This is a genomic window from Streptomyces sp. NPDC001606 (assembly GCF_053596835.1).
The window spans coordinates 112,246-201,684 of record NZ_JBSFHC010000016.1 but is presented as its reverse complement, the minus strand read 5'-3'; the positions used below and the strand labels follow the sequence as shown (position 1 = coordinate 201,684).

Below are 89,439 nucleotides of genomic sequence, written 5' to 3'. Positions count from 1 at the left end.
AGTTCTCAAGGAACGGTCGCTTCCTTTGTACTCACCCTCTCGGGTTTTCCTCCGGGCGCTTCCCTTCGGTCTTGCGTTTCCGACTCTATCAGATCCTTTCGGCGTCCGATTCCCGGTCGGCGGGATTGTCTCGGGGCTTTCGGCTTTCGCTGTCGACCCTTTCGACATTCACTACGTTAGCCGATTCCCTCGGCGACTCATAATCGAGTCCCGCGAGTTCGCATTCGGGTACGCGGGCGCACCGAAATCGACCCCGTCGAGGGGCTTGAGCTAGGTAGTGGTTTGGCCGCTCCGGCTGCTGGCGATGCCGTACCCGGTTCAGCGGCTCGGGATACATTACGCACCTTCGCGAGCCGCGTCAACTTCGGCGCCGCCGTGGCACATGGGCCCGGTAGGGGCTCACCGTCGGGTCGTCCGCCACCCAGTAGCGCCAGGGGTGGCGGTCGCCGTCGCCGCCGTCGCCGGCGACTCCGGTGCGGGGGCCGCTTCGTACCTGGTCGGCGGGGACGGGGGTGCCCTGAAGTACGCGGAGCGGGGTGTCGGCGGAGGTGCACGCGTCGGTGCCGTCGAGGTCCCGGTCGATCTCCAGGGCGGTCGCGAGGCGGGCCGGACCCTTGGCCAGTTCCTTGTCGTTGCGGGCCGAAGGCCGGCGCTTACGGGCCAGCTCGGCGCCCTCGATCACTTCACCCGCGCGGAGCAGTACGGCGCTCGCCCGGCCCTCGGGGCCGCAGACGAGGTTCATGCAGTGCCACATGCCGTAGGTGAAGTAGACGTACACATGTCCGGGCGGGCCGAACATCACCGCGTTGCGGGCGGTACGGCCGCGGTAGGCGTGGGAGCCGGGGTCGTTCGGGCCGTCGTACGCCTCCACCTCGGTGAGGCGGACGGCGATCGGGCCGTCGGGGGTGGTCCGGACCAGGATGCGGCCGAGGAGGTCGGGGGCGACCTCGAGGACCGGGCGGTCGAAGAAGTCTCGGGGCAGTGGCATACGGTCCGGGGGCGCGATCATGCCCTCCGAGGGTAGTCCAGACGGGTCATGGGCACGGCGGAACCGGGCGGAGGCCGAGCGCGTTTGTAGGGTCGAGTCCGTTCGTAAAGGGAGAGTCAATGGGGTTCAAGAAGCTGCTCGCGAGCCTGGGGGCCGGCGGGGCCTCGGTGGAGACGGTGCTGACCGAGGTGAATGTCGTACCGGGTGGTGTGGTCCAGGGTGAGGTGCGGATCCAGGGCGGGTCCGTGAACCAGGACATCGAGGGGCTGTCCGTCGGGCTCCAGGCCAAGGTCGAGGTGGAGAGCGGCGACCAGGAGTACAAGCAGGACATCGAGTTCACCAAGGTGCGGCTCGGTGGTGCCTTCGAGCTTCAGGCGGGGGCCGTGCACGCGGTGCCGTTCGGGCTGGAGATCCCCTGGGAGACGCCGGTCACGATGATCGACGGGCAGGCGCTGCGCGGGATGCACATCGGGGTGACGACCGAGCTGGCGATCGCGCGGGCCGTGGACTCCTCCGACCTGGACCCGGTGAACGTGCATCCGCTGCCGGCGCAGCAGGCGATCCTGGACGCCTTCATCCAGCTGGGCTTCCGCTTCAAGAACGCGGACATGGAGCGCGGCCACATCCGGGGCACCCGGCAGAAGCTGCCGTTCTACCAGGAGATCGAGTTCTGGCCGCCGTCGCAGTACCGGGGGCTGAACCAGGTGGAGCTGAGCTTCGTCGCCGACGAGCACGCCATGGACGTCGTGCTGGAGATGGACAAGAAGCCGGGTCTGTTCAGCGAGGGCTCGGACACCTACCGCTCGTTCCAGGTGGGGCTGAACGACTGGCAGGGGACCGACTGGGCGGCCTACCTCAACCAGTGGCTGTCCGAGGTCGGCGGCAAGCGCAACTGGTTCTAGGCTCGGACCCGCTGGTTCCAGATCATCGATCAGGAGGTACCGAGGTGACCGAGCTCAAGCGCCGGCCGCTCCCCCACGACTTCCATCCGCCCGTGCCGTCGTTCACGGTGACGAGCGCGGATGTCGAGGAGGGCGCGACGCTGAAGAGCGCTCAGGTCCACGCGGAGGGCAACACCTCGCCGCAGCTGCGCTGGGAGGGCTTCCCGCCGGAGACCAAGAGTTTCGCCGTGACCTGCTACGACCCGGACGCGCCGACCGGCAGCGGGTTCTGGCACTGGGTCCTGTTCGACATCCCGGCCACGGTGACGGAGCTGCCGGCCGGTGCGGGCGGCGGGAAGTTCGAGGGGCTGCCCGAGGGCGCCGTACACGCGCGGAACGACTACGGGACGAAGGACTTCGGTGGCGCCGCGCCGCCGCCCGGGGACGGCCCGCACCGGTACGTCTTCACCGTGTACGCGGTGGACCAGGAGAAGCTGGGGCCGGACGCGGATGCCTCGCCGGCGGTGGTCGGCTTCAATCTGCGGTTCCACACGCTCGCGCGTGCCCAGCTCATCGGTGAGTACGAGAACCCTGCGCAGGGCTGAGCAGAACGCGTATTTTCAGCCAGGCGTTCATTGAACGTTTGCCCGCCTCCGGTCTTGGAAGTGATCGGAGGCGGGCATTTTTTATTGCGTTGTCCATCTCGGCGCGCCCGTCCAGAGTTGATCCAAGCCCGCCGGGGGTGGGCAGGTGCACACGGGAGGTGGGCTGGATGCGTGACACGTTGGTCCTCAACGCGAGCTTCGAACCGCTGTCTACGGTGACTCTGAACCGAGCCGTCGTCCTGGTGCTCCAGGACAAGGCCGTCGTCGAGCAGGCCCATCCCGAACTGCGCATGCGCGGTGCCGATGTGGACATACCCGCGCCCCGGGTGATCAGGCTGTGCCGGTATGTGCGGGTGCCGTTCCGAAGACAAGCTCCGTGGTCGCGGCGGGGGGTGCTGGTGCGGGACCGGCACCGGTGCGCGTACTGCGGGCGCAGGGCGACGACCGTGGACCATGTGGTGCCGCGGGCGCAGGGTGGGCGGGACACGTGGCTGAACACGGTGGCCGCCTGCGCGGAGGACAACCACCGCAAGGCCGACCGGACTCCGGCTCAGGCCGGTATGGAGTTGCTGCGGGAGCCGTTCGAGCCGACGCCGGCGGACGCGATGCTGCTGGCCTTGGGGGTCGAGGAGTTCGAGGCTCTGCCGGGGTGGCTGGCTCGGGACGCTGCGTGACCCGGTTCCCCGCGCCCCCTGGGAGGGCGCGGGGCGAACCCGGCGTTTCCCGGTGACCCTCTAGGACCCTCTAGTCGATGTTCGGCCTCTCGCGGCGTTCCGTGCTGCCGCCGTTGCCGTTGCCCGCGGAGCCGTTGTTGCCCGAGCCGCCGCCGAGGGGGCCGAAGTTGCCCATGGCGCCGGAGAGGCCCTTGAGGGCGTCGCCGATTTCGCTGGGGACGATCCAGAGCTTGTTGGCGTCGCCCTCGGCGATCTTCGGGAGCATCTGGAGGTACTGGTAGGAGAGCAGCTTCTGGTCCGGGTCGCCGGCGTGGATGGCCTCGAAGACCGTGCGGACGGCCTGGGCCTCGCCCTCGGCGCGCAGTGCGGCGGCCTTGGCCTCACCCTCGGCGCGCAGGATCTGGGACTGCTTCTCGCCCTCGGCGGTGAGGATGGCCGCCTGGCGGGTGCCTTCGGCAGTGAGGATCGCGGCGCGCTTGTCACGGTCGGCGCGCATCTGCTTCTCCATCGAGTCCTGGATGGAGGTCGGGGGCTCGATGGCCTTCAGTTCCACGCGGTTGACGCGGATGCCCCACTTGCCGGTGGCCTCGTCGAGGACGCCGCGCAGGGCCGCGTTGATCTCCTCGCGGGAGGTCAGGGTGCGTTCCAGGTCCATGCCGCCGATGATGTTGCGCAGCGTGGTGACGGTGAGCTGCTCGATGGCCTGGATGTAGCTGGCGACCTCGTAGGTGGCGGCCCGGGCGTCGGTCACCTGGTAGTAGATGACCGTGTCGATGTTGACGACCAGGTTGTCCTGGGTGATCACCGGCTGCGGCGGGAACGGTACGACCTGTTCGCGCAGGTCGATGCGGTTGCGGATGGTGTCGATGAACGGGACCACGATGTTGAGGCCCGCGTTCAGCGTGCGCGTGTAGCGGCCGAAGCGCTCCACGATGGCCGCGCTCGCTTGTGGGATCACCTGGATGGTCTTGATCAGGGCGATGAAGACCAACACCACCAGAATGATCAGGACGATGATGACCGGTTCCATCGTGTCCCCGTACCCTTCTCCGCCTCGGCGCCTTGGCAGATCTTATGGCTGTTGAAGATCTTGCTGGTCGAGTCTGTCAGACGGCCGCCCAACTCGTGGGCAGGTTCCGTCAGATGACGATCGCGGTGGCCCCTTCGATCTCCACGACGTCCACCTCCTGGCCCACTTCGTAGGCGCGGCCGGTGTCCAGGGCGCGTGCCGACCAGACCTCTCCGGCGAGTTTGATCCGGCCGCCGGAGCCGTCGACGCGCTCCAGTACGACGGCCTGGCGGCCCCTCAACGCATCGATGCCCGTGGCGAGTTGGGGACGCTGTCTGGAGTGCCGGTTGGCGATCGGCCGTACGACGGCGATGAGCGCGACGGAGACGGCGAGGAACACGAGTACCTGGAGCACGGCGTCGAAGCCGAGTCCGGCGGCGCCCGCGGCGGCGACCGCGCCCACCGCGAGCATGCCGAACTCGGGCATGGCGGTGACGACGAGCGGGATTCCGAGCGCCGCCGCGCCGACGAGCCACCACACCCATGCGTCGATGTTCACATGGTCATGGTAGGGCCGTGGTCGGGCGGCGGACAGGGCGCACGGCGAGGTGCGACGGGGTCAGGACAGCGGCAGGCCCTGGGCGGTCCAGCGGTCGCCGACCTGCTCCACGACCAGCGGGAGGCCGAAGCAGAGGGAGAGGTTGCGGGAGGTCAGCTCCAGCTCGATCGGGCCCGCGGCGAGGACCTTGCCCTGGCGGATCATGAGGACGTGGGTGAAGCCGGGGGCGATCTCCTCGACGTGGTGCGTGACCATGATCATCGAGGGGGCGATGGGGTCGCGGGCGAGCCGGCCGAGGCGGCGGACCAGGTCCTCGCGGCCGCCGAGGTCGAGTCCGGCGGCGGGCTCGTCCAGCAGGAGCAGCTCGGGGTCGGTCATCAGGGCGCGGGCGATCAGGGTGCGCTTGCGCTCGCCCTCGGAGAGGGTGCCGAACCGGCGGTCGAGGTAGTCGCTCATGCCGAGGCGGTCGAGGAAGGCGCGGGCGCGCTGCTCGTCGATCTCGTCGTACTCCTCCTGCCAGCCGGCGGTCATGCCGTAGGCGGCGGTGAGGACGGTCTGGAGGACGGTCTGGCGCTTGGGGAGCTTCTCGGCGAGGGCGATGCCGGCCACACCGATGCGGGGGCGCAGCTCGAAGACGTCGGTGCCGGGCTTGCCGAGGGTCTCGCCGAGGATGGTGGCGGTGCCCTTGCTGGGGAAGAGGTAGCTGGACGCGACGTTCAGGAGGGTGGTCTTGCCGGCGCCGTTGGGGCCGAGGATGACCCAGCGCTCGCCCTCCTTCACCGACCAGGAGACCTGGTCCACCAGAGCCCGGCCCTCGCGGACCACGGATACGTCCTGAAGCTCCAGAACATCGCTCATGAGCGCGTTGTCTCCCCTTGCAGTGTGGCCGGTCTCGGCTGTCGCGTACGCCTGTGGCTCGGTCCGCCGCGCCGGGTGGGCGCAGCCCTTATGAAATCTACGCCACGAGCGCCCCGCTCCATTCCATCGGTCCTGTCCTTAGGGTGGAGGCATGCTCTCGGAACCGCGTTCAGGACGCCTCGCCGCTTGGGGAAATGCCCTTTTGGCCGGACTTGTCTCTCCGGATGACGCCGTGCTCGCCATCGTGGGCGGGGACGCGGTGCACCGGGTGGAGGGGCTGCCGGACGAGTCCGGGCCGGTGGGGCTCACGCTCGCCCTGGGGCGGCTGCGCAGGCTGGGGGTGACCGCGCTGCGGGTGGCGCTGCCGGCGCCGGGGCATCCGCTGGGGCTGAGCGGGCCGCCGGAGTTCAATGCGCGGGCGCTTCAGGCCGAGGAGGCGGTGGTCTGTCACGGCGCCGCGTTCGGGCTGGTCCCGGAGGTCTACGAGGCGGGGCCCGCCGGTGATGTGCATGCCGAGGTGGTCTGGCATGTGCTGCCGGTGCGGGAGGCGCCGCCCGCCGATGTGCCCTCGCTGGGCGAGGCGGAACGGGAGCTGGCGGAGGCGCTGCGCGACGCGACCGAGGTGCTGTCGAAGCTGGATGTCGCCGGGTCGGGTCCGGTGGCGGAGGCGGCGATCGACGCGTACCGGGCGCGGGCCGAGCGCGGGCGGGAGGTGCTGGCGCCGGGGTATCCGCCGCGTGCGGTGCGGGTGCTGGAGCTGGCGCAGCGGGTGGCGCTGCTGGTGTCGCTGGCGTACGGCGGCGGGCACGGGGGCGCGGTCAGCTCCAGCGAGATCGCGGCGCGGGCGGAGGCGCTCAGGCCGGTGGAGCGGACGGCGCGGCGGGCCCAGGTGGCCGCGTACAACTCGGTCGTGGAGGAGCGGGAGCGGGGCATGCGGTAGGCCGGCGGGGATGGCCGGGGCGCAATCTCGGACCGCCTGCCCGCCCTGCCGGACTGCGCCGGAGCGGGCGAGGTCGGCGGGTGGCGGCCTGGCAGGCCTCCCGGTGCACACGGGAGGCCTGAGGTCGTGGTCGGCCGAACCTCAGTGGTTGAGGCCGAGGTTGCCGAACGCCGGGTTCAGCACGCCGATGACGTTCACGCTGTTGCCGACCGCGTTGACCGGGATGTGCACCGGCACCTGAGCGACGTTGCCCGAGACGACACCCGGGGAGCCGTGGGCCTCGCCGGCGGCGATGGAGCCGTCGGTGGCGGAGGCCAGGCCCGCGCCGGCGGCCACCAGGCCCCCGGCCACCATCGTCACGGCCGCTGCCTTCTTCAGGTTCTTCACTTTCCAACCCCTCTTAGCGTCCACCGCGGCGGTGCGCCGCGGTTACGCACTGAAGAACGCCGGGGGCCGCCGGAGGATGCGCCGTCCGGGTGACATTCCCACGACGGTATGAATCTCATCCTGGCCGGTTGCCGCGGGTGAGGTCTTGGGCAGGGTGTTTCAGCCGGTCACGCCGTGGCGTACGGCCCAGAGCGCGGCCTGGGTGCGGTCGGCGAGGTCGAGCTTCATCAGGATGTTGGAGACATGGGTCTTCACGGTCTTCTCGGACAGCACGAGGGCGCGGGCGATCTCCCGGTTGGACCGGCCGTCCGCGATCAGGCCGAGCACCTCGCGCTCCCGCTCGGTGAGCGAGCCGCCTCTGCCCTGGCCGGAGTTGGCCTCCTCCTGGGAGAGCAGGGCGCCGGCGACCTCCGGCTGGAGCAGGACGTGTCCCGCGTGCACGGAGCGGATGGCGCCGGCCAGGGCGTCCGGGTCGATGTCCTTGTAGACGTACCCGGCGGCGCCCGCGCGCAGGGCCGGGACGACCGTGCGCTGTTCGGTGAAGCTGGTGACGATCAGCACGCGCGCGGGGTTGGCGAGTTCGCGGAGTCTGCGCAGGGCGTCGATGCCGTCCATGCCCGGCATCTTGACGTCCATGAGGACGACGTCGGGCCGTAGCTCCTCGGCCCGGGCGACGCCCTCGGCGCCGTCGGCGGCCTCGCCGACGACCTCTATGTCGTCCTGTACCTCCAGGAAGGTGCGCAGGCCCCGGCGGACGACCTGGTGGTCGTCCACGAGCAGCACCTTGATCGGGTCAGCCACCGGGGACCTCCATCTCGATGACGGTGCCCTTGCCGGGCGCCGATTCCACGGTCAGCGTGGAGCCGACCCCGCTCGCCCGGTCCCGCATGGAGACCAGGCCCAGGTGGCGCCCGGCGCGGCGGACCGCCTTGGGGTCGAAGCCGGCGCCGTCGTCGGTGACGCGCAGGACGGTGCCGCTGCCGCGCCGCTCCACGCGCACGTCGACCTGTGCGGCGCCGGAGTGGCGCAGGGCGTTGTGCAGGGCCTCCTGGGCGACCCGCAGCAGGGCCTCCTCCTGGGCGGCGGGCAGGGCGCGGAAGCCGTTGGCGGCGAAGGTCACGCGGGCGGTGTGGGCGCGGTCGAGGACCTGGATCTGGGTGCGCAGGGTGGCGATCAGGCCGTCCTCGTCCAGGGCGGCGGGCCGCAACTCCACGACGGCGGCGCGCAGTTCGTCGGCGGCCTCGGCGGCGAGCGCAGCGACCTGGTGCAGTTCGCCCTTGGCGCGCGCGGGGTCGCGGTCGACGAGGGCGGCCGCGGCCTGGGCGGTCAGGCGCAGCGAGAAGAGCTTCTGGCTGACGGCGTCGTGCAGCTCGTGGGCGAGGCGGGAGCGTTCCTCGGCGATGGTCAGCTCACGGCTGCGTTCGTAGAGCCGCGCGTTGGTCAGGGCGATGGCGGCGTGCTGGGCGAGGATGCCGAGCAGTTCCTCGTCCTCGGCCGTGAAGCCGCAACTGCCCTCGGGCTTGGGGCAGTTCTTGTTGGCGAGGAAGAGCGCGCCGATGACCTCGTCGTCGGCGCGGATCGGCAGGCCCAGGAAGTCGACCAGGTCCGGATGGGCGGACGGCCAGCCCTCGAAGCGGGGGTCCTTGCGCACGTCGGCGAGGCGCTCGGGGCGGGCCTCGTGCAGCATGGCGGCGAGGATGCCGTGCTGGCGGGGCAGCGGGCCGATCGCCTTCCACTGGGCGTCGCTGACACCGTCCACCACGAACTGGGCGAAGCCGCCGTGGTCGTCGGGGACGCCGAGGGCGGCGTACTGCGCGTCGAGCAGCTCGCGGGCGGAGGCGACGATCGTCTTGAGGACGTCGCGCACCTCCAGATGCCTGCTCATGGCCAGCAGCGCGGAACTGACCGCGGCGAGGCCGGACCGGGGGGCGTGACTCATGACCTCACGGTACCGGCGGGGTGTGACAGCGCGGATCGGACCGGTGACGCCCGGGCCCGGTCCGCTGGTCCTAGGACGGCCGGTCTAGGACGGCCGGCCCAGGGCCCATGGCCCAGGGCGGGCGGGGTACGTCGAAGGGCCCGTCGGGGTTGCGGCCCGCGTCCGAGGCGGCGGGGCCGGTGCCGTTCCTAGGTTGTGGTCACCGCCCGGCGCGGGCGGTGGGCGACGAGGGGACGGTAGTCATGCCGGTAGCGATCATCACGGGGGCCTCGAAGGGGCTGGGGCGGGCGCTCGCCGGGGCGCTGGCCGCGCGCGGCTGGGATCTGGTGCTGGACGCCCGGGGTGCGCGGGCCCTCAAGGAGGCCGCGGCGGCCGTCGCCGGGCCCGGTACCCGGGTGGCGGCGCTGGCCGGGGACGTCACCTACGCGGGGCACCGGGCGGAGCTGGTGGCGGCGGCGCGCGCGTTCGGCGGGCTGGACCTGGTCGTGAACAACGCGGGGATCCTCGGGGCCGAGCCCCTGGTGCCGCTCGGCGAGCAGCCGCTGGACGGCTTCCGGGCCGCGCTGGAGACCAATGTGGTGGCCCCGCTGGGGCTGCTCCAGGAGGCGCTGCCGCTGTTGCGCAAGGCCCCGGCCGGTGCGGTGGTCAACGTGAGTTCGGACGCGGCGGCGGAGGCCTACCGGACCTGGGGTGCGTACGGGGCGACGAAGGCCGCGGTGGACCAGCTCTCCGCGGTGCTGGCGGTGGAGGAGCCGGGGCTGCGGGTCTGGTGGGTCGATCCGGGCGGGATGCGCACCGGCATGCTGGCCGCGGCCGAGCCCGGTGCGGACCTGTCGGGGACGCCGGCGCCCGAGGAGGTCGCGCCCGATTTCCTGCGCCTGCTGGACCGGCGCCCGGCGAGCGGCCGGTACACGGCGACGGCGCTGCGGGAGGCATGGTGACCCTCACCCTGGAGGTGCCGCCGGAGCTGTCCGCGCGCGTGCCGGCCGAGCAGCGGGGTCCGGGCCTGGACCGGGACGCCGTACGGCTGCTGGTGTCGCGCGGTACGGAGGTGACGCGGCACGCGTTCCGGGAGCTGCCGCGGCTGCTGCGGGCCGGGGACCTGCTGGTGGTGAACACCTCGGCCACGCTGCCCGCCGCGGTGGACGGGCGGATCGGGCACACGCGTGTGGTGGTGCACTTCTCCACCCGCGGGGACGACGGCCGGTGGGCGGTGGAGCTGCGGGAACCCGACGGGCGCGGTACTACACGCGCGCGTGCGGGCATGCCCGCGGAGGTGGAGGTGGCGGGCGGGGCGCGGCTGGTGCTGGAGGAGCCGCTGAGTCCGCGCGGGGAGCGGCTCTGGTGGGCGCGGGTGAGCGGGGCCGGGGTGCCTGGTCTGCTGCGGGCGCACGGCCGGCCGATCCGCTACTCCTATACGGAGCGCGACCAGCCCCTGTCCGTGTACCAGACGGTGTTCGCGCTGCCCTCCGCGGACGGGGCGGGCAGCGCGGAGATGCCGAGCGCGGCGCGGCCCTTCACCGCGCGGCTGGTGGCGGAGCTGGTGAGCCGGGGGGTGCAGTTCGCGCCGGTCACGCTGCATACAGGGGTGTCGTCGGCGGAGGCGCACGAGCCGCCGTATCCGGAGCGGTTTTCGGTGCCGGAGACGTCGGCGCGGCTGGTCAACGCGGTCCGGGCGGGCGGTGGCAGGGTGATCGCGGTCGGTACGACGGCGGTGCGCGCCCTGGAGTCGGCCGCCGGGGCCGACGGAGTGGTGCGGGCGGCCGGGGGCTGGACCGGTCTGGTGGTCACTCCGGAGCGCGGGGTGCGGGTGGTGGACGGACTGCTGACCGGGCTGCACGAGCCGGAGGCGTCCCATCTGCTGATGCTGGAGGCGGTCGCGGGGCGGGCCGCGGTCGTCCGCGCCTACGAGGAGGCACTGCGTGCGCTCTTTCTGTGGCACGAGTTCGGCGACGTACATCTCCTCCTGCCGGAGGAGGCCACTCACACAGAGCGTTGCGACGGCAACTCCTGGTGAGACTGTTACACGGTCGATGTGAGCCCGCGCATAGGGCCCACATCACGTACGAACGGGCATAGGAGAGACACCTTCCCCGCATGAACGGGGCAGACGGTCTGGTCTGTCCCGTTTTGCCCTTCCCTGATCCACTACCCGGGATCGTAGGTCACACCTTTGCCAGGGCATTTTGCGCCCGCTAAGAATTGCTCCGTCGCTCAGCGCCGTGGGTCACCGGCCCGCGGCGTTCGTGTGGGAGGAGCCGATTCCCCCGGCGGACGCAGGAGCGACCTCCGCGCTATCGAAGAGGTCCATCAGCCATGCCCAAGAACATCCTCAGTCGTGCTCGTAGTCGGGCCCTGACCAAGCAGCACCGGATCGCCCTCGCCGGCGTCGCCGCCCTCGGCACCGCCGCGCTCGCCTTCTCGGCCGTCCCCAGCAGCGCCGAGACCGTCACCACCGGCGCCCCGGCCACGACCGCCCAGGTCGCCTCGGGTGCCGCCCTGAAGAACGTCAAGGGCACGGTCACCGACCAGCTCGCCGGCCAGAGCGTGAAGCTCGACGCCTTCGCGGCGAAGAAGAAGGCCGAGGACGCGGCCGCCGCCAAGCAGCGCGCCGAGGCCGCCGCCAAGAAGCAGGCCGCCGCCGCTGCCGCGCAGAAGGCCGCGCAGAAGGCCGCGCAGGAGCGCGCCGCCCAGGCCGCCGCGAACCGCTCCGTGCAGCGCCCGCAGATGGAGACCGTCGCCGCGAAGACCTACGCGAACAACCTCGACGGCTGGATCCGGCACTCGCTGGACATCATGCGGCAGAACAACATCCCGGGCTCCTACAACGGCCTGTACCGCAACATCATGCGTGAGTCCTCGGGCAACCCGATGGCCATCAACAACTGGGACATCAACGCGGTCAACGGCATCCCGTCCAAGGGCCTGCTCCAGGTGATCCAGCCCACCTTCAACGCGTACCACGTGGCCGGCACGTCCATGAACATCTACGACCCGGTCGCCAACATCACCGCCGCCGCCAACTACGCGGCCCACCGGTACGGCTCGATCGACAACGTCAACAGCGCGTACTGAGGTCTGGCGCGGACCTCTGCGACGTAGCGCCGAAGGGCGGCACCCCATCGCGGGGTGCCGCCCTTCGGCGTCGTACGGGCGCGGTTACTTGCGCATGACCTCCGGCTCGTGGCGGCGCAGGAAGCGGGCCACGAAGAAGCCGCAGAGCACGCCCAGACCCACCAGCACACCCATGTCGGTGAACCACTGGCCGAGCGAGTGGTCCCACAGCGGGTCCGGGTCGGTGGCGTCCCAGGGCAGCAGCACGTTCAGCTGGGCCGTGGTGCCCGCGGCGGACACCGCCCAGCGGGCCGGCATCAGCCAGGCGACCTGCTCGACGCCGACCTTGCCGTGCAGCTGGAAGAGGCAGCCGGTGAAGACGACCTGGACGATCGCGAACATCACCAGCAGCGGCATGGTCTTCTCGGCGGTCTTCACCAGCGAGGAGATGATCAGGCCGAACATCATCGAGGTGAAGCCGAGCGCCATGATCGGCAGGGTCAGCTCCAGGACCGGCCAGTCCGTCAGCAGCAGGCCCTGCTGCGGCACCTTGTCGCCGCGGTAGAGCAGGCCGATCGCGCCGATGATGCCGCCTTGCAGCATGGTGATCAGGCCGAGCACGATCACCTTGGACATCAGGTACGCCGAGCGGGACAGGCCGGTGGCGCGCTCCCGTTCGTAGATGACCCGTTCCTTGATCAGCTCACGCACCGAGTTGGCGGCACCGGCGAAGCAGGCGCCCACCGCGAGGATGAGCAGGATCGTGCTGCCGTCCCGGTTGGAGAAGTGGGTCCGCGCCGGGCCGAGGCCGAGGCCGTAGTCGGCGGGGATCAGCACGCTCACCACACCGAGCACGGCCGGCAGCAGGAACATCAGGGCGATGAAGCCGCGGTCCGAGGCGATCACCGAGGTGTAGCGGCGGATCAGGGTGGCCAGCTGCGAGCCCCAGCTCTGCGGCTTGGGCGGCCTGATCGGCTGCATCGGATGCATCGGTACGGCCTGAGGGGCGACGGCGTCGATGTCCGCGGCGTACATCTGGTAGTGCTGCGAGCCCTTCCAGCGGCCCGCCCAGTCGTAGTCGCGGTAGTTCTCGAAGGCGGAGAAGACGTCGGCCCAGGTGTCGTAGCCGAAGAAGTTCAGCGCCTCCTCCGGCGGGCCGAAGTAGGCGACCGCGCCGCCCGGCGCCATCACCAGCAGCTTGTCGCACAGCGCCAGCTCGGCCACCGAGTGGGTGACGACGAGGACCGTACGGCCGTCGTCGGCGAGGCCGCGCAGCAGCTGCATGACGTCGCGGTCCATGCCCGGGTCGAGGCCGGAGGTCGGCTCGTCCAGGAAGATCAGCGACGGCTTGGTGAGCAGCTCCAGGGCCACCGAGACGCGCTTGCGCTGACCGCCGGAGAGGGAGGTGACCTTCTTGTCCTTGTGGATGTCGAGCTTCAGCTCGCGCAGCACCTCGTCGATCCGGGCGTCGCGCTCCTGCGCGGTGGTGTCGGCGGGGAAGCGCAGCTTGGCCGCGTACTTCAGCGCCTTCCGGACGGTCAGCTCCTTGTGCAGGATGTCGTCCTGCGGGACCAGACCGATGCGCTGGCGCAGCTCGGCGAACTGCTTGTACAGGTTCCGGTTGTCGTACAGCACCTCGCCCTGGTTGGCGGGCCGGTAGCCGGTGAGCGCCTTCAGCAGGGTCGACTTGCCGGAACCGGACGGGCCGATGACCGCGATCAGGGACTTCTCCGGGACGCCGAAGGAGACGTCCTTGAGGATCTGCTTGCCGCCGTCGACCGTGACGGTCAGGTGGCGCGCGGAGAAGGAGACCTCACCGGTGTCGACGAACTCCTCGAGGCGGTCGCCGACGATCCGGAAGGTGGAGTGACCGACGCCGACGATGTCGGCCGGGCCCAGCTGGACCGAGCCGCCCTTGGGCACCGGGTGACCGTTGACGTAGGTGCCGTTGTGCGAGCCCAGGTCGCGGATCTCGAACCGGCCGTCGGGCGTCGTGTGGAACTCGGCGTGGTGCCGGGAGACCTGGAGGTCGGAGACGACCAGGTCGTTCTCCAGGGCACGGCCGATCCGCATCACGCGGCCCAGCGCGAACTGGTGGAACGTGGTGGGGCTGCGGTCGCCGTGCGCCGGCGGCGCCCCCGCGCCTCCACCGGGCGCCTGCTGCGCGTACTGGTCGGCGGGACCGCCCTGCTGCTGCGGGAACGCCGGTGCCTGCTGCGGCTGCTGCCAGCCGGCCTGCGGAGCCTGCTGATGCACCGGTGCCTGGTGCGGCACGCCCTGCTGCGGCGCCGGAGCCTGCTGGGCCCAGCCGGGTGCCCCGGCGCCCTGCGCGGCGTACGGCGCCGACTGCGGCTGGCTCGCGACGGCCGCCGAGAGGCTCACCCGCGGTCCGTCCGTCGCGTTGCCGAGGTGCAGCGCCGTGCCCGGGCCGATCTCCAGCTGCTGGATCCGCTGGCCCTGCACGAATGTGCCATTGGTGCTGCCATGGTCCTCGACGGCCCAACTGCGGCCGTTGAAGCTGACCGTGGCGTGCCGCCAGGAGACCCTGGCGTCGTCGAAGACGAGATCACCCTGCGGATCGCGTCCCAGGGTGTACGACCTGGACGGATCGAGCGTCCAGGTCTGTCCGTTTGATTCCAGTACGAGTTCCGGCACTCCATGCCCCACTGAGTTGTCCCCCGAATTACCCCCGTCGCAGGGAGTCTAGGGATGTCGAACATCGGGGGGAACTATTTCAGGCTTGGCCCCCTGACTGAAACCCGGGCCTTGCCAACAGCGCCGGCATACGCATCCGTACGCCCGTTGACGGCCCGGCGGCCGGGCCGGAGAGTGGTGGTTCGCGGGCGTTTTCCGGGTGATTCCCGGGTGATTCCCGCGAGGGCGGACAAGCGCGGCGGTGCGTGCCGCCCGGCGGATCGGGGGGTCTGCGATGAGCGCTGGCACGGACGCCGGGACCGCGCGGCACGGTACGGGACTGCCCTGGACGGACCTGCTGATGTCCGCGATCGCCGCGGTCAGCTGGGCGTTGCTCGGGATGACGGGCACGGCCGCGCTCGGTCTGCATCTGCTCGGGGCCGACTCCGCGGGCTCACCGGGCCCCATGACGGCGGCCGTTGTGGCCCTCGGGGCCGGTGGTGCGGTCACACCGTCGGGCGATGTGTCCGTCTTCGGACTGAAAGGGGCCACGGCGCACGCGGCCATCGAGATCACGCCACTCGGGGTGAGCCTGGTCGGTGCGCTGCTGCTGTCCTGGTTCTTCCTACGGTCCCTGCGGTCGGCCGGTGTTGCGGTGGCCCCCGGTGAACTGCTGGCCCGCGCGGGGGTGGTGGTCGCGCTCTTCGAGGCGATGCTGGGCGTTGTCGCCTGGGCCGGTCACGATGTCATCACGTTCGACGGCGACCGGCTCGGCCCGGACCGGCTGCCGGGCGGAGGCGGCTCGGTGCGCATCCCCGGGGTCGGGGACATCGGCGGGCTGCTGCCGGACCACATCGGCCGGCTGGTGCATGCCAGGGCCACGGTCGGCTTCGCGGTGGACCCCGCGGCGACGCTGCTCGGTGGGCTCGGCTGGAGCACCGGCGTCCTGCTGCTCGCCCTGCTCGCCTCGCGCCGCGCTCCGCTGCCGCCCGGCTGGGGCGTGCTGCACCGGGTGGTGCGGCCGGCCGTGTCGGCGCTCGTCACCGTGGGGCTGGTGGCCGTGGCGGCGGGGCTCGCGGCGGCCGGGTACGCGGCGATCGGCGATGCGCATCCACGGCGGATCGCCGGCGCGGCACTGCTCGGCACGCCGAACGGGGTCTGGCTGGGCGTGCCGCTCGGCCTGTTCGTCCCCTGGACCGGCAGCGCCACCGGCACCCTCGGCCACCTGCTCCCCCATCCCCTGGACCGGCTTCTCACCACCCACTCCGACCAGCCGGTGACGGTGGGCCGGCTGGCGGACCTGGACGGCCGGGTGTGGCTGCTGCCGGTGGCGGCGGCGCTGCTGATGCTGCTGGCGGGGGTGCTGGTCGGGGTGCGGACGGAGGTGGTGCGGTCGGCCGGGGGCGGACTCGGGTTCGCCGGTCGCTGCGCCCTGCGGCTGGGTGCCGTGACCGGCCTCGCCCTGCCCCTGCTCACCTGGCTGACCAGCGTCGCCGCACACGCCTCCCTCTCCGTCCTCGGCGTCGACGCCTTCGGCGCGGGCGTCGAACTCCACGCGCAGCTGGGCATGGCGCTGCTGCTGGGCGCGGTCTGGGGTGCGGCCGCGGGGGCGGCCGGAGCACTGCTGACGTGGGTGACGGGGGTGGCGGGGACACGGGCGGTCCCGGCGGCGCGGGGACGGGGGTACAGCGGCGGGGTGCAGGGTGCCGCGGATGGCGGTGGGGTGGGTGGGGCCGGGTACGGCGGTGAGGTGGAGGGGGCCGGGTACGGCGGTGCAGGCGGGGCCGGGGATCGCGTAGGGCCGTATCACCCGGGCAGGCCGTACCGGCCGCCCAACCCGGGCACCAACCCCTATCTCCGGATGCCGGAGGAGCCGCGTGACGCGGGACCCGGACCGGGCGGCGACGACATGTACGGTGCGCCGACCATCGGCGGACCGCTCGGCCCGGTTCCGCCGCGGCCCCGCAGGGGCAGGCCCGAGTGGCCACCGCCGCCACCCCCGCCGCCCCGGGATCCGGGCGGCCCGCAGCGGGACCGGGGCTGAGGAGGCGGACTCGGCCGGCCGCAGCCCCCGTCCGCGCGGAGCGCACATGCGTGGGCTCGGGGATTCGTGGCACAGTCGGGGTGGGGCGGACGGGTGGCGGTGTGTGACGAGGGAGTGTCGGTCCGCGGCAAGATTCCCGACACCGCGCCGACACCCATTGTTCCGTGTCCGTCAGGCGGACCTCGGCGGCGGAAGGCACTGGGTGCCGGATACGGTGGTGACACCATGAGCGCTTCGCAGACCTCCGAGGTCCCCACTCTCCTCGTCAAGATCTTCGGCAAGGACAGGCCGGGCATCACGGCCGGCCTCTTCGACACCCTCGCCGCCTACTCCGTCGACGTCGTCGACATCGAGCAGGTCGTCACCCGGGGCCGCCTGGTGCTGTGCGCCCTGGTGACCGAGCCGCCCGCCGCCCTGGAGGGCGACCTGCGCGCGACCGTGCACAGCTGGGCCGAGTCGATGAAGATGCAGGCGGAGATCATCTCGGGCCACGGCGACAACCAGCCGCGTGGCCTCGGCCGCTCCCTGGTGACCGTCCTCGGCCATCCGCTCACCGCCGAGTCGACCGCCGCCATCGCCGCCCGGATAGCGAAGGCCGGCGGCAACATCGACCGTATCTTCCGGCTCGCCAAGTACCCGGTGACGGCCGTGGAGTTCGCCGTCTCCGGTGTGGAGACGGAGCCGCTGCGCACCGCCCTGGTGTCGGACGCCGCGGCACTGGGTGTCGACATCGCGGTCGTCGCGGCGGGCCTGCACCGGCGCGCTCAGCGGCTGGTGGTCATGGATGTGGACTCCACGCTGATCCAGGACGAGGTCATCGAGCTGTTCGCCGCGCACGCGGGCTGCGAGGACAAGGTCGCCGAGGTGACGGCGGCGGCGATGCGCGGAGAGCTGGACTTCGAGCAGTCGCTGCACGCGCGGGTGGCTCTGCTGGCCGGGCTGGACGCCTCGGTGGTGGAGAAGGTGCGCACCGAGGTCCGGCTGACGCCGGGCGCGCGCACCCTCATCCGCACGCTGAAGCGGCTCGGCTACCAGGTGGGTGTGGTCTCCGGTGGCTTCACCCAGGTCACGGACGATCTCAAGGACCGGCTCGGGCTCGATTTCGCCCAGGCCAACACGCTGGAGATCGTCGACGGCAAGCTGACCGGCCGGGTCACCGGGGAGATCGTGGACCGCGCGGGCAAGGCGCGGCTGCTGCGCCGGTTCGCCGCGGAGGCCGGGGTGCCGCTGTCGCAGACGGTGGCGATCGGCGACGGCGCCAATGACCTGGACATGCTGAACGCGGCCGGTCTGGGCGTGGCGTTCAATGCGAAGCCGGTGGTGCGGGAGGCGGCGCACACGGCGGTGAACTTCCCGTTCCTGGACACGGTCCTGTATCTGCTGGGCGTCACCCGTGAAGAGGTCGAGGCGGCGGACACGCACGACGAGGACTGACCCGGTCCGACGGCTGAGAGGGGCCCGGCACCTGTGGGGTGCCGGGCCCTTCGGCGTGCCGGGTCGGGGGCCGGACGGGTCGGAGGGCGTCAGGACCGGGTCGCTGTGAGGGTCACTCCGAGGGTGCCCAGTAGTCCATGAGCGTGGCGACGCCCGGCTCCAGGCTCTTCCAGAGGCCGTCGAAGGTGAGCAGCGCGAAGCCAGCGGCGGGGAAGCCGCGGCGGTTCATCCGCTCCCGGGCGTCGCCCTCGGCAGCCCCGGACAGGATGTCGGCGAGGCCGTGCACCCCCGGGTTGTGGCCGATCAGGATCACGTTCCGCGCGTCGTCCGGGAGCTCGTTGAGCACGGCGATCAGCTCGCCGGGCGAGGCCTCGTACACCCGCTCCTCGTAGACGGTCTTCGGCCGGTGTGCCAGTTCATGGACGGCGAGCTTCCAGGTCTCGCGGGTCCGGACGGCGGTGGAGCACAGGGCCAGGTCGAAGGCGATACCGGTGTCGGCCAGCTTGCGTCCGGCGACCGCGGCGTCCGTACGGCCTCGCTCGGCGAGCGGACGCTCATGGTCGGACACCTGGGGCCAGTCGGCTTTCGCATGCCGGAAGAGGACGATCCTGCGGGGTTCTGCGACGCTCATGGGACCCAGCTTCGCATGAAACAGGCCATGTGGCGCAGGGAGTTGGCTGGGGGATCCACCGCGCGCGGAGTCCCGCTCAGCGCGCGAGGAGCTGCCGGGCGCGCTCGACGAACTGGGTGATCGCCGGGCCGTCGGTCGCCGCATGCGCGTCGGCCGGGTTCAGTATCAGCAGGAGCAGTGCGATGAAGGCGAGCGCGGGCAGGGCGAGGGCCCACCAGGGCAGCCGGATGTCGACTCCACCCGTGGTCGCCGGGTGGGGCCGGGAGTCGGTGCGGGCCGGCATGGTCGCCTCCGTGGGTCCTCGAGCGGGTCGGTGACCGCCTCGTGCGGTCACTCCTCGAAGCTACGGAACCCGGGGCCGCCAACCCATCCGGAAGACCACCCACTTGACCCTGAGCCTGACCCCCTAGGGGATGGGGGGAAAGCCCCACCATCCGCCCGCGGGTCAGGGCGATGTGAGCCCCCGGGGGTCAGGGCGATGCGAGCGTCGCGACGACGGCGATGATCACGAAGATGGCGAGGAACGAGCCGAAGACAAGCAGCATCTTCTTCTGGCCGTTCTGCGGTTTCGGGTCGAGCACAGGCTGCATGGCGCCAGTCTCGCACCCTTCCTCCCGATCTTGCGCGCGGGGGTCAGCGTGCCGCCACCTCGTCCTCCACGGTGCGGTCGCGGCCCGCCACGAAGCCCACCACCATCTGCGGCACCATCAGGCCCGCCATGAGGGCGATCGGCACGCCCCAGCCGCCGCTCTGCTGGTAGAGCACGCCGACCAGCAGCGGGCCGGGGATGGAGATCAGATAGCCGGTGCTCTGGGCGAACGCGGACAGCTGGGCCACACCCGCTCCGGTCCTGGCCCGCATGCCGACCATGGTCAGCGCCAGCGGGAAGGCGCAGTTGGAGACGCCGAGCAGCACCGCCCAGGCCCAGGAGCCGCCGGCCGGGGCGAGGTACAGACCGGCGTATCCGGCGAGGCCGCACACGCCGAGGACCAGCACGATCGGCCCCTGGTGGGGCAGCCGGGTGGCGACGCGCGGGATGACGAAGGCCAGCGGCACGCCCATCACCATGGTGACGGCGAGCAGCAGGCCGGCGGTGCCCGCCGGGACGCCGGCGTCCCGGAAGATCTGCGCCATCCAGCCCATGGTGATGTAGGCGGCGGTGGCCTGGAGGCCGAAGAAGACGGCGAGCGCCCAGGCGGTCCGGCTGCGGGTGATCCGCAGCGCGGTCTGCTGGTGCGGGGCCTCGCGGTCGGACTTCTGCTGCGGGGCGGGCGCGGTGCCGCGGTCGCGGACGACCGGCAGCCACGGCAGGACGGCCGCGACGGCGAGGGCCGCCCACACGGCGAGCCCGGGCTGCCAGCCGCCGCCCAGGGCGTGGGTCAGCGGGACGGTCGCCGCGGCGGCGGTGGAGGTGCCGAGGGCGAGGGCCATCGAGTACAGGCCGGTCATGGAACCGACCCGGTCGGGGAACCAGCGCTTGACGATGACCGGCATCAGGACGTTGCTGACGGCGATGCCCATCAGGGCGAGCGCGCTGGCGGCCAGGAACCCGGCGGTGCCGCCGGCGTACGGCCGTATCAGCAGGCCCGTGGCGATGGCGGCCATGCCCGCGCACACCACGGCGGCCGGCCCGAAGCGGCGGGCCAGCCGGGGCGCGGTGACGCCGAAGACCGCGAAGCACAGCGGGGGCACGGAGGTGAGCAGGCCGGCCACGCTGCCGCTCATGCCGAGTCCGTCGCGGACCTCCTCCATGAGGGCGCCGAGGCTGGTGATGGCGGGGCGGAGGTTGAAGGCGGACAGCACGATGCCGACGACGACCAGCCGCGTCGCCCACGCGCGCGTGGACGGCGAAGTCCCGGCGTTCCCGGGTGGGCTCGCCGCGGCGGGCGCGCCGGACTCGGTCGGTTGCGTCGCCGTACGGGCGTCCGCGCAGGTATCCGTGCGGGTCTGTGCGGTCCGGGTTTCCTCACTAGCCATGAGACCCATCATAGAATCATGGGATGATTGGTTGTCCATCCCTGCGGCGGCTCCGGCCGTCCCCGCTGTGCGAAGGTGTGCCATGCCCCTGAGCCACCCCCGCCGTTCGGCACTGTCCGAGCAGGTCATCGCGGAACTGCGCAATCAGATCGCCACCGGCGAGTGGCCGGTCGGCTCCCGGATCCCCACCGAGCCCGAGCTGGTCGAGCAGCTCGGCGTCGCGCGCAACACGGTCCGCGAGGCCGTCCGCGCCCTCGCCCACAACGGGCTGCTGGACATCCGGCAGGGCTCCGGCACCTATGTCGCGGCCACCAGCGAGCTGGCCGGTGTGATGCACCGCCGGTTCGCCGGCGCCGACCCGCGGCACATCGCCGAGCTGCGCTCCACCCTGGAGTCGGCCGCCGCGAAACTGGCCGCCGAGCGGCGCACCGAGAAGGACCTCAAGCAGCTGGACGCGGTGCTGGTGCGGCGCGAGGAGGCCTGGCAGACCGGTGACGCGGAGGCCTTCGTGGCCGCCGACGCCACCTTCCACCTGGCGGTGGTGGCGGCCTCGCACAACGACGTGATGACGGCGATGTACGCCGACCTGGGCGAGGTGCTGCGGGACTGGCTGCGGGCGGACGTCGGCGCGGAGCTGACCCCGGAGACCCACATGGACCACACACGGCTGGTGGACGCCATCCGCGCGGGGGACGCCGAGGCGGCCGCGCAGGAGGCCGCGAGCTATCCGTTCCTGTGCCGGCCGGGCCGGTTCAGCGCCCCTTCCGGTGGCTGACCCACGCCGCGCGGACCTGAGTCCAGCAGCGGCCGGTGAGCCGTACGGTCATGGCGGGGCCGGCGTCCACCGGGGCGGTGTCGGTGTCGATGTCCCACCAGTGGGCGCACTCGATGTGCAGGCTCACCCGATCGATGTCGACATAGGGATTGTGACAGTAGGCCACCACATGGGACCCCTGGACGGCGATCCGGCACGACGCGCCGAACAGACCGGGCGCGGGCGGCTTGGCGTCGTCCACGCGCGCGTGGGGCGAGGCGTCGTACGGCAGGCAGAGCACGAGGGCCAGGGCGACGGTCACCGGGGCCAGGCTGCGGAACAGGCGCACAAGGGGACCTCCTCGGCCGGGCTGCGGAGGGACGTGCGGGTGAACGCGTAATCCAGAGTGCGCCGGTGCTGCGGCGGCGGCCCGGCCGGTGGGCCGAACGGGTGACGCCCCGCCCCCGCGCGGTGCGGGGGACGGGGCGTCACCGGTGTCGTACGGGCGTCAGGCGCCGATCGCGTGCAGACCGCCGTCGACGTGGATGATCTCGCCGGTGGTCTTCGGGAACCAGTCGCTCAGCAGGGCGACGATGCCGCGGCCGGCCGGCTCCGGGTCCTTGAGGTCCCACTCCAGCGGGGAGCGGGTGTCCCACACGGAGGCCAGGTCGCTGAAGCCCGGGATGGACTTGGCGGCCATGGAGCCGATCGGGCCCGCCGAGATGAGGTTGCAGCGGATGTTCTGCTTGCCCAGGTCGCGCGCCATGTAGCGGCTGGTCGCCTCCAGGGCGGCCTTGGCCGGGCCCATCCAGTCGTACTGCGGCCAGGCGAACTGGGCGTCGAAGGTGAGGCCGACGACCGAGCCGCCGTTCTGCATCAGCGGCAGGCAGGCCATGGTCAGCGACTTGAGGGAGAACGCCGAGACGTGCATGGCGGTGGCCACGGACTCGAACGGCGTGTTGAGGAAGTTGCCGCCGAGCGCGTCCTGCGGCGCGAAGCCGATGGAGTGCACGACGCCGTCGAGGCCGCCCAGCTCCTCGCCGACGAGGTCGGCCAGGCGGCCCAGGTGCTCGTCGTTGGTGACGTCCAGCTCGATGACCTTGGCCGGCTTCGGCAGCTTCTTGGCGATGCGCTCGGTCAGGGTGGGACGCGGGAACGCGGTCAGGATGACCTCCGCGCCCTGCTCCTGGGCCAGCTTGGCCGCGTGGAAGGCGATGGAGGACTCCATCAGCACGCCGGTGATCAGGACGCGCTTGCCCTCGAGGATTCCGCTCATGTGATCAGTGACCCATTCCCAGTCCGCCGTCAACAGGGATGACGGCTCCAGTGATGTACGAGGCGTCGTCCGAGGCGAGGAACCGCACCGCCGCGGCGATCTCCTCGGGCTGCGCGTAACGGCCGAGCGGCACCTGCGAGACGATGTTCTGGCGCTGCTCGTCGCTGAGCACCTTGGTCATGTCGGTGTCGACGAAACCGGGCGCGACGACGTTGAAGGTGATGTTGCGCGAGCCCAGCTCGCGGGCGAGGGAGCGCGCGAACCCGACCAGGGCGGCCTTGGAGGCGGCGTAGTTCGCCTGCCCCGCCGAGCCGAGCAGGCCGACGACGGAGGAGATCAGGACGACGCGGCCCTTCTTGGCGCGCAGCATGCCGCGGTTGGCGCGCTTCACGACGCGGAAGGTGCCGGTGAGGTTGGTGTCGATGACCGAGGTGAAGTCGTCCTCCGTCATCCGCATCAGGAGCTGGTCCTTGGTGACGCCGGCGTTGGCGACCAGGACCTCGACGGGACCGTGACTGTCCTCGATCTCCTTGTAGGCCTGCTCCACCTGCTCCGGGTCGGTGATGTCGCACTTGACGGCCAGGAAGCCGGCGGGCGGCTCACCCGAGCGGTACGTGATCGCGACCTTGTCGCCGGCGTCGGCGAAAGCGCGGGCGATGGCGAGGCCGATGCCCCGGTTGCCTCCGGTGACGAGAACCGAGCGGCTCAACGGATCACCCTTTCGATAGCGTGCTGCGATGTCCGACAACCCGCCCGAACAGCTCGATGACAGGCGGCTTCATCGAAAACCTATCGGTAGCGCCGCGTGCGCGGGCAATCGGGCACCGACAGTGGCTCGGGGGTGTCACTGTCGGGTCCCTACAGAATGAGCGGGCCGCCGTGCCCAAAGGTGTGGTCCACCGGGCCGCGCGCACGCCATGATCGGACGGACAGGCCACGACAGCAGGGAGACCTCCGTGCCTCATTCCATCGACGAAGCCTTCACGGCGCTTCCGCTACGGGCCCTCGCCGACGCCGCGCTCGCACGCGCGCGGGCGCTGGGGGCCGAGCATGCGGACTTCCGCTTGGAGCGGGTGCGCAGCGCGTCCTGGCGGCTGCGGGACGCCCGGCCCGCCGGATCGTCGGACACCACCGACCTCGGGTACGCGGTCCGTGTCGTGCACGGCGGTACGTGGGGCTTCGCGTCCGGGGTCGACCTCACCATGGACGCCGCCGCCCGGGTCGCCTCGCAGGCGGTGGCCATGGCCAAGCTGTCCGCCCAGGTGATCAAGGCGGCCGGGTCGGACGAGCGGGTGGAGCTGGCGGACGAGCCGGTGCACGCCGACCGGACCTGGGTGTCGTCGTACGAGATCGACCCCTTCTCGGTGCCCGACGAGGAGAAGGCGGCGCTGCTGGCGGAGTGGAGCCGGCGGTTGCTGGCGGCGAACGGCGTCAGCCACGTGGACGCCTCGCTCCTCACCGTGCACGAGAACAAGTTCTACGCCGACACCGCCGGGACCGTGACCACCCAGCAGCGGGTGCGGCTGCACCCGGAGCTGACCGCGGTGTCGGTGGACGACTCCAGCGGCGAGTTCGACTCGATGCGCACCCTGGCGCCGCCGGCCGGGCGCGGCTGGGAGTACCTGACCGGCACCGGCTGGGACTGGGACGGCGAGCTGGAGCGGATCCCGGAGCTGCTCGCGGAGAAGATGCGCGCGCCGAGCGTCGAGCCGGGCCTGTACGACCTGGTGATCGACCCGTCCAATCTGTGGCTGACCATCCACGAGTCCATCGGGCACGCGACCGAGCTGGACCGCGCCCTCGGCTACGAGGCCGCCTACGCCGGCACCTCCTTCGCCACCTTCGACCAGCTGGGCAAGCTCCGCTACGGCTCCGAGCTGATGAACGTCACCGGTGACCGCACCGCCGAGCACGGCCTCGCGACCATCGGCTACGACGACGAGGGCGTCGAGGCGCAGTCCTGGGACCTGGTGAAGGACGGCACACTGGTCGGCTACCAGCTGGACCGCAGGATCGCGAGGCTGACCGGGTTCGACCGGTCCAACGGATGCGCGTACGCCGACTCCCCCGCCCATGTGCCGGTGCAGCGCATGGCCAACGTCTCGCTGCGGCCGGACCCGGCCGGGCTGTCCACCGAGGACCTGATCGGCGGCGTCGACCGGGGCATCTACGTCGTCGGGGACCGGTCCTGGTCGATCGACATGCAGCGGTACAACTTCCAGTTCACCGGGCAGCGCTTCTTCAGGATCGAGAACGGGCGGATCACCGGGCAGCTGAAGGACGTCGCCTACCAGGCGAACACCACCGACTTCTGGGGATCGATGGCCGCCGTGGGCGGTCCGCAGACCTATGTCCTCGGTGGCGCCTTCAACTGCGGCAAGGCCCAGCCCGGGCAGGTGGCCGCCGTGTCCCACGGGTGTCCCTCGGCCCTCTTCAAGGGCGTCAACATCCTCAACACCACGCAGGAGGCCGGTCGATGAGCGCCCGCAGCAACAAGCCGCACGAGATCGTCGAGCAGGCCCTGGCGCTGTCCCGGGCCGACGGGTGCGTGGTGATCGCCGACGAGCACTCCACCGCCAACCTGCGCTGGGCCGGCAACGCGCTGACCACCAACGGTGTGACGCGCGGCCGTACCCTCACGGTGATCGCGACGGTGGACGGCAAGGAGGGCACGGCCTCGGGGGTCGTCTCCCGCTCGGCCGTCACCGCCGAGGAGCTGGAACCGCTGGTGCGGGCCGCCGAGGCCGCCGCGCGCGGCGCCGGGCCCGCCGAGGACGCGCAGCCGCTGGTGAGCGGCGTACCGCAGTCGCCGGACTTCACGGAGGCGCCCGTCGAGACCTCCTCGGCCGTGTTCGCCGGCTTCGCCCCGGCGCTCGGTGAGGCGTTCGCACGCGCGCGTGCGGGCGGCCGGGAGCTGTACGGCTTCGCCAACCACGAGATGGTGTCCACCTATCTGGGCAGCTCCACCGGGCTGCGGCTGCGGCACGACCAGCCCACCGGCACGCTGGAGCTGAACGCCAAGTCGCCGGACCGGACCCGCTCGGCATGGGCCGGCCGGTCCACCCGGGACTTCAAGGACGTCGATCCGGCGGCGCTCGACGCCGAGCTGGCCGTGCGTCTCGGCTGGGCCGAGCGGCGCGTGGAGCTGCCCGCGGGCCGCTACGAGACGCTACTGCCGCCGACCGCGGTGGCGGACCTGCTGATCTACCAGCTGTGGTCGGCGTCCGGCCGGGACGCGGCCGAGGGGCGGACGGTGTTCTCCCGGCCGGGCGGCGGCACGCGCGTCGGCGAGAAGCTCTCCGCGCTGCCGCTCAGCCTGCGCAGCGACCCGCACGAGCCCGGCCTGGAGTGCCCGCCCTTCGTGGTCGCCCACTCCTCCGGCGGCGACCAGTCGGTGTTCGACAACGGCCTGCCGACGCAACGCACCGAGTGGGTCGGCGAGGGCGTGCTGAAGCACCTCACGACCACCCGGCACAGTGCCGCCCTGACCGGGCTGCCGGTCGCCCCGGTGCTCGGGAACCTGATCCTGGACGGCGGCGGCGAGCGCTCCCTGGAGGAGATGGTCGCGGCCACCGAGCGCGGGCTGCTGCTGACCTGCCTGTGGTACATCCGGGAGGTCGACCCGGCGACCCTGCTGCTGACGGGCCTGACCCGGGACGGCGTCTACCTGGTGGAGAACGGCGAGGTGACCGCGCAGGTGAACAACTTCCGGTTCAACGAGTCGCCGGTGGACCTGCTGGGGCGGGCCACCGAGGCCGGGCGCACCGAAAAGACCCTGCCGAGGGAGTGGAGCGACTGGTTCACTAGGGCTGCGATGCCGGCGCTGCGGGTGCCGGACTTCAATATGAGCTCTGTCAGCCAGGGCGTATAACCTCGTACCTGATTACGAGACCACTCGAGGAGACACGAGAACCGTGACGGACATCGTCGACGAGCTGAAGTGGCGGGGGCTGTTCGCCCTGTCCACCGACGAGGACGCTTTGCGCAAGGCGCTCGCGGACGGTCCCGTCACGTTCTATTGCGGCTTCGACCCGACCGCGCCGTCGCTGCACGTGGGCCATCTGGTGCAGGTGCTCACCGTGCGCCGGCTCCAGCAGGCCGGGCACCGGCCGCTGGCGCTGGTCGGCGGTGCGACGGGCCTCATCGGCGACCCGCGCCCGACCGCGGAGCGCACGCTGAACGACCCGGAGACGGTGGCCGGCTGGGTGGGCAAGCTGCGCGCCCAGATCGAGCCGTTCCTGTCCTTCGAGGGCGAGAACGCGGCCGTGATGGTCAACAACCTCGACTGGACCGCAAACCTCTCCGCGATCGAGTTCCTGCGGGACATCGGCAAGCACTTCCGCGTCAACAAGATGCTGACCAAGGACTCCGTGGCCCGCCGTCTGGAGTCCGACCAGGGCATCAGCTACACCGAGTTCAGCTACCAGATCCTCCAGGGCATGGACTTCCTCCAGCTGTACCGGAGGTACGGCTGCACGCTCCAGCAGGGCGGCAGCGACCAGTGGGGCAACCTCACGGCCGGCCTGGACCTGATCCACCGGCTGGAGCCCGGTGCCGAGGTGCACGCGCTGGCCACCCCGCTGATGACCAAGGCGGACGGCACCAAGTTCGGCAAGACCGAGAGCGGCGCCGTCTGGCTGGACCCGGAGATGACGACGCCGTACGCGTTCTACCAGTTCTGGCTGAACGTGGACGACCGGGACATCTCCACGTACCTGCGGATCCTGTCCTTCAAGTCCCGCGCGGAGCTGGAGGAGCTGGAGCAGCAGACGCTGGAGCGCCCCCAGGCGCGTGCCGCACAGCGGGCGCTGGCCGAGGAGCTGACGACGCTGGTGCACGGCGCCGAGCAGACGGCCGCGGTGATCGCCGCGTCCAAGGCGCTGTTCGGGCAGGGCGAGCTGGCGGAGCTGGACGAGAAGACGCTGGCCGCCGCGCTGTCCGAGCTGCCGCGCATCCAGGTGGCGGAGCCGGGCCAGGTGGTCGATCTGTTCGCCGAGGTCGGCCTGGTCGCCAGCAAGTCCGCCGCGCGGCGGACGGTGAAGGAGGGCGGGGCCTACGTGAACAACGTCAAGGTCACCGCCGAGGACGCCGTCGTGGCCCGGGAGGAGCTGCTGCACGGGCGGTGGCTGGTGCTGCGGCGGGGTAAGAAGAACCTTGCCGCGGTGGAGGTCGTCGCCGGCTGACGCCGTAGGGGCGTGGGGTGCGCGGCGTAATGCGGCTTCGTCGTGGTCGTTCGCGCCCCGCGGCGGAGCCGCGTGTCGATGCAGCCCGCGCCCCTTTCGGGGCCGTATGTCGATGCAGCCCCGCGCCCCTTTCGGGCCGCTTCAGGCCCCAGCCCTCTCCTGCTTCCGCTTGCCCAGCGTCGCCATGTAGAGGGCGTCCACGGCCGCGACGATGATGATCGCGGCCACCAGCTGGAAGATGTGCCGGCTCCAGTCGATGCCCGGGGTCGCCTCGACGCCGACGGCGCGGGCGACCGCGTTGCCGACGATGGCGCCGAGCATGCCGCAGATGGTGGTCAGCCACAGCGGGCTGTGCTGCTTGCCGGGGATGACCGCCTTGGCTATCAGGCCCAGCACGAATCCCACGATGATCGCCCACAACCAGCCCATGGCTGCCTCCTCGTACGGCTCGACGTCAGTTTTACGGTCAGTGTGGTTCGGCCGGGGGTACGGCGCACTCCGGGTTCCCCCGTATGCGGCGGGTGAACCCCGAGCCATCGCCGCAGGCGGCGGGTGACCCGGTCTCGTGGCCGGCGAGTGCGCGGCGTACCGTGGAGGTGGCCCGGCACGGCTGCGCGCCGGGCGTGTGGACGAGGGTCCGGGCCGGGGAGTCCGATGCGGGCGGATGGTGGAATGTGACGCGGAAACAGCACGGCGGCGTCCAGGTGTTCCGGATCACCGGCGCCCGGACCGGTCTCGCCGAGGATGTACGGGGCCGGCAGCGGCGGTACGTCATCTCGATGTCGATCCGCACCCTGTCGGTGATCCTCGCCGCGTCGCTGTGGAACGTCGAGCGGTACGTCGCGATCGTCGCGCTGGTGCTCGGCGCGGTCCTCCCCTATGTCGCCGTGGTGATCGCGAACGCGGGCCGGGAACGGCCGCCGTCGCTTCCCTCCACCTTCATCACCACGCCCATGCGTCCGATGATCACTCCGCCGAGGGGCGGGGAGGCGGGGGCCGCGGAGGCTCCGGCGGGCTCGGGCCTGGGCGCTGAGCAGGCAGAACGCGGCGAGAGCGCGGGCTGATCCCGCGTCAGGCTCAAGAAAAGCTCAGATCAATCGTGCAGTTCAGGTGCCGGGCGCAGGGGTACCCGTGACATACTGCGTACGCGCTCCGCATCCCCCGTCGGAGCGACGGACCGACGCCGGGCAGCTCCCCCCGTGGCTGCTCGGCGTCGCCTTGTTCGGGCCTCTTTCTGTGAGACGAAGCTGTGAGTGACGAGACCCCCATCTGCTCCGCGAAGGGCTGCCGCGCCGACGCCGAGTGGGTGCTGGCGTGGAACAACCCGAAGATCCACACGCCGGAGCGGCGCAAGACCTGGCTCGCGTGCGAGGAGCATCGCGAGCATCTCTCGCAGTTCCTCGGGGTGCGGGGTTTCCTGAAGGACGTCGTCCGCTTCGCCGACTGGCAGGATCCCGAAGGGGCCTGACCTCCCGAGGGGCCTAGCCGCCGATCGCCGACATCGGGCGGTCCGGCTGGACGAAGGACGGGTCGTCCAGGCCCGCGCCCGCCTTCTTGCCCCACATCGCCTGCTTCCAGATGCGGGCGATCTCCTCGTCGGGGGCGCCGCCGCGCAGGGCAGCGCGCAGGTCGGTCTCCTCGGTGGCGAACAGGCAGGTGCGTATCTGGCCGTCGGCGGTCAGGCGGGTGCGGTCGCAGGCCGCGCAGAACGGGCGGGTGACCGAGGCGATCACGCCGACGCGGTACGGGCCGCCGTCCACCAGCCAGCGCTCCGCCGGGGCCGAGCCGCGCTCGTCCGCGCCCTCGGGGGTGAGGTCGAAGCGGGTACGCAGGGAGGCGAGGATGTCCCCGGCGGTGACCATGCCCTCGCGCTTCCAGCCGTGCTGGGCGTCCAGCGGCATCTGCTCGATGAACCGCAGTTCGTAGTCGTGTTCCAGGGCCCAGGCCAGCAGGTCGGGGGCCTCGTCCTCGTTCAGGCCCGGCATCAGGACCGAGTTGACCTTGACGGGGGTCAGGTCCGCCGCGCGGGCGGCTTCGAGGCCTTCGAGGACGTCCTTGTGGCGGTCGCGGCGGGTGAGCGTCTTGAAGACGTCCGGGCGGAGGGTGTCCAGGGAGACGTTGACCCGGTCCAGGCCGGCCGCCTTGAGTGCGCTCGCGGTGCGCTTCAGGCCGATGCCGTTGGTGGTGAGGGACATCTGGGGGCGGGGTTCGAGGGCCGCCACGCGCTCCACGATGCCGACCAGGCCGGGGCGGAGCAGCGGCTCGCCGCCGGTGAAGCGGACCTCCTCGATGCCGAGGGTGCGGACCGCTATGTCGATGAGCCGGACGATCTCGTCGTCCGTGAGCAGGTCGGGCTTGGCCAGCCACTGCAAGCCCTCCTCGGGCATGCAGTAGGTGCAGCGCAGATTGCACCGGTCGGTCAGCGAGACCCTCAGGTCGGTGGCCACTCGGCCGAAAGTGTCGATGAGCACGTGGGCCCCCTCCCTCTCGTGATCCCTCATTCTCGGTCCTGCCTGCCTCGTCCGTCACTTGCGAGACTACGTGACGGCACTGACATCGACAGCGGCCCGATCCCACGAGGTACGGCACGGCCGCGTCGTAGGACCCTACAGTCCTGGCCGACGCGGCCGTCGTTCCCGGCTCGGTGCGATCGTACGAGCCTCAGTGCGCGCCCGTCCCGGTCAGGGACCGCACCTCCAGTTCGGCGTACTTGCCGGTGTCCGGAGCCTCCTTCGACAGCAGAGTGCCCAGCGCGCCCAGCAGGAAGCCCACCGGGATCGAGATGATGCCGGGGTTCTCCAGCGGGAACCAGTGGAAGTCGACACCGGGGAACATCGAGGCCGGGCTGCCGGAGACCACCGGCGAGAACAGCACCAGGCCGACCGCGGTGACCAGACCGCCGTAGATCGACCACAGGGCGCCCGCGGTGGTGAACCGCTTCCAGAACAGGCTGTACAGGATGGTCGGCAGGTTGGCGGAGGCGGCGACCGCGAAGGCGAGGGCGACCAGGCCGGCCACGTTCAGGTCGCGGGCCAGGGCGCCGAGCAGGATCGAGACCGCGCCGATGCCGACGGTCGCCCAGCGGGCCGCGCCCACCTCCTGCTTCTCGGTGGCCTGTCCCTTCTTGATGACGTTGGCGTAGATGTCGTGCGCGAAGGAGGACGACGAGGCCAGGGTGAGGCCGGCGACGACTGCGAGAATGGTCGCGAAGGCGACCGCGGAGATGGTCGCGAGGAGGATCGCGCCCCCGTCGGAGTGCACTCCGCCGAGGTGGAGGGCGAGCAGCGGGGCCGCCGTGTTGCCCGCCTTGTTGGAGGCGATGATCTCGGCCGGCTTGATCAGCGCGGCCGCGCCGAAGCCGAGGGCGAGGGTCATCAGATAGAAGACGCCGATCAGTCCGATCGCCCAGATGACGGACTTCCGGGCCGCCTTGGCGGTGGGCACGGTGTAGAAGCGGATCAGGATGTGCGGCAGCCCGGCGGTGCCGAGCACCAGGGCGAGGCCGAGGGAGAGGAAGTCCAGCTTGGTGGTGCCGGTGGCGCCGTACTTCAGACCGGGCTGGAGGAAGGCCGAGCCCTTGCCGCTGTTGTCGGCGGCCCTGCCGAGCAGATCGGAGATGTTGAAGTGGAACTTCAGCAGCACCACGAAGGTCAGCAGCAGGGCGCCGATGATCAGCAGCACCGCCTTGACCATCTGCACCCAGGTGGTGCCCTTCATGCCGCCGATCGTGACGTACACGATCATCAGGACGCCGACCAGGGCGACGATGCCGATCTTGCCGCCGTCGCTGGTGATGCCGAGCAGCAGGGAGACCAGGACGCCGGCGCCGGCCATCTGGGCGAGCAGGTAGAAGATCGAGACGACGATGGTGGAGGTGCCGGCGGCCGTGCGGACCGGGCGCTGGCGCATGCGGTACGCGAGCACGTCGCCCATGGTGTAGCGGCCGGAGTTGCGCAGCGGCTCGGCGACCAGGAGGAGGGCGACGAGCCAGGCGACCAGGAAGCCGATGGAGTACAGGAAGCCGTCGTAGCCGAACAGGGCGATGGCACCGGCGATGCCCAGGAAGGACGCGGCGGACATGTAGTCGCCGGAGACGGCGAGGCCGTTCTGGAAGCCGGTGAACTGCCGTCCGCCGGCGTAGAAGTCGGCGGCGTCCTTGGTCTGGCGGCCGGCCCAGACGGTGATGACGAGGGTCGCGGCGACGAACACCGCGAACAGGGTGATGATCAGCGTCCGGTGCTCGCTCGCCTCGCCGGCGGCCAGCAGCAGCTGGGGGTGGCTCATGCTCCGTCCTCCATGCGGGACTTGATGGCCGCGGCCTTCGGGTCGAGCTTGGTGGCGGCGTGCCGGGCGTACCACCAGGCGATGAGGAAGGTGGTGAGGAACTGGGCGAGGCCGAGGACGAGCGCGACGTTGACGTTGCCGGCCACCTTGGTGCCCATGAATCCGCCCGCGTAGTTGGAGAGCAGCACGTACAGCAGGTACCAGGCGGTGAACGCGATGGTCAGCGGGAAGGCGAAGGAGCGGTGGGCGCGGCGCAGTTCGGCGAACTCCGCGCTCTGCTGCACCTCGGTGAACTCCTCGGTGGTGGGAAGTGGGGGCCCCGGTGTCGCCGGGGGTGGTGTCTCGGTGGCCACGGAGTCTCCTCGGGGGACGGACATGCGCGTTTCTGACCTCACGGGAAGGAGGGTCACATGACCGAGAGTAGTGGCACGACTCCCGTTCGTGACCCCAGGGGGCCACGATCCTGCTGGGCCCCTCGTCCACGGTCACGGCGCCACGCGCGGAGCGGTTCAAGTCCGTCGTGCTCTTTCGTGGAGGGGCTGCCGTCGGCGTCTTTCGGTGAGTGGCTGCCGTCGGCCTCTTTCGTGGAGCGGGCGCGGAAGATAGCTTCTGCCTGCACACCCGTCATGTACCTGCCCGAGCACCATCCGTGTCTCGGGCGGTTCCGTATCCGGATGATGTGGAGACCCCATGGTTCATCTGCGTTCCAGACCCCGGCTCGCGCTCGCCGTGCCGGTCGTGCTGTCGCTGACCGCCGCGCTCGGCTTCCTTCCGGCGGCGGCCTCGGCGGCGCCCGCCACGACGGCCGCGGCGGCGCGGGCCGCGGAGGACGGGCCGAACCTCGCGTACGTGGTCAACACCCGGACGGATCCCCGGACGATCGCGTCGGTGCAGCGTGAGATCACGCGCAACGGCGGCACGGTCGTGGCGAGTTACGACCGGATCGGGGTGATCGTCGTCCACTCGGCGAACCCGGACTTCGGTGCGCTGATGCGTGCCGTGCCGGGGGTGGACTCGGCGGGCGCCACCCGGACCGCGCCGCTCAGTGCGGCGGGCACGACGGACGAGGGCGCGGTGCAGGTCCTGTCCAAGGCCGAGGCGGCGAAGCTGGCCGCGAGCGCCGCGCCGGGCGAGGAGCCCCTGGAGGCGGACCAGTGGGACCTGCGGGCGATCGGCGCCGACCGGGCCGCGCGGATCGACCCGGGCAGCAGGAGCGTGACCGTCGGCGTGATCGACACGGGCGTGGACGACACCCACCCGGACATCGCCCCGAACTTCTCCGCCGCGCAGTCGGCGAACTGTGTGAGCGGCAAGCCGGACACGACGTACGGCGCGTGGCGGCCGGTGGACGCCGAGCACTACCACGGCACCCATGTGGCCGGTGAGATAGCCGCGGCCCGCAACGGCATAGGCGTGGCCGGGGTGGCGCCGGGCGTGAAGGTCGCGAGCATCACCGTGGCCCAGCCGGACGCGAAGTCGCTGTTCTACCCGGAGAGTGTGGTCTGCGCCTTCGTGTTCGCCGCGGACCATGGCATCCAGATCACGAACAACAGCTATTACGTTGACCCGTGGATGTACAACTGCATGGACGACCCCGATCAACGTGCCATCGTTGACGCGGTCAACAGGGCCCAGTTGTACGCCCAGGGCAAGGGCACGCTCAATGTGGCTTCCGCGGGCAACGCCAACGACGACCTGGACTCCCACGCCCTCGTGGACGACTCCAGCCCCGACGACGCGACGGCCACCACCCGGACGGTCGACCCGCACGAGTGCTTCGACGTCCCGACCCAGCTGCCCGGTGTCGTCACCGTGAGCGCGGTCGGCGTGAAGGGCACCAAGTCGTACTACTCCAGCTACGGCCGGGGCGTGGTCGACGTGGCGGGGCCGGGGGGCGACAAGTACCAGATCCCGGACACGCCGTCGAAGAACGGCCGCATCCTGTCCACGCTGCCGAACGGCCAGTACGGCTTCCTGCAAGGCACCTCGATGGCATCGCCGCACGTGGCCGCCGTGGCCGCGCTGCTGAAGTCGGCCCACCCGTGGGCCACTCCGGCCCAGCTGCTGGCCCTGCTCAAGGCCGAGGCGGACAACCCGGGCTGCCCGAGCGGTCCGTACGACGGCAACGGCGACGGGGTCGTGGACGCGACCTGCGTCGGCGGCAAGCGTGTGAACGGCTTCTACGGCTTCGGTGTCGTGAACGCGCTGCGCGCTGTCCAGTAGCCACCTGTACCGCGAACGAAGGGGAGAAGACTCACCCATGACAGCGCCCAAGCAGCGCTACCGCCGCGCTCTCGCGATCCCCGCCGGGATGGCCCTGGCCACGGCCCTCGCGTTCCTGCCGAACGTCACCGCGTCCGCCGCGGACAACCCCCCGGTGGCCACCGACGGGGCCGCCCTCAGCTATGTCGTCAACCTCAGCCCGCGGCAGGGCGTCTCGGCGCGGGTGCGGCAGGCGATCGCCGACGCCGGCGGGTCGGTGGTGATCGCGTACGACCGGATCGGCGTGGTCGTCGTCCACTCCGCCGACCCCGGCTTCGCCGCGAAGATCCGCGCGGTGCCCGGGGTGGACTCGGCCGGCGCCACGCGCAACGCGCCGCTGCCCGCCGCGTCCACCACCGACGAGGGCGCCCCGAAGGTGCTCAGCGCCGAGGAGGTCGCGGCCGCCGGCGCCCGGGCGACGGCGGGGCAGGACCCGCTGGAGCCGTTGCAGTGGGACCTGCCGGCCATCAAGGCGGACAAGGCGCACGAGAAGACCCTGGGCAGCCCGGATGTGAAGGTCGCCGTGATCGACACCGGTGTGGACGACACCCACCCGGACATCGCGCCCAACTTCGACCGGGCGGACTCCGTCAACTGTGTGTCGGGCAGCCCGGACACCACGGACGGCGCCTGGCGGCCGAGCGCCTCGGAGAGTCCGCACGGCACGCATGTGGCGGGCGAGATCGCGGCGGCCCGGAACGGCGTGGGCATGACCGGGGTGGCGCCGGGGGTCAAGGTGGCCGGCATCAAGGTCGCCAACCCGAAGGGGTACTTCTACACGGAGGCCGTGGTCTGCGGCTTCATGTGGGCGGCCGAGCACCACATCGACGTGACCAACAACAGCTACTACACCGACCCGTGGTACTTCAACTGCACCGGCGACCCGGACCAGAAGGCGCTCGTGGACGCCGTCACCAGGGCCTCGCGGTACGCGGAGCGCAAGGGCACGGTCAACGTCGCGGCGGCGGGCAACGAGAACTACGACCTCGCGTCCGACTCGATCACCGACCCGTCGTCGCCGAACGACGGCACCCCCTCGGACCGAGTGATCGACCCGCACCGGTGCTACGACATACCGACCCAGCTGCCGGGTGTCGTGACGGTCGCGGCGACGGGCGCGAAGGGCCTGAAGTCGTCCTTCTCCAACTACGGCCTCGGCGTGATCGACATCGCCGCGCCCGGCGGCGACTCGACGGCCTACCAGAAGCCCGATGCTCCGGCGACCAGCGGTCTCATCCTGGGGCCGCTGCCGGGCGGCAAGTGGGGTTACATGGCCGGTACGTCGATGGCCACCCCGCATGTCGTGGGGGTTGCCGCATTGATCAAGTCAACCCATCCGCATGCCTCGCCGACTCTGGTGAAGGCGCTGCTCTACGCGGAGGCCGACGCCACACCGTGCACGGATCCGTACGACATCAACGGTGACGGCAAGGTCGACGCGGTCTGCCAGGGGCCGCTGAACCGCAACGGGTTCTACGGCTGGGGGACGGCGGACGCGCTGGCCGCGGTGAGCGACTAGCGACCGGCGGCGACCGGTACGGGCGGGTGGCGGGGACGTGTTCCGGCCCCCCGCCCGTGCGGCATGATCTCCGGTCATGAACTCATACGAAGATCCCGCGGCCTGGGAGCCGCCGCCGGCCCGGCACCGGGGCCTGCTGGTCGTGCGCTTCGTGGCGAGCCTCCTCTACTGGCCGGTGCATGTGGTGTGGTGCGTTGTCCTGCTGGGGGTGCTCACGGCGGTCGGGGCGGTGGTCGACCTGGTCGGCTCGGTCAGCACGCGGGCCGAGAAGGCCGTCGACAGGCGCGGCGACCGGCTGGCGGACCTGATGCTGCTGCCCTCCTGGTACGTCGGTCTGCGCGAGGTCCGGCACGAGGGGGACGCGGCGTACTACCGGGCGCGGGTCGACCGGGCGGTGTCCCGGCAGACCGAGCAGGTCTCCCAGCCGCGGCCGCTCACGTCGCGCGAGTGGTCGATATCGCGGCGCGACTACCGGGGCGCGGGGGCCCGGTACGTCGCCGAGCGGGCGCTCGCACAAGGATGGCAGCTGCGGCCGTCCGACGTCCGCAGGAAGGTGACCCTCTACTGGCCGCCCCAGCGTTGACGCAATCATGGGCTCAGCCCCAAAGGATTGATTGAATCAATAATGCATAGTGCAGTCATGAGAGATATCGCGTTCGCATGGACTGCACTGGGCGGCGACCCCGCCCTCGTCTCCCGGGTCACCTCGGTCGAGCGGCCCGGCGCGCTCCCGTCCCGCTTCCCCGTCCGCGAGCTGGCGCGCGCCTGCGTCGGCGCGTGTGCGCTGGCCGCCGCCGAACTCGCGGGCCGCCGGACCGCGGGCACCGGCACACCCGGCGTCCGGGTCGACGACGGTGCCGTGGCGGCCGCCTTCCACAGCGACCGCCTGCTCCAGGTGGACGGGCGCGCACCGGTCAACTTCGCGCCGCTGTCCCGGTTCTGGCGGACCGCCGACGGCTGGGTGCGCACACACGCCAACTATCCGCACCACCGGGAGCGGTTGCTCGGCGCGCTGGGTCTGCCGGCGGACGCCTCGGTGGCGGCGGTGGCCGACCGCTTCGCCGAGCTTTCCGCGCTGGACGCCGAGGACGCCGTGTACCGCGCCGGCGGCCTCGCCGTGGTCCTGCGCACCTCCGCGGAGTGGGCCGCGCACCCGCAGGCCGCCGAGCTGGCCGCCCGTCCGCTGGTCGAGCGGCAACGGCTGGACGCGGCACCCGCGCGCGTGCTGCCGCCGCTCCCGGCGACCGCTCCCCTGCTGCCCGCCGCGGGCCTGCGCGTCCTGGACCTGACCCGGGTGCTGGCGGGCCCGGTCGCCACCCGCACGCTGGGCCTGCTCGGCGCCGACGTGCTCCGGCTGGACGCCCCGCACCTGCCCGAACTCCCCGACCAGCACGCCGACACCGGCTTCGGCAAGCGGTCGGCGACCCTCGACCTGGCCACCGGCCGGGACACCTTCGAGGAGCTGCTGGCCTCGGCGGACGTCGTCGTCACCGGCTACCGGCCGGGCGCCCTCGACCGGCTGGGCCTCGCCCCCGACGAGCTGGCCCGGCGCCGTCCCGGCCTGGTCGTGGCGCAGGTCTCGGCGTGGGGGGCGTACGGGCCCTGGGGCGGCCGGCGGGGCTTCGACAGCCTGGTGCAGGTCGCCACCGGCATCGCGGCGGCCGAGGGCTCGGCCGGGCAGCCCGGCGCGCTGCCCGCCCAGGCGCTGGACCACGGCACCGGTTATCTGCTGGCGGCGGCCGTGCTGCGCGCGCTGACCGAGCAGTCGTACGAGGGCGGGAGCCGGCTCGTGCGGCTGGCGCTCGCGCGTACCGCCCACTGGCTGACCGACGGGATCCGGCCGGGGCCGGCCACCGGAGTGCCGTACCCGGGTCCGGACGACTGGCTGGCCGAGGTGGACAGCCCCCTCGGCCGGCTCCGGCACGCCCTGCCCCCGGTGACCTTCACCGGCGGCCCCGCCGACTGGACGCTCCCCCCGGCGCCGTGGGGGTCTCAGGCGGCCCGCTGGTCGTGAGCGCGCGGCCGGGTCAGCGGCCAGCGGTGACGAGCCGCGCGACGGGTCGCCCGCGCCGGGCCGCGCCCGACGAGTGGCCCCTCAGACGCCCGCCGCGCCCAGCAGGCGGCCCGCCGCGTAGGTGACGGCCATCGCCAGGGCGCCGCCCAGGACGTTGCGCAGGACCGCCCGCCAGGGGGACGCCGCGCCGAGGCGGGCGCTGCTCCAGCCGGTGAGGACGAGCGCGGCCAGGACCGACCCCACGGTGACCGGCAGCCGCCAGCCGGCCGGGGGCAGGACGATGGCGAGCAGCGGGAGCAGCGCGCCCACGGTGAAGGCGAGGAAGCTCGCCCACGCCGCGTGCCAGGGGTTGGTCAGCTCCTCGGGGTCGATGCCCAGCTCCACGCGCGCGTGGGCCCGCAGCGCGTCCCGGGCGGTGAGCTGCTCGGCGGCCTCCCGGGCCACCTCGCGGGACAGGCCGCGGTCCTCCAGCAGCCGGGTCAGCTCGTCGAGTTCGGCCTCCGGCTGCTCGCGCAGCTCGCGTTTCTCCACGGCCAGCGCGGCGAGTTCGGAGTCGCGCTGGGTGGAGACCGAGACGTACTCGCCGGCCGCCATGGACATCGATCCGGCGAGCAGACCGGCCAGTCCGGCGGTGAGCAGGGCGGCCCGGCTCTGTGTCGCCCCGGCCACGCCGACGACGAGTCCGGCGGTGGAGACGATGCCGTCGTTCGCGCCCAGCACGGCGGCCCGCAGCCAGTTCAGCCGCGAGCCGAGCGCGCCCCCGTGGGTCTCGTCATGGGTCGGTTCCGTCACAGCAGCGAGGATCGCACTCCGGGGGCCGCCCCGGCATCACCACACGCGCACGTCGGCGCCGCGGGCGAACACCGGGCTGGTCGCGTCCGGCGGCGGGTTCTGGAGCGGCTCGGCGAGTTCCGCGACCGTCGGGCCGGCCTTCGCCGCGATGGGGTCGAGGAGGGCGAGGTCGAAGCCGTAGACCCGGGCGGCGTTGCCGCCGAGCATGGCGGCCAGTTCCGCGCGCGGGACGCCCGCGAAGGCGTGGCGCAGGGCCTCGCGGGTGTACGGGTGGGTGCCCTCGTCGTGCGGGTAGTCGCTGCCCCACATGATCTTGTCGACGCCGATGCGGTGGCGCAGCGGCACCTCGTGGGGGCGCATGAAGCTCGCGCCGACGAAGCAGTTGTCCCGCCAGACCCGGGAGGGCGCCTCGCCCATGGTGGCGGCGAGTCCGGCGCCGAACCTGGCCTCGGCCGTGACGGTGTTCGTGGCGGCCGCGACCAGGCGGCCGTGGTAGTAGTCCAGCATGCCGAGCACACCGGGGATCCAGCCGGAGCCCTGCTCGGTGAGGACGAGTCTGAGGTCCGGGTGGCGGCGGAAGGCACCGCCGAAGGCGAGGTGCCACAGGGCGCGGTGGGAGAACCAGGTCGTCTCCACCATGAAGACGGCGCGAGCGGCCGGTTCCTCGCCGAGCGGCGGGTTGGCCGAGCCGGCGTGGTGGTTGACGGGGACGCCGAGTTCCGCGCACGCGGCCCAGATCGGGTCGTAGACCTGCGAGTGCAGCTCGGGCAGGCCGGAGCCGGGCGGGGTGCCGGGCAGCATCAGGCCGCCCGTGAGGCCCGCCGCGGCCGCCCGGCGGATCTCCCGCACGGCCTCCTCGACGTCGCCGAGGAGGATCTGGAAGACGCCCGCGCGGCGGCCCGGCGCGGCGGCGCAGAAGTCGGCGAGCCAGCGGTTGTGGGCGCGCAGGCCCGCCCAGCGGCGTTCGAAGTCCGCGGCGTTCGTCGGCTGGGTCATGAGCGAGCCGGAGGGGAAGAACGGCGGGATGGTGTTCGGGAAGATCACCTCGGCGACGATGCCGTCCGCCTCCAGCTCCGCCAGCCGCAGCTCGGAGTTCCAGTTGCGGTCGGCGGAGTCGGCGAGCAGGTCCTGGTGCGGGTTGACGTAGGTGGCCGCCCAGTCGTCGAAGTCGTCGTGGTACCGCCGCTCCAGGTACGGCCGGTAGTCCAGCAGGTCGGCGCCGGCGTGGCAGTCGGCGGAGATGACGGTGTACCGGTCCTCGCTCATGAGGCCGCTCCTCGCACCCGGGTGTCGGGGCCGGTCCCGAGGACCGGGAAGTCGTGGCCGGTCAGCCAGTGCCGGCCCGCCTCGCGCGAGCGGGCCCAGGACGCTTCCACGGCCGCCTGGCCGGCCGGCTGGCCGAGGTCGGCGGGGGTCGGGCCGATGCGGCGGGCCAGGGGCGCGAGCCGCTCGGTGTCGAAGCCGAAGACCTCGGCCGCGGCGAGGCCCAGCATGCGGCGGGTCTCGGTGACCGGGATGTCGTGGAAGGTACGGCGCAGCCACGCGCGCGTGTCGGGCCAGGTGCCCTCGGGGTGCGGGAAGTCGCTGCCCCAGAGGATGTTGTCGACGCCGATCTCGTAGCGCTGGGCCAGCTCGCGCCGCTTGGTGTTGGTGGCGCAGATGAACACCTGCCGGTCCAGGTACTCGTGCGGCGGGCGTTTCAGCGCCTCGAACGGGGAGAGTTTCTTTCCGCCGTGGGCGCCGAGGTAGAGGCGGTCCATGAACCACAGCAGGTTGGGCAGCCACCAGCAGCCGGACTCGGCGATACCGAAGCGCAGGGCGGGGTGGCGTTCGAAGACGCCGGACCAGAGCAGGAACCACAGCGGGCGGGCCGGCCACCAGGTGACCTCGGAGACGTAGATGCCGAGGTGGTCGCCGTACTCCTCGCGCGGGGCGGCGCCGGAGTGGGTGAGCACCGGCATGGCGCACTCGGCGGCGGCCGCCCACACGGGGTCGTACCGGCGGTCGTGGTAGGGCTCCCGGTCCGCCCAGAGCGCGGGGATCAGCAGGGCGCCGAGGCCGGACTCCCGGGACCGGTGGATCTCGGCGACGACCTGCTCGACCGAGGCGGTGATCGGCAGCAGGGCGACGCCGCAGTGCCGCTCGGGATGCGCGGAGACGAAGTCCGCGAGCCACCGGTTGTGCGCCCGGGCGCCGGCCAGGCCGAGTTCCGGGTCGTGGTCGCCGGAGAGGCCGAGGCCGACGCCGAAGGGGGCGGCGGTGCGGCTGTCGACGGCGTCGGCGTCCGGGAAGACGACCTCGGCGGCCACGCCGTCGCCGTCCAGCTCCTTCACCCGCCGGGCCGCGTCCCAGCCGCCGCGCAGGCCCTCCTCGTTCTCCTCGAACCAGCGGGCGGCGAAGGTCTCGTTGCGGATGCCGAGCCGGGTCATCTCCGCGCGGCGCCGGTCGCGGCCCGCGAGGAACTCGTCGAAGTCGCGGTGGAAGCGGGACTCCAGATAGGACCGGTACTGCTCGGTCGGCAGCCCGGCATGGCAGTCGGAGGAGATGATCAGGTACGGGTCGTCGGCTGTGCTCACGGGGCCTCCGCTCAGTCCAGGACGAAGCTTTCGAGGTACGAGGGGTTCGCGCGGTCGAGCATCGAGCGGGCCCGCGCGCGGATCTGGGCGTCGCTGTGCTCGCTCTCGGGCAGCAGCCAGAAGCGGTCCGCGCGGATGCCGCTCACGACGAGGTCGGCGACCTCCTCCACGGGCGTGAAGCGGACCTCCCGGCCGGCCGCGCGCATCGCCGCCTCCCACTGGTCCAGGCTGCGGTACGGGGTCCGGCGCGGGCGCTGCTTGGCGTAGCGGGCGGGCCGGTTGCGGTGCGACTCCCACAGGCCGGTGCGCAGCATGTGGGGGCCCGGGAAGAGCACCGAGGCGCCCACGCGCGCGTGCTCGGCCCGGAGATGGGCGTACAGGGACTCGGTCAGGGTGACGACGGCGGCCTTGGTGACCGCGTACACGGAGGCGGTCGGCAGGGGTGCGATGCCGCCGTCCCCGGATGATGTATTGACCACATGACCGGGTTGACCCGACGTGATCATCCTGGGCACGAATGCCTGGACGCCGTGGAAGACGCCCCACACATTGACGGCGAAGGCCCATCGCCAGTCGTTCGGGTCGTGTTCCCACATCCGGCCCTCGGCGCCCGATCCGACGCCCGCGTTGTTGCACAGCACATGCACGGCGCCATAGGTGTCGTACGCCGCCTCGGCCAGCTCCGCCACCTGCTCGCGCTCGCCGACGTCGACCACGCGCGCGTGCACGTCGGCGCCCTCGGCGCGCAGCTCGGCGGCGGCCCGGTCCAGCGCGGTCCGCTCGACGTCGGCGAGGACCACCTTCAGGCCCTCGGCGGCGAACCGGCGGGCCATGGCGAGCCCGATCCCGCTCGCCGCCCCGGTGACGACGGCGACCTGTCCGGCACGCAGGTCCATGCGGCTCAGCTCCCTTCGGGCGGTGCGTCGAGGATCTGGCGGGGGTCGTCGTAGCGCTGGTGGATGTACGGCAGCAGGGTCCGGGCGTCGACCCGCTCGACCACCCGGCCGCTCTGGTCGGTGGTCTTCTCGCCGAGGGTGATCTCCCGCAGCCGCAGCACCGGCAGGTCGGCCACCGGGTCGTACGCGGACTCGCGCAGCAGCACCTCGCCGGTGACCCGTTCGAGCCGGCGCGCCCTCTCGTGGCGGACGCAGTGCACCAGGACGGGGTCCAGGTCGAAGCCGGAGCCGTCCACGGCGGGCAGGAACTTGAAGTAGAAGTCGGTCCTGGCGGCGGGCTCGGGCAGCGGCAGTTCCCCGCTCACCGTGCCGCGCACCTCCACGAACGCGATGCCGTGGCGCTTCATCAGCGCGCGCACCCCGGAGCCCTCGCGTTCGACGGCCACCTCGCCGAGCTTCTTGGGCTCGCCGAAGACCTCCCGGCCGCCGGTGAGGGCGCGTTCGTGGGTCATCGGCATGACCAGCGGGTACCAGCCCTCGACCGGGCCGTGGGCCGCGGCGACCGCGAAGGAGCCCGCGCCGAGAGGCTGTCCGGGCAGGTCGACGCTGCTGATGTTCACCCGGACGAGCGGGCTGCCGGTGGGTTTCAGCGGCGGTGGCAGCACAGCCGCCACCGCGTCCGGGTCGGTCTCCCAGACGGCCACCACCCCGGTGGACCAGATGTCGGGAAGCCGCGCGGCCGCGGTGCGCGTGGCGGCGGTCTCCCGCTCGGTCCGTGCTCCGTACCGTACGCGTGCGCGTGCCATACGCCGTACCGCCCTTCTTCTGACGGACCGTCACCTGTAACACTGTTACAGCAGACCTTGTGCGGGGTAAAGAGCGCTGGAGAAAGGGGAGTTGGGGGATCATGCCGCTGAGCCGGGAGGCGGTGCTGGACGCCGCCGCGGAACTGGTGCGCCGGCACGGCCCGGACGCGCTGACCATGCGCGCGCTGGCCACCGCGCTGGACACCGCCGTGACCTCGATCTACTGGCACGTCGGGGGCCGGGAGGCGCTGCTCGACGCGCTGGTGGAGCGGACCCTGGCCGACCTCGGCGAGATCCGCCCGGCGGGGCGCACCCCGGAGCAGCGGGTGGTGTCCGTCGCGCGGGCCCTGCGCGCCCGGCTGCGCGACCATCCGCATCTGGTGGCCCTGGTGCACGAACGGGGGCTGACCGACCGGATGTTCCTGCCCGCGCAGCAGGTGCTGGTGCGCGAGGCGCACGCGGCCGGACTGCGCGGCGCGCGGGCCGCCGAGTTCGTCCGCGCGGTGCAGTTCCAGGTCGTGGGCCATGTGCTGGTGGAGCGCAACCGCGAGCGGGCCCCGGCGCAGCACCCCGGCGAGGAGGAGCTGTGGCGCACCGGCACCGCCGGGGAGGACCCCGCGCTGGCCCGCGCGCTCGCCCGCCCGGTGGACACGGAACGGCTCTTCGGGACGGCCGTACGGGCGCTGGTGCGGTCCCTGCTGGCGGCGCCGTGAACCCGGGCGGAAAGCCGCGCTGAACACGCACGGAAAACCAGTGGCGCCCCGCACGCGCGTTCCCCTACCGTCAAAGATCGCGGGGGCGGCTCCGCCGACGTGCTTCCTTCTCTCCCTTTCCTGGAATCCCAGCGCGTCCACTCTCCGCCCCCGCCCTCACACACCGTCTCCACCGGGGGATCTCCGCTTGTCCGCACTGACGTCCGTGCTGCTCCGCCGCCTCCGTACCGTCTACGTCGACCAGGCCGGACCACGCCCGGGCGATCCGTCGACGGCGCAGGGGCTCGTCGCGTTGGAGAGCGAACTGCTCGACCGTGGCTTCGCGCCGACGGCCCAGCTGCGCGCGGCGCTCGCCTGGCTCGGGCCCGCCGGGCTCGCCCAGGCGGGCCGGGAGCTGCTCCGGCACCTGGACGCCGAACTGGGCGCCGACCGCACCCATATGCCGCTGTTCCGGAACTTCCCGGTCTCCGTGCCCGGCGACACCTTCGCGCTCTACGTCGACCGGGTCTTCGCGCTGCTGCTCCAGTGGCCCGCGCAGCCCTGTGTGCTGTGCGGCACGGTGAGCGGTGTGCAGCCGGTGGCGCCGTGCGCGCATCTGGTCTGCCGCGACTGCTGGGACGGCGCGGAGTACACCGGCTGCCCGCTGTGCCACCGCCGCATCGACCCCGCCGACCCGTTCCTGGTGCCGGACGCGCCGCGCCGTCCGCGGGATGTCCCGGCGGGCCCGCTGAAGCTGCTCGCGCACGGCACGGACGCGGCGGCGGACACGGTCCACGCCCTGCGCGCGCTGCTGGCCCGGCGCACCCCCCTGCCGCCGCAGGACCGCGACGACCTGAAGGTGCTGCTGGAACACGCACCCCGGGACCTCGGCTGGTTCCCAGCGGAGATCCCGGTGCGCGAGACCAAGGCGCTCGTCCTGGGCACGCTGCTGCGCGACCGGCACACGCGCGGGGCGGCCACCGCACTGCTCGGCCGACAGCTGACGACGGCGACGGACGTGCTGCGGCTGCTGCACGTGTGGTCCGGCGGCGCGGCGGACCTGCTGGCCCCGCCCCGGCTGCGCTCGCTGCCGCGCGCGCTGCGCGCCCTGCTGCTCGGGGTGCTCGACGGGCTGCCGGCGGCCGCGCTGGTGGAGGACGTGCTGCGGCACCCGGCCGGGTGGAAGCGGGCCGCCGAGATCCTGCACCCGTTCGAGTACCACGCCCGCTACCCGCGGGCCGCCCTCGCCTTCGCCGTGCTGCGCGGCACCGGCACCGCCGGCACCGCGCTGGGCGAGGCGCTGCTGAGCACGGCCGCGGCACACCCGGAGGCCGTCCGGGCCGACGGCGGCCGGCTGCACGCGGTGTCCTGGGGCGCACGGGTGGAACAGGCGCTGTCCGAGCGGGACACGCCGGCCGCGCTGGCCCTGCTCGCGCAGCGGCCGGGCGAGCTGCTGCGCCGCCTGGACCATCTGCTGCGGCTGCGCGAACTCGACTCGCTGCCGGAGGAGTTCGCGCAGGTGCTGCGGCGCGCGCTGCCCACGGCGGGCCCCGGTCCGCTGCTGGCCGCGCTGGGCCGGATGCGGGTCCGCCACCGGGCCGCCCCGCGGCGGGTGTTCTTCCCGCGCGGTCAGGTCGCGCACGCCTGGACGGTCGACGACACCCGGGCGCCGCTCGCCGAGGCGGTCACCACACGCGTGTGCGCGCTGCTGGAGGAGGAGGCGCTGCGCCGGCTGACCGGCCTGCCCCGGTTCGAACTGGCGGTGCTCGACTCGGCGCTCGCCGGGCTCGCCGTACCGTCCGCGGAAGGCGCGGCCGCCAGGGCGCTGGTGTCGGTGCCGCGCGGCAGCACCCAGCCGCTGCCCGAGGGCGAGGTGCTGCGCCTGTTCCTGCACTGGATGCAGCCGCCGAGGACGCGGGTCGACCTGGACCTGTCGGTGGCCCTGTACGACGAGGACTGGGAGTTCGCCGGCCTGTGCGACTACACCAGCCTGGTCTACGGCGACCGGTGGGCCGTCCACTCCGGCGACCTGACCTCGGCACCGGCGCCGGACGGCGCGACCGAGTACGTCGACCTGGACCTCGGCGCGCTCGGCGAGCTGGGCGTGCGCTACGCGGTGCCGGTCGTCTTCAGCTTCAACGACATCCCGTTCGAGGAGCTGCCGGACGCGTTCGCCGGCTTCATGACGCTGCCGTCGGCGGACGAGCGGGCGCGCGGCGCCGGGTACCACCCGCGCACCGTGCGCCAGCGCTACGACCTGGAGGGCGACTCCCGCATCCAGGTGCCGATGGTGGTGGACCTGCGCCGCCGCACCTTCCTGTGGACGGACCTCCATCTGCCCTCCGCGGGCGGCTACCACAACCTGTACCGGCACAGCGCGGCCCTGGGCCGGATGGCGCGGGACCTCACCCAGTACTTCGCCACGGGCCGCACGACGCTGTGGGACCTGGCGGTCTGGCACGCGGCGGCGCGCAGCGCCCGGGTACTGGTCGTACGGCGGGCGCCGGGGCCGCAGGAGCCCGGGGAGCTGTGGCACTACCTGCGCCGCGCCGGGGAGCCGGAAACGGCCTTCGCCGCCCGGATACAGGCCTTGGAAGCGCCGGACCGGCGGGAGCCGGCGCGGGACGCGGCGGACGCCGACGCCCGCGCGGGCGAAGCGGCCGCCGGACACTATGTGTTGCTCGCGCTGGTGCACGGCGGGGTGGCTCCGCGGGAGGCGAGCGGTGAGGTGTACCGGCTGCTGCCCGGTCCGGCCGACGGCTGCGGTCTGGCTCCGCTGACGGCAGGGGACCTGGTGGCGGCGCTCGGCTGACGGCGCGGCATCTGAGGGCGGCGCTCGGCTGACGCCCCCCAGCAATCCGCAATCCGCAATCGCCGCGGATATGTGCCACTTAGAGACTTTTGACGTCGTACGCACGCACGTGCGACGGTCGAGCTGCCGGGCGGTGCCGTGACGTGCGGGCGGCACCTGCGGGACGGCGTTGTCAGTCGCGGCCCGTATCCTCAGTGACCATGCTCGAAGACCGTGCGACCGCAGTGTCCTCCCCCACCCAGTGGCCGACCGCGTATCCGAAGGGGTACGCGGTCGTTGACGTGGAGACCACCGGCCTGGCCCGGGACGACCGGATCATCTCGGCGGCCGTGTACCGGCTGGACGCGCGCGGCGAGGTCGAGGACCACTGGTACACGCTGGTCAACCCCGAGCGCGATCCGGGTCCCGTGTGGATACACGGTCTGACGAGCGAGATGCTCGAGGGCGCGCCCCTGTTCGCGGACGTCGCCGAGGAGTTCGCGGCCCGCCTGGACGGCCGGGTGCTGGTCGCGCACAACGCCGTCTTCGACTGGCAGATGATCGCGCGGGAGTACGCGCGGGCGCAGCGCCAGGCGCCGGTGCGGCAGCGGCTGTGCACCATCGCGCTGTCGAAGGAGCTGGGGCTGCCGCTGCCCAACTTCAAGCTGGAGTCGCTCGCGGCGCACTTCGGCGTCGTACAGCAGCGGGCGCACCATGCGCTGGACGACGCGCGGGTGCTCGCGGAGGCGTTCCGGCCCAGTCTGCACGCCGCCGCGGCGGGCGGGGTCCGGCTGCCGCTGCTGGAGTGCCGCCCGCTGACGGAGTGGTCGGACCGGCCGGTGCCCCGGCAGTCCACCGGCGGCTACGGCGGCTTCCGCGCGGGCAGTTGGCGGCCGTCCCGGAAGCGGCCCGCCTGCCCCTACCCCAACCCCGGCCGGTACGAAGAGGGCAAACCCCTCAAACAGGGCATGCGGGTGGCGTTTTCGGGTGACACCTCCGTCGACCGCGAGCTGCTGGAGGACCGGGCGACCGAGGCCGGGCTGCATGTGGCGTCCAGCATCTCCCGGCTGACCAGCCTGCTGGTGACCAACGACCCCGACTCGGGCACCTCCAAGGTGGCCAAGGCGCGGCAGTTCGGCACACCCGTGGTGGACGAGGCCGCGTTCGGGCAGCTGCTGCGCGATGTGGAGCCCGCCGACGGGTGACGTCCGGTGCCCGTCACGGACCGGAGTGCAGGGCCGTACGAACGGGTGATTGGTCCACGACTCACCCGGCGGCCGCTCGCCCGAGGGGGGACGGCGGCCCACGCTGTGGCCCATGGCGACATGCGAAGTTTGCGGCAATGACTACGGAATGACCTTCGAGGTCCATGCCCAGGGCGCGGTGCACGTCTTCGACTGCTTCTCCTGTGCGATCCACCGGATGGCCCCGATCTGCGAACACTGCCGGGTGCAGATCATCGGCCAGGGCGTGGAAGCGGAGGGCCACTGGTACTGCGGCGCGCACTGCGCCCGTGCGGAGGGGAGGGCCGGAGTCGTCGACCGGGTGTGACCCGGTACCCGCCTGAATGCACCCCACGGCCCGGAGGTACCGTCGTGGGGTGCATCGCTACCGCTTCCTGTTGTCCCGCCAGTGGGTGATCCTCACCCTCGTCGCGATCGCGCTGATCCCGACGATGATCAGGTTGGGCTTCTGGCAGCAGCACCGGTACGACCAGCGCACCGCCCGGAACAACCTGGTGTCCTCGGCGCTGCACGCCAAGCCGGTCCCGGTCGAGCAGCTGTCCTCCCCCGGGCACACCGTGACCCGCACCGAGAGGTACCGCACGGTCACCGCGACCGGCACCTTCGACACCGCCCGCGAGGTCGTGGTCCGGCGCCGGACCAACTCCGACGGCGAGGTCGGCTTCCACGTCCTCACCCCCTTCGTCCTGGACGACGGCAAGGTCCTGCTCGTCAACCGCGGCTGGATCCCCGCGAACGGCGCGCAGACCGCCTTCCCGAAGATCCCCGCCCCGCCGGCCGGTCGGACCACCGTGACCGGGCGGCTGATGGCCGACGAGACGACCGCGGCGAGCGGCATCAAGAACGTCAAGGGCCTGCCCGACCGGCAGATCATGCTGATCAACAGCGCGGAGGAGGCCCACCGGCTCGGCGCCCCGGTGCTCGGCGGCTATGTCGAGCAGACCGCGCCCCGGGCCAAGGACGGCTCCCCGGAGCAGATCTCCGACCCGGGCAGCGAGGACGCCCCGCTGAACTACGCCTACATGATCCAGTGGTGGCTGTTCGCCGCGGGCGTCCCGGTCGGCTGGTGGTTCCTGGTCCGGCGGGAGATCCGCGACCGGGAGGAGGCCGCGGCGCAGCCGAAGCCGGAGCAGCCGGAACCGGCCGCGGTCTAGCCCCGGCCGCGGGCACGTCACTGCCCGGCACCCGCCCACGCGTACGTCACTCCCCCGGCGCACCACCTGATTGGCCCCCTGGTCCCCCGGGAAACCGCATCCCGTGAACGCGCGCATCGAGGACTACGCCCTCATCGGCGACGAACAGACCGCCGCCCTGGTCGGCCGGGACGGTTCGATCGACTGGCTGTGCCTGCCCCGCTTCGACTCCGGCGCCTGCTTCGCCCGGCTGCTGGGCGACGAGAACCACGGCCACTGGCGGATCGCACCCGAGGGAGCGGACACCTGCACCCGGCGTGCCTACCGGCCCGACACGCTCGTCCTCGACACCGAGTGGGAGACCCCCGAGGGCACGGTGCGCGTCACCGACCTGATGCCCCAGCGCGACCGCGCACCCGACGTCGTACGCATCGTCGAGGGGGTCACCGGCCGGGTCACCGTCCGCAGCACCCTGCGGCTGCGCTTCGACTACGGCTCGATCACCCCGTGGGTGCGCCGCACGGACGGCCACCGGGTGGCCGTCGCGGGCCCGGACGCGGTGTGGCTGCGCAGCGAGCCCGCCGTACGCACCTGGGGCGAGGACTTCTGCACCCGCTCCGAGTTCACCGTGGCCGAGGGCGACCGGGTCGCCTTCGTGCTCACCTGGCACCCCTCGCACGAGCGGCGCCCGCCGCTCACCGACCCGTACGAGGCGCTGGAGAGCAGCGTCACCGACTGGCGGCGCTGGGCCCGGCAGTGCCGGTACGACGGCCCCTACCGGGACGCGGTGGTCCGCTCCCTGATCACCCTCAAGGCCCTCACCTACGCCCCGACCGGCGGCATCGTCGCCGCGGCCACCACCTCGCTGCCCGAGAAGCCGGGCGGGGTGCGCAACTGGGACTACCGCTACTGCTGGCTGCGCGACTCCACCCTCACCCTCGGCGCGCTGCTCAGCGCCGGCTACCACGAGGAGGCCGAGGCCTGGCGCAACTGGCTGCTGCGCGCGGTCGCGGGCGACCCGGCCGACCTCCAGATCATGTACGGCGTCGCGGGCGAGCGCCGGCTGGCCGAGACCGAGCTGCCCTGGCTGCCCGGCTTCGCCGGCTCCACCCCCGTACGGACCGGCAACGGCGCCGCCGAACAGCTCCAGCTCGACGTGTACGGCGAGGTGATGGACTCGCTGTCGCTGGCCCGCGTCTCCGGGCTGCCCACCCGGCCGCACATGTGGGCCATCCAGCGCTCGCTGATGGATTTCCTGGTGTCGGCGTGGCGGCAGCCGGACGAGGGCCTGTGGGAGGTGCGCGGCGGCCGGCGCCAGTTCGTGCACTCCAAGGTGATGATCTGGGTGGCCGCCGACCGGGCCGTGAAGACCCTGGAGAAGCACAAGGAGCTGGACGGCGACCTGGACGGCTGGCGGGCGCTGCGCGACGAGGTCCACCAGGAGGTGTGCGAGAAGGGCTTCGACCCCGACCGCAACACCTTCACGCAGTACTACGGCTCCCGGGAACTCGACGCGGCGCTGCTGCTCATCCCGCGGGTCGGGTTCCTGCCGCCGGACGACCCGCGGGTGGTCGGCACGGTCGACGCGGTCCGCGACGACCTCGGGCACGGCGGTTTCCTGCGCCGCTACGACACCGAGGACTCGGTCGTCGACGGGCTGCCGAGCGGCGAGGGCGCCTTCCTGGCCTGCTCGTTCTGGCTGGCCGACGCGCTGCATCTGACCGGCCGCAGGAAGGAGGCCCGGAAGCTGTTCGACCGGCTGGTGGGGCTGACCAACGACGTGGGCCTGCTGGCCGAGGAGTACGACCCGCTGAACGGCTGCCAGCTGGGTAACTTCCCGCAGGCGTTCAGCCATATCGGCCTGGTGAACACCGCCCTCACACTCTTCGGGGAGGACGGGGCAGGATAGGGGCCATGGATCTTGGACTGAAGGACCGGGTGTACGTCGTCACCGGAGCCACGCGCGGCCTGGGCAACGCCGCGGCGCGCCGGCTCGTCGCCGACGGGGCGAAGGTGGTGATCACCGGACGGGACGGGAAGCAGGCCGCCGAGGCCGCCGCGGAACTGGGCCCGGACGCGGTCGGGGTGGGTGTCGACAACTCCGCGCCGGACGCCCCCGAGCGGCTCATCGCGGCCGCCCGGGAGAACTTCGGCGGCTTCCACGGGATGCTGGTGAGCGTGGGCGGGCCGCCGCCCGGGTTCGTCGCGGACAACACGGACGAGCAGTGGCGCGACGCGTTCGAGTCGGTGTTCCTCGGTGCGGTGCGGCTCGCCCGGGCCGCGGCGGCCGAGCTGGAGGCGGGCGGGGTCATCGGGTTCGTGCTGTCGGGCTCGGTGCACGAGCCGATCGCCGGGCTGACCGTGTCCAACGGGCTGCGGCCGGGGCTCGCCGGCTTCGCCAAGTCGCTCGCCGACGAGCTGGGGCCGCGCGGTATCCGGGTGGTGGGGCTGCTGCCGGCCCGGATCGACACCGACCGGGTGCGCGAACTGGACGGACTCTCCGCCGACCCGGAGGCCACCCGGGCGGCGAGCGAGGCCCGGATCCCGCTGCGCCGGTACGGGACGCCGGAGGAGTTCGGGAACGTCGCCGCGTTCCTGCTGTCACCGGCGGCTTCCTACCTGACGGGCATCATGCTGCCGGTGGACGGCGGCATGCGGCGCGGCTTCTGACGCTCGTCAACCGACCCTTCCGGCGCGGCTTCTGACGCTCCTCAATCGACCCTTCCGGCGCGGTGCCTGACCGTGCCCAGCCGCACCTCCGCCGGAAGGGACGGCAGCCCCGCCGACGCACGCGCGTGGGTGAGCGCCCGGGTCGTGAACTCCGCCAGGGTGCCCGCCGGGTCCGCGTCCGGCTCCAGGCGCAGCCAGGCCCGCGCCGTGGGTGTCGTACGACGGCCGGCCAGCAGGATCTCGGCGTGGGCCACGCCGTCCTGCCGGACCGCGTCCTCGGCGAGGGCGCCTTCCAGGGCCCTGCCCCGCAGCAGGGCGCCCTCGCCGTCGCCGGTGGTGACGAGCAGCTCGGGCAGGCGGCGGCGGCGCAGCACCGCCGTCAGCCACCACAGGGCGAGCAGCATCAGGGCCGCGAGGGCGGCGATGACCGTCGGCCACCACCATGCCGTGTCCCGCCAGCGGGTGCGCTCGTGCCGGGTGAGCAGGACGTCGTGCGGGCCGGTGTGCAGCCACCAGGAGGGCGGCCGCGCGCCCAGGCCGACGGCCAGCACCGCGCCGCCGACGGCGAGCAGCACCAGGCCCACCAGGGCCAGCAGGACGCGGCTGACTCCGCCGGTGCGGCCTGCGCGCATCCCCGTCACCCCTTCCGTCCGGGCCGCGCCACCCGCAGGGACAGCACGGGCGGGGCGGTGAGGCCGAGGCCCCGGATCGCCTCGTCGAGCGTGGTGTCCAGGTCGGCGCGGACCTCGTCCAGGTCGCGGAAGTGGGAGACGACCCGGACGTCGGCCTTCCTACGGCGCATCCGCACCCGGACCGCGCGCACCCCGGAGACGTCCATGGCGCGGTCCCGCAGCAGCAGCGCCGCCGCGTCCCGGTGCAGGGCGGCGCGGACCTCGGGGTGCGGGCGGCGCATCGGCAGCTGGGCGCGCAGGCCCGGGGTGACCGCGAGGACGATCAGCCACAGGCCGAGGGCGGCGGCGACGGCGGCGCCGGTCAGCACCCAGACGTCGTCCAGGGGGCGCTGCGTCAGTTGCCGGGCCAGGGCGCGGCGCCAGTACATCGCCGGGCGGTGGGCGCGGACGGCGGCGATGTCGTAGAGCAGCAGGCCCGCGCCGGCCGCCAGCAGGACGGCGACGACGGCGGCCGGGACGCGGCGCGGCGACCAGAAGCGGCCGCTGCCGGCGGGGGCGGGGGCGTCCGCCTCGGGGGCCTCGCCGAGCGTGCTGGTGGGCCGTGCCTCGCTCATCATGTCCTCCCCGGTCCGCTCGGCAGGTGGAGTCCCTCGACCCGGACGGCGACCTCGGACACCTCCAGGTCCACGAGGCCTTCCACCCGCTCTGTGACCCGGCGGCGCACGGCGGCGCAGCGGGCGCCGATGTCGCAGGGGTAGCCGAGTTCGAGGTGGACCCGGACCCGGGCGGTGCGCCGGGGGGTTCCCCCGCCCGGGCGGGGCGCCGGGTGCGGGCTCACGACGACCGTGGCGTGCGGGGCGGCCACCTCGGCGGGCAACGGCACCAGCGCCTCGCGGGCGGCCTGGGCGGCGATCTTCGCCACGACCCGGTCGGCGATCCGGGTGGCGCCGCGTTCGCCGGGCGGCACCCGGGCCGGCGCCGGGCGCACCGTGCCGGTCTCGAGGCTCACCCGGTCACCTCCGCCGGTCGCGCCGGTCGCCGCGGGTACGGAAGAAGTCCCCGAGTTCCAGGTCCCCCTCGGCGAACCGGCCGACGACGAACCCGATGGCACCCAGCGCGGCCACCAGCAGAAAGGCGCCGAACCCGCCGAAGTACCCGGCGAAACCCAGCGCCATCCCGGCGATCATGCCGACCACGGCCATGCTCATGCAGCGCTCCTCAGCTCGTCGGGCGGTGGGCCGTCACTGGATCCGGGGCTCGGGTTCCTCTTCCTCCTCCTCGGGGAGTTTGACGTCGCTGACCGCGATGTTGACCTCGACCACCTCGAGTCCGGTCATGCGTTCCACGGCGGCGATCACGTTCTCGCGCACGGCGTGGGCGACGTCGCCGATGGAGACGCCGTAGTCCACGACGATCTCCAGGTCGAGCGCGGCCTGCACCTCGCCGACCTCGGCCTTCACTCCCCGGGTCACCGACTTGGAGCCGCCCGGCACCCGGTCGCGCACGGCGCCGAAGGTGCGGGCGAGCCCGCTGCCCAGGGCGTGGACGCCGACGACGTCCCGGGCGGCGAGTGCGGCGATCTTCTCCACGACACCGTCGGCGATGGTCGTCCGCCCACGGGTCGCCGGGTCGCCGCCGCCGCGCCGGGTGGCCTTGCGGGTCGACACCTGCGGCTCCTGAGCGCCCTCCGGGGTCGTCGTCATGTCGGTCATCGCCGTACGTCCCTCTCGGTCGTCGTACCTCTTCGGTCGTCGTACCTCTTCGGCTGGTATCTCTTCGGCTGTCGTCCTGAACACCACGGTATGCAACGTTGCCCGGCTGCGCGCCGTGGATGCGGCAGGCTGGAGGAATGACGGCGGACCGGTGGACACAGGCGGCGGCGCGGACGGTGCGGCACCAGGTGGGACTGGGCAGGCTGCTGCCGCTGGGCGGGCCGGGCGACGGCGCGTGGATCGCGGAGGGCGCGGCCGCGGCGGTACTGGAGCGGGCGGCGGCGGAGGTGCCGGGCGTGCGGCTGGGCGCGCTGCGGATCGCGCTCGCCGATCCGGAGGACGCGGCCGAGCCCGTCGTACCGGCGCCGCCGAGCGGGCTGCCGCCGGGGGCCCTTCGGATGACGGCGGACGTCGCGGCCACGGCCGGGGAGCCCCTGCCGACGGCGGCGGAGCGGCTGCGGCGGGCGTTGGCCACGGCCGCCACGGAGCGGCTGGGGCTCGCGCTGGCGGAGGTGGATCTGCGCGTGACGGAGCTGCTGGACGAAGACGCGCCGCCCCCGGAGGTCCACCCGCCGCAGCCGGCGCCCGCGCGGGAGCCCACGGACCCGGACGAGGCCCGTGCGGCGGCGGCCGCCCTGTCGGTGCCCGGGGTGGTGCGCCTGACGGGCTCGCTGGGCGGGCTGGGACGGGCGGTGCGGATCGAGGAGCGCACCGCGGAGGGCGCGCTGCCGCACCGGCATGTGCGCCTGGAGCTGGCGATCGGTGCGGACCACCGGGCCGTGGAGGTGGCCCGGCGGGCCCGCGCGGCCGTACACGGCGCACTGGAGGACCGGCCGACGGTGGCCGTACTGGTCACCGCCGTCGACTAGTGATCGAAAAGTGTTAGTCGCCGAGGCCGGCCAGGTCGCGCAGGCGGCGGGCTTGGGCGGCGCGTTCCGCCGTGCGCTGTGCCTCGTAGTCGCGGTCCTGCGCGCCGCGGAGCAGCGCCTTGGTCTCCACCACCGCGTCGCGCGGCGGGGCCAGCAGTGCTGCCGCCAAGTCGCGTACGGCGTCGTCGAGTTCGGCTGCCGGAACCGCCAGGTTGGCCAGTCCGGTCGCCACCGCCTCCTCGGCGCCGACGAACCGTCCGGTCGCGCAGATCTCCAGCGCGCGGGCGTACCCGACCAGGCTGACCAGCGGGTGGGTGCCGGTCAGGTCGGGGACGAGGCCGAGGCTGGTCTCGCGCATGGCGAACTGCACGTCGTCCGCGACGACCCGGAGGTCGCACGCGAGCGCGAGCTGGAACCCTGCCCCGATGGCGTGCCCCTGGACGGCGGCGATGGACACGAGGTCGTTGCGCCGCCACCAGGTGAACGCCTCCTGGTATTCGGCGATGGTCGCGTCGAGCCCGGCGTCGTCACGGCGCGCGAGCTCGATGAAGGACGGCTCGCCCGGGATCCCCTCCGGGGTGAACATCTGACGGTCCAACCCGGCGGAGAAGGACTTGCCCTCGCCCCGCAGCACGACGACGCGGACGGAGCCCGGCAGCAGCCGGCCGACTTCGGCGAGCGTGCGCCACAGAGCGGGGCTCTGGGCGTTGCGCTTGTCCGGGTTGGTCAGCGTCACCGTGGCGAGCGTGTCGTCGACGGTGAGCCGTACGCCGTCCTTGTCGAGTACGGGAGCGAGGTCCTGCTCGGGCGTAGCCATGGGGCGCCTCCGATGGGTGCGGTCAACAGAGCAGAGCTAAGTGACTGCACAGTAACCACCCGGCCGGTCAGTCCGCCGACCGGGTGGCCACCATCGAAGCCGATGGGCCGCCCCGAGTCAGGACTGTGCGGCCTTCTTGCCCCGGGTCGCTCCGCCACGCCCACGCAGCGTGACGCCCGACTCGCTGAGCATCCGGTGGACGAAGCCATACGAGCGGCCGGTCTCCTCGGCCAGCGCCCGGATGCTCGCACCGGAGTCGTACTTTTTCTTCAGGTCTGCCGCGAGCTTGTCGCGCGCGGCGCCGGTCACCCGGCTGCCCTTCTTCAGAGTCTCGGCCACCCGTGCCTCCTCATGGGAAGTGCGCTCTGGTCTCCTCATGATCACCCCTCTTGGGCGCGATGGCCACCCATTCGGCAAGGTCTGTGGGACATCGTTGTGACGACAGGAGCGCATCCCCACAAGCGGACTATGGAATTCCAAGGGGTGTTGTCCGCAGGACCGAACGGGTGGATTCACGAAGTGCCAGGTCAGCGACGGGTGCGGCCGATCCCTTGGCAGGATGGGGATCGGCCGTGAAATCCGTGTACGACACACCTCAATACGAGGAGTTCTCACACAGATGATGGATCACGGATCGGCCGAATGATCCATACTCAGTGGATCAGGCTTTCGATCACGCCAGGGCGACGAGGTCCGCGTAGTCCGAGCCCCACAGGTCCTCGACGCCGTCCGGCAGCAGGATGATCCGCTCCGGCTGGAGCGCCTCGACGGCGCCCTCGTCGTGCGTGACCAGGACGACCGCGCCCTTGTAGGTGCGCAGCGCGCCCAGGATCTCCTCGCGGCTCGCGGGGTCGAGGTTGTTGGTCGGCTCGTCCAGCAGCAGGACGTTCGCGGACGACACGACGAGCGTGGCCAGGGCGAGCCGGGTCTTCTCACCGCCGGAGAGGACCCCGGCCGGCTTGTCGACGTCGTCGCCGGAGAACAGGAACGAACCCAGCACCTTGCGGACCTCGACCAGGTCCATGTCGGGGGCGGCCGAGCGCATGTTCTCCAGGACCGTGCGGTCGGCGTCCAGGGTCTCGTGCTCCTGGGCGTAGTAGCCGAGCTTGAGGCCGTGGCCGGGGACGACCTGGCCGGTGTCCGGCTGCTCGGCCCCCGCGAGGAGCCGGAGCAGGGTGGTCTTGCCCGCGCCGTTGAGGCCGAGGATGACGACCCGCGAGCCCTTGTCGATGGCCAGGTCGACGTCGGTGAAGATCTCCAGCGAGCCGTACGACTTCGACAGGCCCTCGGCGGTGAGCGGGGTCTTGCCGCACGGCGCGGGCTCGGGGAAGCGCAGCTTGGCGACCTTGTCGGAGACGCGCACCGCGTCCAGCCCGGCGAGCAGCCGGTCGGCGCGCTTGGCCATGTTCTGCGCGGCGACCGTCTTGGTGGCCTTGGCGCGCATCTTGTCGGCCTGCGAGTGCAGGGCGGCGGCCTTCTTCTCGGCGTTCTGCCGCTCCCGCTTGCGGCGCTTCTCGTCGGCCTCGCGCTGCTGCTGGTAGAGCTTCCAGCCCATGTTGTAGACGTCGATCGTGGAGCGGTTGGCGTCCAGGTAGAACACCTTGTTCACCACCGTGTCGACCAGGTCGACGTCGTGGGAGATCACGATGAAGCCGCCGCGGTAGGTCTTCAGGTAGTCCCGCAGCCAGATGATCGAGTCCGCGTCGAGGTGGTTGGTGGGCTCGTCGAGGAGCAGCGTGTCCGCGTCGGAGAACAGGATCCGCGCCAGCTCGATACGGCGGCGCTGACCGCCGGAGAGGGTGTGCAGCGGCTGGCCCAGCACCCGGTCGGGCAGGTTCAGCGCGGCGGCGATGGTGGCGGCCTCGGCCTCGGCGGCGTACCCGCCCTTGGTGAGGAACTCCGTCTCCTGGCGCTCGTACTGCTTCAGGGCCTTCTCGCGGGTGGAGCCCTTGCCGTTGGCGATGCGCTCCTCGTTCTCGCGCATCTTGCGGATCAGGACGTCGAGGCCGCGCGCGGACAGGATGCGGTCGCGGGCGAGGACGTCCAGGTCGCCGGTGCGGGGGTCCTGGGGGAGGTAGCCGACCTCGCCGGAGCGGGTGATGGTGCCGGCGGCGGGGATGCCCTCGCCGGCCAGGCACTTGGTGAGGGTGGTCTTGCCTGCGCCGTTACGGCCGACGAGGCCGATGCGGTCGCCCTTGGCGACCCGGAAGGTGGCGTTCTCGATGAGGACGCGCGCACCGGCGCGCAGCTCGATACCAGAGGCGGAGATCAAGGGACAGACTCCTGGGCGTACATGGGATTGGCGGGTGGGCGGCTGAGGGCGTTCCCGCCGTCTAATGCGCGAGGAGAATGGCCATGGGGAAAGTCTAACGGGGCCACGCAAGCGGTTTTTCTACGTCCAGGTGTTCGGACCGACCCGTTCCGTGACCGGGGAGATCGTTGCCGAGCGGGGCGCGGTCCGGGGTGATCCGCCCCAGGTCGTCCAGGGCCACCAGCTGCCCGGTCCAGGCGCCCTGTGCACACGGCTGGGCCAGCAGCAGGGCCGTACCGCGTCGTACGGCGCGCTCGGGGCGGAAAGCGCAGTCCGTGTGGGCGGGCAGCATCCAGCGCAGGTCGCCGTCGGCGGTGCGGTACGCGGTGACGCGGTGCGGGGTGACGACGGCGAGGATGCCCCGGCCGAGGGGGCGCAGGACGCCGCTGCCGCCGTGCGCCGGGAGCCACGCGGCGGTGCCGGGCAGGGCGCGGTGCCAGCGCACGGTGCGGCCGTCGGTGTCGGTGAGCAGACCGTCGTCCCAGAGCGCGATCGACTCCGCGGGCGCGGCCAGCAGGGCGACCGGGCGGCGCCCCGCGCGCGCGTACCGCCAGCGCAGCGCCCCGGTCCGGGTGTCGTAGGCCGCCACGGCACTCCCCCGCGCCCGGGCCGCCCACCGTCCGGCCGCCGCCTCCCGCTCCGCGCGGGGCGCGACCACGAGCCGGTCCCCGTACGGCACGGGCCGCACCGCATGGGCCACCACGAGCAGGCACCCGACGAGAAGCGGACCGAATACGGCACGCAGGCTCAGCCGCCGGCGCGGGAAGCGGGCGGCGCGGGCCGCACGAGCGACTACCGCCCTGCCGACGCGGCTCCCACGGCCGCCCCTCGGGCCGGGCCCGGCGGGCGGGGTGCTCATCGCTGTCCCTCCCCTGGGGCCGCGTGGGCGTGGACCAGGCGTCGAGCGTAGCCACGGTCCGGCGCCGAGCGGAGCCTGCCGGCGGCGGGCGGGGCGCGGTGTCGCCCGTTTGGGTGGGGGTGGAGGGGTGGGGGTGGCCGGGTGGGTAGGGATTGGGCCGGTTTCTGCGGATCCGGTCCGGCGGAGGGGTGACGCGGGGGCCGTTCGTGATCACGACGTCCGTGAAGGGGTGAGCGGTATGAGGGGCACGGGCGGTGGAGGGCGGCCGAGTGTCTATCCCGCGCTGCTGTACGCGGACGCGAGGGCGGCGATCAGGCAGTTGACGGAGGCCCTCGGCTTCACCGAGCTGTCGGTGTACGAGACGGCGGACGGCACGGTGATGCACGCCGAGCTGGTCCAGGGCAACGGCGCGGTGATGATCGGCTCCAAGGGCCGCGGCGGGCCGTTCGACACGGCGATGAGGGGCGCGGGGCCCGCCGGGGTGTACGTCGTCGTGGACGACGTGGACGCCCACCACCAGCGCGCCGTGGAACACGGGGTGGAGATCCTGATGCCCCCGACGGACCAGGACCACGGCTCGCGGGACTATCTGGCGCGGGACGCCGAGGGCACCGTGTGGAGCTTCGGGACGTACGCCCCCGACGTCCAGCCCTGAACCTCAGCCCCCGGTGTGCACCTGGAACGCGGCCCGGCGCACGGCCTTGGCCAGGGCCGGGTCGGGGTGGGCGGCGGCCAGGGCGACCAGGACCTGCACGGTGCGCGGGTGGCCGACGGCGCGGACCTCGTCGAGCAGCTGGGGGACGGTGGGCTGCACCGCGGACTCCAGGTGCCGGACCAGCATCGGCGTCTCGCCGTGGTCGGCGACGGCCGCGGCGGTGTCCACCCAGAGCCAGGTGGCCTCCTCGCGGGTGAGCACCTCGTGCGCGTCCTCCGGGTCGACGCCGTCGTGCTCGGCCAGCCACAGCAGCGCGTACGGCCTGAGGGCGGGCTCGTCCAGCACGGCGCGCACCTCGGGTTCGGCCGGGGCGCCGACCACGCGCAGCGCCTCGAAGGCGAGGCCGCGCAGCAGGGCGTCCTCGCCGCGGGCGGCGGCGATCAGCTCGGTGACGGCGGCGCCGACGGGGCGGGCGGCGAGCCAGGCCCGGTACTCGGCGCGGGCCGCGTTGGGGCGGAGCTGGGCGCAGCCGCGGAGCATGTCCTCGGCGGACTGCTCGATGTTGCCGGCCGGGCTCTGCGCGGCCACGCAGATCTGCTCCAGCTTGACCCACACCGCCCAGCTGCCCAGCGGGGTGAGGGTGGCCTGGCCGTCGCCGTAGGTGAGGGCGCCGACGGTGGCGAGGGCGCTCAGGGCCCAGTCGAGCAGGGGCTCCAGCGGGGTGTCCGCGGCGGGGTCGGCGGCGGCCGGGGTGCCGGCGGGCGGCTCGCTTTCGGGGCCGTAGGGGACCTCGCAGCGCTCGGTGCGCAGTTCGGTGACGCGCTGCCGGAGCAGGTCGAGGAGCTGTTCGACCGGGACGGGGCCGGCGGACAGCTGGAGGAAGGAGAGCACCTGGGGCATGGCCGAGACGACCTCGGCGACGGCGGCGGGCTCCTGGTCGGCGGGCTCCGGGGAGGCGAGCGACCAGGCGTCGAAGAGGGCGACCCAGCCGCGCAGCACGGCGCTGTCGTCGCGGTCCCAGGCGCGCAGCCGCCAGCCGGGGCGCGCGTTGTCGCCGTGCACCTCGACCAGTCCGGCGAGGCGGGCGGTGTCCCATTCGGCCCGCACCTGAGCGACGCTCAGGCCGAGCTCGGCGGCGGCCCGTTCGGCGGTCGCGGCGGACAGGGTGGCCTTGCCGTCGGCGGTGGCGGCGTCGCTTCCGGGGCCGAGGGCGGCGTCGGCCCAGCGGGCGACGCGGACCGCGCCGGCCAGCCGGAGGCGGGCCATTTTCGCCAGCTCGGCCGGGGCGGGTGTGCCCTCCGGCGGCCGGGGTGCGGGGCGGCCTGGGCGTCGCTGGTTCACGGCTCTGGGGGCGGCGGCCAGGGGTCGGGGTCGGACGAGTCGAAGCCTGGAGTCGCGCGGGATACGGGACGTCACGGGGGCAGTCTTCCGGTTGACGGTCCGAAAACCCAAACGGAATGTCACGGCGGGCGACGGAGCAGGCCAACGCACCGGCCCCGGCAGGGGGAACGGCAGGGGCCGCGAAGAGTCCTTCAAGCCATCGGTACAGCGTTAAACGGAACGCCCCCGGACCGTTCCCCGCCGGTCACATCAGGGGGGTGAGGAAGCGGCGCAGGCGTTCCTCGTACTCCTCCGGGTCGGGGTTCCACATCGCCGCGTGGGGGGCGTCCGCCACGGTGTGCAGGGCGACCTTGTCGGGGCGGCGGGCGGCGAGGCGGCGGGAGAACGCCCAGGGCGCCACCTGGTCCCCCGGGCCGTGCATGATCAGCGTCGGTACGGCGAGCCGCTCCGGGTCGCCGGCCCCGGTGGCCTGGTCGGCGTGCAGCCCGGCCCGGCCCTGGGCGGCCCGCACCGCGAGCGGCAGCAGCGGCTGCGGGGTGTTCCGGGCCTGGGCGAGGGCGCGCAGCGTGGCCTCCCAGCTGAGGACCGGCGAGTCCAGGACCAGCCCGGCGATGCGGTCGCGCACGGCGGAGTGCTCGGCGGCGCGCAGGGCCATCGTGGCGCCGGTGGACCAGCCGAGCAGCACCACGCGGCGGGCGCCGTACCGCACCGCGTAGCGGATCGCCGCGTCCACGTCCCGCCACTCGGACTCGCCGAGGTGGTTGAGGCCGTCCGGCGGGCGGGGGGCGCCGAGGTCGCCGCGGTAGGCGAGGGCGAGCACCGGCAGCCGGCGGGCGTGCAGGAAGCCCATGAGGTTCATGGTGTGTTCGCGGGTGGTGCCGAGGCCGTGCACGGCGATCACCCAGATGTCCCGGCTGCCGGGCAGGAACCAGGCGGGCAGGGCGCCGAGTTCGCCGGGGACGTCCACGTCGGCGTGGTCGAGGCCGAGGGCGCCGCGCGGGTTGCCGACGTACAGGTTCGGGGTGAGCCAGACCGAGTCGCCGGGGTCGAGGCTGCCGTGGGTGACGCCCTCCAGGCGGCGCACGACGGTGTCGACGCTGTGCCGGGCCGTGGCCAGGACGGGTCCGACGACCGCGTGGGAGCCGTCGCCCGCGAGGCCGTAGGTGCCGGGGCGCAGGGAGGCGAGATCGCGGGTGAGGGATATCCGGCCGGCGGCCGTGCTGTGCACGGTGAGGCGGGGTTCGGTGGGCAGCGGGCGGCCGGCGGGGGCCTTCAGCGCGGCGTCGCTGGCCAGGCGGCCGGCGGCCACGGAAGCCGCGCCGGCGGCGAGAACGGCGGTCACCGCGGTGGCGGTCGCTTTGACTGGGCGCACGGGTCCAGTGTCCCGGCGCTCGCGGTCCCCGGCCAGTGGAAGGCCGGACGCGGCAAGGAAAAGGCGGGCAGGAGGCAGGGAGGAAGTGAGGGGAGGGGGCGGGGTCAGGGGCGCCGGCCGTAGCCCTTCAGCCGGGACGCGGCCTCGCCGAGCTGCGCTTCCGTGAGCAGGGCCGGGGTCAGGCCCGGGACCGAGGAGGCCGTCAGCCAGACCCGGCACATCCACTCCAGCTGGGCGGTGCGGTCGTAGGCCTGGTCGAGGTCGGCGCCGTAGGTGAGCGTGCCGTGGTTGCGCAGCAGGCAGCCGGAGCGGCCGGCGAGGGCGCGCAGCACATGCCCGGCCAGTTCCTCGCTGCCGTAGGCCGCGTAGGGGGCGACCCGGACGGGTCCGCCGAGGGCGGCGGTCATGTAGTGGATCGGGGGCAGCTCCCCCACCAGCGTGGAGACCGCGGTGGCGTGCACGGCGTGGGTGTGGACGATGGCGCGGGCGTCGGTGGCGCGGTAGACGGCGAGGTGCATGGGCAGCTCGCTGGTCGGCACCAGGGTGCCGAGCACCTGGCGCCCGGTGAGGTCGACGCCGGTGATGTCGTCCGGGGTGAGCCGGTCGTAGGGCACGCCCGACGGGGTCACCAGCACCAGGTCGCCGACCCGCGCCGAGACGTTGCCGGAGGTGCCGACCACCAGCCCGTCGGCGACGGTCCGCCGTGCCGTCGCGACGACGTCCGCCCAGACCCGCCCCGGCTCCGCCGGGTGTTCCGGCGGCTGCTCCGCCGACTGCCGCGGGGGCTGTTCCGTGTTCTGCCGCTGTTCCGCCATGCGGCGATCCTGCCAGCCGGTCCGGCCGGGCGGTGGCCGGGCGGCGGCTTCGGGCCGTACATGGGCCACCGGTCGGCCCTGGGTCGGCCAGCGGTCAGCCATAAGCCAGCCGTCACGCGTCCGAACGGGCGGATATCGGTGCGAAACATGCCGTATCGGCACGGATCCGTTGATCAGCGGGTCTTGACTGGTCCCTCTTGCCCGCCGGACGGCCCGCCCGTCCGCGACCCCGGGGAGACGCATGGCTGCTCGTGCACGCACCCTTCTCCGTTGCCGCGCCGGTGTCCTCGCGGCGGCCACGGCCACGGCCGCGCTCGCCCTCGCCGGTACCGCGACCGCCTCGGCCGGACCGCCGAAGTGGGCCACGACACTGCCCCAGGGCCACGACGTGTCGTCCCACCAGGAACATGTGGACTGGTCGACGGCGCTCGACAAGGGCGCCCGGTTCGTCTACGTGAAGGCGACCGAGTCCACCGGCTACCGCAACCCCTACTTCGCCGAGCAGTACGACGGCGCGTACCGCTCCGGCCTGGCCCGGGGCGCGTACCACTTCGCCCGGCCGGACCGGTCCTCCGGCGCCCGGCAGGCCGAGTTCTTCGTGCACCACGGCGGCGACTGGCGGGCGGACGGCTGGACCCTGCCGCCCGCGCTCGACATCGAATACAACCCGTACGACCCCAGGCATCCGTGCTACGGGCTGAGCCACCGGAGGATGGTGCACTGGATCCGGTCGTTCAGCGACGAGGTCGAGCAGGAGACCGGCCGCCCCCCGGTGATCTACACGACCGCCGAGTGGTGGCGGATGTGCACCGGCGACAGCGACGCCTTCGCCGCCCGGAACCCGCTGTGGATCGCCCGACACGGCAGCTCGGGGCCGGGGGACCTGCCGGGCGGCTGGCAGGACTGGACGTTCTGGCAGTACGGCACCCGGGGCGGGCTGCCGGGTGACCAGAATCTCTTTCACGGCTCGGCGGCCCGGCTGCGTTCCTTCGCCCGGGGCTGGTAGCCAAGGGGCGACTGGGGTGAGCGGGGTCGAAGGCGGCAAACGGGACCCCACTCCCTCGATCAGGACACCGTCAGGCCCGTCTCAGTTCATCTTCCGTTCACCCAGGTTGCCTACGTTCATCCAGCCAACGACCTCGAACGATTGCCTGGGTAAATGGAAAGCTTCTCGCTGATCCTCGCGATTGTGGTGGTAACCGCTCTCGCGTTCGATTTCACGAACGGTTTCCACGACACCGCGAACGCGATGGCCACGACCATCTCGACAGGCGCACTCAAGCCCAAGCTCGCGGTGACCATGTCCGCCGTCCTCAACCTGGCCGGCGCCTTTCTCTCGGTGGAGGTCGCCAACACGATCTCCAAGGGTCTCGTCGACGAGACCGGCATCCGTCCCGAGGTCATCTTCGCCGCCCTGGTCGGCGCGATCCTCTGGAACCTGCTGACCTGGCTGGTGGGCCTCCCCTCCAGCTCCTCGCACGCCCTGATGGGCGGCCTGATCGGTGCCGCCGTGGCCTCCGCGGGCTTCGGCGCCGTGCACGGGGACGTCCTGGTCACCAAGGTGATCCTGCCGGCGGTCGCCGCCCCGGTCGTGGCGGGCCTCGCCTCGATGCTGGCGACCCGCTTCTCCTACGGCGTCGGCGGCGGCGACGACAGCCAGGCCACCCGCAAGGGCTACCGCGCCGGCCAGATCGCCTCCGCCGGCCTGGTCTCCCTCGCCCACGGCACCAACGACGCGCAGAAGACCATGGGCGTCATCACCCTCGCGCTGGTCGCGGGCGGCTCCCTCGCCCCCGGCTCCAACCCGCCGGTCTGGGTGATCCTCTCCGCGGGCCTGGCCATCGCGCTCGGCACCTACATCGGCGGCTGGCGCATCATCCGCACCATGGGCACGGGCCTGACCGAGCTGGAGCCGCGTCAGGGCTTCGCCGCGCAGACCAGCGCCGCCACCGCCATCCTGACCTCCTCGCACCTCGGCTTCTCCCTCTCCACCACGCATGTCGTCTCCGGCTCGGTGATGGGTGCGGGCCTCGGCCGCAAGGGCGGAGTGGTCCGCTGGTCCACCGCGACCCGGATGGCCGTGGCCTGGGTGCTGACCCTGCCGGCCGCCGCGCTGGTCGGCGCGGGCGCCGAGGCCGTCACGGAGCTGGGCGACTGGGGCACCGCCGCCGTCGCCGTCTTCCTGGTCGCCTCGAGCGCCGCCATCTGGAAGATCTCCCGCCGCGAGGTCGTCGACCACACCAACGTCGTCGAGGAGACCGGTGAGCCGGCCGGCGTGGTGACCACCGCCATCGCCGCCGTGACCCCGCCCCCCGCGGGCCAGATCACCGAGGACCTGACGGCCACCATCGCGTCCCCCGCCGCCGAGCCCACCCCGGTCACCCCGGCGGTTCCGCCGGCCGCCACCGTCTGACCCGGTCACCCCGGTTACCGGTTACCGAAGGAAGCAACCCCATGAAGATCGACTGGGCGGCCATCGGCTCCGTCTTCGGCGTCAGCCTCGTGGTCACGGTGGGCCTGGTGGCCCTGTTCAGCCTCGGCATCAAGGGCCTGGCCCACCGCGAGCGGGCCACCGCGCAGGGCGACTCCGCCGCCCTCGCCGTCACCGGCGCCTACCTGAGCTTCGCGGCCTGCGCGGCGGCGGTGGCGTACGGGATCTACCTGATCGTCGCCAAGGCCTGACCGCGGACCTTCCGAAGGCTCCCCTCCCCGCACCGCGGAGGGGAGCCTTTTTCATACCCTCCCCCGCTGTGTCTCCCCCTCCCCTCTCACCGTGTCTCCCCCAGCCCTCCCGCCCCGCAATGTGGGGATCGGCACACTCCCCCCATGCAGGTCAACAGCAAGTTGACGGCCGTTCCGGGCGCGTGGTGGACTGCCCGGGCCAAGTACGGCGGCAGAAGAGGAAGCCGGTGCGAATCCGGCGCGGTCCCGCCACTGTCACCGGGGAAGAACCCCCCGGGAGCCAGGAACTCTCACCGCCGAATCTCGTCGAACCAGGGCGCGGACACCCTGAGTGAGGACATAGATCGCCATGCCGGGCTGCCGATGGACAAGGCCGAGCACCAGGACCCGTACCAGGGCCGCTGCCGATCCGACGGCCGGCTGAGCCGATGGGTGCCGATCGCAGCTACGCGTACGGCGCCGCCGCCGGCCTTCTCGGGGACCTGCTCCTCGGCGATCCGCGCCGCGGCCATCCGGTCGCCGCGTTCGGACGGGCGGCCGCGGCCGTGGAAGGCGCGTTGTGGCACGACCACCGCGGCTGGGGCGCCCTGCACACCGTCGTGTGCGCCGGTGGCGCCGTCGCCCTCGGCACGGCGGCCGCACGCGCCGTACGCCCCTCCCACGCCCTCTCCGTCGCACTGACCGCCGCCGCCACCTGGTCGGTCGTCGGCGGCACCTCGCTCGCCCGGGAGGCCCGCACCATCGGGCGCGCCCTGGAGCGCGGCGACGTCGAGGCGGCCCGCGCGCGGCTGCCGCACCTGTGCGGCCGGGACCCGCAGGCGCTGGACGCCGACGGGATCGCCCGGGCCGTGGTCGAGTCGGTCGCCGAGAACACCTCCGACGCCGTCGTGGGTGCCCTGGTCTGGGGCGCCGTGGCCGGCGTGCCCGGACTGCTCGGGTTCCGGGCGGTCAACACCCTCGACGCGATGGTCGGTCACACGTCGCCCCGGTACCGGCGCTTCGGCTGGGCCTCCGCCCGCCTCGACGACGTGGCCGGCTGGCCCGGCGCCCGGCTGACCGCCGTGCTCGCCGCCGCGGCCGGACCCGATCCGCGCGGTGCCCTGCGCGCCTGGCGGGCCGACGCCCACCGCCACCCGAGCCCCAACGCGGGCCCGGTGGAGGCGTCCTTCGCGGGCGCCCTCGGGGTCCGGCTGGGCGGCACCCTCTCCTACGGCGGCCGGGTCGAGCACCGGCCCGTGCTCAACGGCGGCGCCGGACGGGCGGTCCAAGTCACCGACATCGACCGGGCCGTACGGCTCTCCCGCCGGGTCGGCCTCCTCGCGCTCGGCGTCACGGCCGCCGCGCGCCTCATCGTGAAGGGACGCGGGAAGTGAACGGTGGTCTCCTCGTCGCCGGCACCACCTCCGACGCGGGCAAGAGCGTCGTGACGGCCGGAATCTGCCGGTGGCTGGTGCGCCAGGGCGTGAAGGTCGCGCCGTTCAAGGCGCAGAACATGTCCCTCAACTCCTTCGTCACCCGCGAGGGCGCGGAGATCGGACGGGCCCAGGCCATGCAGGCCCAGGCCTGCCGGACCGAACCGACCGCGCTGATGAACCCGGTGCTGCTGAAGCCGGGCGGCGAACAGAGCAGCCAGGTGGTGCTGATGGGCAAGCCCGTCGGCGAACTGAGCGCGCGCGGCTACCACGGCGGCCGGCAGCAGAAGCTGCTCGGCACGGTGCTGGACTGCCTGGCCGAGTTGCGGGGCACGTATGACGCGGTGATCTGTGAGGGGGCGGGCAGCCCGGCGGAGATCAACCTGCGCCGGACCGACATCGTGAACATGGGCATCGCCCGCAACGCGCGGCTGCCCGTGCTGGTGGTCGGGGACATCGACCGCGGGGGCGTCTTCGCCTCCTTCTTCGGCACGGTCGCCCTGCTGGCCCCGGAGGACCAGGAACTGGTCGCCGGCTTCCTGGTCAACAAGTTCCGCGGGGACGTCTCCCTGCTGGAGCCCGGCCTGGACATGCTGCACGGCCTCACCGGGCGGCGCACGTACGGCGTGCTGCCCTTCCGGCACGGGCTCGGCATCGACGAGGAGGACGGACTCAGGGTCTCCCTGCGGGGCACGGTCCGCGAGTCCACCGTCACTCCCCCGCTCGGCGCGGACGTGCTGCGGGTCGCCGTGTGCGCGATCCCGCTGATGTCCAACTTCACCGACGTGGACGCGCTGGCCGCCGAACCGGGCGTGGTGGTGCGGTTCGTGGACCGCCCCGAGGAGCTGGCCGACGCCGACCTCGTGGTGATCCCGGGCACCCGCGGCACCGTGCGCGCACTGGAGTGGCTGCGCGAGCGCGGGCTCGCCGACGCCCTCGTGCGCAGGGCCGCCGAGGAACGCCCGATCCTCGGCATCTGCGGCGGCTTCCAGATCCTCGGCGAACACATCGAGGACGAGGTCGAGAGCCGCACGGGACAGGTGGACGGCCTCGGACTGCTGCCCGTCCGGGTGCGGTTCGCCCGCGAGAAGACCCTCACCCGGCCCAGCGGTCACGCCCTGGGCGAGCCGGTCGAGGGGTACGAGATCCACCACGGGGTGGCCACCGTCGAGGGCGGCGAGCCCTTCCTGGACGGCTGCCGGGTCGGCCACACCTGGGGCACCCACTGGCACGGCTCGCTGGAGTCGGACGGCTTCCGGCGGGCCTTCCTGCGCGAGGTGGCCGGCGCCGCGGGCCGCCGCTTCGTACCGGCCCCCGACACCTCCTTCGCCGCGCTGCGCGAGGAGCAGCTCGACCGGCTCGGCGACCTGATCGAACAGCAAGCGGACACGGACGCGCTCTGGCGGCTCATCGAGTCGGGCGCGCCGCAAGGACTGCCTTTCATTCCACCGGGAGCGCCCGCATGAGCACAGTGTTGTTGTTGTCGACCGCCGACACGGATCTGCTGGCGGCCCGGGCCTCCGGCGCCGGCTACCGCATCGGCAACCCGACCCGGGTCGACGTCGCCGAGGAGCTGCCCGGCCTGATCCGGGGCGCCGACCTCGCGGTCGTACGGCTGCTCGGCGGCAAGCGCGCCTGGGAGGACGGGCTCGCCGTACTGAAGGCGTCCGGGATCCCGACCGTGCTGCTGGGCGGCGAGAGCGTGCCGGACGCCGAGCTGATGGCCGAGTCCTCGGTGCCCGCCGGTGTCGTCGCGGAGGCGCTGAAGTACCTGGTCGAGGGCGGCCCCGCCAACCTCCTGGAGCTGTCCCGGTTCCTGTCGGACACCGTGCTGCTGACCGGCGAGGGCTTCGAGGAGCCGCGGAAGATGCCGGAGTACGGCGTCCACGGCTCGTACGAGCGTGCGGACGGCCGTCCGACCGTGGGCGTGCTCTTCTACCGGGCGCACGAGCTGAGCGGCAACACCGGCTTCGTGGACACCCTGTGCGAGGCGATCGAGGCGCAGGGCGCCAACGCCCTTCCCGTGTACTGCGGTTCGCTGCGCGGTGCCGACGCCGGGCTGTACGAGCTGCTGGGCCGGGCCGACGCGCTGGTGGCCACCGTGCTCGCGGCCGGCGGCACCCACGCCTCGCAGGCGTCCGCGGGCGGCGACGAGGAGGCGTGGGACATCGGCGCGCTGGCCGAGCTGAACATCCCGGTGCTGCAAGGCCTCTGCCTCACCTCCTCGCGGGCCGCCTGGGACGAGTCCGACGCGGCCCTCTCCCCCATGGACGCGGCGATGCAGGTCGCGATCCCGGAGTTCGACGGCCGGCTGATCACCGTGCCGTTCTCCTTCAAGGAGCAGGGCCCGGACGAGGTCCCGGTGTACGTCGCCGACCCCGAGCGGGCCGCCCGGGTGGCCGGGATCGCCGTACGCCACGCCCGGCTGAAGCACAAGCCGAACCCGGACAAGAAGATCGCGCTGGTCTTCACGGCCTACCCGACCAAGCACTCCCGCGTCGGCAACGCGGTCGGTCTGGACACCCCCGCCTCGGCGGTCCGGGTACTGGACGCGCTCCGGGACGCCGGGTACGGGGTCGACGGCTACCCCGACAACGGCGACGAGCTGATCCACCGGCTGATCGAGGCCGGCGGCCACGACGTGGAGTGGCTGACCGAGGACCAGCTGCGCGCCGCGCCCGCCCGGGTGCCGCTGGCCGACTACCGGGCCTGGTTCGAGAAGCTGGACCCGGAGCTGCGGGAGGCGATGCGCGAGGCGTGGGGCGAGCCGCCGGGCAGCCTGTACGTCGACGGCGACGACATCGTCCTGGCCTCCTTGCAGTTCGGGAACGTCGTCGTCATGATCCAGCCGCCGCGCGGCTTCGGGGAGAACCCGATCGCGATCTACCACGACCCCGACATGCCGCCCTCGCACCACTACATGGCTGCCTACCGCTGGCTGGACCACAGCTTCGGCGCGGACGCGATCGTGCACATGGGCAAGCACGGCACGATGGAGTGGCTGCCGGGCAAGGGGCTCGGGCTGGGCGCCGGGTGCGCCCCGGACGCGGTCCTCGGCGACCTGCCGCTGATCTACCCGTTCATCGTCAACGACCCCGGCGAGGGCACCCAGGCCAAGCGGCGCGGCCACGCCACGGTGGTCGACCACCTGGTGCCGCCGATGGCCCGCGCGGACACCTACGGCGACCTGGCCAAGCTGGAACAGCTGCTGGACGAGTACGCGCTCGTCTCCGACCTGGACCCGACGAAGGCACCGGCGGTCCGCGCGCAGATCTGGACGCTGGTCAAGGCGGCCGAGCTGCACCACGACCTGCATGTGGACGAGCAGCCGGACGAGGACGAGTTCGACGAGTTCGTCATGCACATCGACGGCTATCTGTGCGAGATCAAGGACGTGCAGATCCGTGATGGCCTGCACGTCCTCGGCGGCGGCCCGGTCGGCGAACCGCGGGTCAACCTGGTCCTCGCCGTGCTGCGGGCGTCCCAGGTGTGGGGCGGCCAGGCGAACGCGCTGCCCGGTCTGCGGGCCTGTCTGGCGGCCCACTTCGGACTGGCCGAGAAGGAGCTGCTGGCCGAGCCGGGCGCGCCGGTGAAGGTGCCGGTGGAGCTGACCGACCTGGTGGACGGTCCGGCGCGGACCGCGTCCGACGCGATCGACCTGCTGGAGCAGCTGTGCCGGCGGATCGCGGAGGAGCTGGAGGCCCGGGCGTGGGACCGCACGGTCGCCGCCGCCGTGCTGCGGGGCGTCCTCGGCACCGAACTCCCCGACGCCGTCGCGGTGCTGGAGTTCGCCTGCGAGGAGGTCGTACCCCGGCTGGCGCGCACCACCGACGAGATCGGGCACATCCTGCGGGCCCTGGACGGCGGCTACGTCCCGGCCGGCCCCTCCGGCTCCCCGACCCGCGGCCTGGTCAACGTCCTTCCGACCGGCCGGAACTTCTACTCCGTCGACCCCAAGGCGATCCCGTCCCGGCTGAGCTGGGAGGTCGGGCAGGCGCTGGCCGACTCCCTGGTCGCCCGCTATCTCCAGGACACCGGCGCGTACCCGAGGTCCGTGGGCCTGACCGTGTGGGGCACGTCCGCGATGCGCACCCAGGGTGACGACATCGCCGAGATCCTCGCGCTGCTGGGCTGCCGCCCGGTCTGGGACGACGCCTCGCGCCGGGTGACCGGCTTCGAGGTGATCCCGCTCGCGGAGCTGGGACGGCCGCGCATCGATGTCACGGTCCGCATCTCCGGCTTCTTCCGGGACGCGTTCCCGCACGTGGTGGGGCTCATCGACGACGCGGTACGGGCGGTGGCCGAGCTGGACGAGCCGGCCGAGTCCAACTTCGTCCGGGCGCATGTGGAGGAGGACGCCGCCCAGCACGGCGACCGACGGCGCGCCACGGCCCGTGTCTTCGGCTCGAAGCCGGGCGCGTACGGCGCGGGTCTGCTGCCGCTGATCGACGCGCGGAACTGGCGCAGCGACGCGGACCTCGCCGAGGTCTACGCGGTCTGGGGCGGCTACGCCTACGGCCGCGGGCTCGACGGGCGGGCGGCGCGCGGGGACATGGAGACGGCGTTCCGGCGGATCGCGGTGGCGGCGAAGAACGTCGACACGCGCGAGCACGACCTGGTCGACGCGGACGACTACTTCCAGTACCACGGCGGCATGGTGGCCATGGTGCGGCACCTGACCGGCGAGAACCCCGAGGCGTACGTCGGCGACTCCGCCACCCCGGACCAGGTGAAGACCCGGACGCTGGGCGAGGAGACGCACCGGGTGTTCCGGGCCCGGGTGGTCAACCCGCGCTGGATGGCGGCCATGCGCCGGCACGGCTACAAGGGCGCCTTCGAGATGGCGGCGACGGTCGACTACCTGTTCGGCTACGACGCCACGGCCGGCGTGGTGGACGACTGGATGTACGAGAAGCTCAGCGCCGAGTACGTCTTCGACCCGGAGAACCGGGACTTCATGAAGAAGTCCAACCCGTGGGCGCTGCGCGGCATCACCGAACGGCTGCTGGAGGCGGCGGACCGGGGGCTGTGGGCGGAGCCGGACGCGGACACCCTGGAGCGGCTGCGCGCCACCTACCTCGAGCTGGAGGGCGACTTGGAGGGCGACGACCAGTGACCACCCCCTTTCCTTTCACGGCCGTCGTCGGCCAGGACGATCTGCGGCTCGCGCTGCTGCTGAACGCGGTCAGCCCCGCCGTCGGCGGTGTGCTGGTGCGCGGCGAGAAGGGCACCGCCAAGTCGACTGCCGTGCGTGCTCTTTCGGCGCTGCTGCCCGAGGTGGCCGTGGTGCCCGGGTGCCGGTTCTCCTGTGACCCCGGCTCGCCCGACCCGGCGTGCCCGGACGGGCCGCACGAGCCGGGGGCCGGTGCGGCGCGGCCCGCGCGGATGGTCGAGCTGCCGGTCGGCGCCTCCGAGGACCGGCTGGTCGGCGCGCTCGACATCGAGCGGGCGCTGGCGGAGGGCGTGAAGGCCTTCGAACCCGGCCTGCTGGCCGACGCGCACCGCGGAATCCTGTACGTGGACGAGGTCAACCTCCTCCACGACCACCTGGTGGACCTGCTGCTGGACGCGGCGGCGATGGGTGCCTCGTACGTGGAGCGCGAGGGTGTCTCCGTGCGGCATGCCGCGCGGTTCCTGCTGGTCGGCACCATGAACCCCGAAGAGGGGGAGCTGCGGCCGCAGTTGCTGGACCGGTTCGGGCTGACGGTCGAGGTCGCCGCTTCCCGGGAGCCCGACCAGCGGGTGGAGGTCGTGCGGCGCAGGCTCGCCTACGACGACGATCCGGCCGGTTTCGCCGCGCGGTGGGCGGACGAGGAGGCGGCCGTACGGCAACGGATCGTGGCGGCGAGGGAGTTGCTGCCCTCGGTGCGGCTGGGCGACGGCGCGCTGCGGCAGATCGCGGCGACCTGTGCCGCCTTCGAGGTGGACGGCATGCGGGCCGACATCGTGATGGCGCGTACGGCGACCGCGCTGGCCGCGTGGGCCGGGCGGACCGATGTGCTGGCCGAGGACGTGCGGCAGGCGGCGCTGCTGGCGCTGCCGCACCGCAGGCGCCGCAACCCCTTTGACGCTCCCGGTCTGGACGAGGACAAGCTGGACGAGACCCTGGAGCAGTTCTCCGGGGACGGCTCCGAGGGCGACGAGGACCCCGATCCCGACGGCCCCGGCGGGGGCGGCGGGCAGCCGCAGCCCGATTCCGGTCCGCAGGGCGGCGGGGACACCGCCGCGCGGCCGGAGGCCGGCGAGGGCGGGGAGCCGCAGGCGTCCGGGGCGAAGGAGCAGTCGCCCGTGCGGGCGGCCGAGCCGTTCCGGACCAAGGCGCTGAGCGTGCCCGGGATCGGCGAGGGCGCCGCCGGGCGGCGCTCGCGGGCGCGGACCGAGCACGGGCGCACCACCGGTGCCCGGCGGCCGCAGGGGACGCTGACCAAGCTGCATCTGGCGGCGACCGTGCAGGCGGCGGCGCCGCACCAGCGGGCGCGCGGCCGGTCCGGTCCCGGGCTGGTGGTCCGCCGGGACGATCTGCGGCAGGCGACCCGGGAGGGGCGCGAGGGCAACCTTGTGCTGTTCGTGGTGGACGCCTCCGGATCGATGGCGGCCCGGCAGCGGATGGGTGCCGTGAAGGGTGCCGTGCTGTCGCTGCTGCTCGACGCCTATCAGCGGCGGGACAAGGTGGGGCTGGTGACCTTCCGGGGCGCCGGTGCGGAGGTCGCGCTGCCGCCGACGTCCTCGGTGGACGCCGCCGCCGTACGGCTGGAGTCGCTGCCGACCGGGGGCCGTACGCCGCTGGCGGCCGGGCTGCTGAAGGCGCATGACGTGCTGCGGGTGGAGCGGCTGCGGGATCCGGCGCGGCGGGCGCTGGTCGTCGTGGTGACGGACGGACGGGCCACCGGGGGCCCGGAGCCGGTGGCGCTGGCCGGGCGGGCGGCGCGGCTGTTCGCGGCCGAGGGGGTCGCGTCGGTGGTCGTGGACTGCGAGTCGGGGCCGGTGCGGCTGGGGCTCGCCGGGCAGCTGGCCGGTGAGCTGGGTGGTACGGCCGTCACGCTGGACGAGTTGCGGGCCGACTCGATCGCCGGGCTGGTCAGGGATGTGCAGGGGACGTCGAGGAGGGCCGCGTAATGCCGCAGGGACAGCCGAGTGTGGTGCCGGACGACGGTCTGACGACCCGTCAGCGTCGTAACCGGCCGCTGGTGGTCGTGCACACCGGGATCGGCAAGGGCAAGTCGACCGCCGCGTTCGGGCTCGCGCTGCGCGCCTGGAACCAGGGGTGGCCCATCGGGGTGTTCCAGTTCGTCAAGTCGGCGAAGTGGAAGGTCGGCGAGGAGAACGCGCTGCGGGTGCTCGGTGCCTCGGGCGAGGGCGGCACGGTCGACTGGCACAAGATGGGCGAGGGCTGGTCGTGGGTGCAGCGGGACGCCCAGATGGACAACGAGGAGAAGGCCCGGGAGGGCTGGGAGCAGGTCAAGCGGGACCTGGCCGCCGAGACGTACCGGCTGTACGTGCTGGACGAGTTCGCCTATCCGATGCACTGGGGGTGGGTGGACACCGATGAGGTGGTCGAGGTGCTGCGGGACCGCCCGGGCACCCAGCACGTCGTCATCACCGGGCGGAACGCGCCGGAGAAGCTGATCGACTTCGCGGATCTGGTGACCGACATGTCCAAGGTGAAGCACCCCATGGACGTGGGGCAGAAGGGCCAGAAGGGCATCGAGTGGTGATGTCGTCGGTGCCTCGGCTGGTCATCGCCGCGCCCGCCTCGGGCAGCGGCAAGACCACCGTGGCCACGGGGCTGATGGCCGCGTTCGCCGCGCGGGGGCTCGCCGTGTCCCCGCACAAGGTCGGGCCGGACTACATCGACCCCGGGTACCACGCGCTCGCGACCGGGCGGGTGGGGCGCAACCTCGACGCGTATCTGTGCGGGCCGGAGCTGGTCGCTCCGCTGTTCCTGCACGGGGCGCGGGGGTGCGACCTCGCGGTCGTCGAGGGTGTGATGGGGCTGTACGACGGGGCGGCGGGGGAAGGCGAGCTGGCCTCCACCGCCCATGTGGCCAAGCTGTTGGGCGCTCCGGTGGTGCTGGTCGTCGACGCGTCGTCGCAGTCCCGGTCGGTCGCCGCGCTGGTGCACGGGTTCGTGTCCTGGGATCCGGAGGTGCGGGTCGGGGGCGTGATCCTGAACAAGGTGGGGTCCGACCGGCACGAGGCGCTGTTGCGGGAGGCGCTGGAGTCGGTGGGCGTGCCGGTGGTGGGCGCCTTGCGGCGGGCTCAGCAGGTCTCGACGCCCTCTCGGCATCTGGGGTTGGTGCCGGTCGCCGAACGGCGTTCCGCTGCGGTCGACGCCGTCGCTGATATGGCGGCGCTGGTGGCTCGGGGGTGTGACCTGGAGGCCCTCGAAGCGCTTGCCCGTGCTGCCGGTCCCCTTCCAGGGGGCTCCGCCCCCTGGACCCCCGCCTCGCCCACCCTCGACCCGACTCGGTCGGCCGGAAGGCGGGACGGCCGGGCGGCGTCGGCGCCCGTCGTCGCCGTCGCCGGGGGGTCCGCCTTCACCTTCTCCTACGCCGAGCACACCGAGCTGCTCACCGCCGCCGGTGCCGAGGTCGTCACCTTCGATCCGCTGCGGGACGAGGAACTCCCGGAGGGCACCGCGGGCCTGGTCGTCGGCGGCGGCTTCCCCGAGGTGTACGCGGCCGAGCTGTCGGCCAACGAGCCGCTGCGCAAGGCCGTCGCCGAGCTGGCGCGAAGCGGCGCCCCGGTCGCGGCGGAGTGTGCCGGGCTGCTGTATCTCTGCCGGGAGCTGGACGGGCAGCCGATGTGCGGGGTGCTGGACGCCTCGGCGCGGATGACCGAACGGCTGACGCTCGGCTATCGGGACGCCGTGGCCGTCGGGGACAGTGTGCTGGCCGCCGCGGGGACCCGGATGCGGGGGCACGAGTTCCATCGCACGGTCGTCGAGCCGGGTGCCGGCGCCGCTCCCGCGTGGGGGGTGCGGGCCCCCGTACGGCGGGTCGAAGGTTTCGTACAGCAGGGCGTGCACGCGAGTTATCTGCACACGCACTGGGCCGCGCGGCCCGGTGTCGCCCGTCGGTTCGTGGAGAGGTGCCGGACGTCATGAGCAGCAGGCTGGTCGGGGTCGGGGTCGGTCCCGGGGATCCGGAGCTGGTGACCGTCAAGGGGGTCAACGCGCTGCGGGCCGCCGAGGTCGTCGTCGTACCGGTGATGGACACCGGTGAGCGGGGGCGGGCGGAGGCGACCGTGCTGCATTACGTGGCGCCGGAGAAGGTCGTCCGGGTGGTGTTCGCGCTGAACGAGCGGGAGGACCGGGCGCGCCGGGAGGCGGCCTGGGACGCGGCCGGTGCCACCGTCGCCGGGCTGCTGGAGCGGCATGGCTCGGTCGCCTTCGCGACCATCGGGGACCCGAACGTGTACTCGACGTTCACCTATCTCGCGCAGACCGTCGCGGAGCTGGTGCCGGGGGTCGTGGTGGAGACGGTGCCGGGGATCACCGCGATGCAGGATCTGGCGGCGCGGTCGGGTGCGGTGCTGACCGAGGGCACCGAGCCGCTGACCCTGGTGCCGGTCACCGCCGGGTCGGCGGTGCTGAAGGAGGCGTTGGCCGGGCCGGGGACCGTGGTGGCGTACAAGTTCGGGCGGCAGGCGGCGGAGGTCGCGGCGGCGCTCGCGGAGACCGGGCGGCTCGGGGACGCGGTGTGGGGCTCGGCGCTGGGTCTGCCGGAGGAGTCGGTGCGGCCGGCCGCCGAGCTGGACGGCGCTCCGCTGCCGTATCTGTCGACGCTGATCGCGCCGCCCCGGCGGGACGGCGGGCGGGGCGGCAAGCTGTGAGACCGCGTCCGCGCTCCCGGCGGCGGCACGCGCTCGTGCCGTCAGCCGGACAGGCCCACCACCAGCCAGATGAAGGCCACGCCGGCCACCGTGCACAGCAGGGTGGAGCGGGCGGGGTGTTCGTGGTGGGCCTCGGGGAGGATCTCGGCGGCGGCGAGATAGAGCAGTACGCCGCCGAAGAGGCCCAGATATCCGCCGAGCAGCGGCTCGGGGATGTGGAAGAACACCGTCGACAGGGCGCCCAGCAGGGGTGCCAGGGCGTCGGCGACGAGCATGCCGATGGCGCGCCGGCGGGCGTTGCCGTACAGGCTGGTGATGGTGAAGGTGTTGAAGCCGTCGGCGAAGTCGTGGGCGATCACGGCGAGCGCGACGGCGGCGCCCATGCCGCTGCCCACCTGGAAGGCGGCGCCGATCGCCACCCCGTCCATCGCGCTGTGCCCCACCATCGCGCCGGCCGCCACGAGTCCCACCTCGGGCGCGCGGTGGTCATGGCCCTCGGCGCCGCCGTGCGCGGCCTGCCGGGCGGCCAGGGTGCGCTCCACCAGATGGGCGAGCAGGAAGCCGGTCACGAAGAGCAGCAGCGCGGCGGGCACGCCGAAGACCACGCGGTCGGCCGCGTGCAGTGCCTCCGGCAGCAGGTCCAGGCCGACCACGCCCAGCATGAGACCGCCGGCCAGCCCGAGCACCAGGTGCCGGCGGTCGGTCACGCGCTGAGCCGTCCAGCCGCCGGCCAGCGTCATCAGGAACGCGCCGAGCGCGACGAAGACCGCCATAGGCCCTTGCTATCCGATCGGTGACCGGTCACGCATGTCCGACAGCAACAACCCGCAGTACTCGTAGGAGAGGACCCATCCCATGGCCGATGCCCCCACCGGCAAGGTGACCTTCGTCGGTGCCGGCCCCGGCGCCGCCGATCTGCTGACGTTCCGTGCCGCGCGTGCCATCGCGGAGGCGGACGTGGTGATCTGGGCGGCCAGCCTGGTGCAGGAGGAGGTCCTCCAGCACGCCCGGGAGGGCGCGGAGATCCTCGACTCGGCGACGATGTCGCTGGAGGACGTGGTCGCCGTCTACCGGCGCGCCCACGCGGAGGGGCTGCGGGTCGCCCGCATCCATTCGGGTGACCCCGCCCTGTGGGGCGGCACGCAGGAGCAGGTCGACCGGTGTGCGGAGATCGGCATCGAGACGGAGATCGTGCCCGGTGTGTCCTCGTTCTCCGCGGTGGCCGCGCTGGCCCAGCGGGAGCTGACCATCCCGGAGGTCGCTCAGTCCGTGGTGCTGACCCGGCTGGGCGGCGGCAAGACGCCGATGCCGCCCGGTGAGGAGGTGCGCGAGTTCGCCCGGCACGGCACCACCATGGCGATCTTCCTGTCGGCGGCGCGCAGCGGGCAGCTGGTGCGGGAGCTGCTGGAGGGCGGTTACCCGACCTCGACCCCGGTGGTCGTCGCCTACCAGGCGACCTGGCCGGAGGAGCTGGTCGTCCGGTGCACGATCGGCACGCTGGAGGACACGGTCAAGGAGCACAAGCTCTGGAAGCACACGCTGTTCCTGGTCGGCCCGGCGCTGGACGCGCAGGGCACCCGTTCGCACCTGTACCACCCGGGGCACTTCCACGGCTTCCGCAAGGCGGACCCGGAGGCCCGGCGGGCGCTGCGCGAGCGGGGGGCGAGCAGTTGATCACGGTGGTCGGGGCGGGGACGGGCGCGCCGGTCGGGGCGGACGTCCTCGCCGGGGCCGCGCTCGTCGTCGGCGGGCGGCGGCACCTGGACGCCGTACGGCTGCCGGAGGGCGCCGAGCGGGTGGTGCTGGGGCCGCTGGCGCCCGCCCTGGACACGATCGCCGAGTATGTCGGCAAGGAGCTGCCGGTGACCGTGCTGGCCTCCGGTGATCCCGGGTTCTTCGGGATCGTGCGGGTGCTGGCGGAGCGGTTCGGGACCGAGTGCCTCGATGTGCGGCCGGGGGTGTCCTCGGTGGCGGGGGCGTTCGCGCGGGTCGGGCTGCCCTGGGACGACGCGGTCGTGGTGAGCGCGCACGGCCGGGAGCTGCGGACGGCGGTCAACGTGTGCCGGGCGCGGCCCAAGGTGGCGGTGCTGACCGGTCCGGGCGCCGGGCCCGCCGAGCTGGGTGCGGCGCTCGCGGACCGGGACCGGGTGCTGGTCGTGGTGAGCGCGCTGGGCGATCCGGAGCGGGAGCGGGTGGAGCGGGTGACGCCCGCCGAGGCGGCCGCCCGGGACTGGGGTACGGCGGTGAGCGTGGTGCTGTGCCTGGACGAGGCGCGGGCGCTCGGCGCGGTGCGCACGGTCGCCGGGGTGCCGGAGCCGCCGGCCGGCTGGGCGCTGGACGAGGGGGCGTTCGCGCACCGGGACTCGATGATCACCAAGTTCGAGGTGCGGGCGCTGGCGCTGGCCCGGCTCGGGCCGCGGCTGGGCGATCTGGTGTGGGACGTCGGGGCCGGTTCCGGTTCGGTGGCGGTGGAGTGCGCGCGGCTCGGCGCCGCCGTCGTCGCGGTCGAGAAGACCGGTGACGGGGTCGGGCGGATCCGGGCCAACGCGGCCGCGCACGGCGTCGATGTGACGGTCGTCCAGGGGTCGGCGCCGCAGGCGCTGGCCGGGCTGGAGGACGATCCGGACGCGGTGTTCGTGGGCGGCGGGGGGCGGGAGCTGCCCGCGATCGTCGGCGCGTGCGCGCGGCGGGCGCGGCGGACGGTCGTCGTCGCGATGGCCGCCCTGGACCGGGTGCCGGCGGCGCGTGCGGCGCTCACGGCGGCCGGTCTGGTCTGCGACGGGGTGCTGCTCCAGTCCTCGCGGCTGGCTCCGCTGCCGGGCGACGTGACCCGGCTGGCGGCGACCAATCCTGTGTTTCTGCTGTGGGGCGTACGACCCCCGGCGACTAGCGAAGGAGTAAGTCAGTGATCGGCCTCATTTCCGCCACCGCGGCGGGGGCGGCGGCACGGGACCGGCTGGCCGCGGCCTGGCCGGACCGGACGCGGGTGTACGAGGGTCCCGTGGGCGAGGCCGTGCGGGCCGCGTTCGCGGAGTGCGAGCAGCTGGTGTGCTTCCTCGCGACGGGCGCGGTGGTGCGGCTGGTGGCGCCGCTGCTCGGCGGCAAGGCGGCCGACCCGGGTGTGGTGTGCGTGGACGAGGGCGGCCGGTTCGCGGTGTCGCTGCTCGGCGGGCACGGCGGCGGCGCCAATGAACTCGCCTCGCGGGTCGCGGAGGTGCTGGGCGCGGAGCCGGTGGTGACGACCGCCACGGACGCGGTCGGGCTGCCCGGCCTGGACATGCTCGGCCTGCCCTACGAGGGGTCGGTCGCGCTGGTCTCGCGTGCGCTGCTGGACGGTGAGCCGGTCGCGCTCAAGGCCGAGGTGCCGTGGCCGCTGCCGCCGCTGCCGACCGCGCCGCAGGGGTCGTACACGATCCGGGTGACCGACCGGGCGGTGCCGGCGGGCGAGCGGGAGGTGCTGCTGCGGCCGCCGTCGCTGGTGGTCGGCGTCGGCGCGTCCCGGGGCGCGCCGGCCGAGGAGGTTCTCGCGCTGGTCGAGGGGGCCCTGGCGGAGGCGGGACTGTCGGTGCGGTCGGTGGCCGAACTGGCCACCGTGGACGCCAAGGCGGAGGAGCCGGGTCTGCTGGCCGCCGCCGAGCGGCTGGGGGTGCCGCTGGTGACGTACCCGGCCGAGGAGCTGGCCGCCGTGGCGGTGCCGAACCCGTCCGACGCGCCGCTCGCGGCGGTCGGCACGCCGTCGGTCGCGGAGGCCGCCGCGCTGCTGCGCGGTGGTGAACTCCTGGTGCCCAAGCGGAAGTCGGCCATGGCGACGTGTGCCGTGGTACGGCGTCCGGGGCGCGGGCGGCTCGCGGTGGTCGGGCTCGGCCCGGGCGCCCGGGACCTGCTCACCCCGCGCGCGGTGGCCGAGCTGCGGCGGGCGTCGGTGCTGGTCGGCCTGGACCAGTACGTGGACCAGATCCGCGATCTGCTGCGGCCCGGCACCCGGGTGCTGGAGTCGGGGCTCGGCGCGGAGGAGGAGCGGGCCCGTACGGCCGTGGCGGAGGCCCGGCGCGGGCAGGCGGTGGCGCTGATCGGCAGCGGTGACGCGGGGGTGTACGCCATGGCCTCGCCGGCGCTCGCCGAGGCGTCCGACGACATCGACGTGGTCGGGGTGCCGGGGGTGACGGCGGCACTGGCCGCCGGGGCGATCCTGGGCGCGCCGCTGGGCCACGACCATGTCTCCATCAGCCTGTCCGATCTGCACACGCCGTGGGAGGTCATCGAGCGGCGGGTGCGGGCGGCGGCCGAGTCGGACCTGGTGGTCACCTTCTACAACCCGCGCTCGCGGGGCCGGGACTGGCAGCTGCCCAAGGCGCTCGGCATCCTCGCCGAGCACCGGGAGCCGACCACTCCGGTCGGTGTGGTGCGCAACGCGTCCCGGCCGGACGGGACGAGCCGGGTCACCACCCTGGCCGGGCTGGATCCGGCGACGGTCGACATGATGACGGTCGTGACCGTGGGCAACACCGCGACCCGCATCGTCGCGGGCCGCATGGTGACCCCGCGCGGCTACCGCTGGCAGGCATCGCAGGAGGAGACCGAGTGAGCCGCGTCGTCCACCCCATCGAGCAGGAGTCCTTCCGGCGGCTGCGCGCCCGCCTGGACACCTCGCACTTCCCGCCGCTGACCCGGGCGGTGGTGGAGCGGGTCATCCACTCCGCCGCCGACCTGGAGTACGCGACCGATCTCGTCATGGCCGAGGACGACCTGGTGGCGGCGCATGCCGCGCTGCACGCCGGGGCGCCGGTGGTGGTGGACGTGGAGATGGTCGCGGCCGGCATCACCCGGCGGGAGACCGTGTGCCGGCTCAAGGACGCGAAGGCCGGTCCGGGACTGACCCGTTCGGCGCACGCGATCCGGCTCGCCTACGAGCAGGTCGGGCCGGGCGCGCTGTGGGTCATCGGCTGTGCGCCGACCGCCCTGGAGGAGCTGTTGACCCTGGACGCCTCCCCCGCACTCGTCATCGGTCTGCCCGTCGGTTTCGTCGGCGCGGCCGAGTCCAAGGCCGCGTTGCGGGAGAGCGGGCTGCCCGCCGTGAGCAACGTGTCCGAGAAGGGCGGGTCGGCGGTCGCCGCCGCCGCGCTCAACGCCCTGCTGTACCACCCCGTTTCGTCTGAGGAGATCTCGTGACCACCCCGCCCGCCCTGCTCATCGCCGGACACGGCACGCGTGACGACGCCGGCGCCGAGGCGTTCCGCGACTTCGTACGGGAACTGGGGCGCCGCCACCCGGAGCTGCCCGTCGCGGGCGGCTTCATCGAGCTGTCCCCGCCGCCGCTGGGCGAGGCCGTCACCGAGCTGGTGCAGCGGGGGGTGCGGCGGTTCGCTGCGGTGCCGCTGATGCTGGTGTCCGCCGGGCACGCCAAGGGTGACATCCCGGCCGCGCTGGCCCGGGAGAAGGAGCGGCACCCGGGCATCTCGTACACCTACGGCCGTCCGCTCGGCCCGCACCCGGCGCTGCTGGGTGTGCTGGAGCGGCGCCTGGACGAGGTGCTGGACGGCGTGGACCGCGCGGAGGTGACGGTGCTGCTGGTCGGGCGCGGCTCGACCGACCCGGACGCCAACGCCGAGGTGCACAAGGCGGCGCGGCTGCTGTGGGAGGGCCGCGGGTACGCCGGGGTGGAGACGGCGTTCGTGTCGCTCGCGGCGCCGGACGTGCCGAGCGGGCTGGACCGGTGCGCGCGGCTGGGCGCGCGGCGGATCGTCGTCCTGCCGTACTTCCTGTTCACCGGCATCCTGCCGGACCGGGTGCGGCAGCAGACCGAGGAGTGGGCGGCCGCGCACCCGGAGACCGAGGTGCGGTCGGCCGATGTCATCGGGCCGGAGCCGGAGCTGCTGGACCTGGTCATGGAGCGGTACGCGGAGGCCGTCAAGGGCGATCTGCGCATGAACTGCGACTCGTGCGTGTACCGGATCGCGCTGCCGGGCTTCGAGGACAAGGTGGGGCTGCCGCAGCAGCCGCACTTTCACCCGGACGACGACGGTCACGACCACGGGCATGGACACGGGCACCACCATCACGGGGGGCACTCGCACAGCCATGCGCACTGAGGGCACGGGGCCGGATCTGCGTCATCACGGGGACGCGGAGGTACGGGACGACGGGGCGGCGCTGGTCGACCTCGCCGTCAACGTCCGTGCCGACACGCCTCCCACCTGGCTGCGCGAGCGGATCGCCTCTTCGCTGCCGTCCCTCGCGGCCTACCCGGACGGGCGGGCCGCGCGGGCGGCGGTGGCGGCGCGGCACGGGCTGCCGGTGGAGCGGGTGCTGCTGACGGCGGGGGCGGCGGAGGCGTTCGTGCTGCTCGCCCGCGCTCTGAAGGTGCGCCGGCCGGTCGTGGTGCACCCGCAGTTCACCGAGCCGGAGGCCGCGCTGCGGGATGCCGGGCACACCGTGGACCGGGTGCTGCTGCGCGCGGAGGACGGGTTCCGGCTGGATCCGGCGGCCGTGCCGGAGGACGCCGACCTGGTGGTCGTCGGCAACCCGACGAACCCGACGTCCGTGCTGCACCCGGCCGGCCTGGTCGCCCGGCTGGCCCGGCCGGGCCGCACGCTGGTGGTGGACGAGGCGTTCATGGACGCGGTGCCGGGTGAGCGGGAGGCGCTGGCCGGGCGGACGGATGTGCCGGGTCTGGTGGTGCTGCGGAGCCTGACCAAGACGTGGGGGCTGGCCGGGCTGCGGATCGGGTACGTGCTGGCCGCGCCGGAGACCGTCGCCGCGCTGGAGCGGGCCCAGCCGCTGTGGCCGGTGTCGACCCCGGCGCTGGCCGCGGCGGAGGCGTGTGTGACGCCGAGGGCGCTGGCGGAGGCGGGTCACGCGGCGCACCGGATCGCCGCGGACCGGGCCCATCTGGTGGCGGGGCTGGCGGAGTTCGCGGCGCGGGGGGTGCGGGTGGTGTCCCCCGCGGAGGGGCCGTTCGTGCTGGCGCGGATGCCGGATGCCGCCGTGGTACGGCGCCGGTTGCGGGACCTTGGTTACGCGGTGCGGCGGGGGGACACGTTTCCGGGGCTCGGTGCGGAGTGGGTGCGGATCGCCGTGCGGGACCGTGCCACCGTCACCGGGTTTCTGACGGCGCTGTCGGCCGCGCTGTCGTAGCCCGGCAGGCCGCTCCCCGGCCGGTGGGACCTCCGGCCGGGGAGCGGCGTGCGGGAAGGGTGGTCAGCCCTTGCGGCGGCGGGCCACCAGGGTCACTCCCCCGCCGGCCAGCACCAGGGCGAGCGCGCCGCCCGCGAGGTACGGGGTCGCCGAGCTGCCGCCGGTCTCGGCGAGGTCGGCGCGGGCTCCCTGCGGCCGCACGTCGGCGGCCGGGTCGTGGCTCGGTACCGGGTGGCTGCTCGCCGGGGCGCTCGGCGCGGCCGGGGACTGGCAGGTGGCCTCGGCGAGGGTGACGGTTCCCTCGACGTCGGCCACGTTCAGCTTCAGGGGGTTGACGGAGACCTTGAGCCGGAGGGCGGTCGCGGCGGCCGTGCGGGAGGTGGTGCGCCGCTGTGCGAGGTCGAGGCGGACCTCGCCGACGCCGGGCACCGTGACCTGGGTCGGGCCGCCGGCGGTCAGGGTGACGCGCTTGCCGAGGACGGTGACGGCGCCGAGGACGTTCGCCTCGGCGGTCGGTGCCTTGCCGGCCTCGCAGGTGGCCTTGGCGGTGACCGTGCCGACCTCGATCAGGGACAGCAGCGGCAGGCCGGGGACGTGCAGCCGGGCGTGGGCGAGCCGGACCGAGCCCTCGGCGCGCTGTGCGGTCGCCGTGGCCGTGGCCTGGGCGACGTCGGCGCCGAGGACCGTGAAGGGCTTGCCGCCGTCCACGCCGTCGAGCCGGGCGGACAGGGCCGTGCGGTCGGCGCTCTGCGGTGCCCGGACCTCGTTGAGGGAGACCGCGAGCGGGACGTCGACGGTCTTGTCGAGCAGGGACACGTCGAGCCCGGTGCGCAGGACGACGGCGGAGGCGCGACCGTGGTCGGTGGTCGCGTGCGCGGTGCCCGCGCCCAGGGCCGCCGGCGCGGCCGCCAGGGCGGTGACCGTCGCGACGGCGGCCAGCCGGCGTGCGGGCAGGCGGAAGTTGTTGCTGTTCAAGGTGGTGGGACCCCCAGAAGAAACCTGTTTGGGACCCGTCAACCTTGTACCCACTACGGGTGAACGGTCAGCGATCTGCGACCACTTCACTCATACGTGAATATTCCGCACGGTTCTTCGAATCACCGGGCACAGGCGTTCCGTTACCCGACCACAATCCCGCGCAGCACCACCCGGCGCGGCGCTGCCAGTACCCGTACGTCGGCCCGCGGATCGGACTCGTACACCACCAGGTCGGCCGGCGCCCCCTCCTCCAGGCCGGGGCGGCCGAGCCAGGCGCGGGCCGCCCAGCTGGTGGCCGCGAGGGCGTCGACCGGCGGGATGCCGGCGGCGACCAGCTCGGCGACCTCGTCGGCGACCAGGCCGTGGGCCAGCGAGCCGCCGGCGTCGGTGCCGACGAACACCGGGATCCCGGCGTCGTAGGCGCTGCGCACGGTGTCGTAGCGGCGCTCGTGCAGCCGGCGCATATGGGCCGACCAGCGGGGGAACTTGGACTCGCCGCCGTCGGCGAGGCGCGGGAAGGTGGCGATGTTGACGAGGGTGGGGACGATCGCGACCCCCCGCTCGGCGAAGAGCGGGATCAGCTCCTCGGTCAGGCCGGTCGCGTGCTCGATGCAGTCGATGCCCGACTCGACCAGGTCGCGCAGCGAGCTTTCGGCGAAGCAGTGGGCGGTGACCCGGGCGCCGAGCCGGTGTGCCTCGGCGATGGCCGCCGCCACCGCCTCGCGGGGCCAGCAGGGGGCGAGGTCGCCGAGGTCGCGGTCGATCCAGTCGCCGACCAGCTTGACCCAGCCGTCGCCGCGCCGGGCCTCCTGGGCGACATAGCCGACCAGGCCGTCCGGTTCGGTCTCCCAGGCGTAGTTGCGGATGTAGCGGCGGGTGCGGGCGATGTGCCGGCCGGCCCGGATGATCCGGGGCAGGTCGGCGCGGTCGTCGATCCAGCGGGTGTCGGAGGGCGAGCCCGCGTCCCGGATCAGCAGGGTGCCGGCCTCCCGGTCGGTCAGCGCCTGCTTCTCGGCGGTCTCCGCGTCCACCGGGCCGTGCGCGTCGAGGCCCACATGGCAGTGCGCGTCGACCAGGCCGGGTAGCGCCCAGCCCTCGACGGTCCGGACGTCCCGGGCGCCCGCGGGACGCTCGTAGGCGACCCGGCCCCCGACCACCCACAGCTCGTCGCGGACGTCCTCGGGCCCGGCGAGGACCCGGCCCTTCACATGCAGCACCGGCTGATCGCTCATACCGGCACCTTAGTGAGCGCTGCCCCGGTGTGGTGAGTGAGCTATGCCTCCGCTTTTCCGACCTGGTCGGAGGTTTCCTCCTCGACCTCGGCCATCGCCGGGTCGAGCAGCCGGGAGAGGAAGTGGCGGGTGCGTTCGTGCTGCGGGTCGCCGATGACCTGCTCGGGCCGGCCGTCCTCGACGATCACTCCGCCGTCCATGAAGACGACCCGGTCGGCGACCTCGCGGGCGAAGCTCATCTCATGGGTGACGACCATCATGGTCATGCCCTCCCGGGCGAGCCTGCGCATCACCGCGAGGACGTCCCCGACCAGCTCGGGGTCGAGTGCGGAGGTCGGCTCGTCGAAGAGCATCACCTCGGGGCCCATGGCGAGGGCGCGGGCGATGGCGACGCGCTGCTGCTGGCCGCCGGAGAGGGAGGCCGGGTAGGCGTCCGCCTTCTCGGCCAGACCGACGCGGTCCAGGTTCTCCGCGGCGATCCGCGCGGCGGTCGCCTTGTCCCGCTTGAGGACCCGGCGCTGCGGCAGCGTGAGGTTCTCGGTGACGCTCAGGTGCGGGAAGAGGTTGAACTGCTGGAAGACCATGCCGATCCGGCGGCGTACGGCGTCGATGTCGACGTCGGGGTCCGTCAGCTCGGTGCCGCCGACGAACACCCGCCCCCGGGTCGGCTCCTCCAGCAGGTTCACACAGCGCAGCAGGGTCGACTTGCCGGAGCCGGAGGGCCCGATCACACAGACGACCTCGCCCTGTTGGATCTCCAGGTCGATGCCGCGCAGGACCTGGTTGTCACCGAAGGACTTGTGCAGGTCCTGGACGCGGATCTCGGGGCGGGTCACCGGATCTCCCTACGGGCCTTGGTTTCCATACGGCGCACGACGAGGCTGAGCGGGATCGTGATCAGCAGATAGCACAGGCCCGCGACCAGGATCGGCGTGGAGTTGGCGGTCTGGCTGGCCAGGTCGTTGCCGAACTTGGACAGTTCGCGCTCCTCCAGGGTGACCCCCAGGAACAGCACCAGCGAGGAGTCCTTGAAGAGCAGCACGAGTTCGTTGGTCAGGGGCGGCAGGATGATCCGGAAGGCCTGCGGCAGGATGATCGAGACCATGGCCCGCGCGGGCGAGAAGCCGAGCGAGCGGGCCGCCTCCATCTGCCCCTTGGGCACGGCCTGGATGCCCGCGCGGATGGTCTCCGCCATGTACGCGGCGGAGACCAGCCCCAGCGCGACGGCGACCTTTCCGTAGGTACCGCCCGGGTACTGGACGCTGGGGAAGGCGAGCGGCACGCCGACGCCGACGAAGATGAAGATCAGCAGCGCGGGCAGGCCCCGGAAGACCTCGATGTAGATGCCGGCGAGCCAGCGGTACGGCCCCACGGACGACAGCCGCATCAGCGCGATGACCATGCCGAGGGCCAGGCCGACGGCGAAGCCGGACAGCGTGTACAGCACGGTGTTCTTCAGGGCCACCGTGATGAGGTCCGGGAACAGCTGCTCGGCGATATGGACCTGGGCGAACTGGTTCTTCAGCCGGCCCCAGTCCGCGGCGACCGCGAAGGCGATCACCGCGGCGACGAAGACGGCGTACTGCGCGGCCCGCGAGACCCGGCGCTTCTGCCGCCGGGTCAGCCCCTTCTTCTTCGGCTGTACCTCGGTGTCCAGCGCGGTCATGAGGCGGCGGGAGAGGCCACGGAGGAGTCGTACGGGCCGATCCACTGCTCGTAGAGCTTCTTGTAGGTGCCGTCGGCCTTGGCCTGCTTCAGCGCCTTGTTGATGGCCTCGCGCAGGGCCGTGTTGCCCTTCTTGACCGTGAAGCCGTACTGCTCGCCGGTCTTGAGGTTGTCGACGACCTTGAACTTGTCGGCGTTGGCCTTGTCCTTCAGCCAGCCCTGGACCACCGGGTAGTCGATGACGACGGCCTGGACCTGGCCGGTGCGCAGGCCGTTGAGGACGGCGTCGGAGGAGGCGAAGGAGACGGGGTCGAAGCCCTTGCTCTTGACGTAGTCCTCACCGGTCGTCTGCGCCTGGGCGCCGAGCTTCTTGCCCTTGGTCTTCACATCGGCGAGCGAGGTGATGCCACTGCTCTTGTCGACCAGGACCGCCTGGGTCGCCTCGAAGTACGGGTCCGAGAAGTCGACGTTCTTCTTGCGCTCGGCGGTGATGGTCATGCCGGCGGCGGCCAGGTCGCACTGGCCGGAGTTCAGGAAGGCGCCGGTCTTGAAGTTCTCGAACGGCGTGTCGAGGATCTGCTGCTTGACGCCGAGGTCCTTGGCGACGAGGTCGATCAGGGAGACGTCGAAGCCCTGCACCTTGCCGTTGATCTCCGACTGGAACGGCGGGTACGGCAGGTGGGTGCAGGTCGTGAGCTGCCCGGCCTTGACCAGGTGGACGCCCTTGACGGTGGTCTTGCCCCCCGAGTCGCTGGAGGAGCAGCCGGCCGCGACGAGCACGAGTCCGGCGGTCGCGGTGGTGGCGGCCAGAAGGCGGGTCCGGCGCCCGAGGACGGATTTCATGGGGGCTCTCCAGTGGGGGGAACAGTGGCTTCCGATTATAAGGAGATGTTTGAGGCTCTCAAATCAAACCGATGGTCACAAGCTGCTTCGACCTAAGATCGAGGGAGTTGACCTTGGCAGTTGTCCGTCCGGGACCGACCGATACCGACTTCCGACACCGAAAAGAGATGCCGTCGTGACCCATCCCCTCCTCGACCTGCCCCCGCTGAGTGCCGAGCGCTTCGCCGCCATCGAGGACCGGGTGGCGCGACTGCTGGACACCCGGCAGGACGTGCTGATCACCCAGGGTGAGGCGCTGCTGCCGCTGGAGGGCGCGATCCGCGCGGCGGCCGGTCCGGGCACGGTGGCGCTGAACGTGATCACCGGCCCGTACGGGCAGACCTTCGGGAACTGGCTGCGGGACGCGGGGGCGACGGTGCACGACCTCTCCGTTCCCTTCCACACGGCCGTGACCGCCGAACAGATCCGGGAGGCGCTGACCGAGCACCCCGAGACCGACTTCGTCTCGCTGGTGCACGCGGAGGCGGCGACCGGCAACACCAACCCGGTCGCGGAGATCGGCGCGGTGGTCCGGGAGCACGGCGCGCTCTTCTACCTGGACGCGGTGGCCTCCGTGGGCGCGGAGCCGGTGCTGCCGGACGCGTGGGGCGTGGACCTGTGTGTGATCGGGGCGCAGAAGGCGATGGGCGGGCCGGCCGGGGTGTCGGCGATCTCGGTGAGCGAGCGGGCGTGGGCCCGGATGGCGGCGAACCCGAACGCGCCGCGCCGCT

Annotated in this window: 87 protein-coding genes and 1 riboswitch (1 of these 88 only partly in view); of the genes, 45 read left to right on the top strand and 42 right to left on the bottom strand. The window is 73.0% G+C overall.

Going from position 1 to position 89,439, the window contains the following annotated elements; translation table 11 throughout:
* Nucleotides 1-358 precede the first annotated feature (358 nt).
* Nucleotides 359-1,009 (bottom strand): DNA-3-methyladenine glycosylase, encoded by a 651-nt coding sequence (locus ACWCV9_RS27005; protein ID WP_450790316.1) that lies wholly within the window; start codon nt 1,007-1,009, stop codon nt 359-361.
* 98 nt (nt 1,010-1,107) lie between these two features.
* On the opposite strand from ACWCV9_RS27005, the gene ACWCV9_RS27000 reads away from it, so the two are divergent.
* The 3 genes from ACWCV9_RS27000 to ACWCV9_RS26990 all read left to right on the top strand — a co-directional run bounded on the left by ACWCV9_RS27000 (nt 1,108) and on the right by ACWCV9_RS26990 (nt 3,148).
* Complete coding sequence (locus ACWCV9_RS27000; protein WP_450790314.1) at nt 1,108-1,890, top strand: sporulation protein; 783 nt, start codon at nt 1,108-1,110, stop codon at nt 1,888-1,890.
* Nucleotides 1,891-1,934: 44 nt separating this feature from the next.
* Entirely contained in the window at nt 1,935-2,474 is a 540-nt protein-coding gene (locus ACWCV9_RS26995; protein ID WP_385843298.1) for a YbhB/YbcL family Raf kinase inhibitor-like protein, read from the top strand.
* 167 nt (nt 2,475-2,641) lie between these two features.
* The gene (locus ACWCV9_RS26990; RefSeq protein WP_450790312.1) at nt 2,642-3,148 is read left to right on the top strand and encodes an HNH endonuclease; all 507 of its coding nucleotides are present in this window, start codon (nt 2,642-2,644) and stop codon (nt 3,146-3,148) included.
* 70 nt (nt 3,149-3,218) lie between these two features.
* Here the strand turns inward: ACWCV9_RS26990 and ACWCV9_RS26985 are convergent, their stop codons facing one another.
* From ACWCV9_RS26985 to ACWCV9_RS26975, 3 genes are all read right to left on the bottom strand, one after another.
* The gene (locus tag ACWCV9_RS26985; RefSeq protein ID WP_385843296.1) at nt 3,219-4,178 is read right to left on the bottom strand and encodes an SPFH domain-containing protein; all 960 of its coding nucleotides are present in this window, start codon (nt 4,176-4,178) and stop codon (nt 3,219-3,221) included.
* Nucleotides 4,179-4,287: 109 nt separating this feature from the next.
* A complete protein-coding gene (locus ACWCV9_RS26980) occupies nt 4,288-4,716 on the bottom strand; it encodes an NfeD family protein (protein ID WP_450790310.1) in 429 nt (142 codons plus the stop codon).
* Between the two features lie 60 nt (nt 4,717-4,776).
* Nucleotides 4,777-5,574: an ABC transporter ATP-binding protein gene (locus tag ACWCV9_RS26975; RefSeq protein ID WP_385843294.1), complete on the bottom strand. Its 798-nt coding sequence runs from the start codon at nt 5,572-5,574 to the stop codon at nt 4,777-4,779.
* A 151-nt stretch (nt 5,575-5,725) separates the two neighbouring features.
* On the opposite strand from ACWCV9_RS26975, the gene ACWCV9_RS26970 reads away from it, so the two are divergent.
* Nucleotides 5,726-6,514 carry a hypothetical protein gene (locus tag ACWCV9_RS26970; RefSeq protein ID WP_450790308.1) on the top strand — a complete coding sequence of 263 codons (789 nt, stop codon included), beginning with the start codon at nt 5,726-5,728 and terminating at the stop codon, nt 6,512-6,514.
* A 141-nt stretch (nt 6,515-6,655) separates the two neighbouring features.
* Here ACWCV9_RS26970 and ACWCV9_RS26965 read toward each other — a convergent pair whose 3' ends face one another.
* From ACWCV9_RS26965 to ACWCV9_RS26955, 3 genes are all read right to left on the bottom strand, one after another.
* The gene (locus tag ACWCV9_RS26965; protein ID WP_385843292.1) at nt 6,656-6,901 is read right to left on the bottom strand and encodes a chaplin; all 246 of its coding nucleotides are present in this window, start codon (nt 6,899-6,901) and stop codon (nt 6,656-6,658) included.
* 159 nt (nt 6,902-7,060) lie between these two features.
* Nucleotides 7,061-7,702, bottom strand: coding sequence for a response regulator (locus tag ACWCV9_RS26960; protein ID WP_385843291.1), 642 nt, complete (start codon nt 7,700-7,702; stop codon nt 7,061-7,063).
* Nucleotides 7,695-8,840, bottom strand: a complete 1,146-nt coding sequence (locus tag ACWCV9_RS26955; RefSeq protein WP_450790306.1) for a GAF domain-containing sensor histidine kinase — start codon at nt 8,838-8,840, stop codon at nt 7,695-7,697. The genes ACWCV9_RS26960 and ACWCV9_RS26955 overlap by 8 nt, the downstream gene beginning before the upstream one ends.
* 242 nt (nt 8,841-9,082) lie before the next feature.
* Between ACWCV9_RS26955 and ACWCV9_RS26950 the strand changes: the two genes are divergently transcribed.
* The 3 genes from ACWCV9_RS26950 (at nt 9,083) to ACWCV9_RS26940 (ending at nt 11,915) form a co-directional block, all read left to right on the top strand.
* Nucleotides 9,083-9,781 carry an SDR family NAD(P)-dependent oxidoreductase gene (locus ACWCV9_RS26950; protein ID WP_450790304.1) on the top strand — a complete coding sequence of 233 codons (699 nt, stop codon included), beginning with the start codon at nt 9,083-9,085 and terminating at the stop codon, nt 9,779-9,781.
* The gene (locus tag ACWCV9_RS26945; protein ID WP_450790302.1) at nt 9,775-10,857 is read left to right on the top strand and encodes an S-adenosylmethionine:tRNA ribosyltransferase-isomerase; all 1,083 of its coding nucleotides are present in this window, start codon (nt 9,775-9,777) and stop codon (nt 10,855-10,857) included. The genes ACWCV9_RS26950 and ACWCV9_RS26945 overlap by 7 nt, the downstream gene beginning before the upstream one ends.
* Nucleotides 10,858-11,156: 299 nt before the next feature.
* Nucleotides 11,157-11,915 (top strand): transglycosylase SLT domain-containing protein, encoded by a 759-nt coding sequence (locus tag ACWCV9_RS26940; RefSeq protein WP_450790300.1) that lies wholly within the window; start codon nt 11,157-11,159, stop codon nt 11,913-11,915.
* Between the two features lie 84 nt (nt 11,916-11,999).
* On the opposite strand, the gene ACWCV9_RS26935 is transcribed toward ACWCV9_RS26940, so the two are convergent.
* Complete coding sequence (locus ACWCV9_RS26935; protein WP_450790298.1) at nt 12,000-14,549, bottom strand: FHA domain-containing protein; 2,550 nt, start codon at nt 14,547-14,549, stop codon at nt 12,000-12,002.
* 274 nt (nt 14,550-14,823) lie between these two features.
* On the opposite strand from ACWCV9_RS26935, the gene ACWCV9_RS26930 reads away from it, so the two are divergent.
* Together ACWCV9_RS26930 and serB are read left to right on the top strand one after the other, a co-directional pair.
* A complete protein-coding gene (locus ACWCV9_RS26930; protein WP_450790297.1) occupies nt 14,824-16,572 on the top strand; it encodes a streptophobe family protein in 1,749 nt (582 codons plus the stop codon).
* Nucleotides 16,573-16,797: 225 nt separating this feature from the next.
* Nucleotides 16,798-18,006 carry a phosphoserine phosphatase SerB gene (gene serB / locus ACWCV9_RS26925; RefSeq protein ID WP_450790295.1) on the top strand — a complete coding sequence of 403 codons (1,209 nt, stop codon included), beginning with the start codon at nt 16,798-16,800 and terminating at the stop codon, nt 18,004-18,006.
* 112 nt (nt 18,007-18,118) lie between these two features.
* On the opposite strand, the gene ACWCV9_RS26920 is transcribed toward serB, so the two are convergent.
* The 4 genes from ACWCV9_RS26920 to ACWCV9_RS26905 form a co-directional block, all read right to left on the bottom strand.
* Nucleotides 18,119-18,637: a SixA phosphatase family protein gene (locus tag ACWCV9_RS26920; protein WP_450790293.1), complete on the bottom strand. Its 519-nt coding sequence runs from the start codon at nt 18,635-18,637 to the stop codon at nt 18,119-18,121.
* 76 nt (nt 18,638-18,713) lie between these two features.
* Nucleotides 18,714-18,920, bottom strand: coding sequence for a hypothetical protein (locus ACWCV9_RS26915; protein WP_450790291.1), 207 nt, complete (start codon nt 18,918-18,920; stop codon nt 18,714-18,716).
* Between the two features lie 187 nt (nt 18,921-19,107).
* Nucleotides 19,108-19,227 carry an SGM_5486 family transporter-associated protein gene (locus ACWCV9_RS26910; protein WP_385843280.1) on the bottom strand — a complete coding sequence of 40 codons (120 nt, stop codon included), beginning with the start codon at nt 19,225-19,227 and terminating at the stop codon, nt 19,108-19,110.
* A gap of 43 nt (nt 19,228-19,270) precedes the next feature.
* Nucleotides 19,271-20,614, bottom strand: a complete 1,344-nt coding sequence (locus ACWCV9_RS26905) for a CynX/NimT family MFS transporter (protein WP_450790290.1) — start codon at nt 20,612-20,614, stop codon at nt 19,271-19,273.
* A gap of 82 nt (nt 20,615-20,696) precedes the next feature.
* Between ACWCV9_RS26905 and ACWCV9_RS26900 the strand changes: the two genes are divergently transcribed.
* Complete coding sequence (locus ACWCV9_RS26900; protein ID WP_450790288.1) at nt 20,697-21,389, top strand: FadR/GntR family transcriptional regulator; 693 nt, start codon at nt 20,697-20,699, stop codon at nt 21,387-21,389.
* On the opposite strand, the gene ACWCV9_RS26895 is transcribed toward ACWCV9_RS26900, so the two are convergent.
* The 3 genes from ACWCV9_RS26895 to fabG form a co-directional block, all read right to left on the bottom strand.
* A complete protein-coding gene (locus tag ACWCV9_RS26895; RefSeq protein ID WP_385843277.1) occupies nt 21,367-21,717 on the bottom strand; it encodes a hypothetical protein in 351 nt (116 codons plus the stop codon). The two genes, ACWCV9_RS26900 and ACWCV9_RS26895, sit on opposite strands and share 23 nt — an antisense overlap.
* Before the next feature lie 159 nt (nt 21,718-21,876).
* Nucleotides 21,877-22,644, bottom strand: a complete 768-nt coding sequence (gene fabI, locus ACWCV9_RS26890) for an enoyl-ACP reductase FabI (protein WP_450790286.1) — start codon at nt 22,642-22,644, stop codon at nt 21,877-21,879.
* A 4-nt stretch (nt 22,645-22,648) separates the two neighbouring features.
* Complete coding sequence (gene fabG / locus ACWCV9_RS26885) at nt 22,649-23,353, bottom strand: 3-oxoacyl-[acyl-carrier-protein] reductase (RefSeq protein WP_385843274.1); 705 nt, start codon at nt 23,351-23,353, stop codon at nt 22,649-22,651.
* A 247-nt stretch (nt 23,354-23,600) separates the two neighbouring features.
* Between fabG and ACWCV9_RS26880 the strand changes: the two genes are divergently transcribed.
* Genes ACWCV9_RS26880 through tyrS form a run of 3 tightly spaced genes read left to right on the top strand, consistent with a single transcriptional unit; the run spans nt 23,601 to nt 27,827 of the window.
* Complete coding sequence (locus tag ACWCV9_RS26880) at nt 23,601-25,124, top strand: TldD/PmbA family protein (RefSeq protein ID WP_450790284.1); 1,524 nt, start codon at nt 23,601-23,603, stop codon at nt 25,122-25,124.
* Nucleotides 25,121-26,515, top strand: a complete 1,395-nt coding sequence (locus ACWCV9_RS26875; RefSeq protein WP_450790282.1) for a metallopeptidase TldD-related protein — start codon at nt 25,121-25,123, stop codon at nt 26,513-26,515. Before ACWCV9_RS26880 ends, ACWCV9_RS26875 begins: the two co-directional genes overlap by 4 nt.
* A 43-nt stretch (nt 26,516-26,558) precedes the next feature.
* On the top strand, nt 26,559-27,827 hold the full coding sequence (tyrS, locus tag ACWCV9_RS26870) for a tyrosine--tRNA ligase (RefSeq protein WP_385843265.1): 1,269 nt from the start codon (nt 26,559-26,561) through the stop codon (nt 27,825-27,827).
* Nucleotides 27,828-27,968: 141 nt separating this feature from the next.
* Here tyrS and ACWCV9_RS26865 read toward each other — a convergent pair whose 3' ends face one another.
* Nucleotides 27,969-28,256, bottom strand: coding sequence for a GlsB/YeaQ/YmgE family stress response membrane protein (locus ACWCV9_RS26865; RefSeq protein ID WP_450790280.1), 288 nt, complete (start codon nt 28,254-28,256; stop codon nt 27,969-27,971).
* Nucleotides 28,257-28,501: 245 nt separating this feature from the next.
* Between ACWCV9_RS26865 and ACWCV9_RS26860 the strand changes: the two genes are divergently transcribed.
* Both ACWCV9_RS26860 and ACWCV9_RS26855 read left to right on the top strand, forming a co-directional pair.
* Nucleotides 28,502-28,891 (top strand): DUF3099 domain-containing protein, encoded by a 390-nt coding sequence (locus ACWCV9_RS26860; RefSeq protein WP_450790278.1) that lies wholly within the window; start codon nt 28,502-28,504, stop codon nt 28,889-28,891.
* A 185-nt stretch (nt 28,892-29,076) separates the two neighbouring features.
* Nucleotides 29,077-29,295 carry a hypothetical protein gene (locus tag ACWCV9_RS26855; protein WP_385843261.1) on the top strand — a complete coding sequence of 73 codons (219 nt, stop codon included), beginning with the start codon at nt 29,077-29,079 and terminating at the stop codon, nt 29,293-29,295.
* Between the two features lie 13 nt (nt 29,296-29,308).
* On the opposite strand, the gene moaA is transcribed toward ACWCV9_RS26855, so the two are convergent.
* The 3 genes from moaA to ACWCV9_RS26840 all read right to left on the bottom strand — a co-directional run bounded on the left by moaA (nt 29,309) and on the right by ACWCV9_RS26840 (nt 32,464).
* Nucleotides 29,309-30,298 (bottom strand): GTP 3',8-cyclase MoaA, encoded by a 990-nt coding sequence (moaA, locus tag ACWCV9_RS26850; RefSeq protein ID WP_450790276.1) that lies wholly within the window; start codon nt 30,296-30,298, stop codon nt 29,309-29,311.
* A gap of 190 nt (nt 30,299-30,488) precedes the next feature.
* A complete protein-coding gene (locus ACWCV9_RS26845) occupies nt 30,489-32,111 on the bottom strand; it encodes a solute symporter family protein (protein WP_450790274.1) in 1,623 nt (540 codons plus the stop codon).
* Nucleotides 32,108-32,464 carry a DUF485 domain-containing protein gene (locus ACWCV9_RS26840; RefSeq protein WP_385843258.1) on the bottom strand — a complete coding sequence of 119 codons (357 nt, stop codon included), beginning with the start codon at nt 32,462-32,464 and terminating at the stop codon, nt 32,108-32,110. The genes ACWCV9_RS26845 and ACWCV9_RS26840 overlap by 4 nt, the downstream gene beginning before the upstream one ends.
* 337 nt (nt 32,465-32,801) lie before the next feature.
* On the opposite strand from ACWCV9_RS26840, the gene ACWCV9_RS26835 reads away from it, so the two are divergent.
* The 4 genes from ACWCV9_RS26835 (at nt 32,802) to ACWCV9_RS26820 (ending at nt 37,906) form a co-directional block, all read left to right on the top strand.
* The gene (locus tag ACWCV9_RS26835; RefSeq protein WP_450790272.1) at nt 32,802-34,334 is read left to right on the top strand and encodes a S8 family peptidase; all 1,533 of its coding nucleotides are present in this window, start codon (nt 32,802-32,804) and stop codon (nt 34,332-34,334) included.
* Nucleotides 34,335-34,371: 37 nt separating this feature from the next.
* Entirely contained in the window at nt 34,372-35,892 is a 1,521-nt protein-coding gene (locus tag ACWCV9_RS26830; RefSeq protein ID WP_450790270.1) for a S8 family peptidase, read from the top strand.
* A gap of 76 nt (nt 35,893-35,968) precedes the next feature.
* Entirely contained in the window at nt 35,969-36,475 is a 507-nt protein-coding gene (locus tag ACWCV9_RS26825; protein ID WP_450790268.1) for a hypothetical protein, read from the top strand.
* Nucleotides 36,476-36,532: 57 nt separating this feature from the next.
* On the top strand, nt 36,533-37,906 hold the full coding sequence (locus ACWCV9_RS26820; RefSeq protein ID WP_450790267.1) for a CoA transferase: 1,374 nt from the start codon (nt 36,533-36,535) through the stop codon (nt 37,904-37,906).
* Between the two features lie 81 nt (nt 37,907-37,987).
* Here ACWCV9_RS26820 and ACWCV9_RS26815 read toward each other — a convergent pair whose 3' ends face one another.
* Genes ACWCV9_RS26815 through ACWCV9_RS26795 form a run of 5 tightly spaced genes read right to left on the bottom strand, consistent with a single transcriptional unit; the run spans nt 37,988 to nt 42,976 of the window.
* On the bottom strand, nt 37,988-38,698 hold the full coding sequence (locus tag ACWCV9_RS26815) for a VIT1/CCC1 transporter family protein (RefSeq protein WP_450790265.1): 711 nt from the start codon (nt 38,696-38,698) through the stop codon (nt 37,988-37,990).
* 36 nt (nt 38,699-38,734) lie between these two features.
* Nucleotides 38,735-39,964 (bottom strand): amidohydrolase family protein, encoded by a 1,230-nt coding sequence (locus tag ACWCV9_RS26810; RefSeq protein WP_450790263.1) that lies wholly within the window; start codon nt 39,962-39,964, stop codon nt 38,735-38,737.
* Nucleotides 39,961-41,274 (bottom strand): amidohydrolase family protein, encoded by a 1,314-nt coding sequence (locus ACWCV9_RS26805; RefSeq protein ID WP_450790262.1) that lies wholly within the window; start codon nt 41,272-41,274, stop codon nt 39,961-39,963. The genes ACWCV9_RS26810 and ACWCV9_RS26805 overlap by 4 nt, the downstream gene beginning before the upstream one ends.
* Before the next feature lie 11 nt (nt 41,275-41,285).
* The gene (locus ACWCV9_RS26800; protein WP_450790260.1) at nt 41,286-42,170 is read right to left on the bottom strand and encodes an SDR family NAD(P)-dependent oxidoreductase; all 885 of its coding nucleotides are present in this window, start codon (nt 42,168-42,170) and stop codon (nt 41,286-41,288) included.
* Nucleotides 42,171-42,175: 5 nt separating this feature from the next.
* Nucleotides 42,176-42,976, bottom strand: coding sequence for an acetoacetate decarboxylase family protein (locus ACWCV9_RS26795; RefSeq protein ID WP_385843247.1), 801 nt, complete (start codon nt 42,974-42,976; stop codon nt 42,176-42,178).
* 101 nt (nt 42,977-43,077) lie between these two features.
* On the opposite strand from ACWCV9_RS26795, the gene ACWCV9_RS26790 reads away from it, so the two are divergent.
* The 7 genes from ACWCV9_RS26790 (at nt 43,078) to ACWCV9_RS26760 (ending at nt 51,506) form a co-directional block, all read left to right on the top strand.
* Complete coding sequence (locus ACWCV9_RS26790) at nt 43,078-43,689, top strand: TetR/AcrR family transcriptional regulator (RefSeq protein WP_385843246.1); 612 nt, start codon at nt 43,078-43,080, stop codon at nt 43,687-43,689.
* Between the two features lie 187 nt (nt 43,690-43,876).
* Nucleotides 43,877-46,480 (top strand): MXAN_6230/SCO0854 family RING domain-containing protein, encoded by a 2,604-nt coding sequence (locus ACWCV9_RS26785; RefSeq protein WP_450790257.1) that lies wholly within the window; start codon nt 43,877-43,879, stop codon nt 46,478-46,480.
* A gap of 200 nt (nt 46,481-46,680) precedes the next feature.
* Nucleotides 46,681-47,664: a DEDDh family exonuclease gene (locus ACWCV9_RS26780; protein ID WP_450790256.1), complete on the top strand. Its 984-nt coding sequence runs from the start codon at nt 46,681-46,683 to the stop codon at nt 47,662-47,664.
* A gap of 112 nt (nt 47,665-47,776) precedes the next feature.
* Entirely contained in the window at nt 47,777-48,010 is a 234-nt protein-coding gene (locus ACWCV9_RS26775; RefSeq protein ID WP_365879981.1) for a hypothetical protein, read from the top strand.
* Nucleotides 48,011-48,059: 49 nt separating this feature from the next.
* Entirely contained in the window at nt 48,060-48,857 is a 798-nt protein-coding gene (locus ACWCV9_RS26770) for an SURF1 family cytochrome oxidase biogenesis protein (RefSeq protein WP_450790254.1), read from the top strand.
* A 103-nt stretch (nt 48,858-48,960) separates the two neighbouring features.
* The gene (locus ACWCV9_RS26765; protein WP_450790252.1) at nt 48,961-50,745 is read left to right on the top strand and encodes a glycoside hydrolase family 15 protein; all 1,785 of its coding nucleotides are present in this window, start codon (nt 48,961-48,963) and stop codon (nt 50,743-50,745) included.
* A gap of 5 nt (nt 50,746-50,750) precedes the next feature.
* Entirely contained in the window at nt 50,751-51,506 is a 756-nt protein-coding gene (locus tag ACWCV9_RS26760; protein ID WP_450790250.1) for an SDR family oxidoreductase, read from the top strand.
* Nucleotides 51,507-51,547: 41 nt separating this feature from the next.
* Here ACWCV9_RS26760 and amaP read toward each other — a convergent pair whose 3' ends face one another.
* Genes amaP through ACWCV9_RS26735 form a run of 5 tightly spaced genes read right to left on the bottom strand, consistent with a single transcriptional unit; the run spans nt 51,548 to nt 53,850 of the window.
* The gene (gene amaP / locus ACWCV9_RS26755) at nt 51,548-52,138 is read right to left on the bottom strand and encodes an alkaline shock response membrane anchor protein AmaP (RefSeq protein ID WP_450790249.1); all 591 of its coding nucleotides are present in this window, start codon (nt 52,136-52,138) and stop codon (nt 51,548-51,550) included.
* A gap of 5 nt (nt 52,139-52,143) precedes the next feature.
* Entirely contained in the window at nt 52,144-52,752 is a 609-nt protein-coding gene (locus tag ACWCV9_RS26750; protein WP_450790247.1) for a DUF6286 domain-containing protein, read from the bottom strand.
* The gene (locus ACWCV9_RS26745; RefSeq protein ID WP_450790245.1) at nt 52,752-53,147 is read right to left on the bottom strand and encodes an Asp23/Gls24 family envelope stress response protein; all 396 of its coding nucleotides are present in this window, start codon (nt 53,145-53,147) and stop codon (nt 52,752-52,754) included. Before ACWCV9_RS26745 ends, ACWCV9_RS26750 begins: the two co-directional genes overlap by 1 nt.
* Before the next feature lie 4 nt (nt 53,148-53,151).
* Complete coding sequence (locus tag ACWCV9_RS26740; RefSeq protein ID WP_361284416.1) at nt 53,152-53,346, bottom strand: hypothetical protein; 195 nt, start codon at nt 53,344-53,346, stop codon at nt 53,152-53,154.
* 33 nt (nt 53,347-53,379) lie between these two features.
* A complete protein-coding gene (locus ACWCV9_RS26735; RefSeq protein ID WP_450790243.1) occupies nt 53,380-53,850 on the bottom strand; it encodes an Asp23/Gls24 family envelope stress response protein in 471 nt (156 codons plus the stop codon).
* A 137-nt stretch (nt 53,851-53,987) separates the two neighbouring features.
* On the opposite strand from ACWCV9_RS26735, the gene ACWCV9_RS26730 reads away from it, so the two are divergent.
* The gene (locus ACWCV9_RS26730; protein WP_450790241.1) at nt 53,988-54,719 is read left to right on the top strand and encodes a nucleopolyhedrovirus P10 family protein; all 732 of its coding nucleotides are present in this window, start codon (nt 53,988-53,990) and stop codon (nt 54,717-54,719) included.
* Between the two features lie 13 nt (nt 54,720-54,732).
* Here ACWCV9_RS26730 and ACWCV9_RS26725 read toward each other — a convergent pair whose 3' ends face one another.
* From ACWCV9_RS26725 to ACWCV9_RS26710, 4 genes are all read right to left on the bottom strand, one after another.
* Nucleotides 54,733-55,536, bottom strand: coding sequence for an enoyl-CoA hydratase/isomerase family protein (locus ACWCV9_RS26725; protein ID WP_450790240.1), 804 nt, complete (start codon nt 55,534-55,536; stop codon nt 54,733-54,735).
* Between the two features lie 117 nt (nt 55,537-55,653).
* Nucleotides 55,654-55,875, bottom strand: coding sequence for a helix-turn-helix domain-containing protein (locus ACWCV9_RS26720; protein WP_385843232.1), 222 nt, complete (start codon nt 55,873-55,875; stop codon nt 55,654-55,656).
* Between the two features lie 334 nt (nt 55,876-56,209).
* The gene (locus ACWCV9_RS26715) at nt 56,210-57,808 is read right to left on the bottom strand and encodes an ABC-F family ATP-binding cassette domain-containing protein (protein WP_450790239.1); all 1,599 of its coding nucleotides are present in this window, start codon (nt 57,806-57,808) and stop codon (nt 56,210-56,212) included.
* 94 nt (nt 57,809-57,902) lie between these two features.
* On the bottom strand, nt 57,903-58,706 hold the full coding sequence (locus ACWCV9_RS26710; RefSeq protein WP_450790237.1) for a hypothetical protein: 804 nt from the start codon (nt 58,704-58,706) through the stop codon (nt 57,903-57,905).
* A gap of 238 nt (nt 58,707-58,944) precedes the next feature.
* Between ACWCV9_RS26710 and ACWCV9_RS26705 the strand changes: the two genes are divergently transcribed.
* Nucleotides 58,945-59,361 (top strand): VOC family protein, encoded by a 417-nt coding sequence (locus ACWCV9_RS26705; RefSeq protein WP_450790236.1) that lies wholly within the window; start codon nt 58,945-58,947, stop codon nt 59,359-59,361.
* Between the two features lie 3 nt (nt 59,362-59,364).
* On the opposite strand, the gene ACWCV9_RS26700 is transcribed toward ACWCV9_RS26705, so the two are convergent.
* From ACWCV9_RS26700 to ACWCV9_RS26690, 3 genes are all read right to left on the bottom strand, one after another.
* Entirely contained in the window at nt 59,365-60,777 is a 1,413-nt protein-coding gene (locus ACWCV9_RS26700; RefSeq protein WP_450790234.1) for a hypothetical protein, read from the bottom strand.
* Between the two features lie 169 nt (nt 60,778-60,946).
* Nucleotides 60,947-62,074, bottom strand: coding sequence for an alpha/beta hydrolase (locus ACWCV9_RS26695; RefSeq protein ID WP_450790232.1), 1,128 nt, complete (start codon nt 62,072-62,074; stop codon nt 60,947-60,949).
* Between the two features lie 104 nt (nt 62,075-62,178).
* Entirely contained in the window at nt 62,179-62,889 is a 711-nt protein-coding gene (locus ACWCV9_RS26690) for a class II aldolase/adducin family protein (RefSeq protein WP_450790231.1), read from the bottom strand.
* Nucleotides 62,890-63,130: 241 nt separating this feature from the next.
* On the opposite strand from ACWCV9_RS26690, the gene ACWCV9_RS26685 reads away from it, so the two are divergent.
* The 10 genes from ACWCV9_RS26685 (at nt 63,131) to cobI (ending at nt 76,817) form a co-directional block, all read left to right on the top strand.
* Entirely contained in the window at nt 63,131-63,895 is a 765-nt protein-coding gene (locus tag ACWCV9_RS26685) for a lysozyme (protein WP_450790229.1), read from the top strand.
* Nucleotides 63,896-64,048: 153 nt separating this feature from the next.
* A complete protein-coding gene (locus ACWCV9_RS26680; protein ID WP_450790227.1) occupies nt 64,049-65,302 on the top strand; it encodes an anion permease in 1,254 nt (417 codons plus the stop codon).
* A 41-nt stretch (nt 65,303-65,343) separates the two neighbouring features.
* Entirely contained in the window at nt 65,344-65,571 is a 228-nt protein-coding gene (locus ACWCV9_RS26675; RefSeq protein ID WP_385843222.1) for a hypothetical protein, read from the top strand.
* Nucleotides 65,572-65,740: 169 nt separating this feature from the next.
* Nucleotides 65,741-65,883: riboswitch (cobalamin riboswitch) on the top strand.
* Nucleotides 65,884-65,999: 116 nt separating this feature from the next.
* Nucleotides 66,000-66,944: a cobalamin biosynthesis protein gene (locus tag ACWCV9_RS26670; protein WP_450790225.1), complete on the top strand. Its 945-nt coding sequence runs from the start codon at nt 66,000-66,002 to the stop codon at nt 66,942-66,944.
* Complete coding sequence (locus ACWCV9_RS26665) at nt 66,941-68,449, top strand: cobyric acid synthase (RefSeq protein ID WP_450790224.1); 1,509 nt, start codon at nt 66,941-66,943, stop codon at nt 68,447-68,449. Before ACWCV9_RS26670 ends, ACWCV9_RS26665 begins: the two co-directional genes overlap by 4 nt.
* On the top strand, nt 68,446-72,099 hold the full coding sequence (gene cobN / locus ACWCV9_RS26660; protein WP_450790222.1) for a cobaltochelatase subunit CobN: 3,654 nt from the start codon (nt 68,446-68,448) through the stop codon (nt 72,097-72,099). The genes ACWCV9_RS26665 and cobN overlap by 4 nt, the downstream gene beginning before the upstream one ends.
* Nucleotides 72,096-74,099: a putative cobaltochelatase gene (locus ACWCV9_RS26655; protein ID WP_450790220.1), complete on the top strand. Its 2,004-nt coding sequence runs from the start codon at nt 72,096-72,098 to the stop codon at nt 74,097-74,099. Before cobN ends, ACWCV9_RS26655 begins: the two co-directional genes overlap by 4 nt.
* Entirely contained in the window at nt 74,099-74,698 is a 600-nt protein-coding gene (gene cobO / locus ACWCV9_RS26650; RefSeq protein WP_450790218.1) for a cob(I)yrinic acid a,c-diamide adenosyltransferase, read from the top strand. Before ACWCV9_RS26655 ends, cobO begins: the two co-directional genes overlap by 1 nt.
* Entirely contained in the window at nt 74,698-76,089 is a 1,392-nt protein-coding gene (locus ACWCV9_RS26645) for a cobyrinate a,c-diamide synthase (protein ID WP_450790216.1), read from the top strand. Before cobO ends, ACWCV9_RS26645 begins: the two co-directional genes overlap by 1 nt.
* A complete protein-coding gene (gene cobI / locus ACWCV9_RS26640; protein ID WP_450790214.1) occupies nt 76,086-76,817 on the top strand; it encodes a precorrin-2 C(20)-methyltransferase in 732 nt (243 codons plus the stop codon). The genes ACWCV9_RS26645 and cobI overlap by 4 nt, the downstream gene beginning before the upstream one ends.
* A 41-nt stretch (nt 76,818-76,858) precedes the next feature.
* On the opposite strand, the gene ACWCV9_RS26635 is transcribed toward cobI, so the two are convergent.
* A complete protein-coding gene (locus ACWCV9_RS26635) occupies nt 76,859-77,590 on the bottom strand; it encodes a ZIP family metal transporter (protein WP_450790212.1) in 732 nt (243 codons plus the stop codon).
* Nucleotides 77,591-77,672: 82 nt separating this feature from the next.
* Between ACWCV9_RS26635 and cobM the strand changes: the two genes are divergently transcribed.
* The 6 genes from cobM to cobC are packed head-to-tail and all read left to right on the top strand — an operon-like array spanning nt 77,673 to nt 83,951.
* Nucleotides 77,673-78,491 (top strand): precorrin-4 C(11)-methyltransferase, encoded by an 819-nt coding sequence (cobM, locus tag ACWCV9_RS26630; protein ID WP_450790210.1) that lies wholly within the window; start codon nt 77,673-77,675, stop codon nt 78,489-78,491.
* Entirely contained in the window at nt 78,488-79,726 is a 1,239-nt protein-coding gene (cbiE, locus tag ACWCV9_RS26625) for a precorrin-6y C5,15-methyltransferase (decarboxylating) subunit CbiE (protein ID WP_450790209.1), read from the top strand. Before cobM ends, cbiE begins: the two co-directional genes overlap by 4 nt.
* The gene (gene cobJ / locus ACWCV9_RS26620) at nt 79,723-81,402 is read left to right on the top strand and encodes a precorrin-3B C(17)-methyltransferase (RefSeq protein WP_450790207.1); all 1,680 of its coding nucleotides are present in this window, start codon (nt 79,723-79,725) and stop codon (nt 81,400-81,402) included. Before cbiE ends, cobJ begins: the two co-directional genes overlap by 4 nt.
* Nucleotides 81,399-81,986, top strand: coding sequence for a precorrin-8X methylmutase (locus tag ACWCV9_RS26615; protein ID WP_450790205.1), 588 nt, complete (start codon nt 81,399-81,401; stop codon nt 81,984-81,986). The genes cobJ and ACWCV9_RS26615 overlap by 4 nt, the downstream gene beginning before the upstream one ends.
* Nucleotides 81,983-82,906, top strand: coding sequence for a sirohydrochlorin chelatase (locus ACWCV9_RS26610; protein WP_385843206.1), 924 nt, complete (start codon nt 81,983-81,985; stop codon nt 82,904-82,906). Before ACWCV9_RS26615 ends, ACWCV9_RS26610 begins: the two co-directional genes overlap by 4 nt.
* Nucleotides 82,896-83,951: an Rv2231c family pyridoxal phosphate-dependent protein CobC gene (gene cobC, locus ACWCV9_RS26605; RefSeq protein WP_450790203.1), complete on the top strand. Its 1,056-nt coding sequence runs from the start codon at nt 82,896-82,898 to the stop codon at nt 83,949-83,951. The genes ACWCV9_RS26610 and cobC overlap by 11 nt, the downstream gene beginning before the upstream one ends.
* Nucleotides 83,952-84,014: 63 nt before the next feature.
* On the opposite strand, the gene ACWCV9_RS26600 is transcribed toward cobC, so the two are convergent.
* The 5 genes from ACWCV9_RS26600 to ACWCV9_RS26580 all read right to left on the bottom strand — a co-directional run bounded on the left by ACWCV9_RS26600 (nt 84,015) and on the right by ACWCV9_RS26580 (nt 88,669).
* On the bottom strand, nt 84,015-84,926 hold the full coding sequence (locus ACWCV9_RS26600; protein WP_450790201.1) for an SCO1860 family LAETG-anchored protein: 912 nt from the start codon (nt 84,924-84,926) through the stop codon (nt 84,015-84,017).
* A gap of 143 nt (nt 84,927-85,069) precedes the next feature.
* On the bottom strand, nt 85,070-86,161 hold the full coding sequence (locus tag ACWCV9_RS26595) for an amidohydrolase family protein (protein WP_450790199.1): 1,092 nt from the start codon (nt 86,159-86,161) through the stop codon (nt 85,070-85,072).
* Nucleotides 86,162-86,202: 41 nt separating this feature from the next.
* A complete protein-coding gene (locus ACWCV9_RS26590; RefSeq protein ID WP_450790197.1) occupies nt 86,203-86,997 on the bottom strand; it encodes an amino acid ABC transporter ATP-binding protein in 795 nt (264 codons plus the stop codon).
* A complete protein-coding gene (locus tag ACWCV9_RS26585; protein WP_450790196.1) occupies nt 86,994-87,827 on the bottom strand; it encodes an amino acid ABC transporter permease in 834 nt (277 codons plus the stop codon). Before ACWCV9_RS26585 ends, ACWCV9_RS26590 begins: the two co-directional genes overlap by 4 nt.
* Nucleotides 87,824-88,669 carry a transporter substrate-binding domain-containing protein gene (locus ACWCV9_RS26580; protein ID WP_450790194.1) on the bottom strand — a complete coding sequence of 282 codons (846 nt, stop codon included), beginning with the start codon at nt 88,667-88,669 and terminating at the stop codon, nt 87,824-87,826. The genes ACWCV9_RS26585 and ACWCV9_RS26580 overlap by 4 nt, the downstream gene beginning before the upstream one ends.
* A 175-nt stretch (nt 88,670-88,844) precedes the next feature.
* On the opposite strand from ACWCV9_RS26580, the gene ACWCV9_RS26575 reads away from it, so the two are divergent.
* On the top strand, nt 88,845-89,439 hold the 5' portion of the coding sequence (locus ACWCV9_RS26575) for a pyridoxal-phosphate-dependent aminotransferase family protein (protein ID WP_450790192.1). 455 nt of this gene lie beyond the right edge of the window; the window shows 595 of its 1,050 coding nt (coding positions 1-595); its start codon is at nt 88,845-88,847; its stop codon lies off the right edge, out of view.

Bases quoted from the DNA above. Each gene is read 5' to 3' on its own strand.
- ACWCV9_RS27005 (WP_450790316.1), bottom strand. From the start codon at position 1,009: ATGATCGCGCCCCCGGACCGTATGCCACTGCCCCGAGACTTCTTCGAC.
- ACWCV9_RS27000 (WP_450790314.1), top strand. From the start codon at position 1,108: ATGGGGTTCAAGAAGCTGCTCGCGAGCCTGGGGGCCGGCGGGGCCTCG.
- ACWCV9_RS26990 (WP_450790312.1), top strand. From the start codon at position 2,642: ATGCGTGACACGTTGGTCCTCAACGCGAGCTTCGAACCGCTGTCTACG.
- ACWCV9_RS26985 (WP_385843296.1), bottom strand. From the start codon at position 4,178: ATGGAACCGGTCATCATCGTCCTGATCATTCTGGTGGTGTTGGTCTTC.
- ACWCV9_RS26975 (WP_385843294.1), bottom strand. From the start codon at position 5,574: ATGAGCGATGTTCTGGAGCTTCAGGACGTATCCGTGGTCCGCGAGGGC.
- ACWCV9_RS26970 (WP_450790308.1), top strand. From the start codon at position 5,726: ATGCTCTCGGAACCGCGTTCAGGACGCCTCGCCGCTTGGGGAAATGCC.
- ACWCV9_RS26955 (WP_450790306.1), bottom strand. From the start codon at position 8,840: ATGAGTCACGCCCCCCGGTCCGGCCTCGCCGCGGTCAGTTCCGCGCTG.
- ACWCV9_RS26950 (WP_450790304.1), top strand. From the start codon at position 9,083: ATGCCGGTAGCGATCATCACGGGGGCCTCGAAGGGGCTGGGGCGGGCG.
- ACWCV9_RS26945 (WP_450790302.1), top strand. From the start codon at position 9,775: ATGGTGACCCTCACCCTGGAGGTGCCGCCGGAGCTGTCCGCGCGCGTG.
- ACWCV9_RS26940 (WP_450790300.1), top strand. From the start codon at position 11,157: ATGCCCAAGAACATCCTCAGTCGTGCTCGTAGTCGGGCCCTGACCAAG.
- ACWCV9_RS26930 (WP_450790297.1), top strand. From the start codon at position 14,824: ATGAGCGCTGGCACGGACGCCGGGACCGCGCGGCACGGTACGGGACTG.
- serB (WP_450790295.1), top strand. From the start codon at position 16,798: ATGAGCGCTTCGCAGACCTCCGAGGTCCCCACTCTCCTCGTCAAGATC.
- ACWCV9_RS26920 (WP_450790293.1), bottom strand. From the start codon at position 18,637: ATGAGCGTCGCAGAACCCCGCAGGATCGTCCTCTTCCGGCATGCGAAA.
- ACWCV9_RS26915 (WP_450790291.1), bottom strand. From the start codon at position 18,920: ATGCCGGCCCGCACCGACTCCCGGCCCCACCCGGCGACCACGGGTGGA.
- ACWCV9_RS26910 (WP_385843280.1), bottom strand. From the start codon at position 19,227: ATGCAGCCTGTGCTCGACCCGAAACCGCAGAACGGCCAGAAGAAGATG.
- ACWCV9_RS26905 (WP_450790290.1), bottom strand. From the start codon at position 20,614: ATGGCTAGTGAGGAAACCCGGACCGCACAGACCCGCACGGATACCTGC.
- ACWCV9_RS26900 (WP_450790288.1), top strand. From the start codon at position 20,697: ATGCCCCTGAGCCACCCCCGCCGTTCGGCACTGTCCGAGCAGGTCATC.
- fabI (WP_450790286.1), bottom strand. From the start codon at position 22,644: ATGAGCGGAATCCTCGAGGGCAAGCGCGTCCTGATCACCGGCGTGCTG.
- ACWCV9_RS26875 (WP_450790282.1), top strand. From the start codon at position 25,121: ATGAGCGCCCGCAGCAACAAGCCGCACGAGATCGTCGAGCAGGCCCTG.
- ACWCV9_RS26865 (WP_450790280.1), bottom strand. From the start codon at position 28,256: ATGGGCTGGTTGTGGGCGATCATCGTGGGATTCGTGCTGGGCCTGATA.
- ACWCV9_RS26845 (WP_450790274.1), bottom strand. From the start codon at position 32,111: ATGAGCCACCCCCAGCTGCTGCTGGCCGCCGGCGAGGCGAGCGAGCAC.
- ACWCV9_RS26835 (WP_450790272.1), top strand. From the start codon at position 32,802: ATGGTTCATCTGCGTTCCAGACCCCGGCTCGCGCTCGCCGTGCCGGTC.
- ACWCV9_RS26830 (WP_450790270.1), top strand. From the start codon at position 34,372: ATGACAGCGCCCAAGCAGCGCTACCGCCGCGCTCTCGCGATCCCCGCC.
- ACWCV9_RS26825 (WP_450790268.1), top strand. From the start codon at position 35,969: ATGAACTCATACGAAGATCCCGCGGCCTGGGAGCCGCCGCCGGCCCGG.
- ACWCV9_RS26820 (WP_450790267.1), top strand. From the start codon at position 36,533: ATGAGAGATATCGCGTTCGCATGGACTGCACTGGGCGGCGACCCCGCC.
- ACWCV9_RS26810 (WP_450790263.1), bottom strand. From the start codon at position 39,964: ATGAGCGAGGACCGGTACACCGTCATCTCCGCCGACTGCCACGCCGGC.
- ACWCV9_RS26800 (WP_450790260.1), bottom strand. From the start codon at position 42,170: ATGGACCTGCGTGCCGGACAGGTCGCCGTCGTCACCGGGGCGGCGAGC.
- ACWCV9_RS26795 (WP_385843247.1), bottom strand. From the start codon at position 42,976: ATGGCACGCGCACGCGTACGGTACGGAGCACGGACCGAGCGGGAGACC.
- ACWCV9_RS26790 (WP_385843246.1), top strand. From the start codon at position 43,078: ATGCCGCTGAGCCGGGAGGCGGTGCTGGACGCCGCCGCGGAACTGGTG.
- ACWCV9_RS26780 (WP_450790256.1), top strand. From the start codon at position 46,681: ATGCTCGAAGACCGTGCGACCGCAGTGTCCTCCCCCACCCAGTGGCCG.
- ACWCV9_RS26775 (WP_365879981.1), top strand. From the start codon at position 47,777: ATGGCGACATGCGAAGTTTGCGGCAATGACTACGGAATGACCTTCGAG.
- ACWCV9_RS26760 (WP_450790250.1), top strand. From the start codon at position 50,751: ATGGATCTTGGACTGAAGGACCGGGTGTACGTCGTCACCGGAGCCACG.
- amaP (WP_450790249.1), bottom strand. From the start codon at position 52,138: ATGCGCGCAGGCCGCACCGGCGGAGTCAGCCGCGTCCTGCTGGCCCTG.
- ACWCV9_RS26750 (WP_450790247.1), bottom strand. From the start codon at position 52,752: ATGAGCGAGGCACGGCCCACCAGCACGCTCGGCGAGGCCCCCGAGGCG.
- ACWCV9_RS26740 (WP_361284416.1), bottom strand. From the start codon at position 53,346: ATGAGCATGGCCGTGGTCGGCATGATCGCCGGGATGGCGCTGGGTTTC.
- ACWCV9_RS26735 (WP_450790243.1), bottom strand. From the start codon at position 53,850: ATGACCGACATGACGACGACCCCGGAGGGCGCTCAGGAGCCGCAGGTG.
- ACWCV9_RS26730 (WP_450790241.1), top strand. From the start codon at position 53,988: ATGACGGCGGACCGGTGGACACAGGCGGCGGCGCGGACGGTGCGGCAC.
- ACWCV9_RS26725 (WP_450790240.1), bottom strand. From the start codon at position 55,536: ATGGCTACGCCCGAGCAGGACCTCGCTCCCGTACTCGACAAGGACGGC.
- ACWCV9_RS26710 (WP_450790237.1), bottom strand. From the start codon at position 58,706: ATGAGCACCCCGCCCGCCGGGCCCGGCCCGAGGGGCGGCCGTGGGAGC.
- ACWCV9_RS26705 (WP_450790236.1), top strand. From the start codon at position 58,945: ATGAGGGGCACGGGCGGTGGAGGGCGGCCGAGTGTCTATCCCGCGCTG.
- ACWCV9_RS26690 (WP_450790231.1), bottom strand. From the start codon at position 62,889: ATGGCGGAACAGCGGCAGAACACGGAACAGCCCCCGCGGCAGTCGGCG.
- ACWCV9_RS26685 (WP_450790229.1), top strand. From the start codon at position 63,131: ATGGCTGCTCGTGCACGCACCCTTCTCCGTTGCCGCGCCGGTGTCCTC.
- ACWCV9_RS26680 (WP_450790227.1), top strand. From the start codon at position 64,049: ATGGAAAGCTTCTCGCTGATCCTCGCGATTGTGGTGGTAACCGCTCTC.
- ACWCV9_RS26675 (WP_385843222.1), top strand. From the start codon at position 65,344: ATGAAGATCGACTGGGCGGCCATCGGCTCCGTCTTCGGCGTCAGCCTC.
- ACWCV9_RS26670 (WP_450790225.1), top strand. From the start codon at position 66,000: ATGGGTGCCGATCGCAGCTACGCGTACGGCGCCGCCGCCGGCCTTCTC.
- cobN (WP_450790222.1), top strand. From the start codon at position 68,446: ATGAGCACAGTGTTGTTGTTGTCGACCGCCGACACGGATCTGCTGGCG.
- cobO (WP_450790218.1), top strand. From the start codon at position 74,099: ATGCCGCAGGGACAGCCGAGTGTGGTGCCGGACGACGGTCTGACGACC.
- ACWCV9_RS26645 (WP_450790216.1), top strand. From the start codon at position 74,698: ATGTCGTCGGTGCCTCGGCTGGTCATCGCCGCGCCCGCCTCGGGCAGC.
- cobI (WP_450790214.1), top strand. From the start codon at position 76,086: ATGAGCAGCAGGCTGGTCGGGGTCGGGGTCGGTCCCGGGGATCCGGAG.
- ACWCV9_RS26635 (WP_450790212.1), bottom strand. From the start codon at position 77,590: ATGGCGGTCTTCGTCGCGCTCGGCGCGTTCCTGATGACGCTGGCCGGC.
- cobM (WP_450790210.1), top strand. From the start codon at position 77,673: ATGGCCGATGCCCCCACCGGCAAGGTGACCTTCGTCGGTGCCGGCCCC.
- cobC (WP_450790203.1), top strand. From the start codon at position 82,896: ATGCGCACTGAGGGCACGGGGCCGGATCTGCGTCATCACGGGGACGCG.
- ACWCV9_RS26595 (WP_450790199.1), bottom strand. From the start codon at position 86,161: ATGAGCGATCAGCCGGTGCTGCATGTGAAGGGCCGGGTCCTCGCCGGG.
- ACWCV9_RS26585 (WP_450790196.1), bottom strand. From the start codon at position 87,827: ATGACCGCGCTGGACACCGAGGTACAGCCGAAGAAGAAGGGGCTGACC.
- ACWCV9_RS26580 (WP_450790194.1), bottom strand. From the start codon at position 88,669: ATGAAATCCGTCCTCGGGCGCCGGACCCGCCTTCTGGCCGCCACCACC.